Origin of the sequence: Mucilaginibacter antarcticus (genome assembly GCF_042686155.1) — a bacterium.
Classification (GTDB): Bacteria; Bacteroidota; Bacteroidia; order Sphingobacteriales; family Sphingobacteriaceae; genus Mucilaginibacter; species Mucilaginibacter antarcticus.
In genome coordinates this window covers 1-91,018 of the sequence record NZ_JBHUON010000018.1, presented here as the reverse complement: position 1 = coordinate 91,018, position 91,018 = coordinate 1, and the positions used below count along the sequence as shown (strand labels likewise).

The window sequence follows — 91,018 nt, the reverse complement described above, 5'->3', positions numbered from 1 at the left end:
CTTATGCCTTCGCTTAAATGATCCTCAATGATCTTTTCTTCTTTAATTTTGTTCATCGTTTACACTTTAATGTGTAAACCTATTTCAGGACAAGTCAGCCAGAGTATCTAACTCTATTCGCTTATCAGCAACTGACATACTTAGCAGGCGAATGTTTAGTGCATCCGCGTCTTTTAAGGTGACGGCGCCTAATACAATTGGCGCCAATGCCCCGGCGACTTTATTACAGATACCCATAATACTGATACGCTTGGCAGCACTTTCAATAGGGCCCAAAATTGTAATGTAAGGGTTTGAAGCGGTTTGCAACACGGCAAGGCCGGTTCCCTGGATAAACAACCCGGTTAAAAACAGCCAGTACATACGGGTTAGGGCAGCGGGAATAAAAATCAGCGCGCCAAAAGCGATGATCATTAAGCCCAATGACATACCATTTTTAAAACCCGTTTTAGATAATACCCATGACGACGGTATAGCCATTACCAAATAAGCAATATAAAACGAAAACGCCACCAGATACGACTCAAAATTGTTTAGTTGACAAGCAATTTTTAAATACGGTATCAACACCGAATTTAGCCAGGTTATAAAACCGAAAACAAAGAATAAAGCGCCTATAATATATATTGGGCTGATCCCCTTTTTTGCCTCATTTTCTCCCATTGCTACAGCTGACTTTTACTTGTACTGCCTAATATAGAACAAATTTTTATCACGCTATGCCACCGCTTAATTATGTTAAAAATACACTACTAATTAATGCAATATTTTTGAGTCGTATTTATTTTTTAATGGATTGAAATTGTTGTATAAATCATGGTGTAACGACAATTACAAATACTTAAAAAAAATTGAAATTAACGCCGCGACAAAAGGACGCTGCCTTATAGGGCAATCCTATCCGTTTCAAGACTCTTTGATTTAACAACAGCCGCGTTAGCTGCCCCCCATTGATCTATCTGGATTAAAATAGGCAAGATAGATTTTCCTAATGGGGTCAATTCATACTCCGTCTTTTTGGGATAAGCGTCCTCCGCGATTTTTATAACGGCGCCATACTGCAGCAACTCTGCCAGTTGCATCTCTATAACCCGTAACGAGGCCATTTTTATTTCCTTGTGTATCTCTGTGGGCCGCACTTTCCCTTTATTGATAGCATCCAGGATACACAACTTCCATTTACCGCCAAACACTTTAAAGGCCACCCTTATTCCGCAATCTAAATCCTCTTCAAGTTTATAGGTATACATACGCTTGTTTTATAACGCAAAATAACTCAATTACAGCATACTATCACTAACATGGGCTACCGAATCTTTTTTCGGTTATTGCTCCACCTTGTTGTTATACAGAGTTTTGCCGTTGTATCGCTAACGATACCTGATAAGCATGGCACAAAGAACCACTACAACTTCTTTTAAATTACAGCGGCACGATATCGCACCAATGGCCATTTGGGTTACTATTATATTCTTAACCTGGCTTTTCATGCACGGCGCCGACCATTTTTAGAATTAACCCCAGAGGCATTAGGCAAATACTTTGAATTGAAATGGTTCGTTATAGCGCACATAACAACAGGTGGCGGATCCTTGATATTAGGCTTTATACAGTTTTGGCCCTCGTTAAGAAACTGCAGTTGGAAAGCGCATCGCGCCATAGGCCTGCTTTACCTGCTGGCTGTTTTGGCAAGTAGCATATGCGCAGTAATTTTAGCGGTTACCACCGCGAAGGAAGTAAATTGGGCATATGCATTTTCCTTACAAATATGGGTGACCGTATGGATAAGCTCAACCGTAATTGCTTATTATTCGGCTTTAAAAGGCCGATATACCCTTCATAAAGAATGGATGGTTAGGAGCTATTTAGTAACCTTGGCTTTTATCATTTCAGGCTTAGCCTTAAAAACATCGTACATACAAAGCCTTGGCAGTTTTGCCGACATATCGCCGTCGCTTTTTTGGATGGATGGTCGGTACCCTTGTATATTTACCAGGTAGTGCTTGCGCAAAAAAAGCCTAAAGAGATACACCCGGCAGCAATGGCATAGATGCAATTTTTAGCTATGCAAAGGCTAAGAAACAATAAAGCCCAACACGTGGTTGGGCTTATATCAGGATATTGCGGACCGCACCTGTATTTTATTATCCGGCTTGTGTTTCCAGGAAACTAAGTAGGTGTTCTTCCAGCAAATTTGTGTTATAATCAGAATCCGTAGCATGAACCGTTACCGTAAGTTCGTCATCGGTTACCACAACCGTTAGTGCCGGGCCTTCAATCACTTCGGGGAACAAAATGTTGATCACGTCATAAACATGCGCATACTCAATCGCCAGATTTGAATCAAGTTTACCGTTGATATAATCTGCAAATTCTGTCTTTAACAGGTCAAACAGCTTCTCAGCGCTGAGTGGTTTAACATTTTTGATTGTTGTCATATGCCTACAAGCGTTGGCGAGGCATTAAGTTTCATTTGTATGGCAAAATAGTTAAGTGGATAGTAAAAGCGCAGCTACTGCTCCTCAGCATAGTTGTCCGAAGTCAGAATAACCTTTAAATATAGTTGCCATTAAGTTTATCTTTGCTCTTCAAAAATATCAATCAAAATGTCTGAATACCCACCCTGCCCGCTTTGTAAATCAAATTATACTTATGCTATGGACGCGTTACTGGTATGCCCTGAATGCGCCCATGAATGGGAGCCGGACGGCGAGGATGTTGCAATTGACGATGTATTTGTAGTTAAGGACAGCAACGGAACTATCCTGCAAAACGGCGACTCGGTTATCGTGATAAAAAACCTGCCGGTAAAAGGCTCTCCGCAAGGCATTAAGGCCGGCGCCAAAGTAAAAAACATACGCTTGGTAGACAGTGACCATAACATCGACTGCAAAATAGACGGATTTGGCGCAATGGCGCTTAAATCTGAGTTTGTGAAGAAGGCGTAAATAGCTGATTACAATCGACTGGATCTAAATATCCCAAAGGCACGCTACTACCTACTCACCAAACTAAACTCCTTAAACTGCCCATTTAAAGCAGCATCCCCTCTAAAGTGCAGACCTGCACGCGGGCTGCGGTCCCATTGGGGCAGGGTGCCGGCTTTTATCGGGGTTTCGGTAGTTAGTTGTTTCCAATCTTCGGTGCCTTGCTTGTAGTAAAAGGTGCATGTTTTGTCGGCGGCTACATCCAGCTTTAATTGTACCGGTGTTTTGGCTTTGGTGGCTTGTTGTGCTAAGGCAGCATATTTATTGCCTTTAACCTGCCATAATACAACCTGGTCGTTTTGTACACCTATGCCTACCGCCGCGTTGGCATCGCCATAAAAAGAAAGCCCTTTAAGTGCCGCATTGCTGTTTAACACCGTAGCTGTCATTACAAAACTGCCCGATACCGGCCTATTGGTTAATACTATCCCCGCCTCATTACCCTCTTTAACTGTTCCTGATAAAGAAAGCACACCCTTTTGCTGTTTTACCACAGGCGTCGAGTTACGGAAATCCCACTGCCATTTTTTGTCTACGGTTTTTGCGGTAAAATCTTCTTTAATGTTTGGCGCCGTGCCGCCCATAACTTTCTGTGCTTTAAAGGCAAGCCATTCATTACCGTTTGGCCATATAAGTTCTGACATTAAGCCCTGACGGCCGGTAATGGCCACACTCTCTTTGTTATAAGCATGGTGAATGTAAAAATCGGCATCATTGTCTCCTTTAACAAACGTACCATGGCCCATGCATTTCCATTTGCCGTTTTCAGACAGGATAGGGTTTTTGTCATAAAACTCGTACGGGCCAGCGTAAGTTTTTGAACGCGCTACGCGTACATTATAGGTACAACGCACACCGCAGCAACCACCTGCAGAGTAAAATAGGTAATAATACTCGCCTTTCTTTAAAATGCTCTGGCCTTCCATGCCTTGCTTGTCGTCATCACGCAGCATAGAAAATGGCTCACCTTCAATTTTAAGGCCGTCGGCAGATAGCTTGTAACCCAGTATCTCTATCGGGCGTTTATCTAATCCATAAGCTTTAAAAGACACATATAGCTGGCCGTTATCGTTATAAATAAAAGCGTCGATAGCCTCTTTGCCAAAGGTGATGAACGTGCCGTGGTCGGTAAAACCTTTATCGGGGAATTTTGAAGTAGCTACACCGATGTATGATACATTGTCGCTTTTACGGCGGGCAGTGTAATAAATATAGTAAGTGTCTTTAATTTTATAATACTCTGGCGCCCAGAACGAGCCTGAAGTCCACTCGGGTGCTTTATCAAACACATAACCGGCCTGCCTCCAGCTTTTAAGGTCGGTCGACTTAAAAATAGGGAAATGCGGCGCCCATTCTGACGAGGTGCCCACCGCGTAATAGGTGCCGCCAACTTTTATTATAGACGGATCGGCAAAATCGCCATGAATAACGGCGCCATCATTAAGCTGCGCAAACAGCGTTGACGGCGACAATAAAACCAGGACGATAAAAATGGCGATTGTCTTAAGCTTTTGCATAAATAGGTGTTATTGATTATCTGTGTTAATAGATAATCAAATAAACACAATTTAGCCTTAGCAGCCAAGTGTAATTAACGCGCGCGCTGGCCGATAGAAACTTTAGCAGGGTGGTTTATAGGTGCAGATTTAACATCATTATCACATTTACCTAATAGCATGTAAATAACAATAAATATCACGATGGTTGACAAGCAACCGCCGCCTAATTTTTTAGCGCCATAGCCAGCGATAAGAACTTTAAAGAAATTGTTCATAATTTTTATGTTTGTGTGATAAATCCTTTTACCAATGCTTCCAGTTCGCGGTCGGCGCATTCCCAGGGCGCATTCAAGTCCGTTAGCTCTGCTTTTCGGAAAATGAAATTATATGTTTCGCCCGCCGTGAATACGTGCTTAAAGCTCCATTTTGCACTTACCGCCCCTGCCGAAATAATCACCAGTTCTGACGATACCTCGCGCGGCGGTGGCAATGCGGCCCACGCCTCTAAAAAACTACTGATACGCTCGCTAAAAGGTCCGCCGTGTTCCATGAATTATTTTCTTAACATAAGCTTAAAATTTCCGAAATGTTTGAGCTTACACAAAATTATGTGGGCCGCTTAATAGCTATATTTTGCTTATTTTAGAGGCGAGATGCCAGTCGTGTTCAAAACGTATATCCAACAACAGGCAGGCCTGTCTGCCACCGAAACCGATCAGGTTTATGGCCTGGCCCTGCAACGCAACATAAGCCGCAAAGGGGTACTGTTGCAGGAGGGCGATGTCTGCCGGCATAAGGTGTTTATTGCCAAAGGTTTATTGCGCACCTATCGTGCTAAGTCAGACGGCAGCGAGCATATCATCCAGTTCTCGCCGGAAAACAGCTGGACCGTGGAGCCCGAGAGTTACGACAAAAGCATTCCATCAGCCTATACCATTGACGCGCTTGAGCCGTGTGACGTGCTTTTATGGACCAAAAAAGACTTTGTAAGCCTTCAGGAGGATATTCCGAAACTCAAGAGCTTCTCGCAGCACGTAATATCCAACAACATTTACATTAACCGTCAACGGGTATTTAGCACCATCAGCTCATCCGCCGAAGAAAAGTATGACGAGTTTATAAGACAGCATCCTAACCTGTTTGCCCGCGTGCCCTTACACATGGTGGCCTCTTACCTTGGCGTATCCCGAGAAACCTTAAGCCGTATTCGCAACGCACAGGTTAGCCGTTAATTTAAAACGGTGATAAATGTCCTTGCTTTGCGGGCCCTCAATAAAGCAATTTTGTAGTGTAATTATCTATCACTAAAAATTAAAACATGCTAGTATTTGTAACAGGAGCTTCCGGATTTGTAGGCTCTGCCGTTGTTAAAGAATTAATTGAAGCCGGCCACGAGGTATTGGGGTTGGCCCGGTCAGAAGCATCAGCAAAAACATTGAGAGAGGCCGGCGCAGCACTGCATATAGGATCATTGGATGATCTTGAAAGTTTAAAAGCCGGCGCGGCCGCCGCCGATGGTGTGATCCACACCGCGTTTATTCACGATTTTTCGAACTATAAAGAAAATTGCGAGGTAGACCGCCGGGCTATTCAAGCAATGGGCGAAGCCTTAGCCGGTACCGATAAACCGCTAGTTATCACGTCAGGCACTGCTTTGGTTATATCCAACCCCATTAGCAATGAGCGCGATCAACCGAACGTAAGCGCCGACATCGTTCCGCGTGTAGCTTCAGAAGAGGCCGCGGCGGCTATGGCTGCCAAAGGTGTTAATGTTAGGGTTGTGAGATTACCACCATCAACCCATGGCACGGGCGATTACGGCTTTGTGCCGATGCTGGCCAACATAGCAAAAGAAAAAGGCGAAGCCGTCTACGTAGGCGACGGCTTAAACCTATGGCCGGCCGCGCACCGTTTTGACGCCGCCCGTTTGTATAGGCTGGTTCTTGAAAGAGGCACAGCCGCTACAACCTACCACGCCGTAGCCGAACAGGGTGTTACCATGCGGGACATCGCTACTTTGATTGGCAAAAAACTAGGCCTGCCGGTGGTATCCAAAAACGAAGAGGAAGCCGCCGCATACTTTGGCTGGATGACACATTTTGCCGGCATGAACGTTCCTTCATCAAGCCAGATCACCCGCGATGCTTTAAGTTGGGAACCATCAGGGCTTGGACTGCTTGAGGATATAGAGCAAAATTACTTTAATAGCTAAAAACGAGAAAGCACTGGCGTTATGCCAGTGCTTTCTCGTTAAATGTTGTTTTCTTATCGTCGAATTAACAACTTTTTTGCTCTTTACTTCTTATTATTTGACAAGAAAGTAACCAACGATGCCATCTCCTCGTATGATAAGGCATTTGCTAAACCTGTAGGCATCATAGATGTTTCCATTTCCTTGCGGGATATGATGTCGCTGGTTTTTACCGTGTATACTTCGCCCGTGATGTTACGCATAATTACGCGGTCGGCGTTCTCATCAGTAACAAAACCCATGTAGCTCTTGTTGCCTTTGGCCGTAACCATTACCGTAGCAAAACCTTGAGATATTGACGCGTTAGGCTTCAGTATCGATTCGGCAATTTGCTCGCGCGACATGATAGAACCTATCTGGCCCATAAACGGTCCTTTAGGTTTTTCGCTCTTATCTAAAGTGTGGCAGGCAATGCAACCCTGGCGGGCAAATAAGGCTTTACCTAAACCCGGCTCGCCTTTTATCTTGCCAAGCATAAGCATAACATCTTCAATAGACGCTTTCCCTACCTGGCCTTTTTGGTTTTTGATCTTTTCTAAATCAACCTTAGGCTCATTGCTGGCAATTGCCTTTTCTTCAACACCAAACTCGGCAATTTTCATTCGGTGGCGCTCATTCAGGTCGGTATATAGTTGTTTGCCTGCGGCATCAGCTTTTTGCCATTGTGCTTTCAGGAAAGTTTCAATTTTTGGCGATGCAGCCCAGGTGATGCCTTTGTAGTACGGACCATGAGAATCCGGACGGGTACCCCACCACCATGACGCGTCATAAGGCGCTTCTTCGCGGTAAAGACGGGACAGTGTAGTGATGATCTCGGTTTTTAATTTCGCGCCGTTAGCATTAGCGTAAGCGGCAATTAAGCCATCTACTGCTTTAGGGTTGTGCATGTTGCGCAATACCCATAAGGCCAGTGTTGAGTTTTCAGTACCGATAGAAGCAACCGCCGCATCAGTAGCGTTTAATTCAACCAATGAACGCGCTGCCAGGTGAGGCAACACGATAGCCGAGTTGGGCGTAGCGTGCGGGCCTTCGGCAACACCTTTAGCCGGCGCTACAAATGATGCAGGCACTTTGGTTTGCAACAAAGCCGGGATAGCTTCTGCCTTACCTAGACGGCCAAGGCCGATGATAGCAGCTGCCTGTACCCGCGGGTTAGCATCTTTTAACCCATCTAAAAATGGTCCGATAGCTACTTTTGATGCCCATGATTTACGATCGGCAAGCTGGCGTAAAGCAAACTCACGTACGGTAGCATCTCTAGTAAGCTCAGTAAGCGCCGCGATACCACTTTCGGCAGCTATTTGCGCGTAGGTAAATATACCTGCCGCACGGCTTTCTAAGCTTAAACCTTTATCCTGCGCTACCTTTAAAGCAGCGGAAGCGGCAGATTTAACCGGACGTTTTAATAATTCTTGCGACGCACTAATACGGGCGACCGCGCTGGCAGATTTTAACAGATCGGCCAGTTTTTTCTCTGATAGTTTTTCAACATTCGGGAAAGCCTGGTACTTCCAGTCAGTAGGTACTGCTCTAACTACGTAGCCTTTGCTTGGGCTACCGTTATAACCGGCACCATCCCAGGCAGAAAGATACAATCTCCCGGAGCCATCAACGTCAAGATCGGTGATTTGTGCCAGTTTAATAAACTCTTCGTCTTTTTGCGTAAAAGTCGGGCCATCAGGCGTAACACGGTGAATGTATAGCATACTGCGTCCCCAATCGGCCATCATTGGTACTTTATTGAATTTAGCAGGCCAGTTTGGCTCATCCATAAATAAGTTACCTGTACCAGAGCCACCGCCTACATCAACCAGGGCAGGTAATATCTCATCTGTAAAATGTTGGAACAACAATGGGTAACCATATTCGCCGGATTGCACATAGTGCGAGAAACGGATATTCCAACCGCCGCCATCATTGGTGTTTTCGCGGGTAAATACGTTCATAAAAGGGTCTATCGCTACGTCGTAAACGTTACGTGTACCGTGGATAAATACTTCCATTTCTGTACCGTCGGGACGTACACGTACAATGCCACCACCCAGCATGGTCATTTTTTTACCTGAGCGATCTACCGCGTTATAGAAACCAAAATCGCCTACGCTTACATAAATCCAGCCATCAATACCCATACGGATACCATTAGTAGCATGGTCTGTACCACGTTCTTGCAGGTATTTGGTGTTGCTAAAGTTTTGAATAAGCGGTTGCTCAGGGCCGTCAGCTATGCCGTCGCCGTTTTTATCTTCAAACACTACCAGGTCCATGCCGGTAGCTAGTTTCGTTTCCTTTGAGAAAGTGGTATGCAGTACAAAAACCTTGGTACCGCTAACTATAATACCGCGCGGATTATCCACATCAACAAAATTGGTGTGCTTATCTAGCTTGCCATCGTTATCGCTGTCTACCAGCTTAACAATGCGACCCTTGCCCGGGGTTTTACCCAGTGAGCCTATCATGTCTACGCCTACATAAACCTCGCCGGTTGGGGCTACGGCCAAACAAGCCGGGCTGGGCACTAAATCAGGGCCCGCAAACTGGGTTATGGTTAGTTCGGGCGGGTTTTCAAATGCCAGTGGCTGCGGGAAAAATAGCCCTCCTAAAAAAAATATCAGGGCCGATATTATACTAATGGTTGTTTTTAACATAATTGCAAATACTATTTGTTATTGTACTGCCACGCGTTTTTGTGACATTAATTTATCTACCACAGTTTTTAACTTCTGTGGATCTTTAGCATATTTTTCAAGATCAATGATCTCTATCTTCCTAAAATCTGTAGGATGGCTTTCGCTTTGGATAGAAATCGTCCCGCTTTTCAAAAAAGCTCCTTGCTTTTCACCACGCGCCGGGTCAGTTTGCGGTTTTTCATATCGCATTACCTCTTCGCCGTTAACGTAATGGACAACTAACGAATCTGCCAAGACCAGCAACTCGACACGCACCCACTGGTCGCCATCAAAAGTTTTTGATTTTGAGTCGGTGCAATGCTGAGTGATGATCTTGCCATCGCGCTCAAACTGGGTACCCGGGGTACATAAGTTTGCAGTACTGCGGTTACCTTTACCTGTGCCGCCCAATAGTTGGGCTTCCATTGAGTTAGGGAAATCCTGATCCTTCTTCATGGTTTGCGGATCCTGCCCGTGAAACATGATACCATTGTTACGGAAAGCCCATCCCGGGCCACCCTTTACCTGGTCGCCCACAAAGCGGTATTCGGCAGCAAGCAGGTAATGCGAGTATGCTTTTTTATAAAAAAGGTGACCGTAAGTTTCGTCGAATTTCTCGTACTGATCGTAGCGATTTTGTAACAGGCCGTTTTCTACGCGGAAAGTATTTTTCCAGTTTTCGGCGTATTCGTGGTAACGGATCTTTGGTGTCCAGCCTTTTAAATCTTTGCCGTTAAAAAGCTGCTCCCATTTTGGGTCGGCCGCCGGCGCAATGTTCGAGTCGCCGGTAAAAGCTAATAGTAAACCCGCAAGCAAAAGCCCCGTTAGTTTCGCGTATTTATACATTTGAATTGAAGTAAATGATATTGGTGTCGAACAAAAAATTGGTAAGGGTAAACTTACAATAATTTTATAATTAATTGATGTAAAAGCCCCGTTACCGGGCGCACTGGCCGGCTATTTTCAATGCAAACGTTTGCGGGATTGATAATGTGATTTACTAATTTGCATTATAGACTCACGCGTATTTACAACAATAAGCCATGCAACACAACGCCAAATCCCTCCGCCCGTTTATTGGTGCAAAAGATTTTGAACTTTCTCGCGCTTTTTACCGCGATCTGGGCTTTATAGAAATCGTGCTCAGCGCCGACATGTCGGTTTTTAAAACCGGTGCGATGGCATTTTATTTACAGGATGCCTATGTTAAAGATTGGGTTGATAACACCATGTTGTTTTTAGAGGTAGACAACGTAACCCATTTTTGGGATGAACTGGCGGCTCTTAACCTTCCATCAAAATATCCGGGCGCAAAAGTAACCCCGCCGCGAACCCTTGACTGGGGCCGCGAATGTTTTATGCATGACCCGTCTGGGATATTATGGCATTTTGGTGAGTTTAACGAGTAGATTTACAGTATTGACAAATTTGTCATTCCGCAACGAGGAGCGGGTGAGAATGTATCGAGGCAGTAGGCACAACTTACAGGATTCCCTTCACTTTCCCTTCGCTACTCTACTGACTATTTTAAAATTTACTTTACCCAAACGCAGCGTGGTTTATCTGAATACTTAATTGGTAACTTGCCATCTCTTTAACAGCTATGCAAGTCTGCACCAATTTTTATAAAATGCTTTCGGTATGGGGATTTCTGACATTCATCACAACGACCTTATCAGCACAAAATCGGCTGCAACAGTTTGACGATCGTATCATGATCGATCTGGCAGAACACCGAACTCGTGAGAAAACAGGCTATGTGCGGTTTATATCAGATACCTATCGTTATGGAGATGTTGCGGTGCCTGCAGGCTTGCTGGTTGCGGGCGTCATTAGCAAAGACCGAAACATGCGCGAAAATGCTGCTTTTATTGCCAGCAGCACGGCCATATCCTATGGGTTAACCTTGCTTATAAAACATATCGTTAGGCGCCCCCGCCCTTTTGAAAACATAAAAATTGTACCCGTTTACAGAGCCGCAAGCTCATCGTTTCCGTCCGGCCATACCTCTACAACGTTCTCCACCGCTACCGCCCTGTCCATGGCCTACCCAAAATGGTATGTTATCGTTCCTGCTTACTTATGGGCAGGTTCTGTTGGTTACTCGCGCATGTACCTTGGTGTGCACTATCCAACTGATGTTGGCGCGGGCGCTTTGTTAGGCGTTGGTAGCGCACTGAGTATGTCGTTTATGAGGGCCAGGTAGCAACCCCTCTTAATCTCCCCCAATAAGTGAGATTTTTCGCTTTTTCAGTATCTGCCACACAAGGCAATGGAAAGTTCTCCTTCCGGGAAGTATTTAGGAGGGACGCTTCATACAATAGTCAGTAAATATTGGCATGTATATAGCTTATTAATTTTTAATAAATTTGTAAGCTGTTTAGATTCATATGTTTCCACAATTCTTCGACAAACCATTCAGGCTACAACTATCTTTCAATAAAATTATTGAGGGGCTGGAAGATGCCGCCGAAACCGGAAACGGCTGGCGGGCTATGAACGCCCAGGCCTTGTTAGAACAGGTAAACAAACACCCCGAACTACGCGATGGCCTTGAAAGCGAAGAACAGGTGTCAGAGAATGAAGAATTAATCGCCGAATTGCTGGCCGATCTTTTCCCCACGGCGCTTAGCCTTAACGAAATTAAAGCGGTAAGTATTCCTTACCAAGGTTTGATATTTAATCATAGCCAACGCTTTAAAAACATATTGAAGGATGCCGGTCCTGATTTTCAGATCAATATCCGCGATTTTAGCGAGCAGCAATTATATGTACTGAGTTGTTGCATCATTCTTAACCAACTATACGGCACCAAGCTTGATTTTAGCAAACCAATGTTTTATGACATTCCGTCAGCCGATGGGGTGATGCGACATTACCGCATTTTATATAACGCAGATTTTATAGAAATTCTGCCGACCGCTCTCTCTGTTAAATTAACGCAGGCAGACACTGGCGAGTTAATGGATAACTTTGAAAATACTGCGCTTTGGAGAAAAAAATTGCCGCCGGGTAGTTATCTCATCAAAGGCTTTGGGTTAATGACTTTGGTAGACGTCACTGTTGAAAACGCCCTTTCTAATTTAAAAAGCAGCCTGCTATCTAATGCATCTTCGCCCGACATAAAAGACAGCTTGTTGTCTATATTCAGGTCTATTTACTGTATACCCGATTTGCGCATGGGCTTTACTTTATTTGACCGCAACGAAGAGAAGTTTTTAAACGTGCGGTTCGGTCCTGATTTTCATAGCTTTTTATTACCTGTGCAAAAGGCCTTTGATACCGAAAAAATCCTTTGTGATAAATCTTTTAACTGCCTGGTGCATGAGCATACTTACTTCGCGGTATCGAACGTGCCATGTTATGTTGATGAAAACCCGGAGGATAACTTCGGCAAACATTTCCTGGCGCAGGGCATACAGAGTTTTATATTGGCGCCTGTTATAAAGGACGGAGTTCTGCTAGGAATACTGGAGCTGGTGTCGCCCCGCGTAAGCGAGTTGAATAGCGTTACCGCCAATAAGCTTGACATTGTCATGCCGTTTTTGGTAGATGCGGTTGATCGTAAAATTAACGAGCTATTGAACCGTGTACGGTCCGTTATACAAAGCTACTACACCACATTACACCCCAGCGTATATTGGAAATTTAGGCGCGAAGCACAGAACTACATAGAACAGACTAACAATGGCTTGGCTTATACACTTAAAGAGATCAAATTTAATGAAGTTTACCCGCTGTATGGGCAGGTTGATATCAGCGAATCGTCTATAACGCGTAACTTGAGTGTACGTAACGATCTGGGCAACCAAATGGCCCGATTACTGATGATTTTGAAAGAGATCAACAAAGCCAATGATAAACCGCACGTAGGGAAAATACAGTTTGACCTAAAGACTTTTTCGGACGAGTTGCAGCACAATATACGTGCTGATACAGAGCAGTTTATTCAACATTACCTGGAGGACAAGGTACACCCCGTGCTTACCGAAGCTGCTACAAAAAGTATATACAAGGCTAAGATAGATCAATACTTTGAGCAGGCTGATAACCTGAAGGGCGATTTTCACGCCAACCGCCGCAATTACGAGAAAACATTATCACTTATCAATCAAAAACTGGCTACTATTTTAGATCATCGACAGGCCGAAATACAAGAGATCTTTCCGCATTATTACGAGCGTTTTAAAACCGACGGTGTAGAACACAATATTTATATTGGTCAAACCATTGCACCCGACCGCGAATTCACCATAAAGGACCTGCACCGCCTGCGCCTTTGGCAACTGCGTGTAATTGCTGAAATGGAGATTGAGCAATACGATTTGAAGAGTTTGCTGCCGTATGCGTTAAGCGTAACATCGCTGATATTGGTATTTAGCACGCCGATAGCCATCAGGTTTAGGATGGATGAGAAACACTTTGATGTTGATGGAGCCTACAACATCCGTTACGAGGTGATTAAAAAACGAATTGACAAGGCCCACATTAACGGCAGTAACGAGCGCATTACTAAACCAGGAAAAATCACCATTATCTACTCACAAGAGGAAGAAGAAGTAGAGTATATGAATTACCTCTCCATTTTGCAAAAAGAGGGCATTTTAGCTGATGATATGGAGCATTTTGAGGTGGAGGAATTGCAGGGCGTAGCTGGCCTGAAGGCGTTGCGTATCGGTGTCATACACCATGACCAAAATCTGCTCGCTCAGCGTGCTGCCAGCTATAATAAGCTATACGAGCAGATTAATTAAAACCTAAATCCCGCGGTGATGTATGGGTATGCTCCCTCTTTGGAGAAACCGACGACACCCTGGATCAATATCAGCTGAGCCGGTAAAAAGAAAACGCCGCCGCCGTAACCCATGTGCCAGGTGTCAGACTTTTCGCCTGGCGACCATACACGGCCAACATCATCAAAACCTACAACGCCTACCGTACCGGGTAACAGGTACGATGTAAAATCAAATAACTTTACCCTTACCTCGAAATTGTTAAAGGCCATCGTTTTACCGGTAAAACGCCATTGATAGAAACCACGCAGGTTGTTGTTACCCCCCAGTTTTAATTGCTGATAATATCCGGCGTCGCCTATTGTAGTGCCTACACCTGTGCGGTTGGCAAACACCAGTTTGTAATCGTTTCCCGGGTCATATAAAAAGCTAAAGTCCGTTTCAATCTGGCCAAAGTTATGCCCTCCCCGATTTAAACCTTTAACCGCCATAAAATTGGTGGTCCATAAAATACCAGTGTGCTGTACTATGTTTTTATCGCGCGTATCTAAAGTAGCACCAGTAACTACGCCTACATTTCCCTGGCCGGCAAATACATTTTCATTCGGGTGCAAAACGTCGTAGTCCTTTAAAAAGCGGCCGTTGTTATCGTCACGGTCGCCGTTATAGTATTGGGCAGATAAGCCCCCGCTGATCGTCCAGTTGTTGTCATAACTGTGCCTTAGCCTAACATCAGCATTTATTAAATTATAAACATTACGATAGTAGCGGATCTTTTTATCACCCTCGTTAATGAATTTCGTATTGTTACCAATACCAAAGAAATTGCTCACAAAGTTTGGCCCGCGGTTGGTAACGTTTACTACCAGGTCATTTTTCATAATAACCTGTTTGAACTCACCCTCATAGTTTAAGGAAAGCGAGCTTACGCCTAAGCCATAATTCACTATCAAACTTTGTCTAAACGCGTACGGATCTTTCTTAAAACCTTGCTTTTGCCAAACCATCTTGGTGATGATCTGAAAGCCGTAATCTTTATTATAGTTACCTAAAAACAACGGCTGCAAAAAGTCATACTGAAAGTTTTTGATCAGGTGCTTGTTCACCATCGTATCGGTAGATGTGCGCCGTCTGAAAAGCCCACTTTCAGGTAATTTATTTTTCTGGTCGCTGCGGTCATAGATATAACGGTTGCCGCGGCCGGTAATATTGCTGTCTACCGTAAAGGTATCGTTATCATCGCCGCCTATCATCCTTATTTTTATGGGTGAGCTATTGCTGCCATGCACCGCAAAGTTGTCCTCGTTCGCCAAGCCATACAGGCGTACTTCGTCGGTAATGTTTGGATCAAACGTTCGTTCATACATCACCTGCTCGCGTTTGCCCTCTTTGCTTATTTTGGTAACGCTTACCTTAACGCTTGCGTCGAGTTGATTGGTAATGTCAAAATATTCGTGCTTATCTGTGCCGGGTATTTCAACGCTATTTGATATAAAGCGATAATATTTCATCGCCTGCTTTTTAAGGATGTTGCGGCGGGCTATCAGCTTGCTTATCAAATTTGGGCCACTGAGGCTATAAATGTTGGCCGGCATTAACTGGATTGCCTTAGTTATCACCTCGTCAGTGAGTTTGGTTTGCACAATGCTGATCTGCTCCTCCCAATCTTTTTCGTTCAGGCTGTTTAAAAAATACCGGTCAAAGTTACGGGCATTCAAATTCCATCGATTTACAGACCGAATACGATCCTGATAACTTTGAAACTTCGACATCAGCAAATGCCTGGAAACCAACCACGGCAAAACCCCCGAAGTATGATAGTACACCTGGTCCCTATCCCTTGGTATCGGCTCATAAACATTGCCTTTATCTGTCTTTATCTTTTCCCAGCGCCATTGGTCCTCATGGCGGTCCCAGTCGCCCAGCAGCATGTCCAGTAGGCGTGCGCGCAGTACGGTTTTTTGATTTACGCTGTTGTCATTATCTTCTTTTAATTTTTCGAAGGCTTTATCAGTGTTGTCGGTTTTCTTGGCGTCAAGCGGCTCCCGCTCTTCAAATAAAAAAACCTGGTTGGCAAAGTCTTTCCTAAACTCGCCCAGCGCCGGATCGTCCGGTACGTAAACTATTTCGGGATTAGCATGGGGGATGTTCAAGGCTGCAGCAAGCGGGGGTACTGTAATAGCTGCAAAGGGATGCTCAGTTACTATCTGGTCGTCCAAAATAGATGCTGCTATAGTTTTTCTTAGCGTTGGCGGTAATACCCGGTCAGGGTATTTTTGTATAGAGCGCAGCACCCATTCCTGCCCGGTTTTATCTTGTAACCGTACAGATTTGGTTTGCATACCGCCACCGCGCTCGGTGATTTTTAAGCCGCCTTTTTCATTGGTGATGTGAAATATGCGCATTTTAACCGGAGCGGCCCAAAGTTTGCGGTAGCTCTCGCCAAAAAACCCACGGTGTATTTTATTTACGCTGTCATATTTCGGTTCAATAGCAATCGTTATGCTATCGTTTTTTAGCTGAGCAAAGTTTTTTACAGATAGGGTTAACAACAAAAATAAAAGCAGGTAGCGGTTCCCCATGTCGGCTATTTTTTGAATACGAATTTATGCACGTTGCCGGGTGTTATCTCGTCGCCTTCGTTGCTGATGTATAAATTATTCTGGTTATCAAACGCCAAGCCTTCAGGCTGCAAAAACACCGCCGGATTTAGCGGATAAACGCCTTTTACTTTAAATGCGGAATCAGTAACAACCAGCAGCTTATTAATTGACGCCACGATGAACCACTCATTAGTACGCTCATTTTTTGCAAACGCTGATGGCCTAAACTCAAATTTCTTTTTTTTAACCTGCGCTTCAATCGGCTGCGTGTCAATATTAAACTCACCGGCAGGTGTTACGTCGGCGTCAGCTCCCAGCTTAAAGATATAGCCATTAGTACTCTTAGATCTTTTACCGCCGCAATCTTTACACAATATATAAAGCTGGCCTGTTTTTTCGTCGCCATACATGCTTTCGTACTCGCCTTTTGGCAGCAGGTCTTTAACCTCAACAACATTGGCCGCTTCTTCTGACCATACCTGATTAAATGGAAATATATACAACGTCCCATTACTTTTCATCACCACTACCTGGTCGCCCAAAATAGCTAAATCCTCATAGTCGCCGCTTTTGGCAAAACGTGTGTATTTAGGGGTTTCTTTACTGCCGGGCTTAAAGTAAAAAACCTTGCCCTCTTCATCCTGCTGGGCAAACATCGTATCTGGGTTTCCATTATGAAAAGTAAATCCAGATACTTCAGTCAATGCGTCGCTCGTGTTATCTTTGATTGGATTATTCAAGTCATAGCCCGGCGGGCTGCTGTATGTTTTTTTTTCGGTACAGGCGTAAGCTACTAACATGGCTAAAGATATAAATGACAGGGCTAAAATGCCTTTTGATGTTTTCATGCTTTATTACTCAAATACTGATAAACCCCGCGCTGAGACTGTACTTTAGGCTGGGTTATTTCAATAGGTATATTTTCAATTCTTTCGTTCAATGTTACTGCTTGTACGTTGTCGGCCAGTTGTATGTTGATGATATCCATCACCTCCTGCTTTATTTGCTCATCATAAACCGGAAAACACACTTCAATACGGCGGTAAATATTACGGTTCATCCAGTCGGCAGATCCCATATAAACCTGAGGTTGACCGTTATTACCGAATATAAAAACGCGGCCATGCTCCAGATTTCTGTCAACAATCCGTTTAATGGTAATGTTTTCGCTCAAGCCTTTTACGCCTGGCATCAAACGGCAAATACTTCTAACTATCAACGAAACTTTAATCCCTGCGTTTGAGGCATCATACAGTTTGCTAATCAGTTTGGCTTCTTCTAAATTATTTAGTTTTATGGTGATAGCCGCCGGCAGGCCTTTTTCAGCATGGGCAATCTCACGATCAATCAACTCAAAAAAGCGTTGCTGCAGGCCAAATTGCGCTACCAGCAAATGCTCAAATTTTATCAATTCGGGTGATTTTGGTTTTTCTCGTTTGCGTAAAAACATAAACAACAGCTCCACCTCGCGCAGTATGGCTTTGTTGGCCGTCATCAATATATGGTCGGTATAAAAAGCGGCGGTGTTTTCGTTAAAATTACCGGTTGAAAGTAGTCCGTAGTATTTTGACCGGCCATTTACCCGGCGTTTAACCAGGGATACTTTAGCATGAACTTTTAATGCCGTGGCGCTATAGATAATTTCGGCACCGGCGGCCTTAAGCCTGGTGGCCCATTTAATGTTATTCGCCTCGTCAAATCGGGCTTTTAACTCAATGAGCACGGTTACTTTTTTACCTGCCGACGCCGCATTTACCAAGGCATTAACAATGCGCGAATCTTTAGCGACGCGATAAAGCGTGATATAAATCTCTTCAACCGTTTCATCTAAAGCCGCGGCATTAAAGAAGCGTAATATGGTATCGTACGATTGGTAAGGCGTATTGATTAACAGGTCCTTTCGCTCAATCTGATCAAATATCGATTCATCTGCGTTTAGGCGATTATAAATGGTTGTCCAACTATCGTATTTTAATGCTGGCAAACTAAGCGGGAAGGTAAACAGGTCTTTCAGGTTATGGTAATTGCCACCCTTTACCAAACTACTCGGCGCTATAGACCAGCTCTCGCATACCATCTGCAAAATATTTTCGGGGATACCGGGCTGATGCAAAAAGCGGGTAGCTATACCTAAATCTCGTTTTTGTAGTTGCTCCGCTATCTGTTCAGACAGGTCACCGGGATATTCATCTTTTAAATCAAGTTCCGCGTCGCGCGTGATTTTAAAAGTGTAGCACCCAGTAACCGCATCGCTCCTAAACAGCTTGTCTAAATTGTAGCGGATAATGTCGTCCAGGAAAAGGATATACGTTTTATCGCCATCGGCTGCCTTGTAAAAGCGTGGCAAATCCGGCGGGATATTTAAAACTACCACTTTCTCCACCTCCCCGCCCAGGGTAATTAAAAAATACAGCTCGTTATTTTGGGGGAAGAATTTTTTTTTAGTCGACAGGTTAAATGGCCTCAGAAAAGCCATTACCTGCGCAAAAAAGTAATCGTTCAGTTGGTTTACAAGTGTGGCTGGTGGTGGCTGGTTTATCAGTAAGTGAATATTGTTTTCTTTCAGGTCGGCAATAACCTTATTTATGCCTTTGCCAAAGGCCTGTTGTTGCTCAACAATCAAAGTTTGGGCTACAGCCAATGGGTCATCAACGGCGCTACTGGTTGTGGTTAACTTCCCCAACCGATCTATAGCTTGTAACACCGGCATTCGCACGCGGTAAAATTCATCCAGGTTTGATGAAAATATTGCCATAAAATTTATGCGCTCCAGCAGTGGCACATCGCTTTGCAAGGCAAGTTGCAAAATGCGCCCGTTAAAGGTTAGCCAACTCAGGTCGCGATCAAAAAAAGTATAACCCATATTAGTTGCGTAGAGGCGCGTAGTCATGCAGGGTTGACGCCAGGATATAGGCCGCTACAGCAATGATCAACCCAAACATAAATATGTTATAAGCCACCCTTAATAAGCGATACTTGCGGCCCAGCACTACCCCCTGACTATACACATCTTTTATCAGGGTACCGTACAAAAAGGCCCGGTCATCCATCACCTTCAGCATACCGGCTGTGTATTCTGCAAGGCCCATTTTATAAAAGTTGCCAAAAAATAGCAGGTTAACCTTTTTATCATCAATATCTTGTGCAGTAAATGTCCCTTCGGGGATTGCCGGCCGGGTAGCTAGTATTGAAAATATCATTGACAGCAAACTCACCGTTAAAAGTATAAAGCTGGGGATAGCCAGGAAAGTGTTCTCCTCTAGCTTACGCAGTACCAGACTGATAATAGCCGACAGGATAATGGAGTTAACCGTAATTAAAATATGTGCTTTATTATCGGCCATATCGCTAAGCCGCTGGTTATTTCCCGATGTAATTCTGAACATGGTTTCGATACCCTTGTCGGGTTTGTTCTTTTTTTCCTCTTTCTTTTTAGCCTTTTGCTCGTAGGCTATTGCTTCCCCCTGTCCAGCTTGCAGGGCGGTATCTGCTTTAGTCTCTTTTATGGGTTCTTTTTCCTTTTCGGGATTATCATCCATTCTTTCTTCCTGTTGTCTTTTTACCAGCTTGTCCAGGTTTTTTTGTTGCTGATCATGCAGTAATAATTGCGCGTAATCTGTAAAGTAAGTATGCGCCTGTAGCAGCTCAATGTTTTTTTGGCGCCAGTGGCCTTTGTCAATATCCAGGTGTTTTATAATATTAAACTCTTTACGCAACAGTTTGCTCTTTTCGGCAAAATCAGCGGTACCTAAGTGAAAAAGGTCGGCATCGCACATAATTTGCTGCAACTGCCCGGCAGGTTTTTGGGGGATGCGTGTGGCAAGGATACATTCTTTCACTTTTGCTATCAAGGCCTCAGCAACCTTAAGTTGCTTTAAATGAGCGCCGGCAAGCTCGGCACCGGCGGCTTCGTGGTCGGCTTTATCTATCAGGTAACCAATGTCATGAAACCAGGCCGCGGTTACTACCACAAAAAAGTCCTCGTCATTTAGTTGGTAATGATTGGCAATTTGCGTAGCAGATGCAACAACGCCCTTGGTATGCTCCATGTCATGATACAGCAGATCAGGGTCGTGGTGTCCCTCAAAATACTTTAAAACGTACTGCTTAACATCGGTTAATAACTGCTGATAATCCATAAAGGGGTTATTGGTTGCTCAACCCAAATTTAATGTTTAAATCTAAATAATTGTTTGAGCGTGATGGATTTTGTGCGTGGGGATGCGATGAGCCTTGTATGTTAGGCTGTTTTTGTAATTTCGACGATAAGACATTTCAAGTTATCAGCATAGCGCACGGCCATCACTCCTTTTCTCTCTTCTGATAATTGATAACGCACGATAATGCCGGCGCTAGGACTATTATGGCAGTAAAGCAGGGGTAAGCAGCCATAAAAATACTAGTTAAAGAGGATCATTTCTATGTGACGCCGGGGTAAAATATGGTCATTTTTAACGTGTTCGAGAACGCTGAGTCATGCACATTTATTAAAGCAGGGCTTATTTAAAAATTTCGGTAATTACTTTGCCTTTACCGTACTCCATTTTAAAGTTAAGTAATTTGGCTACTGTAGCGCTTATGTCTATTTGCTCATAAGCCGTGTGCGAACCAACTCCCTGTTTAAAGTCAGGGCCCAAAGCAAAAAATTCTATATGGCGGCAATCATCGCAACCGTCGCCATGATCCATAAACCCGGTTGAGATGCCATTTGAATGGCGACCATGATCATTAGTTACTATTAGTGTAGTTTTATCTTTGTAGTGCACATCACCTTGTATCAGGTCATATATCTCCTTAACGTAAGCGTCAGTAGATTTTATACCATCAATGTATTTACTCCACTGGTTACCATGAGCCCAAAAGTCGGGGTCTTTAAAGTTTACCAGCATCAAGTTAGGATGATACGTTTTCATTACGTTGGCCGTATGCGCCATTGTAGTGTCATCATATCTATAGCCAGAAAATGCTCCGTTTTTGCCGCAATCTGTTCTTGGCTGATATTTGCCGGCCCATTCGTCCTGTTTGCAATTGGCTAGTATTTGTAGTTTATCTTTTGAGGTTATGATCCAGGCTTTCTCTGCAGGTTTACCTGTACTTTTTAGCCAGCTTTGAAATATTGACGGATATTGTGGTAGCACCTGTCCCCAATTTTCAAGGTCCTCGTAGTTTCCAGTGCAAATAGCGTCATGGCCCGAATCGGTATTGGTTGTACCGTTATTTTTAAAATTGCCTAACAATACACCTTGTCCGTATAAGTTGTACCGTTGTGGGATATTTTGTTTTGTGTAATCGCCCCACGTTTCGCTATAGCGGGCGCCGTCAATTACAACGATAATGACATTTTCGGTTTTGCAGCATAGGTTTCCTGCAATTTTAGCAGCGCCAACGTTGGTAGTAGTGCCAGCCGTTTGCGATGCGGTGTTTTGTGTTGCAGTATGTATAGCAGTCGAGTCGCCCAACGGATTTACGATGCCATCTATTTTTGATTCCTTTTTACAAGAACTAAAAATACCTAGCACAGCAAACACTACAAAAATTAATTTAGGGGTATTAAAAAGCATTTATAGTTGGTATAATCTGGTTGTGTATACAAGTATACTATTTACATTTCAATGTAACAAGAAAGATACCAAATTATTTTTTACAGCTAATGCTCACAAAAACAGGCGTTTGTAAACAAACGCCTGTTAAATATCCCCAATAAGCCGGTAATGTATTCCCCGGTTTGCCCAAATATTCCCCTTAAATACGTCTTATAAATTATTTATATAATCGTCCATCAACACAAATTGTGCACTGTACCAATCTTTTATATAATTAGCCTCACTATTTAGATCCTGCGGGATATTACCCCATGTCGTACGCTCGCGACTAAATGCTTTGGTAGCACCTAAAACACTGCGATTTTTTTCTACATGCTCGTTGATCTTTGATTTGCTTAGCTGATTAGCTTTAAGTTCTTCCCAACGTGTTTTAACCAAGCCTTTAAAATCGCCCGGGTTTAGTTTAATTAATCGGGCAAACATATTGTTATTGCCATAGCCAATGATGGTATTCGGCACCCGGCCACCAGCAGCAGATCCTCCAAACGACCCCTCCAGGTCCCAAACAGAATAGAAAAATTTATTAGCCACGCGCGAATCATAAAAGCTAAAGAAGGTGTTTTTGTTCTGATTATCGGTTGCCCGCGAAATATTCATGAAGATGAAGTAGTCGACTATATTATTAATTTCCACCTTGTCTTTTATCTGGCTGCTAAACTCAGCATCTGTAGCGGTTGATATAAAATTGACCACATTGTACAAATAACCCCAGTTGGGCGCCGGTGTATCACCCAGTTCAGGATATTCAAGCTCCCATCCTCCCCATGTTGCGCTGGCATTATTAAACGGCGAAAGGCCATAAAAATCGGTCTCGTTGGTCCAGTCGTTAGCCTTGTACATGTTACCGTACTGTTTCTTTATTTTAAGCTGCTTACGGTCAAGTTTTTCGGTTAGGCAATAAACACCCATATATTTATAGTTTACAAACACTTCTGTCATATAACCACGCGTGCCATTTAGCGCTTCTGGCTCGCTTGCTGCATACGGTACATTATTAAAGCTATTCCAAATATCGGTAGCCATGCGATTACGCATACGCGATTGGTCAACATACGCCGCATCCAGTATCCAATTATTATCATTGCGCAAGCCCAGTAATGATTTGTCAATATCATTGCCACCGCCGTCAACCAAATGCACCGAATATGATTTTTTAGGATAAAACCGGGATGTTGCCCCGCGGATGGAAACAGACGTACCGACAGATATTTCCAACTCAGTTTGTTGCGCCTTATAATTTGGGTTAACTAAGTTGAAAGTACCTATGACACGCTCATCGCCAATTGAAGTATTGGTATAAATACTTACCATGGGCAAGCCTGTTATCATCATGTGATAATTAGTAACCAGGTTTAAGCTGTTAACTGCTTTAACAACAATTTCCTGATCGGCTTTTAAGGTAAAACTTACGTTGTTGCCGTTAAACACCCTTTTATCATCAAGGTAAATAGATTTTGTAGTAATAGTATCAAAGCTTACCGTAAAGGTTGACAGCTCGGTACCTGCTGCAACAGGATAATAAAATGTGTTTTGCGTGGAATCATAGGCACAAGACGCGCCATTAATTTTAAAGTTTTTTAGCTGCGCTGATAAAACCGGACCGTTTGGCGTTGTTTTACCGCCACCATTGCCCTGGTCAATGTTTAGCTTATTGTTGTCAAAATATGTCTTTTTACAGCCCGTGCTTGCTAAAGCCAGAAGTATAATGCCGTAAAGTAAGTGTTGCATTTTCATATGCAGGTAGTTGTGATTAAGTGTATTATTGGCAATTACTATGTAATAAAAACTACATAATATATTTAAGATTGTTTTAGCAGCCACTTACGTATCGTTCTGATTAACAAGCTTTTTACAATTATTTTATCGCTTGCCAAATTACCATATCGGTTATTTTAAAAGAGCTAACTAAGACATTTGTAAGCGATTGTCAATTTAATATCGCGATGGAAGCCAATAAATGGCACCGACTTTTAACAAATTGATTATCAGACCGTTAATCTATAATAATAGTTTAACTTAATGATAAAAGCTGGCTTAGGGGTCGGCTTTTAAAATAAGTTATTGCTGCATGTTTGGCTAAAGGGGAACGCCGGCGATAGCAGTGTACTAATTAGGTTATAAATTTTGTTATTTTATTTAGCAAATATAACAACTGTTGTCTTTTACAGGTAATGTTGTATGGTAATGTTACGGTAACAATTTTATGCTGTTTAATTAAGGCAGATGAAACGCGGCGGTACATATTGCTTAATGCGCATTATTTTAAGTAATTAGAATATTTTTTTTGTACTGATACCGAAACTTTATATCTTGCATTACGTAAAAGAGCAGGTAGTTGTAGAAGTCCCCCCTTCATAACTGCAAATGTGCCAATATGTAGTATAAAAACCTAAGAGTCTTCTGCTGAAGCTAAGTATTTTTTATTGGATCTAAATCGTTGCATTATGCCAAAATACTATTTTGACAGGCTTGATTTTTTACACAGCCTTATAAAAAAAAGGGCCACGGGGGCGCCTGAACAATTAGCTAAAAAGTTAAATGTCAGCGAACGCACCACTTTTGAATACATAGAAATCTTACGATCTCTTGGAGCTGATGTTAAGTACAGCCGCGAAAGGCAATCCTACTTTTATACCATGGACGGCACGTTTGATTTTCATTTCAAACAGTCGTCAGAAAATCAAAGGTGATGCCCATAACCTTTGTTATCGGATAATTTCAACGACTGTTTTGCTTGTGAAAGGACGGCCGGATTAAGGTATTACTCATCTTTATTGATTGTTAACACCTAAATTAAATGTATTCCATGCAAAAAATTTGCAGTAAAGCTTTATCTCTAAAAAAACAGAAACAAAAAAAGCCCGGCTACAAGTAACCGGGCTTTAATATGATGGAATTAAATTCTATCTGAATAATTGAAATTCTGAAAGCTGAAGCAAGTCCGCTCCCCAATTGCTCTTAATCGTCCAACGTACTTTTTTATACTCTATAGGGTTAGCAATAGTGTAATAAAACAGCCTTTTATACCGTCCCTTGTTTGGCTCAGGATAACCTAAATCTACGGCCTGATCATAAAAGTTTTTAGCCATTAATCTTGAATCCATCATAGTCCAGGTTGCACCTTCATCGTTTGATCCTTCAAGGGTCCACTCTTTTGGATCACGGTCTTGTGAGTCATTAGCACTCCCAATAGCGTATATTCTGATTTTTTGCGGCGTTAAAAAGGTAAAAATGCAAACTAAAGGGAATTTCCAAGGATCTACAGTTACGAAACCTTTACCTACCAAAAATTTAGTTTCTACGTTATTATCAAGCAATTTCGGCGAATCTTCGTTGGGGCCTCTGTTATTAAAGAAATTTGGCTCCCAACTTAAACGGTTACCGGTTACGTTTTCAACAAGGCCTTCGCTGGTTATGTTACGGGTAATAGTTACAACCGAGCCTTTATCTGTAGTAATTTTAGCAGATACGGTGTTAAAGGTACCTGGAGTAAAGGTTCTGGATGCAGTTAAACCTGTGGTTTTAACAACCGTTCCTTTTTTTACAGCACCACCTGATACCGTAGGATCTGGAAAATCAGCATCAGTAAATGTCCATTCTACAGTTTTGATTGTAGCTTTAACATTAACGCTTAAATTAATCTTATTAGGCGTAGTTGCATCTTTTACCCCAACAAACTGAGCAATTGCCTCGGGTGAAATAGGCAGGTTAATGTATTTATGCGAAATATTACCGGTTGATGAAGTGGTTTTTAAATCAACAACATAAGCAAATCTCGGGTTAGCATTTGGGTCGCCGGTATTTACAAAAGTATGTGTAACGTTGTCTCCAACAGCTACCGAATCATCTCCAAATCTCCACTCTAACTTAGTGAAGTTTTTTGATGTGTTTTTAAAGGTAAATGTAAAGCCATCAGCAGGATCAGGTGTAATAGTATAATCAGAGACTGGATTTACTACAGCAGGATCAGGAAGAACTGCATCAACTTTTTTTGAACATGAAGACACAATGGCTCCCATGCAAAAAAGTAGTCCAAGTGGTTTTAATAATTGTTTCATATCAATATTTTATTTAAATACTTTTAAAATCTAACTTTTTCTGGTAAAAATAGCACCACGGTAATCATGATTACCATTATTCATGAATAATTTAAAGATATGGTATCCTTTTGTTAAAGTTACGTCTGTACGGTGAGGCAACTGGTTACCATAGGCACCTGTATTAGTAACTGCTATTTGAGTTGGTGTTAACAAAACATTGTCTAGAAATGCGGTAACTCTACCATTAGTATTATTTGATCCTAATAATAAATTCATATCATAAACACCATCAGCTTCCACGTTAACGCTCCACGTCAAATATTCGCCAGTCCCAATCCATCCTACAGAGCTTCTTGGAGAGTATTCACCAGGTACATCAACTAAATCAGGAAGACGCCAGTTGCCGTCGCCGTCTTTATTGACATCGTTTTCATGATAACCTATACCCTCGCCACCCAAATCATAATAAGCTGCGTAAATTGGCGCTGACTCAACACCTATAGCGCCTTTAATTACAAACGGAGTACCGTAGTAAGGCCTGAAGAAGTTAGGATCCATAACCACATAAACCGTCTTGCTGGCTTTTTCGGTAGTTTTATATTTGGTTGGATTTTTTAAAGTAAATGCAACCGTAGGATATTTTATTGTAGCAGCGCCGGCAGCTGGCTGAACAGCCAGTAATGTTTTGATATTTGTAGAAAACGTAAATACCGCAGTGCTGCTACCCGCTATTATTTTCACGCTGGGGCTAAACGAAATCTTACTTGCGTCGTATGTTTGTGATGTAGCAAGTAACCCAGAGTTAATGTACTTTGTAACGCTATCTTGAGAAAACACAGCGTCAACAGTTAATTCAGCACCCGGATCACCTTGTAAAGTAACAGGAACATTAAAAGTTATATTTTGTGAACTCAATGTGTAGTTTGACGGGCTGGCAACCGCATTTATAATGTTGGTTGTAGACGTCGGAGTACCGAAATATAGTTCGTGTACCGAAGCAGCATCTAACAGCTCGCCGGTTTTAACGGTTAGTATAGTTGTACTTTTGCCGGTAGCAACAGTATTACCTTTACCAATTACGCCAAGTTTTATAACTGCTGCTAAGGTTTTGCCATAAAGCACTTCCATAGTAGATCTGCTTACTATAATGTTTGTAGTAAACGTTTTTACACCAGAAGGAATATTAATTTGCGGAAGCACAGCCGCGGCGCCCACAGGGAACGCGACAGTACCCGCAGGCAAAGTACCGGCAGTTATAAGTTTAGCCACGGTATCAACATTAGTTGATAGGTCGACGGTAAAAGCCGCTGAAGTCGGGTTTGAAAATGTAATTGTTAACGGCACGCTAAGCTCTGCACCATTAAGCGTAAAGTTACCGCCTTTAACAATATCTATTTTTGAGTCGACAGACACGCTAACTTTAGCATTGGAAGCGTTAATAGGGTTCACTACGTCGGTCAGTTTCTCGTTTTTACAAGATACGGCTAAGGTAGCAATTAAGCCTAAAAGACCTAATTGCACGTTAGTAAATATTTTTTTCATTTTGTTTAAAATTTAACTAGTATTTTAAATTAGCCGGGAACTGTAAATACAGTTCCCGGCTTTAGTGCTATTATTTTGCTATCCAAACTTTACCGTCTAAGCCCCATGAGGATTGACGTGCAATATTAAACCAGCTCAAAACCTGAGCGGGAAGATCTGTGTTTTTAGGTACCAGTAGCCCCAGGTTACTAGCAGGTGGCGAACAGATCAAATCAGTAAATGCTGTCCATTGATAACCACTGAATAAAGGAGCAGTAGGGCCACTCGATCCTGAAGCAGGTGTATTAGACTGCTGCTGAGACAAGGTCATGTCGGCTAAACCAACTCTATCTTTAAGTACAGTACCGCTACCTTCGTTAATAGGCCAGTAACCTACTAAAAAATTGTAGAAAGGATGGCTTCTGTCAATACTTTGATCACAAGCATACTGTTTTACAACGGCGTCTGGTAAAGCAGCTTTGAAAATCTTAAATTCCTTTAATTCCACATCGATTGCACCGTATGTGTTAATAACCTCACTATTGCCCGGGTCTTGCTCTCCAGTTGTCCAACCTAAACGTAAAAATGAGTTATTATCAAAATTAGGGTTTGCACCAAGTACAAACGGAACATATGATGGGTTAGCTAATGATGCGTTATTTCTATTAGTAATAGCCATTACACCATCAGTATATACTCTTACCTGTTTAGCTCCATTAGGGGTCCTTTCCACGACTGCAGTTAAGTCATGCCAGGTATCTCCACTGAATTCAAGTCCGGCAATTTCTTCATTAAGACCACCGGAACCATCCTTGTTTCCAATAATCATGAAGCGCCATCTGTTTTGGAATAAGCAAAAATTCCATCCACGAGATGCACCACCGCCCCATCCTGTGCCCGGATTATTATCAGTAGGGCTTTTACCTTGTTTACCAAGGAAGGCTGGCCATTGGTAATAGTAGTCTCCTCTTGATGTATTATATGGATTTTTATGTTTTTTAATTTTTACAGAGATGGTGAAGCTAGATGTATCACCAAAATTAAAAGCACTTGAGTAATTAACGTTAAACTGCGGATCCACACCTTTTACTTCAGCCACACCTTTATGAGGCCAGCCTCTAAACCTTACCGCGTTACCTACATAAGAGTTGCCTACAAAAGGCTTACCAATAAATGTTGGGTTATACGATGCATTGTAAATAATAGAAAATGTGTTAGCATTTGTGTTACTAAATACAGTTTTGTCATCCTCTAAAGGGTTTAAAGTGGCAGGGCCGCCTTTGTTTGAGCTAATGATAATTAACCAGCTCTCTGAATTATAAGTAGTTCTTGACTTAACTGCATCTAGAATAGCGCCAACTTGGGTATCAAATGTATTAATAGCATTTTTGTAACCTGCGTCACTATTGTCAAATGTGCCAGCTACACCAGCTGCTTGAATTGCCGAAAACTCGCCAACCACCAAATCGGCAGCATCTGTTTTTAAGAAATCAACCATACGGCTTTTAACGGTTTCGTCATTGGTTAAATTTTCTGAAACGTTAGTACCGGCAGTAAGGTTATTTTTAAATAGTAGAGATGACGAAAATGAAGCAATTCGCAAGTCTGGATTGATAGACTTGATTCTTTCAAATATTGTCTTGTAAGTAGCCAAATTGTTTCCGACAAAATCTTCTGTTAAAACGTTGTGTTTTTCTTTAGAAACACCGGTAATCATACTAGCCCAGTTAGTAGCATTGGTTGAACTATTAGCATCTCCCAATGAATTCCAAGTATAAATAGAATGCGTTAGTAGCGACTTTAGCGTAGGGATATTTGCATCTCTAACTTGTGTACCACGCGCACCATCAGCGATAATGTAAAGTACTTTGGGCTTTTTAAATACCGATGCACCTGACGGTTCATTTGGCGAAGCCGGAACAACTTTATCAAAACCGCGATTACATGCTGATAACGCCACAACTAAAAGTGACAGACCAAGCAATTTGGTTTTAAAATTTCTCATTTGTTATATCTTTAATTAAGTTCGTTTATGTTTTGGTTATGCGTTAAGAGCATCTGTATCAGGCACTCTTAACGCTAATTTAATAATATTATTATATTATTAACAATAATATTAAATTTCAAGTTTAACTCTAATTAGGTTACGTCGTATTTTGTTATTAAAGTTGAAGAAGCTTCCCATTATTAACAACGCACGTTTATTGTCAGCTGTTTTAGTTTCATACGTATCAATAATTTCACCGGTTAAGTTACCAACCGTATTGTAGCCGTCGGCTAATGTACCGTCAGGGTTTAGAATAGCAAAGCCATTTCTGATAACATTATTATAAGTTCTGAAGTTACCACCCACTACGATCAAACCGTCCGTAAGTGCCTTAGCATAAGTAGGTATACCCCCAATAAATACTTTAGGCGTAAATGTAGCGTCGACAGAACCATCTAAATTCAATCTAACTAAATATTGAGAAGCCTTACCTCCCACGGTGTTAAACACGCCTGCAGCAAGGTATTTCTTATTAACCTCATCGAATGAAACGAACGCCACACCCTGGTCAAAACCTGCACCTACATTAAACGAAGGATCAATAGATCCGTCTTCCGCATTTAACCGAATAATGCCACCAGCAGGTGTACCGTCAAAACTTGTAAACGTTCCGTAAACGAGAATCTTCCCTGATACGCCGCCAGTATGCTTAATAGTACGGATTGGCCCGTTAGCACCCGGCTTGCTTTTACCAAGTTGGCCTCTGTAACCAAGTTCTGTTGGCAGGAACCTCCAAGTTCTGTCTAAACTTCCGTCTTCATTTAAGCGCGCAAGTTGACGAACATCCACACTATCGGTAACTGTACTGTCTTTATAATCAAAAGTATATCGATCATACTGACGCGAAACATAATAATTAAAGTTACCACTGATGATCATTTTGTTAGTTCCGACAGGATAAATGTCACGGATAGTACCGGTTGTACCACCATTAAACGCGGGTATAAATTTTGTCTTTTTTGTGTAAGTAAGTACTTGCGCGGTATCCACTTGCCCAGCTACGTTTAAACGAGTGATTCTGCTTATGCCGCTACCTTGCTGTGCATAGCCTGTCAAATCGCCAACTACATAGTAATATGGTCCAACTTGGGCCATATCCCATAATGTACTGTTAGCACCTCCACCAGCTAACAACGACCTGTCCCAAGTTCCGTCCGGAAAAATTCTTACTATCCTGTTTTGTCGAGAGACGCTACCTTTTCCATCGTAGTTTGTAAAAGCTCCTAATAAAATCAGGTTTTGAGTCAATGGTACAGGGAATGCTCTTAAAACAGCACCATCTGCACCTGAAACTGCAACAAATGTAGGATCAATAGCAACCTTTCCAAGGACTGTAAACACAGGACCGAAGACGAGCTGACCATCAACGACGAATGACGTTACACCGCTACTTGCGTTTCCTGGTACTTTAACAATAATGTTAGTAGCCGTTACGTTTACAATTTGAGCTTCCTGGCCGTTGAATAAAAACTTCAGTTGCTTTTTTGCGTAATAATCTGACAATCCTGTTGCAGCAATAGTTACCTCAGTACCAGCTTCACCCTCTGCCGGTAAAGGTATCTGTTGGGGATTAACCGAGATACCGAGCGCGGGTTTACCGCCCGCATAAGGATCATTAAACACAGTAGTATTCTTCTTACAGCTTCCCAACAGCATGCCAGCTACCACTAATAATAAACCAGTATATTTAAGTTTCATAATCATTGTATTAATGTCAAAAAATTCTTATAAGTATAATTTTCCGTGTGATTTTATCTATTTAAAATAACATCAGTATAGAAATCATACCCCATGCCAAATATCTCCATCATTGATGCATCAAGACGGATGTCACCCAATTTGTTGTCCTTTAAAGGAGTGTATTCAACCAAAACATGCACCACTCCATTAGTTGGCTGAACGTCAGACGTTGCAACCGGTGCTGATGAAAAATAAGTTCGTGTAGGGTCTGATGGATCTATTAACGGAGCTATACACAATTGACGATAACCTGCATATCTAATCGCGTTTGCAGAGTTAAAAACAACACCCACGTTTAAAAGATCGCCGTTATACCCGTAATAGTAACCACCAGGATATAATGGCCTCAAATCAAAGTCCAGCTGCGGGAAATCTTTTAACAGATATTTTCCTTTAATAATATATCGCATAAGGAACTTTTTCCAAATTGCTGGTTTAATATCAGACAATGTCTTAATTGTATCCCTGTTAAGATCATATAAGTTCTGGTTAAGACGATATTGCAAAAGGGGGATCTTACCATTTACAATGCCGATAGTGCGTCTGATGACTTCGTCTGTTGGAGCAAAGAAAGTTATACTCTCTTTAGAGAATACTTCTTCCATTCCAGCTAACTTAATTACCTGAACTACAGAATCAAATTTAACCGGATTAGATTGCAAATATTGCAACACAGTACCATTAAATTGCGGGTTGGCAAGACCGCCATCTTTGTAATATTTGTCTTTTGAACAAGACGACACCGTTATAGTTAGTACTACAGAACAAACTATAAGAGTAATATATTTTTTTGTAAAGTTTCTCATTTGCTTAATTATATTATTCTAAACCAGAGCCTATCCAATATGCGTTTAAAGTCATAAGTGGATTGTTACTTAAAGCTGAACCGTCAATTGGCCATGTCCAACCACCTCTGGCAAATTTGTCTGAAGTAAGTGGGTTTTCAGTATAGTTTCTGCTTGTAATTCTTTTAGTCCTAACTAAATCAAAATAGTGAGTACCCTCTCCCATTAATTCCTTAGCGCGCTCATAAAATATAGCGTCTTTAAGAGAATAGGGCTCGCCGTTAGGATTTGGAAAATCAGCCGTTACAGCCCTTCTTCTAATCTTGTTCAACATATCAGTTGCTCTGTCATTAATGTTCAGCTCAGCTAAAGCTTCTGCCCGAAGTAAAATAACGTCGGCATAACGGAAAATTAAGAAAGTGTTATCCGGTAATCCGTTAACCGCACCTGCACTACCGTCGATAGGGCTGTTGTTAGCAAACTTCTTCAATTGGAAGGTCTCGGCATTTTGGTTAAAGGCGTCTTCAAACCAAATACTAAGTCTCAAATCGTTAAGTTCAGGATACAATTTTTTCATGTACTCCGCTGTAAAAACAGCCGGGCTACTACGGTTATCATACTCTGGCAATTTATATGGAAAATGCGTAAATGCCTCGCCAATTGGAGCTAAATTAAATGGAATAGCAGATCCGTAGTTAGCGCTGTTAAATAACTCAAATAGACCTTCCTCAGAACGACCTTTTGTCACAAGAGCCCACTCGCTCAGGGTGTATAATCTTGGTGACTTGAAAATGTCGGCCTGAGTCATCAATTCTGCACCTAGTGCTTCAGTTTCCTGATAGTAACCAGTTTTGCCTGCGGCGTCAAAACCAGCATTCCACATGTTCATGTTCATCAATAAGGCTATAATAGCAGCTTTACTTGCTCTAACAGAGCGATTAGTGGGGTCTGATATCATCAACGGCAGATCGTTTTTCGCCGTTTTAAGATCAGCGATACACTTCTTTAATACTGATACCATATTCTCCCTCGGAAGCGGATCTTTTTGGAAAGCTGAAGTATAATAAACCACATCACCGTACAGCCTTACCATAGTAAAGTAGCAGTAGTTACGTACAAATTTCGCCTCAGCAATGTAAGCCTTAGTTTGATCCTGATTAAGAGCGGGAATGCCGTCTTGTAGCTTTTCAATTAAGATGTTGGCACTTTGTATCACCTGATAATACTCATTCCATCTGGTAAGGTTTCCAAATTGGGTGGGGTTAGTATTACCTTGATCATCCCTGTCAAATAATGCAGCCAGAAGCAACCTGTCACTACGGGTGCCATTTACCTGGATAGTTTGCAAACCAGGAGTAGTTTGTGAATTTGGAATTCTGTTACGGTGCCCGCCTAATAAAGCAATGTCACCTCTGATAACACGGCTGTTTACACCGTTTGAAGAAGGAACTACTTCACCTGAGCGAAACTCGCCGGTTGCGCCTGCTGTATTAGTTTGTGTATATTTAACATAAAGCCTTCCATACATATCTGTGATATTGGACTCAACATCTTGCACAGATTTGTAATAGTTATTTCCGGTTACCTTATCGATAGGCGTGATATCCAGAAATTTCTTACAGCTGTATTGTGATGCGATCACCAAAAGCACTAAGCAAAAAATAATCTTTTTCATATCTTCTCTCTATAATTTTTATTAAAAATTGACATTAAGACCTAGTGTATAAGTACGAGGGTTTGGATACGCACCATCGATATCTTTACCTAAATTATTAACGTTTTCAACGTTAGGGCCAGAGTATGGCGTAAATACTGCCAAATTGCTTGCCGTAAACGTGGTTCTGATCGCATTAAGACCTAAGCGCTTTACAAGATCTTTAGGTAAGTTGTAAGACAACGTTGCCTGATTGATTTTGAAATAGCTACCATCTTCTTGCCATAACGTTTGCTCACCTCTAAAATTGTTCAAATATGTCTCATGTGCATAGTTGTAAACATTAGCATATGTTGCCCCTGCATCACCAGCACCTCTCCATATACGAAGGTTGCCCGGTGTAGGTACGGCGTTTGTACCAAAAGGGTTGCTTAATGCTACTAAACGTTGTGCCAATGAATTATTTAATACAGAGCGTACTGCAGTGTAAGAACAGTATACATTTAGTGAAAATTGTCCGTAGCCTAAAGTGTTACTAAAACCACCAGTGATAAGTGGCTGAGTGTTGCCAGTCACGGTTCTATCTCTAACGTCAATTACATAGTCACCATTCAAATCCTGAATTCGGGCGTCGCCACCTTGATAAGAATAAAGTGTGTTGTTACTAACAAGGTTTCTCATTCTTATACCTCTAACGGGGTCAACCGGTACTTGCGCTGTAGAAGCATAAACACCTTGGTTAGTAAATAGGTAGTTAGATAAGGAGTTACGGCCCACACGTTTTGCTAAGAATTGACCGGTTATGTCAAGTCCATTTGAGTTAGAAATATCAATGTATTGTCCGTTAAAAATGGCAGGTAATTTAGTTAACACGTCATAGTTCAATGCACCGTTAACGTTTATTGTCCATTTAAGTTTCGCACTTTGCTTAAGCGGGCGGATAGTCAAGGCTAACTCATAACCGTAGTTAGAAATAGCGCCGTCGTTACTCTGGAAACTTCCAAAGGCAAGTGTGTTTGGCAAATTAATAGAAACCAAATCGTTAGTTACAGCTTTGTAGTAGGTATCAAAAGTAATATCTAAATGGCTGTTAAATAATGAAGCATCAAAACCTAAGTTGTATTGAAGAACCTTTTTAGGTAACAAATTAGGGTTAGGCACTCTACCAAAATCAATACCTATCCGGGGTTGATTGTTGTAAAAACCACTTGGATTGTATTTACCATAAATGTCTTCTAAGTTACCTATCGGATAAATGTTTTGACCGACACTCATCCTTAATGAAGCCTGATCAAGCCATTTAGAAGTGTGGTTAGCAATCCAGTCCTCTTTAGTAATGTTCCATCTAAAACCAACTGATGGGTTTTTAGTATACGGATCAACCGGACCATTTGCTGAAGATCCATCCAAACGATAGGTAAGGTCAATTACATATTTCTTTTTAAAGTCATAAGTAAATGCAAATGCATAAGAGGCGTTTCTGATGTTATAAAAGTTGTTCAATACACCGGCCCCCCTGGATAAGTTACCATCGTATCCGCTTGGCCCTTCAAACTGATCGTTTGGAGTACCTTGGATACGAGTATAGCTTTGTTGTCTTTTCTTGAAGTAAACCTCGTTAAATACGTTAAAAAACAAATTGTGTTGGCCTAATGGCTTAGTATAGGTTAAGTTGTTACGATTGTATAACTCAGAAGTAAAACCATAAAAGTTATCAATTCTTGCAAATTGACCGTTTGCAGCGGCTGGTAAAAACTTATCTTGAGTTTCAATGTCATAAGTATAGTTACCGCTTGTTTGCAAGCTTAATCCCGGTGCAAGTTCATAGCTGGCGTTTAAGTTAGCACTTAAGTTTTTAGGGCCAGAGCTTTCTCTGATATTTAAACTTGAAAGTACATCACTTGTTGCTAAAAGAAATGATGGGCCAGGCTGTAATGTAGATTTGTTACCGTTTGAGTTAACCACCGATTGTAATACCTGATTACCACTACCCGACCTGATTCTAGCCATTGAAGTTCTGATTTGACCAAAGAAACTCAATTTTGAAGATGGTTTAAACTCCATGTTCATGTTCATGCTGTAGTTCTCAAAACCTGTTTTTTCAATCAAACCAGATTGAGAGAAGTATTTCAAGTTAACTTTATAGTTAAATCTCGCATCACCACCGTCTAACGCAATGTTGTGGGTAGTATTGAACTTGTTAGAATAGAATATGCCTTGCCAGTTAGTTGAATTGTTGTAAAATGCATTCAAACTATCTGAAAGAAATTGTGTGTTGCTTAGTAAATATTTCTCATTATTTATACCGTAAGTGTTAATCTGTCCAACTTTAAAAGATCTTTCTGCAGCGCCGCCAAGTGTTTCGCGTAGTTTAGGAACAGCTGACATGTAAAACATTGCTGAATATCTGATAACAGGTACTTTTGATTTACCCCTTACGGTTTGGATCAAAATTACACCGTAGGCACCTCTTGAACCGTACAACGCTGTCGCTGTTGCATCTTTCAAAATTTCCATACTGGCAATATCCTCTTGAGGGATTAATGATAGTGGACTCACGCCAGGACCTTGTTGATCAAACCCAAACTCAGAAGCTTTATCAGCATCTAAAGGCACACCGTCAATTACGTATAAAGGTGATGTTGGCTGTAAATAGGTATTATCACCTGAACCCGTTGTAGCAATAGTAGATAAACCACGAATGTTTACAGAACCACGCATACCCGGAGCACCCGTATTGTTCTGAATATTTAAACCGGCTACTTTACCTTGTAACAATTGCTCAACGTTACCAACCGGGTTGTCTTGAACTTCTTTACCGGTAATAATGTATGACGAGCCTGTTGTTTGATCACGGTTACGTTTAACGTAACCACGAATTACAACCTCGTTGGCTTGCTTTGCATCCGTAGCCATGTTAATGTTTACGGTAGTTTCGCCAGGTAGTAGTTTATGACTTTGAGCGCCGTAGCTTACAAAGGTAAACGTAAGTACAGAGCCTTCGTTAACGGTAACGGAATACTTACCGTTAATATCCGCTTGTGTTTTACCCCCTTCGGCCTGGGTGCCAATAGTGGCGCCTGTTAATGGTTCTTTTGTTACTGCGTCTAAAATGGTACCTTTTACAGTTACCTTTTTAACTTGCGCCATCAAATTCTGGCACATAAGTAGGCAGCAGAAAAACATTAACGGCCAAATAATTTGTTTTCTCATTGTATATTAGTTTTTAGTCATTAGGGTTTCTAATCGTTATCAAACTTAGGGTTGGCGGTTTTAAAGTGGAATACGATTTCCCAATCACCCTTTTCGAAAATTGCAAAATCCAGTAGAATTCTTCCTGTTTCCCTTACGTTACCAAAACCTGTACGGGTGAAACTAAATTCAGCGTGAGCTGTTTCTCCACCATTACGGTTAGCAACACCACCAACGGTGTATTTGGTAGGTATCCTGGCCAAAGGAATTGGATAAGCAACGTTATATTCTACATACGTATGGGTTTGGTCAAATCCCGGAGCTGTACCCGCCGGATTAAAGCCATGTACCTGATCAATCCATTTAGTTGCATTAAATCTGAAAGGATCAATAGCAGCAGAGTCTTTATCTAAAAACTTAAATCTTAATCTGTGGCCAATAGCAGCCGCATTCCCAGCCGGATCTACAAACTTACGAATGTATAAGTATACAATACCTTTATCAATGCTTCTGCCATCAATAAATTGATTGTTTGCGGCATTTCTGATATTTTGAATATTAGCAAAGTTACGTACAGGCTGACCACCCGCAGGAAGCTGTGTATTAGGCTTACCCGTAGTTTTGTTATAATCATCATTAGGTATGTAAGGTTGATCTCTTACAGGTGTAACTATCAAATTTTTTATAATTCTTGATCCCCCGCTGTTAGTAACTTTTATATCAATATAGTTATTGTTTTGTGGCAGGACTACAGTATCTGCTGGTTGTATAAGCGCAGGCGTCGCTGTGTACCATAAAACTAAATCACCATTACCGCGGGTTTCTAATAAACGGTGAGTTTCAATTTTTCTTTTAGCTTCTATTTGGGCCAAACTTGTTTCTGTACCGCTGTACTCACCAGTCCATACCAATGTTGGTTGTTCTGTCAGTAAAAAGTTGGCTGGATTACCATCCCCTTTTCGTGGGTTGAGGATCTGAAAGGTTATCGGAAAACTTGAGTTGGCAGCGTTAAAGATGTTACCACCATTTAAAACGGTGGTTCTGCCTAATATCGGTCTGAACTCTTTACTTGTATAATCTGCCTGAGGGCTCAGATAGTTTTTCTCATCGGGAAGATTAAATATCTTCCTGCAACCAGAAAAAGCAATTACAGATGCTAACAATATAAAAGCTTTATATTTCATTGTGTTTTGCATAACATGGTTTACTTTAAACATTTTCTTAATTATAATTGCTCCCTATAGTTCATGGTCCATTCTGATATTTGGAACAAATCATCCAAAGTTGAACCGGTACCAGTTTGCAAAATACGCAATCTGTAACCTTTATAATACTGAGTATTTGGGAAATCAAATGTCTTTAGTTGGTAATTGGTTGTCCAATCTTGGTCTTGACGAATGTCCAATTGTACCCAAACTGCAGTAGCACTTTCAGGATCATCTTTTGTACCGTCTATCGCAAATGCTCTAGGATCACGGCCTCTGTTACCTTTAGAGTCATTAGCGGTAGTTATCGTATAACTGTTCGACAGCTTTTCAATATTATTGCCATTAATGTCCCTAGGTTTCCAGTATATTGTTGGATACAGTGACTTCTGCACACTTGCTTTTGATATAAACTTAGTCAAAACGCTACCATCAAATAATCTGATCAAAGTTTCACCCGGTGAAACACCACCGTCCACGTAATTTAAATCAGAAGGAAACTTAACGTAAAACAAATCAGTTTTTACATTAAATACTGACGGCGGTGGCGGAACGAAGGTCATTCTTGAAACAAATTCCTCAAATCCGAAAGTGTGATCTGGTTTCAATAGGTGAACTACGCCATTCTTGGTTTTTATGTTTACAGAAGTAGTGGTAGTTTTTTGCCATCTGTCAACAAATAAACTTCTTTTGGTATTAGCAAATTCAATAATCTCCGAACCACCGTTTTGATAACCTTGAGCATCAGCATATACACGCTGACCATGCATTGGGAAACCACCACGTACGGCATTAATAAATAAACCATCGCCGATTGCAAAATCAGCCGCTAAATATTGCTTACGGATAATGTACCTAGATACAATAGTATCTAACATAATACTATCCTGTTTAGCTTTAGCTTTTTGCTTAGACCCAATAACCAATTTATCGCCCGCTGCAAGTTGCGATAAATAAATTGCCGGTTGGCCAGCGGCCCTACGTACAATATTTAAGTTGGCTATAGCAATTTGAAAACTGCTATTTTGTGGCGCAAACAATGTAATGTTACTGTCTGTCAAAGTTTTGGCAATACCCATTTTATCTACTAATAATAAAAGGGAATCGTAAACACCAGTTTTACTTTTTAAATACTGATAAGTGTTAAGTGAAACTGAAGGAGTGGTAACAGTTTGGTCATAAAACCCCTTCTCCTTTTTACAGCTTGTTTGAGATACCAAAGCAACAACAGCCATTGTTGCAATGTACCTTCCTAATAAGTTTGATCTTTTCATGTCTCTATTCGCTTTCTATATTACTTCCAGAATGAATTTTGCGTTATCAGCGGGTTTTGAGCAATAATTTCTTTTGCTATAGGCCAATAAATAGCGCCCGTGCTGATCATTTGCATAAATTGAGGATTGTTTTGTTTGATCTTTTCGTATCTAACCCTATCATACCAACGATGCCCCTCGCCCATAAATTCTTTTTGACGCTCTTTAAAAATAGCTTCAATAACAGGACCGTGTTTTGCAGCACTGTAAGGGGTGTAATCATTTTGATCGTTATTACGTATACCTACCTGGTCAACGTTATATCTATATTTTCTAACTGCATTTAAATCGTTAATAGCTAGTGTAGTTTCACCTAACACGGCGTAAGCTTCAGCCCTTAATAAGGTAACATCTTCAAAACGGGTTAATAAAATTGAACTTGAGAAAATTCTGAAAGTTGGATCTTTCTCGCCGCCCATGATAGATTTTATCTTAGCAAAAATAGGATACCTGCCCTGGAAGTTGGTAAAATAACCTTGTTTGGTAAGCGCGTCCGCGTAAGTTATACCTGTGGTATCTATCACAAACCGAGCGTCATTGGGCTCTTTGAAAATAGACAAAATTGAATCCTTGGGAACGTAGATATCTGGTACGTTTTTGTTAACTACAGGAGCAGCCAGTGTTAACGACTCAATATTACCTGTAAAGGCAGCATCTTGGTTATCCCAAACAAAACTTAAGCCGAATAACTGAGCAGGATTAGCAGTGTTTGCTTGTTTATAAAATATACCAGCAGGATCTGTCAAGGTCGGTGCACTTACATAACCATTGTTGTATGCAGATGCTCCGCTACCGATAAGAGATGGGTTTCTGGCAGGGAACTCAGTCATTACTATACGAGTATATTTAACAACGTCGGCATATTTACCTTGCCATGCAGCAACCTGTGCTGCCATTGCATATGCGCCTAATTTTGCAATTAATGCGCCACCCCATCTGCCCGAACCTTGGTTGTAGTATTGTCCAGGTTGTTGCAAGTCATTCGCACTGTATACATAAGGTAGTTCAAGCGCGGCAGCTTCCATTTCACCTTGTGCATAAGATAATACTGCACCTTGACTAGTTCTGGGTCTGTTTTCAAACGTCCCGTCATGTGTAGTAAGAATCAATGGCACATCGCCCCATATTCTTGCCATGTAAAAATACGCGAATGCCCTTAAAAATCTAATTTGAGCAAGATCAACCTGCATATTATTGGATGTGTAGCGAGGGTCTTTCTTTTTTACCTCGCCAATACGCTCAATAAAAGTGTTAGCAGCATTAACAACTGCATAAAATCTTCTCCAGTTAGAAAGTTGATTAACAACCGGGTAAGATGCGTTAAGGTCATTATTAACAACAGCCTTTAAATCCTGACGGACAGGGCTTACAAAATTACCCATACGAACGTCGCCGTATATCCAATGGCCGTTATTATCGGCAAGTGCTGCTCTTGTTAACCCGTATACACCCATGATACCTGCACGGGCATCTTCAAGTGTATTCCAATAATTAACCTCATTTACAACGCGTGATGAAGCAACATCTAATGATTTTTTACAGCTATTAGAAGCAATAAGGGTAAAAAAGATCAGACTTAGCAAAATTATTTTTTTCATTTCATCTATTTTAAACGGTATACAATATTTTGTCTACGCTATCAATTAAAAGTCTAATTTAACACCTAAAACAAAGGTTCTCGGAATCTGCATTCCGTAACCGGTGTCATATCCTGTGTAGTTAACCAGCTCTGGATCCTGACCTGTATATTTAGTCATTGTGAATACATTACTTACGCTACCATATATATAGAATTTTTGTAGGTCAATATACTTCATCTTAAATTTGCTGGTCAAGTCATAACCAATTGACAACGTACGCAATTTGATAAATGAAGCGTCTTCTAAAAATAACGACTGATTTACCTGGTAAGGTGCTACAGAACTTGCCGGGTTATAAATAGGGTATTTAGAATACTCTCCTCTTTTTTCCCAATAAGTAATGTCTCTAGCAGAGTTGATATCATTTACGCCCTCACGGTTATAAAAGTCAAATCTGTTAGCCATTTCCTGGTTCATCAGTTTACGGCCCAAATTATAATAGAAATTTAAACCCAAAGTCCATCTTTTGTAAGTGAAATCGTTATTCCAACCACCTGATACTGTAGGCAATGAGTGGCCTTGTAAAGTCCTGTCAGCATCAGTAATGGCGTTATCACCATTTACATCCTGCCATCTTGGATCACCCGCTTTTAACGCAATGCCATTGTAAGCTAATTTTTTACCGCCTACTGAAGGTACTTCAGCATCTGTATTATAAATGCCTTGATTGTTTAACAACCAGTAGCTGTCAACAGATGAACCTACTTTAAGCAATCTGTCGCCCATAGCAATTTGGTTTAAACCACCCGGCAAGGCAGTTAAAGTGTTTTTGTTTAGGTTAACATTTAATGATGTTGTCCATGAAACTTTGCTACCAGCCGGCAATATCACGCCAGTAACTGCCGCGTCAACACCTGTGTTACGAATAGCCATACCATTTTTGATAACAGTAGTATAACCATACTCAGCCGCTGAAGGAACACCTAATAACATGTTTTTGTCATGTTTGTAATAAGCATTTAAGCTTAAATAAAGGCGTTTGTTAAATAAAGCCGCATCTAAACCAAGGCTAGCTTGATCAGTGTACGCCCACTTTAAATTATATGGTACATAACCTGCCGTGTAAGGGCGCGCCAAGGCTGCAATGCCATTGTAACCGGGTGTTATTAAATTACCGGTATAGCCGATAAATGCACTGTATTGTGGGCCTTGAGAATAATTATCAAAGTTTTCAAATCTGCCCATTCTCCCAATGCTACCTCGTACGCTTAATTCAGAAACAGATTTGCTTTCAGCAAAGAAATCTCTTTTCAAATCCCAGCCCGCAGTTAATACAGGTGAGTAGTACCAACGGTCTGTTGGTTGTTGGGTAGAAGAAGCATCAGCTCTTAACAATAATGAAAAGTTGTAGGTGCCTTTGAAAGAGTAATCAACTTTACCATAAAAAGAAGTAACGTTGCTTCTGGTTTTGTCTAAGAATTTATAAACCAATTGACTTCTGTAAACAGTAGGTGTCAAATATTCTGGTTTGCTTGGATCAGAATTCAACAAGTTTAATTTTATGAAGTCGTTGCTTCCTTTATAAGCATAACCATAAGTATATCTATGGAAATCATACTGAAATGTATTTCCTAAAGTAAACTCAAATTTGTTGTCCGCGTTGATATCATGGCTATAGGTAGCAACGTTATCGATAGTAGCACGTTGGTTATATCCAAAATAGTTTGATGCGTAGTTTGTTGTTTGCAACAATGTTCTTGGATAGAAAATATCACGGTAGCCTTCATTGTAGTCGATGGCTAAAGTGGTGATAAATTTAAACTTACCTAAATCGATAGCAAATTTAGCGTAGCCATTTACAAGGTTTGATTTGTTATCATCAAAACCACTACCAAATTGACCTAAGTATTGTTGATACTTAACCTTGTTTGGAGTTAGTGGAGTGCTTAGATCTGGTATGTAGTTGATTTGAGCCAATCTATCACGAATATTTCTGTTACGTGCACGGATAATACGGTTCCCATTAACCATTGCGCTAAACGCTAACCATTTTAGTGGTTTCATGTTGATCAAGAAACGAGTGTCATAACGATCCAGGTTAGTTTTATCAGCAACACCGCCGTTTTTAGTATTACCTAAAGAGAAACGGAAGTTAGCCAACTCGTTACCACCGCTAATACTAGCATTTACACTGTAAACCGCGCTGCTACCATAATAAACGTCATTCCAGTTAGCAGGACCATAATAGTCATTGCTTAATGAGTCGCTCAAAAATATTGGATAGTTGTCGTTAGGAGAGAACGATCCGTTAGCAGTATACTTGTTGTAAAACTGTTTTCTGAAATTATTTTCAAATCTGCCGTTGATGGTGGTAACAGCGTTAGGAGTAGCAACACCTGCATAGGTATCAAAAGTAATTCGTCTTCTGGTGCCTGCAGACTTGGTAGTTATTAAGATAACGCCGTTTGCCGCTTTTGGGCCATAAATAGCAGTACCATCAAGGCCTTTTAATACCTCTACAGATTTGATATTTGCAAAGTTAATACCAGCTAACATATTTGTTGCAGGGCCAATTCTGTCAAATTTGTACTGTTGAATATCAAAAGCGTAAGGATGCTCTTGCACCATTGGCACGCCGTCAATAACTACAAGTGGTTGCGTTGCATACAACTCACGTGCAGACAACAAAGGTTGAGACGTTCCATGTATAAACATGTTTTGAACGGTTCCGGGCTCGCCGGATGGCTCTTGTACATACAAACCAGCAGCAGCTCCTTTTAAATATTGCTGTAATGAAACAGCCGGGAACGTTGATAATTTATCAACATCGGTATCATTTGTCTTAGACTTCAGTCTTTTCGAAATGATTGCCTTAGCCGGCACAACACCTACCGGTATTGTATCAATAGCTGTCGAATCAATAGCAGCTTTACGGGTACTGTCTTGAAAGGCCACTCTGAGTGAGCCATGAGTCGAGACACGTGCGTACGTAGCTGTATTGCCAAAGGAGTACGTATTTGTACATAGCACACCAAGGAAAGTTATAATTGCAATAATGCGCATAACAGATAATTAAGTATTAACTGATTAAAAAACTGTTTATTAATTGTGTATTCTAGTGAGATTTCTAATCGCCAAAAAATTAGCTAACAACCCCGAAAAAGAAGCTGTAAACTATATTATATTGAAAATCAGAATATTAAATCTATTTGGCTTTAGAACTTTAGATTTTAGCTAAACTAAAAGCCGCACTAACTACCGTCAGTCGGTTTTCGTTGTTTAATTGCCAAGAAATAGCGCCAGGAGGATTCACTCCGAAGGGTTTTTGTAAATTTTTGATCATAGCATGGTTTATAATAGTTAAATAATGATTCGTTAGGGCAATAAAAATAAATTGGTTGTATATAAATTGGCTGTGAACGAACGTAACATTGCTGTTATGAAACATTCACTTTGACAATGATACAAAATTAAATCTGATATATTCCAAATATATTTTAAAATAATCGCACTTTTTTAGTTAAAAAGAGACATAGTTTTTTTTTTGATCTTTATACAGGACACAATGCACTGTGTCAGCTTGATCATAACACTCAGTTTGCTACTTTACAGGCGGTTATGTGATGACATAAGGCCGAATTAAACTATTTTGAATTTATACAGTCTGACAAAAAATAGCAATAGCATCTAACCCGAAGCTTTTGTGTAACCTTTATGTTAAACCTTTCCATCTATCAATAAAATTATGTTTTTTTACGTCGCTAACTGATCGCGCGATATTGACTATAAACAATAGCCAAAACACAGCTAATAAACCTAACCTATACTATTACGATGAAAATAAACCGCTTATACATTAAACTTGGACTGTTCTGTTCAATAATTTCACTGTTCGCCTTTACACCGCAGGCTGATGACCCACTTGACAAGTTAGTAGCAGCACTTCAAAAATGGACGGACACCTATCCCCAAGAAAAAGTATATCTTCATATGGATAAGCCTTATTATGCGCTTGGCGATACCATTTGGTTTAAGGGATACATTACGATAGGTAGCAGGCATCAGCTTTCAAAATTGAGCGGATCGTTACACGTTGACTTTATTACAGAACAAGACTCACTAATACGATCGCTTAAGTTACCGATAGTCTCAGGCATGGTGGTTGGCGAATTTAATTTGAGCGACGATTTTAAAGAAGGCAGTTATCGTATACGGGCCTACACGCAATGGATGCGTAACGCAGGCGAAGAATATTTTTTTGATAAAACGTTTACGGTGGGTAGTTTAACCAGCAATATCGTTGCCAAAGCTGATTATCAATATAAAACTGTTAACAACAAAGCCATCCTAACCGCAGTTTTAAACTATACAGACGACAATGGCAGGGCTCTTGCCGAACGCAGCATAAAATACCAGATAATTATAGACAAAACAGTAATGGATACCAAGGTAACCAAAACCGACGCCTTGGGAAGCTTGATGATAAATATTGAAAACGATAAACGTGCTAACCTTAGTGGCGCCTACATACGCACTATTATTGAAGACAGTAACAAGCAAACTATTATCCGTGATTTTCCTATCAAAGCGGGGCTGGTTCAATCTGACATTCAGTTCTTCCCGGAGAGCGGAAGCTTGATAGCAGGGGTATCATCTCGGGTTGGCTTTAAAGCGACTGGGGTTGATGGTACCGGCACACCTATTAAAGGCACCGTGGTTGACCAAAGCAATGCGGAGGTTGCCCAAATAGAAACACTACACGCCGGCATGGGTAACTTTTTGTTACGCCCCGAAGCCGGCAAAAGCTACACAGCCAATTTAACCTTTGCTGATGGATCTACAAAAGCTGTAGCGCTGCCAAAAGTTGTAAATGAGGGTTACGTACTTGGTGTTTATCAGCCTAATAAAGATAGTATATTGGTAAGGATTGGTGCATCGGCAAAAATAATAGCCGCGGCACAGGACGTGCTCTTTATTGCGCAAACTAGTGGCGAGACGATTTTTGCGACGCCAGTGAAGATAGCTAAAGCGTCTACGTCAATATGGCTAGAGAAAAAATCGTTCCCGAGTGGTGTAGCGCAATTTACGCTGTTTGACAATACCGGACAGCCGCTTAACGAGCGCGTAGCATTTATCAGGAGCAATGACGTGATGCAGGTAACGGTAAAATCGGCTAAGGCGACCTACAAAGCCAAAGAAGCTGTTGCAGTGTCTTTAGAAGCCAAAGACAGCAAAGGCTTGGGCGTTCCGGGCAACTTTTCGGTTTCTGTTATTGACGAGACCAAAGTACCGGGCGGCGACGATATAGAGAGCACTATATTTTCAAACTTGTTGTTAACCTCCGATTTAAAAGGTTACATCGAAAAGGCTAACTACTACTTTGCTAAAGAAGGCGATGACGTTGATCGCGCTTTAGACAACCTGATGCTTACGCAAGGTTACCGCAAATTTACGTGGAGCAAGTTGGCTGCTATGAATAATGCTAAACCAGCGTACGAGGCCGAAGATCTTGGGGTTAAAATATCGGGCAAGGTTTACACGCTTGGTAATAAGCTATTGCCGGGAGCCACAGTAGATATGATATCACTTAGAGCGGGCATAAGCAAAAGTGCCACTACAGATGCCGAGGGCCGCTTTAGTTTTGGAGGCATACTTTTACAGGATAGTATTAAGTTTGCTATACAAGCCCGTAATGGCAAAAGCGATAAGGTTAAAATAGTTATAGACACCTTGCCTAAAGTTAGAATAGGCATTAACCCCAATTTTGGCGATGTGAGCACCAACATAAGTGCAACGCTAAAAGCATATCTTGAAAACATTAAAAAGCAGGACGATTTTTACGAGAGAACAGGCCAGCTAGACAAGGTGCAACGACTTAGAGAGGTGCGTATTAAAGCTAAACGAGAAAAAGCCGAATCGAACATTACGCCACAAGGCATGTTCCAAATTCCGGAAGTATCTGCTGATAAGGTGATACGGTTTTCTGAGTCTGAGGCTGACTTGTGCCTTAACTTATCAATGTGTTTACAAGCGAGATTGCCTGGTGTAAGAGTTGAATCAAACATGGGTTACACTACGATAACCGACCTAAGAGGCGAAAGGCTGGGGCTAATACTTGATGGCCGTAAAATAAACCAGCTTGACGAAATTTCTGAAATTTTAGAAGGAAGCGTCCCTCCAACCGATGTTGCTAAGATCTTAATGGTTAGGACAAACATGGCTGCCAAGAATGTACTGGGTGGTGATGGCGCCGGATATGTAATGATTATAACCAAACTGGGTACCGCACGCAAGCTTTACATTCCAAACATAGCTAATGTAACGCCCAAGGGCTTTAATAAGGTACGCGAGTTTTATATGCCTAAATATACCGCAGCTAACGCCACACAGGCCGACCTGCGTACAACAATTTACTGGGACCCACGTATCAAAACCGATGTAAACGGCAAAACAGCCTTTACCTATTTTAATGCTGATGGCCCGGGCACCTACAAAGTTGTAGTCGAGGGCGTAAATGCTGCCGGGGAGTTGGGCAGACAGGTTTATAGATATACGGTAAAGTAATATTAGATTATTTAATCATTTTGAAGCGGGCAGCGAAAGCACCCGCTTTTTTCGTTACTCCCATTAGGCGACTCCGGTGAGTCTAATTAACCTGCGAGCCTAAGGCAGCCTGCTGCTTTTTACCACTAAACAAATGGTGCGCGTTAAATACCAATACCGAAACGAAGATTAGCGAGTAGGCAATAATTTGCACTTGGCTAATGCGTTCGCGATAAAGCAAGCCTGCCAGTGTAAACCCTATAATGGGATTGATATTTAACAACATACCCAGAGTTGAGGAAGTCAACTTCTTAAGCGCAAACAGGTTTAAAAACAGTGGGATTATAGTAAACGCTACCGCGATAATTTCTATATAAAAATAAAACTCACCTTCGGCCGGAACCGGCCCGCCCAACCTCGGATAAAATAATAGTAAAATAAGAGCTGATAGCACGATATGGAAGGTAAGAACTATAAATTTATCAAACCCTTTATTTTGACGCTGGCTAACCAAATAAGCCGCATAGCTAAGCCCTATTATTATGCTATAAAACATATCAATAATATTTGAGTAGGATAGCAATAAGCAGGATGCCAGACTTAGCCCTATGGCACCCCATTGCGGCTTGCTTAATCTTTCGCGCAAAATGGCCCAGGCCAAAAGGGTGGTTAAAATTGGGCAAACCAAATAGGCTAACGATGCCGCTTTGATACTTACGTGATTTAGCACGTAAATAAACGAAAACCAGTTAATGGTTAACAATATACTCCCGCCTACATTCAGCAGTAATATCTTGCGTTTTTTATAAGCAGGTAATGCTTTGTAAGTGTTGATTGTCTCATTAACAGCCTGACGCTTAAATAGCGCTACTATAATCAGCATTAAGATAGCACAGCTAAAAACCCGGTAAAACAAAATATCGACTGACGGATATGCGGCCAGCGGCTTTAGCACCAAGCTAAAAAAGCCCCAGGTAGCGTAGGCTATAATAGCCGCCAGATAGTATTTAGTATTATTCAAAGCCTACTAGTATTTAATAAGCAGGCAAATATCAAAAAACACATTGGCCGCAATGACACGGGAGTGTTAAAATTGAGCTGAATTGCGATCTTTATGATACCACCATAACCACATTTGTGCTACATATGCATCATTCCTGCCTAAATTTACCTCATTAAAACATCCTTGTCCAACCTAAGATTAGACAAGGATTTAAATGTGTAAGTACTATTAATACGTATTACGTTAATAAGTGCGGCTTGTTTTTGTAGGTCTCCCACAAAAATTCACCAAATAGCGTGTTTGCCCAGGCAAACCATGGTCGACTGAATTTTTTAGCATCGTCTTTATGGAAAGACTCGTGCATAAAGCCCGTGCCTGCATTGCTATTTTTAAGAATGTTTACACACTTTTTAATTTCAGCGTCATCTACGCTGGTTAAGCCGCGAATGATAACGCTTAGGGGCCATATACGATCTTTACCGGCGTGCGGTCCGCCAATACCTTCGCCGGCAGCGCCTTTGTAAAAGAATGGGTTGTTTGACGATAATAAAAGCTTACGGGTATTTTGATAGATAGGATCCTTAACTGACATAGCGTCCAAATAAGGCATGCCCAGCAACGAGGGTACGTTAGCATCGTCCATTAGGTTATAGCTACCGTAGCCATTTACTTCATAAGCGTATATCTTACCGTAAGTTGGGTGATTAATGATAGCATGTTTTTTCAAAGCTGTTTCAACCTCCAAAGCAAGGGCGGTAAGCTCTGCGGCAAGTTTAGTGTCTTTAGTAACAGCAGTGATCAGGGCAGCAGCCTGACGTAAGCTGGTCACCGCGAAAAAGTTTGACGGCACCAGGTATAGATAAATTGTAGCATCGTCACTTGGGCGGAAAGCCGAGCAAATCAAACCGTTGGGCCTAACCGGGTAACCGTAACCATCCATAGGCACACCGTCTGTAGCCCAGGCTGTTTTACGCTGAAACCTGTACGGGCCAGGATTTTGTTTACGCTGTTGCTCTTTAAAGGTTTTTAAAGTTAATACAATTGCCTCTTTCCATTTAGCGTCAAATGGTGTTGTATCGCCGGTTACTTTCCAGTAACGGTGCGCCAGCCTGATAGGATAACATAATGAGTCTATCTCCCATTTACGCTCATGGATGCCCGGCTGCATTTTAGTTTCGTCGGTTGCCCACTCGCCTACTTTTTTAGGATCGTTATAAAACGCGTTGGCATAAGGGTCTTTCAACACACATTTTGTTTGGTGATTAATAACGCCTGCAACCAGTTGTTGTAATTTTTTATCTTGCTTAATAAAGTGCATGTATGGGTATACCTGCGCACTGCTGTCGCGCAACCACATGGCATCAATATCGCCGGTTATCACATAAGTGTCCGGCCTGCCATCTTGCTCGGTAAAGGTTACGGTAGTATCCAGCGTGTTAGGGAAACAGTTGTTAAACAACCAGGTAAGCTCTTTGTCTTTAACATTTTTAGTAAACTCGGCAATAGCACCCTCAACAGATGAGCTTGTAAAGTTTCTTTTTGCTACCCTTACCTCCGGGTATCCGGCCTGGGCAAATGTAGGCACCTTACTTAGCAGCAATGACGCGCCAAGTAAGCCGGTGTTTTTCATGAAAGTTCTTCTTTGCATATTGTGTTTAAGTTTAAATATCAAGACAGCAACCGCCATTAAACAGCCATGTCCATTATTTACAGACTTTAATTTTTGTTATTTGAAATGTAGATGTATACTTTGGTTAATACTTTTCAATACTATAATTTTTACCGCACTTAAGCAAATTATATTTTAGTCGTCCCAGTTTACCATAACTATTATTTTTAATCATTAAAAGCGTTTTAATTTGGCAATTTGATGATGAGAAATTGCGAATCTTTAGTAACAACTCGTAACAATTAAAGAAGCGTGAAGACAGGTATTAGCAGCACAAACCCTATGATATTGCAGTTCGGTTGTTTATAAGTGTTTTGGACGGCTGCATTACATAGGGTCACCAATAAAAAATGCCATCCCTTTTAAGAACAGCATTGTTTCTGGGTAGGTAAGAGGCTACTTAAACCACTTTTTATGCATAGCCACCTTTATGGCCGATGCTTTGTTTGACACATGGAGCTTATTGTAAATATTGGCTGTATGCTTACGCACGGTATGCGGGCTTATAAACAAGCGCTCGCCTATCTGCTGGTAGTTCAAGCCATCAACAATACGTTGTAGTATTTCTATTTCCCGATCAGACAATACACTATCCAACTGTGGTTGCTCATCTTGCTTAACTTCTTGTACCGATAAACTGGTACGCCTTAAAAGCATCAGCGCCTTTTGCGCAATCCGAGGCGACATAGGCACACCACCCTCGTATATACTTTCAGTTATAGCTTTTAAAATGACAACGGGTTTTTCGTCTTTCAATAAATACCCACTGGCGCCGGCCCGTATAGCTTCAAACAGCTTTTCGTCATTATCAAACACGGTCAGCATCAGGCAAAGTACGTCGGGGTAAATTTCTTTAGTAATGGCAACGGTTTCAATACCATCCATATTGGGCATCTCAATATCCATCAATACCAATTCAGGACGCTTTTCTGTGGGCAGGTTATTCATCTGCGTTAAAAAATCGTTACCGTCGCAAGCCATCAGCATCACGTCCAGCTCTTCGTAGTATGATAATTGTTCTGACAGAGTTGTGCGCATTAAACGCTTATCATCAACAATTGCTATCCTGATGCCCATTTTTACCAACTTTTATAGGGTGAATTAAAACTCTTATAAACATAACCTTTTTTAAAGAAAAAGGCTGCACCCCTAAAGCGCAGCCTTTTTTAGCATTGTTTAAAAGCTTAGAAATTAAAGCCTAAGCGCAGACCTAAAAAGCCGGTGCCGCTATAACCTTCATAGCGTATGCTTGGATCAAATGCGCCCAATTTAGCACCTACCCCTACCGAGTAAGTAAATTGTGTGCTACTTACAGATGTTACGCCACCTGTAGTGCCGGTAATTGTTGGCATGTAAACCCTGGCAATTGTAAAACCACTTTCGCCCAAGCCATATATTACGTCGCTCAGCATATATTTGTAACCCACTTTAATCGGGATGTTTAACTGCGCCTTCATATCAACACCGGTAACTTTCTTAGGCAAGAAAGCGATAGCACCAGTTGTTGCAGTAATTGCACTGGTTTCGTCAAGGTTGTAAGCAAGACGTAAAGTTGCACCGCCACCAAAGTTGTAGCCATTAGCAAAGCTGCCAATTGGCAAGCCGCCTTCAAGGCCTAAGCCAACAGTAAGGCCCTTGTCTTGCGCAAACATTTTGGTTGATGCTAATGCTAAAAGCATTACCAATGTTAAAGTAAATTTTGTTTTCATTGTTGTGATTTGTTTGAGTGCGATAAATTAATTAGTTTACTGTCAATTGTTTGACGCCGCTAAACTCCAACAATTACGGTCTCACATCAATACTACATTTGCGTTATTTTTTGATATCCATCACCTAACTAAACCACAACGAAATTTTACAAATAACGCCAACTATCGGAACAATTTGGCCTCGTCGGTCTTTAATACCGAGACAACAATACCACAGCACAAAACGTTCATGACTATTAAGCAGCATACACTGCTAAGCCCATAATATAGAAAGGTAATTTGGCTACAACCTCCCCTGCTGTGGCGTCAGTGTTAATAATGGTTAACGGTTAGCTTGTAGCAAACTAAATGTTCACCCAATTCTTAATGTTGTATACTTTGCCTTTGTAAGTCCCTTTTTTGCTGGCTTTACCTTTACCGTTTTGCCACTCGAGCATGGTTACGTTATACATGCCTTTCTCGAAATTGAACGTGGTGCCATCATCCTCAAATAGCTGTGTCGCGCCGGCTTTTTTGCCGTAAACATAGCAGGTAATGTCAAACACGGTGTTTGGCGCCACAAACTCTACAGGCTTGGCAATTGGTAGTATAGTACCCTCTTTTATGAAAATGGGAATTTGAGTTAGCCCTGTTGTTATGGTGTACGACCGTCCGCCTGCATATAGCTTGTTGGTGTTATAATCGTACCAGTTACCTTTGGGCAAATACACCTTGCGGGTAGATGCGCTATCGGCCAAGGGAGCGGCCAGTACATTGTCGCCTATCATATACTCGTCCCAAACGTTATAGGTGTTTGTGTCTTCGGGATAATCAACTACCAGCGCCCTGAACGGTGGCAAACCGTCTTGGTTATATTTAGCAAAAGCCGAGTATAAGTAGGGGATAAAACTCATCCTGAAGTTTAACAACGTACGCACGTTAGCCTCGGCCTCTTTGGCGTTTGGCAGCATCTCGCCGCGGTTGTTTTTATCGCGATCATACTGTAACCAGGGCGGGCTTTTTAGGTACCAGCTGTTAAACACGGTTTGCGATGACAGTATAGCTGTCTGGGTACGGCGGCATAGCTCTGTAACAGAAGCTGACTCCCTCACTTCAGGCGACCATAACAATCCGGAGAAGCCCGAATTACTGATCATCCTGATGTACTCTTGATGCACATACGTATCGCTGTACAAAGACACCGGATACGATGATGCGAACCCGTTTAGCGACCGGATGTTAAAGTACGACCGCTTGTTCGACTTCTTGTAGTTACTATACATAGTCTGAAAGTACAACGTGCCAAACTGCTGATGCATCTGCTCGCCATCGATACCAGAGGGGAACTGCGTTTGATCAGGGAAGGCCCAAACTGCCCCACCTTCGGACAGATTTGAGTTATCGCATTCGTCCATTTTAAACGAGGCTATGCCCTGATCAACAAAGGCTTTCTTGTGGTAGTCGGCAAATATGGAGGAGGCTGTTTTGCCTGCAAAGTCGGGTACCAGGCCGTTCCATACCTTATAGTCGCCTGCCGCGCCGGCCAGCGCACCGAAGATCGGCGAAGCCGGGTTTATATAGGCGTGCTCCCAAAGATTAAGCTTGATGCCTTGCGCTTTCATTTTGTCTATCAGTTCTTGCGGGCTATTGAAGTACTCGGGGTTCCAAACATATGAGCATGAGTAAGCGGTTGTTTGCCACTTGGGCTCCAGGCCGAATACGTCGCAAGGGATATGGTTATCGCGGAAGTAGCTAACCATGTTGTATACATCCTGCTGCTTGCTGTCGGCTTTCATGCGGTATTGCAGGCCCAGGCCCCACATAGCAGGCATTGCACCACCTCCGCTAAACAGGTTATAGCGCTGCAAGGCGGTCTTCAATGTCGGGCCGTTGAAGATGAATACATCTCCGCCCTTTGCGCCCGGGATATCCACGATTACCTCGCCTGAGCGGTTGTTGTTCTTGTAGAGGTCCTCGACCGTTTGTGCTGATGCGCCGGCGCCCGTGTTAGCGGTTATATCCCCCTTAACCTGCTTGTGCGTACCGCAATAAAAGGTGGTATAGCGCGACGTGTTAATGAAGATACCATAACCTTTGGTTGACAGGTAAAAGGTTGTTGGCGCATGGGTATATCCTAAGTCGTTTAGGGGGTTATCATTGACAATGGGCCTGCGGCGCAAGCCTTTTTGCTTGAACGACCCGATCTGCAAGCCAAAGCCATACAGCTCTTCACTGTTCGCTAAGGGGATATGTATGATGCTGCCGCGTGGCGTTACCTCTACACGGATAGACTTAGGGTCAAAGCTTGCTGTAACTGCGGGTAGGGCAGCCATAGCGGCTGTCTTCGGTTTCTCTTGCAGCAGGTTATAGGGTGAAAACTGATCTACCTCGCCCTGGGTTACCCGGGTAACGCCCGGCGCCATCTCCTTAATTTGTTGCGCCATAACGGATATGCTGATGGTAAGCGCTAACGCGACTATACCTGCTGTTAATTTATAAGCCATTTTGTTTACCATTTTGCCGTAATTTACATGGATCAGCCTAATAATAAAAATGAATGTTTACCGAGGCGACGCCGCTTGTTTCACGTGCGTGTGACACAAGTGAAACAGATGAAACAAGATATTGAATCAATTAATTGATTATAAGGCAATTGCAAAAATACAGTGAAACAAAATGAAACAAGATTTTGAGTTAAATATTTGATATTAAGATATTTACGAATCCGCTAAAAATGAAACAAATTTAGGAATTGACGACGGGATTATTGTAGTCGACATCATTAGATGCTCTCTAACAGCGTTTTAGTAGGCTGATACGGCCATTGGTGCAGGCCACCGGGTAACCTGTATAGATCATCTATATTTTAATAAAAGCGGAACTATCAAACCAATAATAATGACAAACGAGGGTGTTCTGGCGGTTAAACCAAATGCAACCAAATAAAATCATTGCTTGGTAAACCGGTCACTAATAGCGGGGTGTAGGCCCCTGCTATTACATGCGTAAACGGATGCTATAACGGCAAGGAGAGCGGTTAAAAGTCAACTAGCTTATTGTTCCGCTTCAACTGAAAATAATGAAACCAATTAAACAAAATTGGCAAGGTGAAAGCTATAGGAATAATTATTACCGGCATGCTGGTTAGCACAAAGCCAAGAATTATCAATATTGTAACCACGATTAGTACGTAGGCTGCATTTTTACGAGCCAAAATAGATTCTAAATGAATAATATTTACTTGCTTTTGAACATTGTACTCATCAATAGCTGATCGAAACTGCGCTAATAATATCTCAAGGGGCTCGATGTTGCAAAAGTTGTTATTTACTGCAAATTTCCTTTTAGTTCCATCTAAAAAGCCCAAAGTAAAAACAATACCATTCTTCCCATTATAGATATAGTAATATTTCAATTTATTGAAAGCGACGTGTACAACTGTTGAAGATAATTCTAAATTCATTTCCGTATCGGATAAACGCGCTGTACCAGTTTTTTTTAAACGGTGTTTATTAAATAAAAAAAATGCCATGCCTGCGCTTATGGCCAAAATAACGTCCAGCACCACCGCATCTTTTAAGAAGATATAGCATAAAAACAACATTAACGGAACAACAGCGAACGATCCAAGGAACAAAATATAAGGCGTTACCTGATCGGTATATTCAAACTCACATTCTTTCATTTTTGCGCCCTACTTCTGTAAACTCTTCCAAATAATATCAAATACATCCGTAGGCTGCACATTCGTCTCCACCTCATCAGTAATCAATATTGCTTTGTATTCATCAGCAACATTAGCGCGCCCGTGGGACCCTTTAACCAGCGTTGCATCCAGCGGAATAACGTCCATTACATAGCGGAAACCGGCCAGCTTGCGGGCCAGTTTATAGGCAGCGCGGGCCTTTGAGGTCATGAACATTTCGACAGGGTCATAACCTGGCTTTTTGTGGATGTCTACGCAGCGGGCATAGTCGGGCGCTACAGCATCATTGAGCCAAAAGTAGTAGGTAAACCAGCTTTTTTCGTCAGCTACCACCACGATATCGCCCGCACGTTCATGGTCTATGTGGTGTTTCTTTTGGGCCGCGCGATCTAGTACGAGTTCTACGCCTTTTACATTTTTCAGCAAGGCGGTTACCTGTTCGGTTACCGATGAGTCATTGATGTAGATATGTGCTATCTGGTGGTCGGCAACTACGAATGCTTTCGACGCACCTGCATCCAGCAACTCCAGGCCGTTCTCTATCCTTATCTGTAACAAGCCATTCTCGCGGAACAGGCGGTTTAAATGCACCGGGTTGTTAACCGGGGCAATGCCGTATTCGGATAATATAATTATTTCGGCATTTTTTGCCTGGTAAAACTCGATTAATTGCTTTAAAACCGTGTCTATTTCCTGTAATTCTTTCTGTATTTTGGTAAAATCCGGACCAAATTTTTGTAAACAATAATCGAGGTGCGGTAAATAGATGGTGGTTAGCGTGGGGTTATGCAGGTCGTCATTAATCATCGACGCATCGGCTATCCATTGTGTGGATTTAATGTTAGCGCCCGGTCCCCAAAATTGAAACAGCGGAAACTGGCCCAATTTCTCCTGCAACGTATCGCGCAGTTCCGCAGGTTGCGAGTAGCAATCAGGCGCCTTTCGGCCATCGGCCAAATATTGAGGGCGAGGGGTTACCGCGTAGTCGGCAGTTGAGTACATATTGTACCACCAAAACATATTGGCGCTGGTGAACGACGGATCTTCGTGCTTAGCCTTATCCCAGATCTTATCGCCAATAACCAGTTTGTTTGACTGTTTCCAGAATTTTATTTCCGAATCAACACGGTCATACCAACCGTTACCAACAATACCGTTTTCTGCCGGCCATTTGCCGGTTAGGTAGGTTGACTGTACCGAAGTAGTAACGGCAGGCAGTACAGGTTCAATGGTGGTAAGGTGCCGTTCGGCTATATATTTCTGTAGAAAAGGGGTATGCTCGCCAATTACTGATTTCGACAAACCTACAACGTCTATAACAACTGTCTTTCTCATAGTTTTTATCTATAATTGTTCTTTAACCCAGTTCAATTCGCGTGCTATCGAGTCGCCAATAGGCAGTTTTTTCTCATCAGGCAATACCGTCCAGGTGTAGGTTTCGGCCTCCATGTGGTTAGTAAATGGTTTGTTTTTTTGGATCTTTAACACCTCAACAATATCCGATTGAGTAGATTGAACCGGTCCGTAATCTTCGGTAAATATCGGCACATGAAAATGCGCCCGCCATTGTTTAACTAACGGGTTTTCAATATCCGCCAAAGCCTCTGGCAAATCCGCGTAGCGGATAACGTTACCGCCAGTTATTTTGGCTACTACCTGGTGCAGGTAAGTAGGCTCGTCAAAACGCTCGAATGATTCTTTGATTGATTGGCGGGTGCCTGCGCCTTCGGGCAAGTCGGCCTTTAAAGCGGCGCTGATCTGTATTTTACCCACCTTGATACCTTTAGCCTCCAGCTCGTCAATAACGCGCTGGTGCGGCTCATAACCTATGGCAAAGTGGCAAACATCATAGCACAAGGTAATGTGTTGTTTTATCAGTTGCTCCGCTTCGCTGGCGCGCAGATCAAACGTCCTGCTTACGCGGGTAAGCGCACGGGGCAACAAAAACTCTTCGTACCACTGGATAAATTCGTTGCCGGTTTCTAATATCCCGTCGGGTTCAGGCTCAATGTCCAGGTGTAGTACTACACCCGTTTCACGGTATATTTTAATCAGCTCTTCGGCAACCTTTGCAATGTTATCTGTAGCTGTATTTGCAGCCTTTAATAAATCACTTTCGGTAGTAAACCAATGCCTATAGCTTAGTGGCGATGTAGAGATGCCGCCATCCATACCCACCGGGAGCAGCTGCGCTAATGTCCTGAACATGCGCAGGGTATAGTTAACCCGCAGATCAGTTGTCCAATCGGGTGCGTGCACCTGATCTTTCACCACGGTGTTATGAAATTCACCGTAGGGGAAACCATTCATGGTAAACACGTAGGCATCATGATCAGTAAGCCATTGTTTAAGCTGCGCGATGTTGTCTCCCTGCTCCAATTCCACTGCAGCGACGTTAGACAATCTCAGGCCTATCCCCATAGCTTGACTTGGCGAGACCTGCGCCTTAATCCCCGGGAAATTTTGCTGCAGCGCTAAAAAGTGCGACGGCCAGTCCTCGCCGGGGTGAATGTTTGTACAGTAGGTTAAATGTCCGTTAGATAGTTGCATAGGTATTTATGTTTTGGCATTGTATGCCGGGTGAATGTACCGCGTTATTTAGCCGACGCTAACGCCCGCATACTCACCCCGTAAAGCGTCACCTGCTTGTTTAATCAATTGCGCATCCATCTCATGCACTTCAACACCAACTCCAATTTGTTCAAGCAGCATAATGGTTAACTCACCGCCAAGGTGCTCTCTAAACTCTTGCAGGCCTATCAGTATCGGGCTGTCTTTGCCGCTAACTTCTAAAAAGGGGTGTGTTATTTCAAAGCCTATTTTTTTTATCAAATTGATAACCCGCCGGGTTTCGGCTATTGTAAGGCGGCCGGATAGGTTTGAATAAACCGTATCCAAGGCTATGCCCATGGCTACAGCCTCGCCGTGCAGCACTTTAAAATTGGTTAACTGCTCCAGTTTATGCGCGCTCCAATGGCCAAAGTCCAGCGGGCGGGATGAGCCTTTTTCAAATGGATCAAGCCCGGCAATGTGGTTCAAATGCAGTTCGGCGCAACGCTTTATCAGGTATTTCATGGTGTCCATATCTCGGGCCACCAGGGCATCTGTATTTCGCTCCAACCATTCAAAAAATGTGGCGTCTTTTATCAGCGATACTTTAATGGCTTCGGCAATGCCTGAGCGGTAATCGCGGTCGCTTAAGGTTAATAAAAACTGATCGTCGTTAAACACCGCCACCGGCGGAACAAACGTCCCTAAAAAGTTCTTTTTACCAAAGTAATTGATGCTATTTTTTACCCCAACGCCCGAGTCGTTTTGAGACAGCACTGTAGTGGGTATCCTGATATGTTTAACCCCACGATGCGACACTGCGGCGGCATAACCCACCATGTCTAGTAACGACCCGCCACCAATGGCAGCAACGTAGCTATGGCGGTCTATAGCGTATTGATGGATAACATCCAGCATTTTGCTAAAGTGGCTTTCGTCAATTTTAACGGTTTCGCCACCGGGCATTAGTACAATTTCAGGGATCAGCTGCGCCGCTGTATGAATAGCAAAGTAGCTACGGATTTTATCAGCAAGGTGGGGCGTGGCTTTTAATACATCCTCGTCGACCACAAACAGTATTTTTTTTACTGAGGCTGATGTCGAATCGGCCTGTAAAAAATCATTAATACCTGTGTTAGCTAATTCAAAAAGGCCGGATGTAAAAAAGACCTTGTATTCAAACTTTACACTAAACGACTGCTGTAAATATTCCATAATCAATTAGCGAATATCCTAAACATAACGTGAATATCCTTTATCTATCCAAAATTTGACGGAAAAATTGAGGTTGGGTTGGAATGGCATATTGTAGGGACGCAATGCTTTGCGTCTCTACATCAGGGATTTTACGTTACCGCGAAAGCCTTAGCAAACCACATTGATAGCGGCAGCAAACAGGCAATAAACATACCTGCCCACATACTACCAAAAGCGGCGGCCCATGCGGCATCCATCAGTATCAATGATATTACGCCTGCTTTTACGGCTTTACCAATATTTGGTCCCACGGGGTTTTTTATAGCGTTTATAAGCGGTGTAAATATCATCCAAACAAAAGGTAGCAGGAATAATATAGCCATTGATTGCGCCTGGCTGATAGAGAAATACAAGATGGCCAATATCACTGTAGCATATAATACTCCGCCTATGTAAAGATTGCGCTTATTACCTCCATGCACCTCGCCCTGACTGATCATGGTGATAGAGAAAATGTAGATGATGGGCACCGCCGCCAGGTAATAAAACTGCGTAAGCATGGGCACAATAACACTGATACCCAACAATAAATTAAGCCCACGGCATAACCCCATATTAAGCGGACCAATAAACTTAATATGCTTACTAACCTTGTTGTATAGCAGCGCGAAAAAAGCGATAGCGATAGCAATGAAACCAGCCAAATTACTGTAAGAAAAAGCAAAGCCAATACCCCACAATAATAAAAAGGCACCTAAAAATGCGGCTTCCCTCAAACTGATCAATCCGCTGGGAATGGCGCGTTCGGGGCGCTCCTTCTTATCTAACTCGGCATCAAAAACATCATTAAAAACAATGCCGCCACCATAAAGGCCCATGGTTGACAAGCATAACAATACTACCGGGTAAAAGCTGGTTGGCTCAAATTTTAGATTGAAAAAATAGCCGGATATAGCGATACCAGCCAGCACATCGGCAACCGACGTTACGATGTTTGCCGGCCGCATTAGCCTTAAATATACGGTTAGCTTGCCTGCCATGTTTTAGCCTATAATGATAGACGATTTATCTATGCGAAGCTGTTGGCCGCCGCGCAAAATGGTGTTGCCTTCAAACTTCTGGCTTTGATCTATCGTGCTGCCTGCTGTAGCAAAATCAGCCTCGTCAATCTGGCCGCTTTGCGCAAACGCTGTGATGGCGTTACCATAGGTAATCAGTTCGATATCAGCATCGCTGATGCCGCGCAGTTTCATCAACGCTGCGGTTTTAGGCACAGCCAGCGGGTCACTGATACCCCAGTCGGCTGCCGAGTTTATCATGATGCGGTCTGAGCCGTATTGCTTAGCTATCTCCACCATACGCTCGTTACCCATTTTGGTGAAAGGATAGATAGTAAATGCCGCCCAAAAACCACGGTCGAGCACATCTTTTACCGTCTCTTCATTATTATGATCGACAATGACCATGCGTGGGTCAAGGCCATGCTCTAAAGCAATGTCCATGCTGCGTTTGGTGCCGCCCTTTTTGTCGCGGTGCGGGGTGTGTATCTGTACGGGTAGTCCGGCTTCTTTAGCCAATTCAAGCTGTGCACGGTAATATTTTTCTTCGGCAGGGGTTTGGTCGTCAAAACCAATTTCGCCAATGCCTACTACGCCTTCTTTGTAGATAAATAACGGCAAGATCTCCATCACCTGCTCGGCCAAAGCTTCATTATTGGCTTCGCGCGAGTTTAGGCCGATGGTGCAATAATGCTTAATACCAAACTGCGACGAGCGGAAGCGCTCCCAGCCTATTAAACTGGCGTAATAATCTCTAAAGGTATCTATCCCGGTGCGGGGCTGGCCCAGCCAAAAGGCAGGTTCAATCAGCGCTACAACACCAGCGTCGGCCATGGCCTGGTAGTCGTCGGTAGTGCGCGATGTCATGTGTACATGCGGATCGAAAAATTTCATGCCCTTTATGCCATCCAAACTTATGGGTGGCGAAAGCGGTTCGTTTTTTACTTCATCAAACGAGTGGGTACAACACATATCTTTCTCTGTTTATTGGCCGGTCAGGGTATCCCAGCTTAGTTCATTATTTTGTATAGCCGCTATCAGCTCAGGGTATTTATCTAATAACGCTTTTGCAGGTTGATAGTTTGATTGGCTGATGGCCAGCGCGGCAGCTTTGCGGTCAACCAATTTACCATCCTCAAACAATTTCTTGATATCCGCAAAAAACTGATCATCTAAAAACGGACCAACCAAACGCCATTGTTTAGGGTTGGTCTCGCGGCCCGCGGCCCACCGCTCGTGCGCGTAATCACTGATGATATGGGCCAGGTCTTGATTGGCGCGTTCATCAATGCCTATGATCTTATTGATATCCTTATCCGTAAAAAAAGCTTTTAACACCAATTGGTTCCAGGCAGCTTGTTCTAAATGTTTGGCCGGGTAAGGGTTGTGGTACATAATGGCTTCCAGCACATCGCCGATGTTGCTGCGGATACCCTCGGCGCAGCGCTTAACCCATAATTCGGGATAAGGCAATACGGGCAGGGCCGAGTATAAGGAAACCAGCTCACCCATTTCTGCGGCTAAAAACAGATTCTCGACAACACCAAAATAGGCTTCTTTATCGCGGCTATCAGCACCTACAAGCAGGTAAACGCGTATCAATCGATCGATACTCCAACCCTCGACGGTAAAACCGGGAGCTAGTGTATCTAATTGGTGAACCTGTTCTTCAGTTACTGTAATAATGCTTTTACCCGTTTTACGTGGCGTAACGGCGAAAGCCGTATTTAGCGGTCGCGTTTCGTCAAGCCAGTCCATTACCGTATTAGTGGTATTGGCCCGTATAATTACTTTTAATATAGATTGCAGCGCTGTCACCTTATAAATTTATTACCACAAAGTAGTCTATAACCAAGGCCCCTGATATAATCAGCAAGCCAAAAAACTCGCGGGTGTTTTCAATAAAAGGTTTTTCGGCTTTCATGGACTCAACCAGGCTTGGGGTACGGTACTTCACTATCCAGTCTTTAACACCATCTTTTTCAAAGAAAAGTTTAACGGCATAGATCAGGTAAAATGCGGTCAACCCTAAATAAACATTGGGATAATACATGCTGAAGCAAGCCAGGCCGCAGCATGCGGCTACAGCTACATATATGGGCACCCAAAGGTACCAGTCGCTATCGTCAAAGTTAAGATAAGCAAAGCCTAAAAACGAGATGCAAAAAATTACATTTATAATGATAAAGACAATCATGGTTAAAATTTTTTGAAGAAAGAAAATTACAGGTTTATCTGCAAACTATAATTTGCATCATTGCCCGTAAAATTACATTTCAAACGTGTAAAAAATCCATTAAAATATAAGTATTGTGTAAAAAAGCGCTTACAGGTGGTGGGGGTTACCTTATAAAGTATCTTTTCAGTTTGCGGCTGACATATCGTTGCCCGGTAAAGTCAACTGTATTTTTTTGTTGCGATGCGTAAATACCACCGTGCCCGCTAAAAAAGTAAGCCGTAAAACAGGCCACTGCAAAGAACAAAGCATATTCGCCACCAAACAATTCTATGCCCATTAGCGTGCATGCAAGGGGCGTATTGGTAGCCCCTGCAAATACTGCTATAAAGCCTAACGCGGCAAAAAGCCCAACGGGTGCATCCATCAACACAGACAAAGTGTTGCCCAGCGTAGCGCCGATATAAAATAGCGGTGTAACCTCGCCACCCTTAAAGCCGGTGCCCAGTGTAATGGTAGTATAAATGGTTTTCCATAGCCAGCTCCAGGTATGTGCGCCGCCGGGGTTAAAAGCCGATTGGATAGTAATTGCGCCGGGATACTCGGCATCAACACCCAGGCTCAAATAATCGGGCTTGCCAATAATGAATGTGAGTGCAATAATGATTACACCACCCAAGGCCGGTATGGCCCATTTAGGCGCGATGAATTTATTAAAGGCATCTTTTACCCCATGAACGGATATGGCAAACAACCAGCTAGCCATACCAAAAGCTACGGACGCTATAATTACTTTGACGAATAATAAACCTTCGAAAGGGAAATAATCGCGATAAAGATGAGGGATGGCTTTTTCTATTGTGATGTGATAGGCTGTATGGTGCAGCCCCCAGGTAGTAAAGGTCAGGTCGGCCACTATACCCGCCACTAAACATGGCAGCCAGGCATTATATTGTATACGGCCCAGTGTTAAAACCTCCATGGCAAACAGTGCGCCGGTAAGCGGCGTACCAAATACCGCCCCAAAGCCTGCCGCTATACCGGCGGTTAAAATAACGGCAGTTTCGCTAGCGTCTAATTTAAACCACCGTGTAAATACATGCGCCAGGCTGCCGCCCATTTGCACCGCGGTACCTTCGCGCCCTGCCGAACCGCCGAATAGGTGCGTTATCACTGTAGCTATTAAAATCAGAGGCGTCATACGTTTGGGTACACCGCCGCCGGGCCGGTGAATCTCGTCCATAATCAGGTTATTGCCTTTATCGGCTGTGGCGCCCCAGTATTTGTAAGCGTAGTAAATAACAACGCCAATAAGGGGCAAAAAGTAAAGCAACCAAGGGTGGGTAAACCGGTAATGGATGGCCCAATTGAGCATCCACATAAACAAGGCTACGGCGCTACCTATAGCAATAGCAACAGGCACCGCTATCAGCGAGCAGCGTAATAAACGCTTAAGGGTAATGAAAAAAGACGGGGAGAAGAATTTGAAAATGGCCATGTCCTACAAAAAAATAAGCGCAGCTAGTGCTACGGGTTAATTAGTTTTTGTAGGCGCCATCAGCTTTTTTAGGGCGGTTAAATCGGAAGACACCATTTCCGTGATGTTCAAAGTTATGTATATTTTTTTAACAATCAATAGGTATGAACCCATAGATACACGGCTCAAAATATTTTGACTGGAAATTTTGATTGACGGAAATTTACAGTTAAAATTACTGTCATAAACCTTACCAATATGAAATATCTGGCCACCCTTTTAATAGTATTAAGCAGCTTTGTTGTTAAAGCACAGCTAAACTCTGACAAACTTATTGGCACTTGGGAGCTGAGCGAGTTTTCATATAACGGCAATAACGTGGTGCCACAAATACATGGTATTAAGCGCTACAAGCTTTACACGCCTACACACTTTACCGTATTAGAGATAAACTTGCAAACCAAAGTTATAACAACAAGCTTTTTAGGTACCTATACTTTAATTGACAGCAATTATGCCGAACGCATTATTTACTCGAGCGGGCCGCAAGTTAAAGCCGGTGGCAACTACCTGGCCAAAGTTAGCTTTGACAATGAAGACACCATGGTTATGGTGGCCAAATTAAATGGTTTACCTATGGATGAGCGTTGGAAAAAAGCTAAAAGCGATCCGTTTGATACAACCTCAAAATAAACCAGCTTCAACAGTTGCCTAAAACTAAGCTTTCGCCGCTGCATAATGCTGTTTCACTAAGGCAGTAACCTTGTGGCGTATATGGGTTGATATGGCTTTTTCCCATTTTATCTTGAAAGTTCCGTCTTCGCGGGTCGATACCGTGAAATAATCATTTAAATCGCCGTTAATTTCGCTGGCGTTGGTAGCGGCTATTTGCGCTATGCCTTTATCAAATTCTTGCATGGAGGTGTGGTTATTATTATATTTATCAGCAGGCTATTACCCCGCTGTTTTTAATTTAAATTGTTTAAGCGCCTTAACTACAACCGATACAATTTCATTTTGCCCGGCGTCCGACATCAGATATGCCTCATCGGCAGGGTTATTAATAAAGCCGGTCTCAATCATTACAGCAGGCATAGCGCTATGAGCCAGTACCAGTAAACCCTGCTCTTTAACACCTACCGTTTGCCGGCCCTCGCCTTTAAATTCCTGGTTCAGCAAGTCGCCGAACAAAATGCTATGCTTGCGGTATTTTTGCAGGTATGCATTTAGTAAAATACGGTTTACAGGATCGTTCTGGTCAAAGTTTTGATATTTAGTTTTATAGTCTTTCTCCTGGGTGATAGACGCGTTTTCGCGAATGGCCTCTATTTGCTCTTTAACCCTGTGGAAACCATACACCAGCATCATGGTGCCTTTTTGTTTATGGGTACTATAAGCTGTGCCCTCTGGCGATGAATTGCAGTGAATAGAGATAAAAAGATTACCATTTTTCTCATTAGCTATGCCCGCACGGCGGTCCAGCGGAATAAAAGTATCGTCGCTGCGGGTTAATACGGTAGTAACACCCGGTAATTGATCTTGGATAGCAGTACGCAGCTTTCTGGCAATTTGCAGGGCTATGGTTTTTTCGTTTGCATGCAGCCCATGTGTACCCGGGTCTTTACCCCCGTGCCCTGCATCAATAACTACTGTTTTAAATTTAAAAGCACCCTGAGCTACGCTATCCTGCGGATTAGTAAACGCGCTTAAAAAAATCACAAAGCTCACTAATACTGCATTAAAGGTATATGGGTAGGTACGATGGGGCATTTTCATTCAAACTTGTAGCAATGGGGCATTAATTATTATTATCGCATTTTGGGCAAAGGCCGGTAGCGCTAAAGCTTAAACGTTCTAATTTAAAACCTTTTGGCAATACAATGGGTGGCATATCCAGCTCATCAAGGCAGTATACATTTTTGCAATTAGTGCAATTAAAGTGTAAATGCTCGTCGTTATGGTTATGCTCGTCGCAATTGTCAGAGCAAATGGCGTAGTTAGCCGTTCCGTTAAGGTCAAATACTTTATGGATAATGCCTTTTTCTTCAAAAGCATTTAAAATTCGATATAAGGTAACACGGTCAACATCACCAATAACACTTTCCAGATCGGGCTGCGATGTAGCTGTCTTTTTATTCACCAGTAAATTAAGCACACGCAAGCGCGCCTCGGTGCGTTTAAGCTGATGCTTTTTTAGTAAATGCTCAAAGTGCTGGTTAATACTCATGATTTGATGTGCAAAAATAGCAAGAAATAGCGAGTTTATACTAAACTCTCGGTTTGACTAAAGGTGATAGGGTTGGTTTAGCGGGGTGCGTTTGGCCAGCAGGCTACAAATGCCTTTTGGGGTGATTATGTTTTAGATGGAAAAAATGATCATTGTTGTTGCAAACGCCAACATATTTAAAGTTTACAAAATGGGCAAAAGCTATAGTTAACCCTCCCAGCGGCACAATTACCATTTCTATCCAGCCGCCTAAATACAGGTGGCCTAATACAACCATAGCGAAGCCTATAAGCAACAGTAACATGGGCAATGCCCTGCGGTGTGTGCGAAAGTATGATAGAAAGATAGATGAAACGCCCAGCAACAACGCTATAATAATCATTGCTACCTCAAACAACGGATGGGCTAAAAACCCAACGCCTGCTAATGGTAAAAAGGTTAACAAAATTGGCACAAAGGCACAGTGCAACGCGCATATTGTTGATGCCGTCATCCCAATCCTGTCTAACCTTGAGCCCAGCTTTTTTGAAACCATTGTGCAAATATACATCAATGCAACATTATTGCATCTTATTTTCTCCAAAATTATACTTAGCTGACACATGTCGCAAAAAGAAAAGAAATGACAGCTATAACTATTTTATTGTTTCTTTGTATAAAGTTTCTGCAATATTGCTTGTATATTCATCCTAAATAAAACACTTTTGTTTTTTATGCTGTTACAACATATAGGAATATAACTTTTTTTAAAATATCCCGTATAAGCTCTACATATGACCGCCGATAGCAAACCAGTAAGTATTTTATTAGTTGATGATGATGAGATCAATAATTTCATATCTATTAAACTAATAAAAAAGGCTTTAGACGAAAGTAAGATCTCTGCCTGTTTAAATGGCAGGTTTGCTATTGAAGAGCTTGTGGAGTTACAAAAACACGATCCATCATTACTGCCCGACTTTATTTTATTGGATATTAACATGCCGATAATGAATGGTTGGGAATTTTTAGATGAATATACACGATTAAATATCGACCCGCTGGGTAAAAGCAAGATCTACATTATATCATCATCAGTATTTAGCAACGATATTAATAAAGCACGCTCATACCCATTGGTTAAAAACTTCATCTCGAAACCGTTGAGCGTTGAGAAAATAAAAGAGATGTTTGCAGCGAACTAACCCACCTGAAACATATCCTAAGCAAAAATAGCGACGGGCAAAAACCTGTCGCTATTTTTATTTAAAGATCTGCAACTACACTACCGGTGTTATTGTAAAATGATCGCCATTGTAAGCAATGGTACCCACCGGCGACGATTTGGCGTGGTAAAAAAGGCAGGTCCAGTTTTCGGCAGCAGCTTTTTTGCCATACACTTCGCGCAGGTCCATTGCTTTTTGCGGGTCGTAATCGTATTTGGCTTTAAAACGCCGGATCAATTGTTCCGGCTCAGGCAATTCATCGCCACCAAAAAAACATTTCTCGCCGGCATCCTCTACATGATAAACATGGTGATACTGGCAATGTCCGCCCGATAGCTCATAAGAGATGCCCGACCGGAACTGGCCCGAACCCTCAACAAATGTTAATTGTGCCGAGCGCTGCAGCACATCAAATATATCGGTATGGTATGATGAGGACCTGCCACTATAGGCAGTTTCCCATTCCCCACGTTGTATAACGTGTTCGGCAGCGGGGAAACTTGGCTCAAACTTGCCATTTCGCTCAACTACTAACCCGCCCGAGTGGTCATAATGCAGGTGCGACATCAGCACCAGTGTTACATCTTCGGGGTCGAAACCAGCATTGCGGATGTTTTGGTGCAGGTGTAAATCGCCTGCTGTATTTTTATATCCCAGCCCGGCATCAAATAAAATCAGGTCTGTTGACGTTTGTATCAGGAAAGGGTTAACATGGATAAAAAGCGAACCCGGCCGGTCGCGGAAGTTATCAACCTGTGGGTTAAACGGGATAAATTTCTTTGAGGCGTCTACAGAGTAAGAACCTTCGCCAAGGGGAAAAATTTTCATGTTTTATGATGTGCAGATGTACTGAATGCAGATGTAGAAATGTTATTAATATATAAACTTTTACTTAAACGCTTACTAATGACAAACAGTTTTATTGGCTTATATAATGCAAATACCGGCGATACAAAATATGCGCGTCTGCATATTTGCACATCCGCACATCCGCGGCTATCTTTACTGTTTTTAACAAAGCAAAGATATGAATAAACGGTGGACGATAAGGGAGGTTCCGGCAGAGGATGCTATCACGGCACTTGCTGGCGAACTTAATATTGATACCGTTTTAAGTACCTTGCTGTTACACAGGGGCATCACTAATTACGACGAGGCCAAATATTTCTTCCGTCCTGACGAGCGGCACCTGCATGACCCCTTCCTGATGAAGGATATGGAGAAAGCCATTGAGCGTATTGAAACTGCTATAGCTAACGGCGAAAAGATCATGATCTATGGCGATTATGACGTTGACGGCACTACTGCCGTAGCTGTAGTTTACAGCTTTTTTAAAAACCATCATGGTAATATTGAATATTATATACCTGACAGATACAGAGAAGGCTATGGCGTATCCACCCAAGGGATCGACTACGCTGCCGAGAATGGCTTCTCGCTAATTATTGCGTTGGACTGTGGAATAAAGTCAGTAGATAAAGTTGCCTACGCCAACACCCTTGGGGTAGACTTCATCATCTGCGATCACCATACACCAGGCGAGGAATTGCCTGCCGCTGTGGCCGTATTAGATCCCAAACGTGCAGATTGTTCTTATCCTTTCAAAGAATTATCGGGCTGCGGTATTGGCTTTAAACTGGCCCAGGCTTACGCCGAAAAAAATGGTTTGCCTTTTGAAGAAGTAGCCAAATATTTTGACCTGGCTGCCGTAAGCATCGCATGCGATATTGTGCCGATAGTTGGCGAAAACCGTGTGCTGGCTTTTTATGGTTTACAAAAAATCAACACTGATCCGTGCATCGGCTTAAAAACACTGATGGGCGTGGCAGGTAAAAGTGCCACTTATACCATATCTGATATAGTCTTTTTGCTTGGGCCGCGTATTAACGCTGCCGGGCGCATTGATGATGCCAAACATGCTGTTGAGTTACTGATATCATGCAACGAAGACGAAGCAAAAGACAAAGGCGAACTCATTAACCTACACAACATTGAGCGCAAAGAACATGATCTGAGCATTACAGACCAGGCGCTGGGGATGATCAATGACAGCCAGATTTTGATAGACCGAAAATCTACCGTGGTTTTTAATGAGAAATGGCACAAGGGCGTAATAGGCATTGTTGCTTCGCGATTAACAGAGAAATATTATAGGCCTACAGTAGTGCTAACCCAGTCTAATGGGCATGTGGCCGGGTCCGCCCGTTCTGTTTTGGGATACGATTTGTACGAGGCGCTTTGCGGCTGCAGCGATCTGCTGATACAGTTTGGCGGCCACAAGTATGCCGCGGGCCTTACCATGCATCCCGAAAATGTGGAAGCGTTTATGGCCAAGTTTGAGGAAGTTGTAAGCGCCAGCATTACAGCGGAACAATTAACACAACAAATACAAATAGATGCCGAATTACGTTTAACACAAATTGAGGCTAAATTTTTCAGAATATTGAACCAGTTTGGGCCCTTCGGCCCTGAGAATATGTCGCCGGTTTTCATCAGCAAAAATGTGTATGTTAGCAGCAACCCTATGCTGGTGGGGCAAAATCACCTTAAAATGTCGGTAATGCACGAAGGCTCGGCGCTATTTGATTGCATTGCGTTTAACCATGGGGAATACCTGGATAAAATAAAAAAAGACGTACCTTTTGATATTTGTTACAGCATTGAAGAAAACGTTTGGCGCGAAAGGCGAACCATACAGTTAAACGTTAGGGGGATAAGGGTTTAAGCCCTCCAACCCTCTCCGGTAGGGAGGGCTTTTATAGATTTTTGTAATTCTCCCCTACCGGGGGAGATTTAGAGGGGGCTAAATGAATTTAAGAGCAGAAAATTTAATCAAAAAATACAGGCAGCGAACCGTTGTTAGCGATGTGTCGTTCAACGTATCGCAGGGCGAGATAGTTGGGTTACTGGGGCCAAATGGTGCCGGCAAAACAACGTCGTTTTACATGATTGTGGGGTTGATAAAACCCAACGAAGGCCATATTTTTTTAGATGATCAGGAAATAACTACCGACCCCATGTACCGCCGTGCTCAAAAAGGCATTGGTTATCTGGCGCAAGAGGCGTCGGTGTTTCGCAAGCTAACGGTTGAAGATAATATCAAGGCCGTGCTTGAAATGGGTAAGATGGGCAAAGTTGAGCAGGAAGAAAAACTGGAGACCTTGATTGACGAGTTTAGCCTGCACCGCGTACGCCGCAACCGGGGCGACTTACTCTCGGGGGGCGAGCGCCGACGTACCGAAATAGCCCGCGCACTGGCCGCTGAGCCCAACTTTATTCTATTAGATGAACCTTTTGCGGGCGTTGACCCAATAGCGGTAGAAGAGATCCAAAGCATGGTGGCCAAATTGCGTCACCGCAACATTGGCATATTAATAACCGACCACAACGTACAGGAAACGCTCTCTATTACAGACCGTGCTTACTTGCTGTTTGAGGGTAAAATATTAGAGTCGGGCGTACCTGAAGTATTGGCCGAGAACGAATTAGTGCGCAAGGTATACCTGGGTGCCAATTTTGTGTTAAAAAGGAAAACCTTTGCGCCATAATAGCCTTATTAGCGTATGACAATTTTTAACTCCGTTTTTACCTGGTTCATGAAAAAGCGTATCCACCAGATAGAGCTTTTTATGAAGTACCCTAACGAGGTGCAGGAAGAATGGTTTGAACAATTGATATCGCGCGCAGAGAATACCGAGTGGGGTAAAAAGCATGGCTATAAAAGCATTACCAACCTCAATGAGTATAAAGAACGCGTCCCTATACAAACTTATGATACGCTAAAGCCCTACATTGAGCGCATGCTTAAAGGCGAGCAAAATGTGCTTTGGCCCTCTGAAATCCGCTGGTTTGCAAAATCATCGGGCACCACCAGCGACCGTAGCAAGTTTATACCCGTTAGCGAAGAATCATTAGAGGAGTGCCACTTTAAAGGCGGCAAAGACCTGTTGACCATCTACTTCAACAATCGCCCTAATGCTAAAATGTTTACCGGCAAGATCCTTACCCTGGGCGGCAGTCACCAGATCAGTCATCTAAGTCCGGATACATCTTTTGGCGATCTGTCTGCAGTGATCATGAAGAACCTGCCACTTTGGGCCGAGTTTCACCGCACGCCGCACCTGGACATCGCCCTGCTTGAAAACTTTGAGGAAAAGATTGAAAAAATGGCGCAGGCCACCAAGGATGTAAACGTTACCAGCCTGAGCGGTGTACCTACGTGGAACCTGGTGCTCTGCAAACGCATACTTGAAATAACCGGCAAGGATAACCTGCTGGAAGTTTGGCCCAACCTGGAAATGTATTTTCACGGGGCGGTTAATTTTACACCTTATCGCGAGCAGTTTAAAAAACTTATTCCGAGCGATGATATGTATTACCTGGAAAACTATAACGCCTCTGAAGGTTTCTTTGGCATACAAGACCAGCGCGAGGGTGGCGAAATGTTGCTGATGTTGGACTATGGTATTTTCTATGAGTTTTTACCGCTTGAACGTCTCCACGACGAAAACCCCGAGACGCTTGCGCTGGATGATGTTGAGCTGGATAAAAACTATGCGCTTATTATTAGTACCAACGCCGGCTTATGGCGATACATGATTGGCGACACGATTAAATTCACTTCCCTTGCGCCATACCGCATACAAATCACCGGACGCACCAAACATTTTATCAACGCCTTTGGCGAGGAAGTGATTATAGATAATGCCGAGCGCGCTTTAGAGGAGGCCTGCAACCAAACCGGCGCCATTATACGCGAGTATACCGCCGCCCCGGTTTATTTTACCGGCGATGAGTGCGGCGCGCACGAATGGCTAATTGAGTTTGAGAAAAACCCTAACGAGTTTGAGCGCTTTGTAGACATACTGGACCAAACCCTGCGCCGCATTAACAGTGACTACGACGCCAAACGCTTTAAAGACATGGCCCTGCGCCGCCCTATAGTACGCCGGGTACCCCAAGGTACTTTCTTTAACTGGATGAAAGAAAAAGGCAAATTAGGCGGGCAAAACAAAGTACCACGGCTGGCTAATAACAGGGAGTATGTGGATGCAATTTTGAAGGTGGTGGAGTTGGTTTAACGTATTACTAACAGCAGATGAATTTAAACAAGGCTTTATTACTATTGGCGTTGGCGGCTTCACTCGCGGCCATCACGTGATGGAAGGGACAACTGATTATGGACATAATTACCTCTATGTTCCCTGGTTGACATACTACGGTTTAACGGAAATGCCATAAAAGCCTCTGTCGATCGAAGTAGACCTGTCGGTCTGATAATTATGTTTTGTGAGCAATACATTTGCTATATTAGAGCCACCAAACTTTAACCTTTGAAACATTACTATCTTATCGTCCTGTTATTGCTATGCGGCTGCCATAAGGGTAAAGGACAAAACGCCAACAGCATTTTTGTTAAAACCTTTACGCCACAGCAGCTACGGCAGGATATTGATTATGTACACGATTCGCTTGCAAAAAAGCAGCCCAATCTATATTGGTATATCAGCAGGGCCAAGCTTGATTATAAGTTTGATAGTCTTAAAAACGCCATCGATACCCCTTTAACTGCACCCCAATTCAGAATTAAGCTATTGCACGTTTTGTCAAGTATTGGCGATGGGCATCTATCTTTACTATTGAATGAGCCGAAGATCCCGCCAGCTGATATGCTTTTTTTTAATGGTGACAAAGCGTATCCCATACAACAGCTGGCATATAAGATCATCAATGGCAAACTGTACGTTTTAAAAAACAGGTCGGGGGATAATACCATATTGGCCGGTGCGGAAATTCTTTCGATCGATAATAAGCCAGCCTCTGAGCTTATTAAAAACTTTTCGGACGAGTGGCCGTCAGACGGCTATAATCAAACTTATAAAATTGCGCGATTAAACTTAAATGATTTTCCCTCCCGCTATTATTTTACGTATGGGTTAAAAGAGCAACTAACCTTTACTATAAAGCAACATGGCAGCATAAAAACCTGCAAATTATCCGTTATTAACAGGCCTAAGCCAAAATCCGACGCTAATGGTGTCATCACAAGTTCCTACTATATACTTAGCAGCCAGCGCACTGCCTATATTAAGGTAGCAGGGTTTGTTACTGCATCTGACCCATTTGTTGATCTTTTTAGAACGATTAAAGAACAGGGTGTTAAATACGTAGTAATTGATCTGCGAAATAACATGGGCGGCGACCTTGTACAAATGGGTAAGCTTTTTGGGCATCTTATAAACAAGCCCACTTATTTTTACAAAACAAAAATAGGCGATTTAAACAACGCTCAAAAAACAACAGCAAAATTATTAGACTACGGCGATAAAACACCAATATTACCCGACAGCAATCATTTTGACGGAAAGGTCTATGTTATGATAAATGGCGTTTCCTTTTCGGCAGCGGCTTTACTCGCTGCCAATTTACAAGTCAACCTAGCCGTTTTAGTAGGCGAAGAAACAGGGGGAGGCCGCAATGGCTGTACTGCCGGGATAACCCATGAGTCTGCTTTGCCTAACAGTGGCCTGCTTTTTAGATTTGGCCTTATTCAGTTGAAAATTTCACCGGAGGCAAAACAAAATGGGCGCGGCGTAATGCCTGACGTACCTATTGTTTACACTATTGATGATTATTTAAACCTGAGGGATTTGGAGGATGCATGGATATATAATGACATTAAAGCAAAGGGTATATTGAAGTAATAATTACTCAATTACGCCCCAACCACCGCCTTCAAATATGCTATCGCTCCCGGCGAATGCAATGCATCCGTCGACTCCATCGTGATTTGTGCAATGGCTGAAGCCCGGCTACGCATATCGACCTCATAAGCTGCAATAGCGGTTTGCAAATCAGCATATTTATCGCTCAACAAAGTCACACTCAACTCCAGCGCGTCCAGCATGGCCATGTTAACCCCTTCACCTGCGAAGGGCGGCATTAGGTGAGCAGCATCGCCAAGCATAGTTAGGTTGAATTGTGCTTCCCAGGTTTGATCAAATGGCATACAGTATAATGGCCTTGGGATAAAAGTGCCGGTGCCGTTTTCAAACAACTCCTGCCAAACATCGTCCCAGCCTGCATATTCTGTTTTAAACCAATCAAGCACTTGTTGGCTATCGGTAAAATCTATGCCCGATTGCTGTACCCATTTTTCATCGGTTTTAAAGCTGGGATAAAACACCAGGCTACCATCGCCTTTTGAACTTACAATCAAGCTTTTACTATCGCCAAAGGCGAAAATTTTACCGCCGTTTAGCAATTTATGTACCTGCGGACTGTTAATCGCCGAATTGTAAACCGCACCTTCTATGGCGGTAACACCCGAGTAAAAAGCCTTTATATCCGTTAGATAGGGCCGAATCTTTGAGTTGGCGCCATCGGCCGCAATTACAATATCCGCAAAAACTTCGGTGCCGTTTTTAAAATCAAGTTTCCAAACCTGGTTGCTTTGGGTCATGCTTAAAAAATGACTGTCCCAAACCACAGTACCGGGTTGCAATGATTCAAGCAACAGCGTTTGTAGCGGGCCGCGGTCTATCTCCGGACGAGATGAATCACCTTCGCCTGCTACGTTTTCTTCCATGATAGAGTTGGCGTCTTTATCCATCAGGTGCAGACGGTCGGCACCGGGGCGGTAGCTAAGCCAAAACGCATCCATTAAACCGGCAGCCTCCAACGCTTTTAATCCCGACTCTTCATGCAGATCAAGGGTGGCACCTTGCGGCCTTGCGCTAGCATCATAGTCGCGTTCGTAGACGTTAACATCTGCACCAGCCGTCTGTAATAAACGGGCAAGCGCTAGGCCGCCGGGGCCGCCACCAATTATGGCAATTCTTTTGTCGTCTAGGTTTTTCATCCCACTGTTTTTATTAGAGGAGACGATTGGGCCGCGATAACATTTTAAACAAATAGAAATTTAGGTGCTGAGTGTATTCGTTATTACTACACTATGGGTTTTTATGTAGACATTTTGAACAGTAAATAGCTGTAAAAAGCCCAGTTTTAGCTACCGCTTAGCACTGGTATCATTTTTGATTTCATGTTGCCAAAACATACAAGAAACACAACCACTATATGCAAACATCATCTACTACTCAAAATATTACCTTGACTACAACTTTTAATGGCAACCAAATCAATTTAAGCATTGTTGCCGATGCTGATAAATACAGCGTTTTGCAAAATGATAAACCTATTGGCCACATTAAACCGGGCAATGACAGACACACCTGGATTGTAGTTGACAGCATTTACGTTGCGCCGCAATTGGTAAACGAAATAGCAAACCGTATTGCAGCTGCTAACTAACTGTAAGAAATTTTAAAGGATATATAGTCAAAAGGCTTTAGCTGATATTTCGGCTAAAGTCTTTTGTTTTTTTGCAAGGCTACTCGTTAGCTAAGGGCAATATTTAACACCGCCAACTCGCTAAATTAAGGCACAATCGGTGGCGTATATTGATAAACTACTTTATAAGGTACGTTTTGCAGCTTTGCAGATATCTCGCCAATTTTTAAATCATCGGCCTGTGGGGTTGGCTCGCAAAATGAATAGGCTTTACCCTGGTATATTAACGGACTGCCCACGGGCTTATCAAACTGTACCGCAGCGGTAATGTGGGTTGGATATAAAACCGCTATCATAGGCCTGTTATATATCTGTTTAACCAGGTAAAAAAACAAGGCAACACGGTCGTCGCAATCGCTATATTTAGCAAAGAGGGTTTCTTCTGGCGACAGGCGCTTTTCTTTACCGAAGTTATCTTCGTCGCTCTCATACAGAAACGCGTACCGGGTAAAGCGCATCAGGTAGTCAATCCCTTTTTTCTGGTCCATCGCTTTAACAATACTCTTCAACATGGGTATAAGCGAGCTGTAGGTTTGCTTACTTACCGGGATATTAAAGTAACTCTCAAAATCAACCACCGGATAGTTTTTAAATATCGACTCGACATTGGGGTTTAGCTTGATGTTGAAATAGTAAGCTTTATGCTCGTACGTAAACTGTAGCTTTTTATCAAAATATTGCTCGGGTTTAAAATCGGGCATCTTATCAATTTTAAAAGAGAATGGATTTTTTGCTTCTTCAATATCAACCTTAACCGGCATGGGCGGATCTTGATTTAGATCGGTGTTTGGATAGTCATGAAAATTAATGCAGACATACTTTTTACCGTCTATATTAAAAAAGGGGATATCCTCTACCTCTTCTGTATTGCGCACGTAAAATATTACTTTATTACTGGTTAACGCCAGGCGGGCGTCATAACCGGTTTTAGCCAGCAGGAACCATTTATAAAGGGTATACCGGCTGTAGTTGTGTTCTTTAGGGCTAACTTGCTGCGCAACTTTACGTACAAGCTGATAGTAAAGCCAATCGTTTAACTGATGGTTTTTGCGGTAAGTAATCAGCGAATCTGTTAATGGCTGATAGTTGCCTTTTATTAATGTGGCGTAAAACGACCGGATAACCCGTGGAGTAAGTTCCTGATCAATATCGACGGAAAGCGAGCTGTCAAAATTTGCATTAAAAGTACCTTCGTAAAAATCAAAGCTGATATTATGCTTCGTTTCCTGTCCGCGCGCCTTTGGCAAAACAGCAAATAGCAGGAAGAGAAGTACATAAGCACACCGCAGCATAATCCGTTACAATTGGTATATTAAAGTTATGTAACGTCAATGATAATTCAATATTAAGTTTATGTTAACACTAGCTTGCCTCGGCTTGTCTTCTCAAAATCGCTATATTGCGTCTATTCCATACAATGGATCATGAGCGAAAAACCATTTACCAGACCTATACGTGTTCTAGTTGCCAAGGTAGGGCTTGACGGCCACGACCGTGGAGCCCGCATAATAGCAACTACCCTGCGCGATGCCGGGATGGAGGTAATTTACACCGGCTTGCGCCAAACTGCCGAAATGGTGGTTAATACCGCTTTGCAAGAGGATGTTGACGCTATAGGCATCTCTATACTTTCCGGCGCACACATGACTGTTTTCCCTAAGGTGATTCAATTAGTGAAGGACAAAAAAATGGATGACGTTTTAATAACCGGTGGCGGAATTATCCCTGAAGATGACAGGATTGCGTTGAAAAGTTTGGGCGTGGGCGAACTGTTTCCTCCCGGTACCAGTACACATGATATTGTAAAATATATTACCGACTGGGTGCATACGCATCGTAATTTCTAACTTTGAAGCATGGTTTACCAAAATATCAGGACAGAAGACAGGGGACGCATCAGGTATATTATTATCAGTCGCGAAAGCAAACTAAACGCCTTAAACAAAGACACACTTTTTGAACTGCACATTGCCCTGGGCGACGCTTTGCATAATGACCACATTGGCGGGCTAATTATTACCGGCGCAGGTGCAAAAGCCTTTGTAGCAGGTGGGGACATTGCCGAATTTAAAGGAATGGACGCAGAAGCCGGCCGTAATTTGGCTCATGAAAATCATAAAAACATATTTAACCTGATAGAAGGGTTTAGTAAACCTGTGGTGGCTGCCATCAACGGTTTTGCCTTAGGTGGCGGGCTTGAACTGGCCATGGCCTGTCACATACGTATCGCAGCAGACAACGCAAAAATGGGCCTGCCCGAAGTTACGCTTGGTTTAATACCCGGCTACGGCGGCACGCAGCGCTTAACCAACCTGATAGGTAAAGGCAAGGCGCTCGAATTAATTATGACGGCCGATATGATAACCGCTGCCGAGGCGTACCAACTTGGCCTGGTAAACCATGTAGTTAGTCAGGACCACCTGATGGGTAAGGCTGAAGAGATCTTACAGAAAATTATCACCAAAGCACCACTCGCTATAGCTGCCGCAATTACCGCGGTAAATGCGGCCGGCACTGCCGATGGTTTTGAAACAGAGATTGAGGAGTTTGCCAAATGCTTTAATACCAACGATTATAAAGAGGGTGTAGCTGCATTTTTAGAAAAACGCAAACCTGTGTTTAAAGGCAAATAACGTGATTTATTACAAAATACTGACCAATATACCTTAATGGTCAAAAAATAAATCATTGCTAATCAATCGATTGAATAATGATGACATTTCCATGAAAAATTGTTAAGGGATTGTGATGTTACTTTGCTGCGTTGACAATACGACACACAACAATTTAATATTTACAAACCATGAAAAACACAATTAAAATCACAACACTTGTTGTAGCCTTAGCCGCTTTTACCTTAGGCGCTAAAGCACAAACCAACCCTACATCTACAAAAACATCAAATGGTATCCGTTACAGCATCGGCGTTGACGCGGGTGTCCCAACCGGAAAGTTAGCCGACAACGCCAAATGGAACCTCGGCGGTTCTGTACAGGCAGATATCCCTGTAGCAAACCAGGTATTTGTAACCCTTAACGCAGGTTATAACAACATTTTTGCTAAAGACATAACCGTTGGTACGACTGTAATTAAAGGCACAGATGTACAAATTTTACCGGTTAAAGCAGGTATCAAATACTTCCCGGTTGATAATTTTTACATCCAGGGTCAAGCTGGTGCAGCATTTCTTTTAAACAAGAAAGACATCGGCGCCAACAACGCTGTAGTGTTTGCCTACGCTCCACAAATAGGTTACCAGTTTCCGGTGTGTGGTACCAACTTTATTGATGCCGGTGTGCGGTATGAAGGCACTACTAAGCTTAACAGCGCTATCAGCGACAGCAAGCTAAGCTTTGTTGCCCTGCGCGTTGCATACGGCTTCTAAAAAAACAAAAAACAGATCCTACAACTACCATTGTAATTAGAGCGCTCTTTTTAAAAGAGCGCTTTTTTTGTGCTTGCATAATACCGTAATTTATCATTTAACATTTTTTTACATCTGTTTATAACAGGTTATTGAAAACTGATGTTAGTTTTGCACAATTAATGTATACCACTAGTTTGGTATATTATACGTTGCTAAGGCGCAGCGCGTTTAACACATTTATTCTCTGGAACGATAGCATATATGAAAAGTACCTTAAAGACGCTTGTTTACACCCTTCTGTTTATATCCATCAGCTCGGCCGCTAAAGCCCAGCTAACTGTGCCTGATAGCTTAAGAATAGGTTTAGGTGGCGGATTATTTTCGACAACGGGCAGCAATTTTGGCACCGATGTCAATGTCCCTACAAACGCCGAGGCGGGCGCTGCTTATAGCTATGGGGCAGGTGTGGCTCTAAAGGTTGACATACCCGTACTCTCTCATGTCTTGGTTACTGCCAGTGTGGGCTACAATACCTTTTTCAAATCGGCTAACGGCAACAAAAGCCAACAAGCTATTACCAATGCTACGCTACCAAACTTTAACACCATCCCATTAAAAGTTGGTGTTAAATTATTTGTCGGCGGCGACCGCTTTTACGCTCAGGGCGAGGTTGGCGAAACCCTTTTGGCTAACAAAAAGGCCTTATATGCCATGTATAGTAACGCATTTACCTGGTCGCCGGGTATAGGCATGATTTTTCCGCTACAAAAGCACCACAGGTACATCGATGCAGGTATCCGCTTTGAAAGCACGCAAACGTTTTACAACAATAACAACAACAATAACTTTTGGGCCCTGCACCTGGCCTACGCCTTTAACTTAAAGTAGGCTTTAGGCTCCGTAATATCAGTATTGCTCAAAAAAGAAACTCCTATGCACTTATTTAGTGCATAATTTATGATTGAAATTAGCATCTTTGTGTATCTTAACACGTTAGAAACCGCGCGCTAATTATATTGCTGATATGAAAAAAATCCTCATCATAGACGATGAAGTGAATGTTGCAGTATTACTGTCAAAATTTTTGACTCGTAATGGCTTTGATGTTACTTCAGCATCAAGCGGTAATAGCGGTCTGGAATATCTTAAAGACCAGGAGTTTGACCTTGTACTGTGCGACTATCGTTTAGAGGATACCGACGGACGCGAAATGCTGCGCAAAATAAAAACGCAGTACCCCAACACCGGTGTTATTATCATAACCGGTTACTCTGACATCAAAATGGCTGTCGAGTTGATCAAGATGGGTGCGTATGATTACATAAGCAAACCCCTATACCCCGACGAGATTTTAAATACCATTACCAAAGCCATAGAAACCCGCCAGGCTTTACTGGATAGCGCCGACGAACCGGTGGCTGTAAGCGGCAAGCCTGCCAAAAAGCAGGCTCCACAGACAGATGGGGTGGTGATTGGCACCAGCCGCACATCAAAAGAGCTGGCTCGACAAATAGAGCTTGTAGCACCAACAAATTACAGCGTAATTATTTTGGGCGAAAGCGGTTCAGGTAAAGAAGAAGCCGCCAAAAGTATACACCTGCAAAGCCCCCGCAGAAACCAGCCTTTTGTAGCTATGGACTGCGGATCGTTAACCAAAGAGCTAGCCGCCAGTGAGTTTTTCGGCCACGAAAAAGGGTCATTTACCGGTGCGTTTGCTACTAAAATAGGCCACTTCGAAATGGCTAACGGTGGCACTTTGTTTCTTGATGAAGTAGGTAACTTATCCTACGAAATACAAGCCGCCCTGCTGCGCACTGTACAGGAGCGCAAAGTAAAACGTATAGGCAGCACCAAAGAAATTGATCTTGATGTGCGCATTATTGTGGCAACCAACGAAAATTTGGGCGACGCTATAGGCAAAGGCAAATTTCGCGAAGATCTGTACCATCGTTTTAACGAGTTTAGCATATACATGCCCCCACTGCGCGAGCGTGGTAACGATATCATTTTATTAGCAGAGTACTTTTTGGGTGCCGCTAACCTGGAGCTTGGTCGTAACGTCACACACTTTTCGGCAGAGGTGATAGAATGTTTTTTAAAGTACCGCTGGCCGGGAAACGTGCGCGAGCTGAAAAACATTGTGCGTCGCGCGGCATTGATTAACGAAGGTAGCGAGATCAGCATGAAAGCCTTGCCGCTGGAGATCTCAAACTATAAAATGCCAGGGTTTGATTACGGTCATCAGCAAAGTAGCTTTAACCAGGCACCGCAGCAGTCCGAAGTAAAAGAACCACGTCACGATTTAAAAAACGCGGCGCTTGAAGCGGAATACGAAACGATTTTAAAAGTTTTGCGCGAAGTGAATTTCAATAAAACCCGCGCCGCCGAGATTTTAAACATCGACCGTAAAACACTTTATAATAAAATGAAGGCCATCAACCTGAAATAATCATTTGATATATGGACTACAAACCGGGTGGTGAGGAAGCTCTGAGCAAATTGCGGCATGATATCAGAAACCAGTTATCAAATATTCATCTGGCTTTAGAAACCTTAAAATACGAGATAGCCGAGCCTACAGAAGACATTACTTACTGCTTAAATACCATACAAGGCAGCGCCCATAAAATAAATGAGCTTATAAGAGAGCCCGAATAAAACTATCCACGGTTTCTTTGTTTATTGTGTAATTACACATACCCATGTCTATTTTCAATTATAAGCAGCGTAACAACATTATACTGGTAAGTATTATTGTGCTGGGCTGCTTTATACTTTATGCCCTAAGCAGTTTGTTTAGCTCAATTTTAGGGGCTATCGTGCTCTTCACCATCTTTAGGCCCTGGTATTTGTACATGACCGACAAAAAAGGGTGGAACAAGCCATTGTCTGCACTTACCATCATCATTTTATCGCTCACCGTAATTGTATTGCCCTTTATATCCATTTGTTTTATGGTAATAGGCAAAATATCAGAAATTAATACCGGCGATTTAAGGCTGCAAGAATGGATAGACAAGATTGATAAGTTTACCGGCGATAAATTTAATCAACCCGAATTTGCCGAAACCACTTTGCAAAAACTGGGAACTTATGCCACTGATCTTTTCCCATCATTAATTGGCAGCGCGGCAAATATAATCTTGGTATTGATTGTCATGTACTTTCTGCTGTATTTTATGTTCGTCCAAAACCGCGAATTTGAAGCCGGGCTTATGCGCTATGCCCCTTTCAGAGAACAATATGCCATTAAATTTGCAGAGGCTTTGCGCAATTCAACTTACTCTAACGTACTGGGCCAAGGCGTTATAGCGGTAGTGCAGGGCGCCCTGTTGGCCAACGGCTTTTGGCTGTTTGGGATACCCGATCCTGTTTTCTGGGGTGTGATAGGCGCCTTTATATCGTTTTTACCGGTAGTGGGCGCGCCTACCCTTTGCATACCCGCCAGTCTGCTTTTATTTGCAAATAACGAAACCCTTAAGGGTGTTTTATTGTTAGCTTATGGACTACTGTTTATTGGCAATGTTGATAATGTGCTGCGCATGATTATTAACAAGCGAATAGCCAACACGCATCCCCTTATATCAGTTGTGGGGGTGTTTATAGGCTTACCGTTATTTGGCATTACAGGATTGGTATTCGGTCCATTATTATTATCTTACTTTTTATTGCTGATAGAAATATATGAAACAAACAGGATGGCCGCCGACCAACTGGACAGGATACAGGCCAACCCGGAGAGTTAACTTGTCCTCAATGTAATTAACAGCAGTGAATTATTATTTAATTATAGCTAAACAAAGTCAAAATTTTATGGTTAAATATATTTGGCAAGGTATTTAATCGTTAATTAAATTAAATGTTCAACTCAAAAACCTGTTTATATGAATAGTAACACAAAAGTAGTTTTAGCCCTACTTGCAGGGCTTGCAGCAGGCGCAGCCCTAGGTATTTTATTTGCACCTGAAAAAGGCGACGAAACACGCGATAAATTAACAGAATCATTAAAAAATCTTGGCGACTCGATAAAGGAGACCGCCGCTGCCGAAATTGACAACCTTGTTGGGTTTAAAGACAAAGTAGTAGAGAATATCAAATCAAAAATTAAAGGTGCTGAAGAAGAATACCAGGATGACCTGGAGCACGCATAAATGTCAAGTCTGTAGTCTTAAAGCCGGATAGTACTCACTCCGGCTTTAAGACTATCAACGCATTACTAACCAGTTACCATGGAACAAGAAGTCCCGAAAGAAGAACAGCCGCAACCATCGCTTATTGACCAGATTAAGGAGTATATAGAAATACGGATTAAGCTGGCCAAATACAAAGCGGTTGACAGCAGCTCAACCGTTATTGCCAGCATAATAGCCGATTTGGTGGTTATTATAAGCATGTTGCTTGCCTTTTTATTTGCAAGTTTTACTTTGGCGCTTTTTCTGGGCCATGTACTACATTCAAACTGGCAGGGATTTGGCTGTGTAGCTTTACTATACCTGATCATTGCATTACTGCTCAAATTTAACAAGTTGGCCTTTGAAAGACCAATAGCCAACGCCATTGTGAAAACGATTTTCAAACCAAAGGAAAAAGAAAATGAATGATCTGCCTATATTAAGTCATACAGACCTAAAGAACGAGATTTACCGATTACAGGGTTTAGAACGCGAGAAAGGAATGGAGCTTAACAAACGCTTTAGCAGCCCGGGCGCAATATTTTCGTCCGTATTTTCAATGTTTGGAGGTGGCGACAAAAAAGATGATAAAGACGGCGGTATTTTTAACCAGGATTTCTTGGGTTTGATATCGCGCCTGGTTTTACCACTTGCATTAAACAACACCTTGTTTAAAAAGTCGGGCTTCATTGTAAAAACTATAGTTGGCTTATTGTCTCAAAAAGCATCGCATTACATTTCTGAAGACGCAGTTGAAGGTGTTTGGGATAAAGCAAAAGGCCTGTTTGGCAAGGTTACCCACATTTTCGACAAAAAAGCGCCTAAGGCAAAGCCCGACGTTGCTTCGTACAAAAAGATTAATAAGGATGAGCAACCCGTGGTGATGTCACCAAGCTAAGCAACACGGGATAAAACTTATACCAGTGCCAACTGTAATTCAAGTATGAAAACGAGAATTTGGTTGGCATTTTTTATGCTCGGTGCTTTTTTTAAATCTCAGGCACAGGATAGCATATCTATCACCTTAAGCAACCTCAAATAACCCTATGCAGTAAAATATCGCCAGGTCAAAACAGAAGGGCAAACGCTCAATATGGCTTACATGGATATAAGCCCGGCAAAACATAATGGTAAAACCGTGATGCTGTTTCATGGTAAGAACTTCGGAGGTTATTACTGGGGAAACGTTATTAAAGCATTAACTGCCAAATGCTACAGAGTTATAGTACCTGATCAGATCGGGTTCGGAAAATCAGATAAAGCGCTGATTCATTACAGCTTTCATTTGCTGGCGCGATTTAACAAGGAACTGCTGGATGCTTTAGCCATTAATAAAGTGACCTTGCTCGGTCACTCCATGGGTGGTATGCTGGCGACCCGATTCGCCCTTATGTATCCGGACAGGGTAAATAAGCTATTGCTGGAAGATCCAATCGGTTTGGAAGATTACCGAACCTTTGTTCCGTACATCGGTATAGATCAACAATATCAAACCGAACTAAAGACCACATATGAAAGCGTAAAAAAATACTACACCGATTCGTACTTTGTTAAATGGAAGCCTGAATATGACTACCTTGTACGTATAGGCGCGGGGCCAAGTAAAAGCGCAAACTTTGCACGTTATGCCAAAGTGTCCGCCCTTACCTTTACAATGATTTACGAGCAGCCCGTGTATTATGAATTCGGCTTGCTCAAAGTTCCCACTGTGTTATTTGTGGGCAATCAGGACAGGACGATAATTGGTAAAGCATCCTTATCCCCTACAGAAAAAGCCAACCACGGTCAATATCAACTATTCGGTCCGGCTACGGCTAAGCGTATCCCAAAAGGAAAGCTGGTAGCCTTTGCTAATTGCGGGCATATCCCGCATATTGAGATACCGGATGAATTTTTAGCGGCGTTGATGAAGAATTTGTAAGGACAAAGCGCGATTGCGGTCGCCCGGAGAGCTTAAAGTGCGTACTATTTCACCACCTTCGCTATTGCCTTACCCCAAAACTCGCCGAGAGCGACAGCACCTTGCACATTGGGATGCAGGTAAAATATCCCCTGCTGGCCCTGCTCATGCTGAAAATCGGTTTCGGCGTTTTTCTTGAAATACTCCCAAGCGTCCTTATCACCGACAAAAACTTGTTTACGATTAGTTTTGCTGTAACTATTTACTAGTTCATCAATAACCGGAATATAGGTTTGCAGGCGGGTTAAGCCTTCTTGCAGGTAAGCTGTGCCGTTATAAGTATTAGGGCTGTACTATATTGGATGCTGCAATATTACCACGCTGCCAGGGAAATCTTTCAATAACTGATCAATAATTGATTTCAGATTAGCACGATAATCTGCTACGGCAACCGGTGCGCCATGAGTGCCTTTTATAGCGCTGTCATTAGTGCCTATTTTTATTGCAAAAATCATTTGTGCCCGCTGGTTAACAAAAGCCCTCGCCGCGTCTTCAGCAGCGCTTAAAGCGCGTGTGCCAGGCAGCCAATCCAGCGTTGTATAACCGCTATGGCCTTGGTTTGAAAAATCCACCCCGCCTATTTTCTTCTGCATTTTTAAATAGCTGGCGCAAATAACCGGCGGTGCCTGGGTAGTGCGGTCCGGCAAGCCTGCTCCATAAGTTATGCTATTGCCGATGAATACAATATTCAGGTCGCGCTTTTGCGCAAAAACGATGGCGCTGATAAATATCAGGGCGACTATCAGCAAATAGGATGTTTTATTTAGTTTCATAAAGGCACGCGTTAATTGGTACACAATAATAAGCATAAAAAAAGCCCTGATAATATCAGGGCTTTTAAAAATTTACGGTAGAGACGCAAAACTTCGCGTCTTTTTAAGCATGTTATTTTGTAATGTACATTACTTCTTTAACCGCTTTAACAACTTTATCTGCATTTGGCAGGTACTCTTGTATCAGCGTTGGTGCGTACGGCAAAGGTACGTCGCCGCCCATTATGCGCAGTATTGGTGCATCTAGATAATCAAACGCGTCTTTCTGTACTTTGAATGCGATCTCGGTAGCAATAGAGCCTAAAGGCCAGCTTTCTTCAACTAATACCAGACGGTTGGTTTTTTTAACCGAGTTGATCACCGTTTCGTAATCTATAGGGCGTACAGTGCGAAGGTCAATAACCTCGGCGCTGATACCTTCTTTTTCAAGTTCAATGGCAGCAGCATTAACCACTTTCATGATCTTGCCAAAACCTACCAACGTAACGTCCGTACCTTGTTTAGTTACGGCTGCTTTACCTATCTCAATATAATAAGTTTCTTCCGGAACAGGGCCTTTATCGCCATACATCAGTTCAGACTCCATAAAAATACAAGGATCAGGATCAATGATACATGATTTTAATAAACCTTTAGCATCAGCGGGGTTTGATGGTACAACCACCTTTAAACCCGGGCAGTTTGCATACCAGTTTTCAAAGCACTGGCTGTGCTGTGAGCTTAGCATACCCGCATTACCGGTAGGGCCACGAAAAACAATTGGTACCGAGAACTGGCCACCACTCATTGACATGATTTTGGCAGCGCCATTAATCACCTGGTCAATAGCAACCAGCGAGAAGTTAAACGTCATAAACTCAATGATTGGTTTTAAACCATTCATGGCCGAGCCAATGCCAATACCGGCAAAACCCAATTCAGATATCGGCGTGTCAATAACACGTTTAGCGCCAAACTCATCTAACATACCCTGGCTAACTTTGTAGGCACCGTTATATTCGGCAACCTCTTCACCCATCAGGTATATGCTATCATCATTGCGCATTTCTTCTTGCATTGCTTCGCGAAGCGCTTCTCTGAACTGTATTTCTCTCATCTTGCTAATTAAATGATGTTTTTCTGGAACGCAAATATAAGCGTAAATGTGTTAAATGCAATTGATATGCCTTAAGGGTTAAGGTTTTTACAAAGCGAAATTTAAATTTCTGTACTTTAGATCGACAATTAAGCCTTTACCATGAAATTTCCATCCGTTAAAAGCCTTGCAGAAGGCGCCTGGCAAACCGCTAAACGCTTCCCTATTGAACTGCTCTTTGCCTTAACGGGCACCGTAGCCGGCTGCGTTAATGTGGAGTTGGATAGCATACACCCCGTAGCCGAAAGCTGGTGCATTCGCGTTATTATGATAAGCAATTTGGGCTTTTTGCTTTCACTTTCGGCCACGCTGTATACAGAGAGTCGAGATCTAGGTAAAAGCAAAAGTTTACTATTAAAAGCGGGTGTCGTTTTAGTGGCGCTTTTGTTACTGTTACTATTAAACCCTAGCAGTAACCAGTCCGACTGGATACGCTTCTTACTGCTCGCCCTGGCCTTTCATTTATTGGTGTCTTTTACGGCATATATTGTCAAAGAACAAACCCAGGGCTTTTGGCAGTTTAACAAGACCCTCTTTCTTAGGTTTTTAACGGGCGCATTATATAGCGCGGTGCTTTTTGGTGGCTTAGCCGCAGCATTGGGCGCGGTAAATCTGCTGTTTAACGTAAAATTTGAGTTTGACACCTTTGCAATTTTATGGATCTGGATAGTAGGCATGTTTAGCACTACTTTCTTTTTAACTGGCGTACCGGGAAACTTTGCCGCCCTCAATAAAGACAATAGTTACCCCAACGGGCTAAAGGTGTTTACCCAATATGTGCTTATACCGTTGGCAACCATATACCTTGCTATCCTATTAGCCTACGAAGCCAAAATTTTAATACAATGGAACCTGCCAAAAGGCTTTGTATCCTATCTGATATTGGGCTACGCGGTATTTGGGATATTATCGTTATTACTGGTTTACCCTATACGCGAGCAAGAGGAAAACAAATGGCTCAAAAGTTTTGCCCGCAACTTTTATTTGCTGCTGTTGCCGTTGTTGATATTGCTATTTGTAGCAGTAGGCACCCGCGTGTTTGAATATGGTATAACAGAACAGCGCTATTTTTTAATAGCTCTGGCTTTATGGTTGCTATTTATTTCGATTTACTTCCTGTTGTTTAAAACGCAGAATATAAAGGTGATACCAATTTCGTTGTGCCTGGTTACGCTGATAACGATATATGGCCCACAGGGGGCGTTTTCAGTGTCTGAAAGTTCGCAAAGGCGGGCATTAGTCAATATTTTTAAGCGACACGACGCTTTTAAGGATGGCAAGCTAATTTCCGCAAGTAAAATTGACTCTGCGGATGAAAACGACGCTGTTGAAAAATTGCGCTATCTTGTAAATCAGCATGATCTGATCTCTTTACAGCCATACATAATTAAAGATCTCAAAGCAGTTACTGATTCTATCGCGAAGCAAAAAGGAAGGTATAATACAAACTTCAGTTTAAACAGATACGAACAGAGGCAAGAAAAATTAGCTTGGGCCATTAATTATCTAGGCTTAAAAAACAACCGGTACCGATATGACAAACCCACTGGGGGCGCTACCAAAGACAGCTATGCTTTTAAAACCGATAATATTATCAGCGTTAAAAGCAGCGATTATATGGTTGATATCAATGCTGCCGATACAGGCTTAGTTAAATTTGATGGGGTAAGTTTTAAACGTAAAGTATCTGAGTATAAGATACTATCGTTAGGTATAAATGGCGAAGCATTTATTTTTGATGACACCACACTTGCTATAGAGCTTGCAAAGAGAAAAGATCTGGATAATTACAGGGCTGACTACAACGACCGTACCTACTTAGTACCGGCAGACATGCTGACATTAACTAAGGAAAGTAAAAACTACAAAGTCATTGTTCATCTCGAAAACTTCTCCTTCGGAACAGTCGGAAAAGGGATCAAACCGCTCTACGTTTCGGGCGTTTATCTGATCAAAAAACTTAAATAAATATGAACAGCCATGCAAACGTACTGTAGGGATATGTTAAAAAGAGTTAATACCTAATCAGCCGAATGTAAATCAATTATATTTGACTGATACAAACTTTATTATGATTAAACTATTAGTCAAACTCTCCGCGTTTTTTGTTTGCCTGCTTACTTGTTTTTCGGCGAAGGCTCAACAGGAAATTTTACAGAAAGCTATCAACAAGGTAGGGTCTGCCAAAAACATTAGTTATAATGTTGCAGAGGACGGCACGAACTTTTTTGGGGACGAAATTCATACCAAAAGCCACGTAAACATATACGGATATAAAGGCAATATTTTCAGTGCCTACAATGTAGATACCTATCAGGGTCAAAACAAGTTTAAGTATTTGTTTGACGGGCAAAAAGAGTTGGAGCTTTATTTTAAGGATAGCGTTTACAGGCTTAAAGATCCCCAGAAAAAATTATTTGTATCGCCTTTACATGAACTATCAGCACGGGTTAAAGAAGCGTTGATTCAAAGCAAATTCGTCGTGATAAAAATGGCTGACAGTTCAATTAACAAGGCGCTCTGTTATCATATCCTCGTCCACCATGAAGACACCGTAAAAAAGCTGTACGATAGATTTCATTTATTTATCGACATGAAAAGTGACCTGATTACGGCTTTAAGAACAGAGGTTAGAGGCGAACTTTCAAAAGAGGGTATGGTGCTTGGAACCCTTTCTGAAAAAATAGATTATGTTTTTTCAGACTTCCGGATTTCGACGGAGCATAAGAGAAACCCTGTAACCATAGAAATTCCGCAAGGATTTAAACCAGACGTGAGGATCCCTATGCTCGCAAAGGGCACCGTTGCCCCGCAATGGACGTTAACATCGGCCGATGGGCGCAAACTTTCGCTTGCCGCTTTGAAAAACAAGGTTGTTTTAATGGAATTTACATTTAATGGATGCCCCGCCTGTATGCTGGCTTTGCCGGTTCTTGAAAAAATGCACAAAAAATACGATGGTACAGACGTGGTAATTGTCTCGGTAAATTATGTAGACACTAAAGAAGCGGTAGATAAATTTATAAAAACAAACAAGGTAAAAAGCCCTATCTACATCAATGGCCGCCCCTTAGCAAAAGTGTACCAGGTAAGTGCAGGTCCATCATTTTATCTGATCAATAAAAAAGGGGAGATAGATTGGACCTCCGAAGGTTTCTTTGAAGATTTTGAAAGTAGGGTTACTGCTAGTATTGAGGCGCTTAGATAATATTTCTATATAAAATAAAAAGGTGGGCCAATTAGCCAGTCATGGTCGGAAGATTAATCTTCCGACTTTTTTGTTTTGAAGGATTTGGTTTTATTTGATATAGATATCTGAATATCAAATATTTATCTTG

Annotated in this window: 77 protein-coding genes and 1 riboswitch; of the genes, 29 read left to right on the top strand and 48 right to left on the bottom strand. The window is 42.2% G+C overall.

Annotated elements, in window-relative coordinates; translation table 11 throughout:
* Positions 1-84: 84 nt before the first annotated feature.
* Positions 85-663: an MFS transporter gene (locus ACFSYC_RS14495; protein ID WP_377129077.1), complete on the bottom strand. Its 579-nt coding sequence runs from the start codon at positions 661-663 to the stop codon at positions 85-87.
* Between the two features lie 221 nt (positions 664-884).
* Positions 885-1,250 carry a winged helix-turn-helix transcriptional regulator gene (locus ACFSYC_RS14490; protein ID WP_377129075.1) on the bottom strand — a complete coding sequence of 122 codons (366 nt, stop codon included), beginning with the start codon at positions 1,248-1,250 and terminating at the stop codon, positions 885-887.
* A gap of 204 nt (positions 1,251-1,454) precedes the next feature.
* Between ACFSYC_RS14490 and ACFSYC_RS14485 the strand changes: the two genes are divergently transcribed.
* Positions 1,455-2,000 (top strand): DUF2306 domain-containing protein, encoded by a 546-nt coding sequence (locus ACFSYC_RS14485; RefSeq protein WP_377129073.1) that lies wholly within the window; start codon positions 1,455-1,457, stop codon positions 1,998-2,000.
* A gap of 144 nt (positions 2,001-2,144) precedes the next feature.
* Here the strand turns inward: ACFSYC_RS14485 and ACFSYC_RS14480 are convergent, their stop codons facing one another.
* Positions 2,145-2,438, bottom strand: a complete 294-nt coding sequence (locus tag ACFSYC_RS14480; protein WP_377129071.1) for a hypothetical protein — start codon at positions 2,436-2,438, stop codon at positions 2,145-2,147.
* 168 nt (positions 2,439-2,606) lie between these two features.
* On the opposite strand from ACFSYC_RS14480, the gene ACFSYC_RS14475 reads away from it, so the two are divergent.
* Positions 2,607-2,948, top strand: coding sequence for a zinc ribbon domain-containing protein YjdM (locus tag ACFSYC_RS14475; RefSeq protein WP_377129069.1), 342 nt, complete (start codon positions 2,607-2,609; stop codon positions 2,946-2,948).
* Between the two features lie 47 nt (positions 2,949-2,995).
* Here the strand turns inward: ACFSYC_RS14475 and ACFSYC_RS14470 are convergent, their stop codons facing one another.
* From ACFSYC_RS14470 to ACFSYC_RS14460, 3 genes are all read right to left on the bottom strand, one after another.
* Positions 2,996-4,504: a glycoside hydrolase family 43 protein gene (locus ACFSYC_RS14470; RefSeq protein ID WP_377129067.1), complete on the bottom strand. Its 1,509-nt coding sequence runs from the start codon at positions 4,502-4,504 to the stop codon at positions 2,996-2,998.
* A 74-nt stretch (positions 4,505-4,578) separates the two neighbouring features.
* Positions 4,579-4,761 (bottom strand): hypothetical protein, encoded by a 183-nt coding sequence (locus ACFSYC_RS14465; protein ID WP_377129065.1) that lies wholly within the window; start codon positions 4,759-4,761, stop codon positions 4,579-4,581.
* Positions 4,762-4,766: 5 nt separating this feature from the next.
* Entirely contained in the window at positions 4,767-5,036 is a 270-nt protein-coding gene (locus ACFSYC_RS14460; protein ID WP_377129064.1) for a hypothetical protein, read from the bottom strand.
* A gap of 112 nt (positions 5,037-5,148) precedes the next feature.
* Here ACFSYC_RS14460 and ACFSYC_RS14455 point away from each other — a divergent pair, with 112 nt between their 5' ends.
* Both ACFSYC_RS14455 and ACFSYC_RS14450 read left to right on the top strand, forming a co-directional pair.
* Entirely contained in the window at positions 5,149-5,718 is a 570-nt protein-coding gene (locus ACFSYC_RS14455; RefSeq protein WP_377129062.1) for a Crp/Fnr family transcriptional regulator, read from the top strand.
* 86 nt (positions 5,719-5,804) lie between these two features.
* Positions 5,805-6,698, top strand: a complete 894-nt coding sequence (locus ACFSYC_RS14450; protein WP_377129061.1) for an SDR family oxidoreductase — start codon at positions 5,805-5,807, stop codon at positions 6,696-6,698.
* A gap of 83 nt (positions 6,699-6,781) precedes the next feature.
* On the opposite strand, the gene ACFSYC_RS14445 is transcribed toward ACFSYC_RS14450, so the two are convergent.
* A complete protein-coding gene (locus ACFSYC_RS14445; protein ID WP_377129060.1) occupies positions 6,782-9,385 on the bottom strand; it encodes a DUF7133 domain-containing protein in 2,604 nt (867 codons plus the stop codon).
* Positions 9,386-9,403: 18 nt separating this feature from the next.
* Complete coding sequence (locus ACFSYC_RS14440) at positions 9,404-10,252, bottom strand: 3-keto-disaccharide hydrolase (RefSeq protein WP_377129058.1); 849 nt, start codon at positions 10,250-10,252, stop codon at positions 9,404-9,406.
* Positions 10,253-10,449: 197 nt separating this feature from the next.
* Between ACFSYC_RS14440 and ACFSYC_RS14435 the strand changes: the two genes are divergently transcribed.
* The 3 genes from ACFSYC_RS14435 to ACFSYC_RS14425 all read left to right on the top strand — a co-directional run bounded on the left by ACFSYC_RS14435 (position 10,450) and on the right by ACFSYC_RS14425 (position 14,160).
* Positions 10,450-10,815, top strand: a complete 366-nt coding sequence (locus ACFSYC_RS14435; RefSeq protein WP_377129057.1) for a glyoxalase — start codon at positions 10,450-10,452, stop codon at positions 10,813-10,815.
* Between the two features lie 194 nt (positions 10,816-11,009).
* On the top strand, positions 11,010-11,612 hold the full coding sequence (locus tag ACFSYC_RS14430; RefSeq protein ID WP_377129055.1) for a phosphatase PAP2 family protein: 603 nt from the start codon (positions 11,010-11,012) through the stop codon (positions 11,610-11,612).
* Positions 11,613-11,796: 184 nt separating this feature from the next.
* Positions 11,797-14,160 (top strand): GAF domain-containing protein, encoded by a 2,364-nt coding sequence (locus ACFSYC_RS14425; protein WP_377129053.1) that lies wholly within the window; start codon positions 11,797-11,799, stop codon positions 14,158-14,160.
* On the opposite strand, the gene ACFSYC_RS14420 is transcribed toward ACFSYC_RS14425, so the two are convergent.
* The 6 genes from ACFSYC_RS14420 to ACFSYC_RS14395 all read right to left on the bottom strand — a co-directional run bounded on the left by ACFSYC_RS14420 (position 14,157) and on the right by ACFSYC_RS14395 (position 24,079).
* Positions 14,157-16,721: a hypothetical protein gene (locus tag ACFSYC_RS14420; protein WP_377129051.1), complete on the bottom strand. Its 2,565-nt coding sequence runs from the start codon at positions 16,719-16,721 to the stop codon at positions 14,157-14,159. The genes ACFSYC_RS14425 and ACFSYC_RS14420 overlap by 4 nt on opposite strands.
* 5 nt (positions 16,722-16,726) lie before the next feature.
* A complete protein-coding gene (locus ACFSYC_RS14415) occupies positions 16,727-17,590 on the bottom strand; it encodes an SdiA-regulated family protein (protein ID WP_377129049.1) in 864 nt (287 codons plus the stop codon).
* A complete protein-coding gene (ppk1, locus tag ACFSYC_RS14410) occupies positions 17,587-19,632 on the bottom strand; it encodes a polyphosphate kinase 1 (RefSeq protein ID WP_377129048.1) in 2,046 nt (681 codons plus the stop codon). Before ppk1 ends, ACFSYC_RS14415 begins: the two co-directional genes overlap by 4 nt.
* Positions 19,607-20,881, bottom strand: coding sequence for a Pycsar system effector family protein (locus tag ACFSYC_RS14405; RefSeq protein WP_377129046.1), 1,275 nt, complete (start codon positions 20,879-20,881; stop codon positions 19,607-19,609). The genes ppk1 and ACFSYC_RS14405 overlap by 26 nt, the downstream gene beginning before the upstream one ends.
* Positions 20,882-21,241: 360 nt before the next feature.
* Positions 21,242-22,303 carry a sulfatase-like hydrolase/transferase gene (locus tag ACFSYC_RS14400; protein WP_377129044.1) on the bottom strand — a complete coding sequence of 354 codons (1,062 nt, stop codon included), beginning with the start codon at positions 22,301-22,303 and terminating at the stop codon, positions 21,242-21,244.
* A gap of 192 nt (positions 22,304-22,495) precedes the next feature.
* The gene (locus ACFSYC_RS14395) at positions 22,496-24,079 is read right to left on the bottom strand and encodes a CotH kinase family protein (RefSeq protein WP_377129042.1); all 1,584 of its coding nucleotides are present in this window, start codon (positions 24,077-24,079) and stop codon (positions 22,496-22,498) included.
* 710 nt (positions 24,080-24,789) lie between these two features.
* Between ACFSYC_RS14395 and ACFSYC_RS14390 the strand changes: the two genes are divergently transcribed.
* Positions 24,790-25,035, top strand: coding sequence for an HTH domain-containing protein (locus tag ACFSYC_RS14390; RefSeq protein ID WP_377129040.1), 246 nt, complete (start codon positions 24,790-24,792; stop codon positions 25,033-25,035).
* Positions 25,036-25,248: 213 nt separating this feature from the next.
* On the opposite strand, the gene ACFSYC_RS14385 is transcribed toward ACFSYC_RS14390, so the two are convergent.
* The 11 genes from ACFSYC_RS14385 to ACFSYC_RS14335 all read right to left on the bottom strand — a co-directional run bounded on the left by ACFSYC_RS14385 (position 25,249) and on the right by ACFSYC_RS14335 (position 44,485).
* Complete coding sequence (locus ACFSYC_RS14385; RefSeq protein WP_377129038.1) at positions 25,249-26,403, bottom strand: hypothetical protein; 1,155 nt, start codon at positions 26,401-26,403, stop codon at positions 25,249-25,251.
* A gap of 30 nt (positions 26,404-26,433) precedes the next feature.
* Positions 26,434-27,927: a hypothetical protein gene (locus ACFSYC_RS14380; RefSeq protein ID WP_377129036.1), complete on the bottom strand. Its 1,494-nt coding sequence runs from the start codon at positions 27,925-27,927 to the stop codon at positions 26,434-26,436.
* 70 nt (positions 27,928-27,997) lie between these two features.
* On the bottom strand, positions 27,998-29,911 hold the full coding sequence (locus ACFSYC_RS14375; protein ID WP_377129034.1) for a hypothetical protein: 1,914 nt from the start codon (positions 29,909-29,911) through the stop codon (positions 27,998-28,000).
* Between the two features lie 111 nt (positions 29,912-30,022).
* The gene (locus ACFSYC_RS14370) at positions 30,023-31,651 is read right to left on the bottom strand and encodes a DUF5008 domain-containing protein (RefSeq protein ID WP_377129032.1); all 1,629 of its coding nucleotides are present in this window, start codon (positions 31,649-31,651) and stop codon (positions 30,023-30,025) included.
* Between the two features lie 53 nt (positions 31,652-31,704).
* Positions 31,705-32,499, bottom strand: coding sequence for a fasciclin domain-containing protein (locus ACFSYC_RS14365; RefSeq protein ID WP_377129030.1), 795 nt, complete (start codon positions 32,497-32,499; stop codon positions 31,705-31,707).
* A gap of 13 nt (positions 32,500-32,512) precedes the next feature.
* Positions 32,513-34,153 (bottom strand): RagB/SusD family nutrient uptake outer membrane protein, encoded by a 1,641-nt coding sequence (locus tag ACFSYC_RS14360; protein WP_377129028.1) that lies wholly within the window; start codon positions 34,151-34,153, stop codon positions 32,513-32,515.
* 21 nt (positions 34,154-34,174) lie between these two features.
* Positions 34,175-37,345: a SusC/RagA family TonB-linked outer membrane protein gene (locus ACFSYC_RS14355; RefSeq protein WP_377129026.1), complete on the bottom strand. Its 3,171-nt coding sequence runs from the start codon at positions 37,343-37,345 to the stop codon at positions 34,175-34,177.
* 29 nt (positions 37,346-37,374) lie between these two features.
* Entirely contained in the window at positions 37,375-38,508 is a 1,134-nt protein-coding gene (locus tag ACFSYC_RS14350) for a DUF5007 domain-containing protein (RefSeq protein WP_377129023.1), read from the bottom strand.
* Between the two features lie 41 nt (positions 38,509-38,549).
* Positions 38,550-39,803: a fasciclin domain-containing protein gene (locus tag ACFSYC_RS14345; RefSeq protein WP_377129021.1), complete on the bottom strand. Its 1,254-nt coding sequence runs from the start codon at positions 39,801-39,803 to the stop codon at positions 38,550-38,552.
* A 20-nt stretch (positions 39,804-39,823) separates the two neighbouring features.
* Positions 39,824-41,440 carry a RagB/SusD family nutrient uptake outer membrane protein gene (locus ACFSYC_RS14340; protein ID WP_377129018.1) on the bottom strand — a complete coding sequence of 539 codons (1,617 nt, stop codon included), beginning with the start codon at positions 41,438-41,440 and terminating at the stop codon, positions 39,824-39,826.
* A 45-nt stretch (positions 41,441-41,485) separates the two neighbouring features.
* Positions 41,486-44,485: a SusC/RagA family TonB-linked outer membrane protein gene (locus tag ACFSYC_RS14335; protein WP_377129015.1), complete on the bottom strand. Its 3,000-nt coding sequence runs from the start codon at positions 44,483-44,485 to the stop codon at positions 41,486-41,488.
* Between the two features lie 771 nt (positions 44,486-45,256).
* Here ACFSYC_RS14335 and ACFSYC_RS14330 point away from each other — a divergent pair.
* The gene (locus tag ACFSYC_RS14330) at positions 45,257-47,986 is read left to right on the top strand and encodes a carboxypeptidase-like regulatory domain-containing protein (RefSeq protein ID WP_377129012.1); all 2,730 of its coding nucleotides are present in this window, start codon (positions 45,257-45,259) and stop codon (positions 47,984-47,986) included.
* An 82-nt stretch (positions 47,987-48,068) separates the two neighbouring features.
* Here ACFSYC_RS14330 and ACFSYC_RS14325 read toward each other — a convergent pair whose 3' ends face one another.
* The 14 genes from ACFSYC_RS14325 to ACFSYC_RS14260 all read right to left on the bottom strand — a co-directional run bounded on the left by ACFSYC_RS14325 (position 48,069) and on the right by ACFSYC_RS14260 (position 64,510).
* Positions 48,069-48,986 carry an EamA family transporter gene (locus ACFSYC_RS14325; protein WP_377129009.1) on the bottom strand — a complete coding sequence of 306 codons (918 nt, stop codon included), beginning with the start codon at positions 48,984-48,986 and terminating at the stop codon, positions 48,069-48,071.
* A gap of 220 nt (positions 48,987-49,206) precedes the next feature.
* Positions 49,207-50,616, bottom strand: coding sequence for a glycoside hydrolase family 125 protein (locus tag ACFSYC_RS14320; RefSeq protein WP_377129007.1), 1,410 nt, complete (start codon positions 50,614-50,616; stop codon positions 49,207-49,209).
* 417 nt (positions 50,617-51,033) lie between these two features.
* The gene (locus tag ACFSYC_RS14315; protein ID WP_377129004.1) at positions 51,034-51,714 is read right to left on the bottom strand and encodes a response regulator; all 681 of its coding nucleotides are present in this window, start codon (positions 51,712-51,714) and stop codon (positions 51,034-51,036) included.
* A 107-nt stretch (positions 51,715-51,821) separates the two neighbouring features.
* Entirely contained in the window at positions 51,822-52,346 is a 525-nt protein-coding gene (locus ACFSYC_RS14310) for a hypothetical protein (protein ID WP_377129001.1), read from the bottom strand.
* Positions 52,347-52,690: 344 nt separating this feature from the next.
* Positions 52,691-54,829, bottom strand: a complete 2,139-nt coding sequence (locus ACFSYC_RS14305; RefSeq protein WP_377128998.1) for a glycoside hydrolase family 31 protein — start codon at positions 54,827-54,829, stop codon at positions 52,691-52,693.
* Positions 54,830-55,362: 533 nt separating this feature from the next.
* Positions 55,363-56,010, bottom strand: a complete 648-nt coding sequence (locus tag ACFSYC_RS14300; protein WP_377128996.1) for a hypothetical protein — start codon at positions 56,008-56,010, stop codon at positions 55,363-55,365.
* A gap of 9 nt (positions 56,011-56,019) precedes the next feature.
* A complete protein-coding gene (locus ACFSYC_RS14295) occupies positions 56,020-57,366 on the bottom strand; it encodes an alkaline phosphatase family protein (protein ID WP_377128993.1) in 1,347 nt (448 codons plus the stop codon).
* A 9-nt stretch (positions 57,367-57,375) separates the two neighbouring features.
* A complete protein-coding gene (eboE, locus tag ACFSYC_RS14290; protein ID WP_377128990.1) occupies positions 57,376-58,581 on the bottom strand; it encodes a metabolite traffic protein EboE in 1,206 nt (401 codons plus the stop codon).
* A 48-nt stretch (positions 58,582-58,629) separates the two neighbouring features.
* A complete protein-coding gene (locus ACFSYC_RS14285) occupies positions 58,630-59,796 on the bottom strand; it encodes a 3-dehydroquinate synthase (protein WP_377128987.1) in 1,167 nt (388 codons plus the stop codon).
* A 131-nt stretch (positions 59,797-59,927) separates the two neighbouring features.
* Positions 59,928-60,818 carry a UbiA-like protein EboC gene (gene eboC / locus ACFSYC_RS14280; protein ID WP_377128984.1) on the bottom strand — a complete coding sequence of 297 codons (891 nt, stop codon included), beginning with the start codon at positions 60,816-60,818 and terminating at the stop codon, positions 59,928-59,930.
* 3 nt (positions 60,819-60,821) lie between these two features.
* Entirely contained in the window at positions 60,822-61,808 is a 987-nt protein-coding gene (locus tag ACFSYC_RS14275) for a TatD family hydrolase (protein ID WP_377128981.1), read from the bottom strand.
* A 12-nt stretch (positions 61,809-61,820) separates the two neighbouring features.
* Positions 61,821-62,654 carry an EboA domain-containing protein gene (locus ACFSYC_RS14270; protein ID WP_377128978.1) on the bottom strand — a complete coding sequence of 278 codons (834 nt, stop codon included), beginning with the start codon at positions 62,652-62,654 and terminating at the stop codon, positions 61,821-61,823.
* Between the two features lies 1 nt (position 62,655).
* On the bottom strand, positions 62,656-63,033 hold the full coding sequence (locus ACFSYC_RS14265; RefSeq protein ID WP_377128975.1) for a transmembrane 220 family protein: 378 nt from the start codon (positions 63,031-63,033) through the stop codon (positions 62,656-62,658).
* 145 nt (positions 63,034-63,178) lie between these two features.
* Positions 63,179-64,510: a voltage-gated chloride channel family protein gene (locus ACFSYC_RS14260; protein WP_377128973.1), complete on the bottom strand. Its 1,332-nt coding sequence runs from the start codon at positions 64,508-64,510 to the stop codon at positions 63,179-63,181.
* A 43-nt stretch (positions 64,511-64,553) separates the two neighbouring features.
* Positions 64,554-64,619, bottom strand: a riboswitch (Fluoride riboswitch).
* A gap of 128 nt (positions 64,620-64,747) precedes the next feature.
* Between ACFSYC_RS14260 and ACFSYC_RS14255 the strand changes: the two genes are divergently transcribed.
* The gene (locus ACFSYC_RS14255; protein WP_377128970.1) at positions 64,748-65,182 is read left to right on the top strand and encodes a hypothetical protein; all 435 of its coding nucleotides are present in this window, start codon (positions 64,748-64,750) and stop codon (positions 65,180-65,182) included.
* Positions 65,183-65,206: 24 nt separating this feature from the next.
* Here the strand turns inward: ACFSYC_RS14255 and ACFSYC_RS14250 are convergent, their stop codons facing one another.
* From ACFSYC_RS14250 to ACFSYC_RS14235, 4 genes are all read right to left on the bottom strand, one after another.
* Positions 65,207-65,407 carry a hypothetical protein gene (locus ACFSYC_RS14250; RefSeq protein ID WP_377128967.1) on the bottom strand — a complete coding sequence of 67 codons (201 nt, stop codon included), beginning with the start codon at positions 65,405-65,407 and terminating at the stop codon, positions 65,207-65,209.
* A 36-nt stretch (positions 65,408-65,443) separates the two neighbouring features.
* Positions 65,444-66,265 carry an N-acetylmuramoyl-L-alanine amidase family protein gene (locus ACFSYC_RS14245; protein WP_377128964.1) on the bottom strand — a complete coding sequence of 274 codons (822 nt, stop codon included), beginning with the start codon at positions 66,263-66,265 and terminating at the stop codon, positions 65,444-65,446.
* 22 nt (positions 66,266-66,287) lie between these two features.
* Positions 66,288-66,716: a Fur family transcriptional regulator gene (locus ACFSYC_RS14240; protein ID WP_377128961.1), complete on the bottom strand. Its 429-nt coding sequence runs from the start codon at positions 66,714-66,716 to the stop codon at positions 66,288-66,290.
* Positions 66,717-66,819: 103 nt separating this feature from the next.
* The gene (locus ACFSYC_RS14235; RefSeq protein ID WP_377128958.1) at positions 66,820-67,251 is read right to left on the bottom strand and encodes a MerC domain-containing protein; all 432 of its coding nucleotides are present in this window, start codon (positions 67,249-67,251) and stop codon (positions 66,820-66,822) included.
* Between the two features lie 238 nt (positions 67,252-67,489).
* Here ACFSYC_RS14235 and ACFSYC_RS14230 point away from each other — a divergent pair, with 238 nt between their 5' ends.
* Positions 67,490-67,900 (top strand): response regulator, encoded by a 411-nt coding sequence (locus ACFSYC_RS14230; protein ID WP_377128955.1) that lies wholly within the window; start codon positions 67,490-67,492, stop codon positions 67,898-67,900.
* 75 nt (positions 67,901-67,975) lie between these two features.
* Here ACFSYC_RS14230 and ACFSYC_RS14225 read toward each other — a convergent pair whose 3' ends face one another.
* Positions 67,976-68,749, bottom strand: coding sequence for an MBL fold metallo-hydrolase (locus ACFSYC_RS14225; RefSeq protein ID WP_377128952.1), 774 nt, complete (start codon positions 68,747-68,749; stop codon positions 67,976-67,978).
* 199 nt (positions 68,750-68,948) lie between these two features.
* On the opposite strand from ACFSYC_RS14225, the gene recJ reads away from it, so the two are divergent.
* The 4 genes from recJ (at position 68,949) to ACFSYC_RS14205 (ending at position 74,625) form a co-directional block, all read left to right on the top strand.
* Positions 68,949-70,646, top strand: coding sequence for a single-stranded-DNA-specific exonuclease RecJ (gene recJ / locus ACFSYC_RS14220; RefSeq protein ID WP_377128949.1), 1,698 nt, complete (start codon positions 68,949-68,951; stop codon positions 70,644-70,646).
* Between the two features lie 82 nt (positions 70,647-70,728).
* The gene (gene lptB / locus ACFSYC_RS14215) at positions 70,729-71,469 is read left to right on the top strand and encodes an LPS export ABC transporter ATP-binding protein (RefSeq protein WP_377128945.1); all 741 of its coding nucleotides are present in this window, start codon (positions 70,729-70,731) and stop codon (positions 71,467-71,469) included.
* A gap of 15 nt (positions 71,470-71,484) precedes the next feature.
* Positions 71,485-73,002, top strand: a complete 1,518-nt coding sequence (locus ACFSYC_RS14210; protein ID WP_377128942.1) for a GH3 auxin-responsive promoter family protein — start codon at positions 71,485-71,487, stop codon at positions 73,000-73,002.
* 252 nt (positions 73,003-73,254) lie between these two features.
* A complete protein-coding gene (locus ACFSYC_RS14205; protein WP_377128939.1) occupies positions 73,255-74,625 on the top strand; it encodes a S41 family peptidase in 1,371 nt (456 codons plus the stop codon).
* Positions 74,626-74,636: 11 nt separating this feature from the next.
* On the opposite strand, the gene ACFSYC_RS14200 is transcribed toward ACFSYC_RS14205, so the two are convergent.
* A complete protein-coding gene (locus tag ACFSYC_RS14200; RefSeq protein WP_377128936.1) occupies positions 74,637-75,782 on the bottom strand; it encodes an FAD-dependent oxidoreductase in 1,146 nt (381 codons plus the stop codon).
* A 218-nt stretch (positions 75,783-76,000) separates the two neighbouring features.
* Between ACFSYC_RS14200 and ACFSYC_RS14195 the strand changes: the two genes are divergently transcribed.
* The gene (locus ACFSYC_RS14195; protein WP_377128933.1) at positions 76,001-76,234 is read left to right on the top strand and encodes a hypothetical protein; all 234 of its coding nucleotides are present in this window, start codon (positions 76,001-76,003) and stop codon (positions 76,232-76,234) included.
* 125 nt (positions 76,235-76,359) lie between these two features.
* Here the strand turns inward: ACFSYC_RS14195 and ACFSYC_RS14190 are convergent, their stop codons facing one another.
* On the bottom strand, positions 76,360-77,565 hold the full coding sequence (locus ACFSYC_RS14190) for a hypothetical protein (protein WP_377128930.1): 1,206 nt from the start codon (positions 77,563-77,565) through the stop codon (positions 76,360-76,362).
* A gap of 132 nt (positions 77,566-77,697) precedes the next feature.
* On the opposite strand from ACFSYC_RS14190, the gene ACFSYC_RS14185 reads away from it, so the two are divergent.
* The 11 genes from ACFSYC_RS14185 (at position 77,698) to ACFSYC_RS14135 (ending at position 85,733) form a co-directional block, all read left to right on the top strand.
* Positions 77,698-78,120: a cobalamin B12-binding domain-containing protein gene (locus ACFSYC_RS14185; RefSeq protein ID WP_377128927.1), complete on the top strand. Its 423-nt coding sequence runs from the start codon at positions 77,698-77,700 to the stop codon at positions 78,118-78,120.
* A 9-nt stretch (positions 78,121-78,129) separates the two neighbouring features.
* Positions 78,130-78,906 carry an enoyl-CoA hydratase/isomerase family protein gene (locus ACFSYC_RS14180; RefSeq protein WP_377128924.1) on the top strand — a complete coding sequence of 259 codons (777 nt, stop codon included), beginning with the start codon at positions 78,130-78,132 and terminating at the stop codon, positions 78,904-78,906.
* Between the two features lie 170 nt (positions 78,907-79,076).
* Entirely contained in the window at positions 79,077-79,658 is a 582-nt protein-coding gene (locus ACFSYC_RS14175) for a hypothetical protein (RefSeq protein WP_377128921.1), read from the top strand.
* Positions 79,659-79,901: 243 nt separating this feature from the next.
* On the top strand, positions 79,902-80,528 hold the full coding sequence (locus tag ACFSYC_RS14170) for a hypothetical protein (RefSeq protein ID WP_377128918.1): 627 nt from the start codon (positions 79,902-79,904) through the stop codon (positions 80,526-80,528).
* 136 nt (positions 80,529-80,664) lie between these two features.
* The gene (locus ACFSYC_RS14165; RefSeq protein WP_377128916.1) at positions 80,665-82,089 is read left to right on the top strand and encodes a sigma-54-dependent transcriptional regulator; all 1,425 of its coding nucleotides are present in this window, start codon (positions 80,665-80,667) and stop codon (positions 82,087-82,089) included.
* An 11-nt stretch (positions 82,090-82,100) separates the two neighbouring features.
* Positions 82,101-82,298 (top strand): histidine kinase dimerization/phospho-acceptor domain-containing protein, encoded by a 198-nt coding sequence (locus tag ACFSYC_RS14160; RefSeq protein WP_377128913.1) that lies wholly within the window; start codon positions 82,101-82,103, stop codon positions 82,296-82,298.
* Between the two features lie 44 nt (positions 82,299-82,342).
* Positions 82,343-83,386, top strand: a complete 1,044-nt coding sequence (locus ACFSYC_RS14155) for an AI-2E family transporter (RefSeq protein ID WP_377128910.1) — start codon at positions 82,343-82,345, stop codon at positions 83,384-83,386.
* Between the two features lie 138 nt (positions 83,387-83,524).
* The gene (locus ACFSYC_RS14150; protein WP_377128907.1) at positions 83,525-83,791 is read left to right on the top strand and encodes a YtxH domain-containing protein; all 267 of its coding nucleotides are present in this window, start codon (positions 83,525-83,527) and stop codon (positions 83,789-83,791) included.
* A gap of 78 nt (positions 83,792-83,869) precedes the next feature.
* Positions 83,870-84,241, top strand: coding sequence for a phage holin family protein (locus ACFSYC_RS14145; RefSeq protein WP_377128905.1), 372 nt, complete (start codon positions 83,870-83,872; stop codon positions 84,239-84,241).
* A complete protein-coding gene (locus tag ACFSYC_RS14140) occupies positions 84,234-84,710 on the top strand; it encodes a hypothetical protein (RefSeq protein ID WP_377128902.1) in 477 nt (158 codons plus the stop codon). Before ACFSYC_RS14145 ends, ACFSYC_RS14140 begins: the two co-directional genes overlap by 8 nt.
* Positions 84,711-84,905: 195 nt before the next feature.
* Positions 84,906-85,733, top strand: a complete 828-nt coding sequence (locus tag ACFSYC_RS14135) for an alpha/beta fold hydrolase (RefSeq protein ID WP_377128899.1) — start codon at positions 84,906-84,908, stop codon at positions 85,731-85,733.
* 332 nt (positions 85,734-86,065) lie between these two features.
* Here the strand turns inward: ACFSYC_RS14135 and ACFSYC_RS14130 are convergent, their stop codons facing one another.
* Positions 86,066-86,545, bottom strand: a complete 480-nt coding sequence (locus ACFSYC_RS14130; RefSeq protein ID WP_377128897.1) for an SGNH/GDSL hydrolase family protein — start codon at positions 86,543-86,545, stop codon at positions 86,066-86,068.
* A gap of 112 nt (positions 86,546-86,657) precedes the next feature.
* Complete coding sequence (locus tag ACFSYC_RS14125; protein WP_377128894.1) at positions 86,658-87,641, bottom strand: pyruvate dehydrogenase complex E1 component subunit beta; 984 nt, start codon at positions 87,639-87,641, stop codon at positions 86,658-86,660.
* A 141-nt stretch (positions 87,642-87,782) separates the two neighbouring features.
* Between ACFSYC_RS14125 and ACFSYC_RS14120 the strand changes: the two genes are divergently transcribed.
* Together ACFSYC_RS14120 and ACFSYC_RS14115 are read left to right on the top strand one after the other, a co-directional pair.
* Entirely contained in the window at positions 87,783-89,648 is a 1,866-nt protein-coding gene (locus ACFSYC_RS14120) for a DUF4153 domain-containing protein (RefSeq protein ID WP_377128891.1), read from the top strand.
* A gap of 103 nt (positions 89,649-89,751) precedes the next feature.
* Positions 89,752-90,888: a TlpA family protein disulfide reductase gene (locus ACFSYC_RS14115; RefSeq protein WP_377128888.1), complete on the top strand. Its 1,137-nt coding sequence runs from the start codon at positions 89,752-89,754 to the stop codon at positions 90,886-90,888.
* The last annotated feature ends 130 nt before the right edge of the window (positions 90,889-91,018 follow it).

Bases quoted from the DNA above. Each gene is read 5' to 3' on its own strand.
- ACFSYC_RS14450 (WP_377129061.1), top strand. From the start codon at position 5,805: ATGCTAGTATTTGTAACAGGAGCTTCCGGATTTGTAGGCTCTGCCGTT.
- ACFSYC_RS14475 (WP_377129069.1), top strand. From the start codon at position 2,607: ATGTCTGAATACCCACCCTGCCCGCTTTGTAAATCAAATTATACTTAT.
- ACFSYC_RS14175 (WP_377128921.1), top strand. From the start codon at position 79,077: ATGAAAAACACAATTAAAATCACAACACTTGTTGTAGCCTTAGCCGCT.
- ACFSYC_RS14275 (WP_377128981.1), bottom strand. From the start codon at position 61,808: ATGTGTTGTACCCACTCGTTTGATGAAGTAAAAAACGAACCGCTTTCG.
- ACFSYC_RS14285 (WP_377128987.1), bottom strand. From the start codon at position 59,796: ATGGAATATTTACAGCAGTCGTTTAGTGTAAAGTTTGAATACAAGGTC.
- ACFSYC_RS14495 (WP_377129077.1), bottom strand. From the start codon at position 663: ATGGGAGAAAATGAGGCAAAAAAGGGGATCAGCCCAATATATATTATA.
- ACFSYC_RS14250 (WP_377128967.1), bottom strand. From the start codon at position 65,407: ATGCAAGAATTTGATAAAGGCATAGCGCAAATAGCCGCTACCAACGCC.
- ACFSYC_RS14340 (WP_377129018.1), bottom strand. From the start codon at position 41,440: ATGAAAAAAATAATTTTGCTAAGTCTGATCTTTTTTACCCTTATTGCT.
- ACFSYC_RS14195 (WP_377128933.1), top strand. From the start codon at position 76,001: ATGCAAACATCATCTACTACTCAAAATATTACCTTGACTACAACTTTT.
- ACFSYC_RS14125 (WP_377128894.1), bottom strand. From the start codon at position 87,641: ATGAGAGAAATACAGTTCAGAGAAGCGCTTCGCGAAGCAATGCAAGAA.
- ACFSYC_RS14400 (WP_377129044.1), bottom strand. From the start codon at position 22,303: ATGCTTTTTAATACCCCTAAATTAATTTTTGTAGTGTTTGCTGTGCTA.
- ACFSYC_RS14415 (WP_377129049.1), bottom strand. From the start codon at position 17,590: ATGAAAACATCAAAAGGCATTTTAGCCCTGTCATTTATATCTTTAGCC.
- ACFSYC_RS14305 (WP_377128998.1), bottom strand. From the start codon at position 54,829: ATGGCTTATAAATTAACAGCAGGTATAGTCGCGTTAGCGCTTACCATC.
- ACFSYC_RS14225 (WP_377128952.1), bottom strand. From the start codon at position 68,749: ATGAAAATTTTTCCCCTTGGCGAAGGTTCTTACTCTGTAGACGCCTCA.
- ACFSYC_RS14370 (WP_377129032.1), bottom strand. From the start codon at position 31,651: ATGAAACTTAAATATACTGGTTTATTATTAGTGGTAGCTGGCATGCTG.
- ACFSYC_RS14435 (WP_377129057.1), top strand. From the start codon at position 10,450: ATGCAACACAACGCCAAATCCCTCCGCCCGTTTATTGGTGCAAAAGAT.
- ACFSYC_RS14235 (WP_377128958.1), bottom strand. From the start codon at position 67,251: ATGGTTTCAAAAAAGCTGGGCTCAAGGTTAGACAGGATTGGGATGACG.
- ACFSYC_RS14430 (WP_377129055.1), top strand. From the start codon at position 11,010: ATGCAAGTCTGCACCAATTTTTATAAAATGCTTTCGGTATGGGGATTT.
- ACFSYC_RS14380 (WP_377129036.1), bottom strand. From the start codon at position 27,927: ATGAAAAAAATATTTACTAACGTGCAATTAGGTCTTTTAGGCTTAATT.
- ACFSYC_RS14385 (WP_377129038.1), bottom strand. From the start codon at position 26,403: ATGAAACAATTATTAAAACCACTTGGACTACTTTTTTGCATGGGAGCC.
- ACFSYC_RS14425 (WP_377129053.1), top strand. From the start codon at position 11,797: ATGTTTCCACAATTCTTCGACAAACCATTCAGGCTACAACTATCTTTC.
- ACFSYC_RS14265 (WP_377128975.1), bottom strand. From the start codon at position 63,033: ATGATTGTCTTTATCATTATAAATGTAATTTTTTGCATCTCGTTTTTA.
- ACFSYC_RS14320 (WP_377129007.1), bottom strand. From the start codon at position 50,616: ATGCAAAGAAGAACTTTCATGAAAAACACCGGCTTACTTGGCGCGTCA.
- ACFSYC_RS14240 (WP_377128961.1), bottom strand. From the start codon at position 66,716: ATGAGTATTAACCAGCACTTTGAGCATTTACTAAAAAAGCATCAGCTT.
- ACFSYC_RS14375 (WP_377129034.1), bottom strand. From the start codon at position 29,911: ATGAGAAATTTTAAAACCAAATTGCTTGGTCTGTCACTTTTAGTTGTG.
- ACFSYC_RS14490 (WP_377129075.1), bottom strand. From the start codon at position 1,250: ATGTATACCTATAAACTTGAAGAGGATTTAGATTGCGGAATAAGGGTG.
- ACFSYC_RS14360 (WP_377129028.1), bottom strand. From the start codon at position 34,153: ATGAAAAAGATTATTTTTTGCTTAGTGCTTTTGGTGATCGCATCACAA.
- ACFSYC_RS14295 (WP_377128993.1), bottom strand. From the start codon at position 57,366: ATGAGAAAGACAGTTGTTATAGACGTTGTAGGTTTGTCGAAATCAGTA.
- ACFSYC_RS14155 (WP_377128910.1), top strand. From the start codon at position 82,343: ATGTCTATTTTCAATTATAAGCAGCGTAACAACATTATACTGGTAAGT.
- ACFSYC_RS14135 (WP_377128899.1), top strand. From the start codon at position 84,906: ATGGCTTACATGGATATAAGCCCGGCAAAACATAATGGTAAAACCGTG.
- ACFSYC_RS14130 (WP_377128897.1), bottom strand. From the start codon at position 86,545: ATGAAACTAAATAAAACATCCTATTTGCTGATAGTCGCCCTGATATTT.
- recJ (WP_377128949.1), top strand. From the start codon at position 68,949: ATGAATAAACGGTGGACGATAAGGGAGGTTCCGGCAGAGGATGCTATC.
- eboC (WP_377128984.1), bottom strand. From the start codon at position 60,818: ATGGCAGGCAAGCTAACCGTATATTTAAGGCTAATGCGGCCGGCAAAC.
- ACFSYC_RS14350 (WP_377129023.1), bottom strand. From the start codon at position 38,508: ATGAAATATAAAGCTTTTATATTGTTAGCATCTGTAATTGCTTTTTCT.
- ACFSYC_RS14180 (WP_377128924.1), top strand. From the start codon at position 78,130: ATGGTTTACCAAAATATCAGGACAGAAGACAGGGGACGCATCAGGTAT.
- ACFSYC_RS14165 (WP_377128916.1), top strand. From the start codon at position 80,665: ATGAAAAAAATCCTCATCATAGACGATGAAGTGAATGTTGCAGTATTA.
- ppk1 (WP_377129048.1), bottom strand. From the start codon at position 19,632: ATGACTACGCGCCTCTACGCAACTAATATGGGTTATACTTTTTTTGAT.
- ACFSYC_RS14170 (WP_377128918.1), top strand. From the start codon at position 79,902: ATGAAAAGTACCTTAAAGACGCTTGTTTACACCCTTCTGTTTATATCC.
- ACFSYC_RS14440 (WP_377129058.1), bottom strand. From the start codon at position 10,252: ATGTATAAATACGCGAAACTAACGGGGCTTTTGCTTGCGGGTTTACTA.
- ACFSYC_RS14300 (WP_377128996.1), bottom strand. From the start codon at position 56,010: ATGAAAGAATGTGAGTTTGAATATACCGATCAGGTAACGCCTTATATT.
- ACFSYC_RS14315 (WP_377129004.1), bottom strand. From the start codon at position 51,714: ATGGGCATCAGGATAGCAATTGTTGATGATAAGCGTTTAATGCGCACA.
- ACFSYC_RS14460 (WP_377129064.1), bottom strand. From the start codon at position 5,036: ATGGAACACGGCGGACCTTTTAGCGAGCGTATCAGTAGTTTTTTAGAG.
- ACFSYC_RS14185 (WP_377128927.1), top strand. From the start codon at position 77,698: ATGAGCGAAAAACCATTTACCAGACCTATACGTGTTCTAGTTGCCAAG.
- ACFSYC_RS14480 (WP_377129071.1), bottom strand. From the start codon at position 2,438: ATGACAACAATCAAAAATGTTAAACCACTCAGCGCTGAGAAGCTGTTT.
- ACFSYC_RS14395 (WP_377129042.1), bottom strand. From the start codon at position 24,079: ATGAAAATGCAACACTTACTTTACGGCATTATACTTCTGGCTTTAGCA.
- ACFSYC_RS14200 (WP_377128936.1), bottom strand. From the start codon at position 75,782: ATGAAAAACCTAGACGACAAAAGAATTGCCATAATTGGTGGCGGCCCC.
- ACFSYC_RS14345 (WP_377129021.1), bottom strand. From the start codon at position 39,803: ATGAAAAGATCAAACTTATTAGGAAGGTACATTGCAACAATGGCTGTT.
- ACFSYC_RS14355 (WP_377129026.1), bottom strand. From the start codon at position 37,345: ATGAGAAAACAAATTATTTGGCCGTTAATGTTTTTCTGCTGCCTACTT.
- ACFSYC_RS14445 (WP_377129060.1), bottom strand. From the start codon at position 9,385: ATGTTAAAAACAACCATTAGTATAATATCGGCCCTGATATTTTTTTTA.
- ACFSYC_RS14150 (WP_377128907.1), top strand. From the start codon at position 83,525: ATGAATAGTAACACAAAAGTAGTTTTAGCCCTACTTGCAGGGCTTGCA.
- ACFSYC_RS14310 (WP_377129001.1), bottom strand. From the start codon at position 52,346: ATGAAAACAAAATTTACTTTAACATTGGTAATGCTTTTAGCATTAGCA.
- ACFSYC_RS14245 (WP_377128964.1), bottom strand. From the start codon at position 66,265: ATGAAAATGCCCCATCGTACCTACCCATATACCTTTAATGCAGTATTA.
- ACFSYC_RS14420 (WP_377129051.1), bottom strand. From the start codon at position 16,721: ATGGGGAACCGCTACCTGCTTTTATTTTTGTTGTTAACCCTATCTGTA.
- ACFSYC_RS14330 (WP_377129012.1), top strand. From the start codon at position 45,257: ATGAAAATAAACCGCTTATACATTAAACTTGGACTGTTCTGTTCAATA.
- ACFSYC_RS14335 (WP_377129015.1), bottom strand. From the start codon at position 44,485: ATGCGCATTATTGCAATTATAACTTTCCTTGGTGTGCTATGTACAAAT.
- ACFSYC_RS14260 (WP_377128973.1), bottom strand. From the start codon at position 64,510: ATGGCCATTTTCAAATTCTTCTCCCCGTCTTTTTTCATTACCCTTAAG.
- ACFSYC_RS14160 (WP_377128913.1), top strand. From the start codon at position 82,101: ATGGACTACAAACCGGGTGGTGAGGAAGCTCTGAGCAAATTGCGGCAT.
- ACFSYC_RS14140 (WP_377128902.1), top strand. From the start codon at position 84,234: ATGAATGATCTGCCTATATTAAGTCATACAGACCTAAAGAACGAGATT.
- lptB (WP_377128945.1), top strand. From the start codon at position 70,729: ATGAATTTAAGAGCAGAAAATTTAATCAAAAAATACAGGCAGCGAACC.
- ACFSYC_RS14145 (WP_377128905.1), top strand. From the start codon at position 83,870: ATGGAACAAGAAGTCCCGAAAGAAGAACAGCCGCAACCATCGCTTATT.
- ACFSYC_RS14120 (WP_377128891.1), top strand. From the start codon at position 87,783: ATGAAATTTCCATCCGTTAAAAGCCTTGCAGAAGGCGCCTGGCAAACC.
- ACFSYC_RS14255 (WP_377128970.1), top strand. From the start codon at position 64,748: ATGAAATATCTGGCCACCCTTTTAATAGTATTAAGCAGCTTTGTTGTT.
- ACFSYC_RS14230 (WP_377128955.1), top strand. From the start codon at position 67,490: ATGACCGCCGATAGCAAACCAGTAAGTATTTTATTAGTTGATGATGAT.
- ACFSYC_RS14365 (WP_377129030.1), bottom strand. From the start codon at position 32,499: ATGAGAAACTTTACAAAAAAATATATTACTCTTATAGTTTGTTCTGTA.
- ACFSYC_RS14465 (WP_377129065.1), bottom strand. From the start codon at position 4,761: ATGAACAATTTCTTTAAAGTTCTTATCGCTGGCTATGGCGCTAAAAAA.
- ACFSYC_RS14115 (WP_377128888.1), top strand. From the start codon at position 89,752: ATGATTAAACTATTAGTCAAACTCTCCGCGTTTTTTGTTTGCCTGCTT.
- ACFSYC_RS14210 (WP_377128942.1), top strand. From the start codon at position 71,485: ATGACAATTTTTAACTCCGTTTTTACCTGGTTCATGAAAAAGCGTATC.
- ACFSYC_RS14470 (WP_377129067.1), bottom strand. From the start codon at position 4,504: ATGCAAAAGCTTAAGACAATCGCCATTTTTATCGTCCTGGTTTTATTG.
- ACFSYC_RS14390 (WP_377129040.1), top strand. From the start codon at position 24,790: ATGCCAAAATACTATTTTGACAGGCTTGATTTTTTACACAGCCTTATA.
- ACFSYC_RS14190 (WP_377128930.1), bottom strand. From the start codon at position 77,565: ATGCTGCGGTGTGCTTATGTACTTCTCTTCCTGCTATTTGCTGTTTTG.
- ACFSYC_RS14405 (WP_377129046.1), bottom strand. From the start codon at position 20,881: ATGGATTATCAGCAGTTATTAACCGATGTTAAGCAGTACGTTTTAAAG.
- eboE (WP_377128990.1), bottom strand. From the start codon at position 58,581: ATGCAACTATCTAACGGACATTTAACCTACTGTACAAACATTCACCCC.